The sequence below is a fragment of the Oxynema mangrovii CENA135 genome (assembly GCF_016632315.1).
Lineage (GTDB): Bacteria > Cyanobacteriota > Cyanobacteriia > Cyanobacteriales > Laspinemataceae > Oxynema > Oxynema aestuarii.
On record NZ_JAEOXH010000001.1, the window covers coordinates 1,525,706 to 1,641,048 of the forward strand.

92 protein-coding genes and 10 tRNA genes (1 of these 102 cut by a window edge) are annotated in these 115,343 nt (G+C 52.1%); 58 read left to right on the top strand and 44 right to left on the bottom strand.

The genetic code is table 11. The features are described from left to right. Positions 1–50 precede the first annotated feature (50 nt). The 20 genes from JJD41_RS06060 (at position 51) to JJD41_RS06150 (ending at position 14,029) form a co-directional block, all read left to right on the top strand. Positions 51–121, top strand: a tRNA-Gly gene (locus JJD41_RS06060). A gap of 24 nt (positions 122–145) precedes the next feature. Then, a tRNA-Gly gene (locus tag JJD41_RS06065) sits at positions 146–216 on the top strand. A 4-nt stretch (positions 217–220) separates the two neighbouring features. Beyond that, a tRNA-Val gene (locus JJD41_RS06070) sits at positions 221–292 on the top strand. Positions 293–301: 9 nt separating this feature from the next. After that, a tRNA-Arg gene (locus tag JJD41_RS06075) sits at positions 302–375 on the top strand. Positions 376–708: 333 nt separating this feature from the next. Next, positions 709–782: transfer RNA gene (locus tag JJD41_RS06080), tRNA-Ala, on the top strand. 4 nt (positions 783–786) lie between these two features. Continuing rightward, positions 787–860 (top strand) — tRNA-His (locus tag JJD41_RS06085). A gap of 6 nt (positions 861–866) precedes the next feature. Then, a tRNA-Ser gene (locus JJD41_RS06090) sits at positions 867–949 on the top strand. Between the two features lie 153 nt (positions 950–1,102). Then, a tRNA-Asn gene (locus JJD41_RS06095) sits at positions 1,103–1,174 on the top strand. A 131-nt stretch (positions 1,175–1,305) separates the two neighbouring features. Next, entirely contained in the window at positions 1,306–2,070 is a 765-nt protein-coding gene (locus JJD41_RS06100; RefSeq protein WP_200665145.1) for a class I SAM-dependent methyltransferase, read from the top strand. Positions 2,071–2,257: 187 nt separating this feature from the next. Then, positions 2,258–3,193 (top strand): GNAT family N-acetyltransferase, encoded by a 936-nt coding sequence (locus tag JJD41_RS06105; RefSeq protein WP_234488527.1) that lies wholly within the window; start codon positions 2,258–2,260, stop codon positions 3,191–3,193. A gap of 336 nt (positions 3,194–3,529) precedes the next feature. Next, positions 3,530–3,658, top strand: coding sequence for a hypothetical protein (locus tag JJD41_RS25220; RefSeq protein WP_255547226.1), 129 nt, complete (start codon positions 3,530–3,532; stop codon positions 3,656–3,658). Positions 3,659–3,765: 107 nt separating this feature from the next. Next, positions 3,766–3,966, top strand: a complete 201-nt coding sequence (locus JJD41_RS06110) for a hypothetical protein (RefSeq protein WP_200665146.1) — start codon at positions 3,766–3,768, stop codon at positions 3,964–3,966. Between the two features lie 230 nt (positions 3,967–4,196). Continuing rightward, a tRNA-Tyr gene (locus tag JJD41_RS06115) sits at positions 4,197–4,268 on the top strand. Positions 4,269–4,376: 108 nt separating this feature from the next. Beyond that, on the top strand, positions 4,377–4,838 hold the full coding sequence (locus tag JJD41_RS06120) for an NUDIX hydrolase (RefSeq protein ID WP_200665147.1): 462 nt from the start codon (positions 4,377–4,379) through the stop codon (positions 4,836–4,838). A 65-nt stretch (positions 4,839–4,903) separates the two neighbouring features. Continuing rightward, positions 4,904–4,996, top strand: a tRNA-Met gene (locus JJD41_RS06125). Positions 4,997–5,378: 382 nt separating this feature from the next. Then, positions 5,379–6,812: a vWA domain-containing protein gene (locus JJD41_RS06130; protein WP_200665148.1), complete on the top strand. Its 1,434-nt coding sequence runs from the start codon at positions 5,379–5,381 to the stop codon at positions 6,810–6,812. A gap of 425 nt (positions 6,813–7,237) precedes the next feature. Next, entirely contained in the window at positions 7,238–8,440 is a 1,203-nt protein-coding gene (locus JJD41_RS06135) for an RNA-guided endonuclease InsQ/TnpB family protein (protein WP_200665149.1), read from the top strand. Positions 8,441–8,526: 86 nt separating this feature from the next. Beyond that, positions 8,527–9,885: a CHAT domain-containing protein gene (locus tag JJD41_RS25660; RefSeq protein WP_200665150.1), complete on the top strand. Its 1,359-nt coding sequence runs from the start codon at positions 8,527–8,529 to the stop codon at positions 9,883–9,885. Positions 9,886–10,564: 679 nt separating this feature from the next. After that, a complete protein-coding gene (locus tag JJD41_RS06145; RefSeq protein WP_200665151.1) occupies positions 10,565–11,374 on the top strand; it encodes a DUF928 domain-containing protein in 810 nt (269 codons plus the stop codon). Positions 11,375–11,467: 93 nt separating this feature from the next. Next, complete coding sequence (locus JJD41_RS06150) at positions 11,468–14,029, top strand: EAL domain-containing protein (protein WP_234488528.1); 2,562 nt, start codon at positions 11,468–11,470, stop codon at positions 14,027–14,029. A 130-nt stretch (positions 14,030–14,159) separates the two neighbouring features. Here JJD41_RS06150 and ilvD read toward each other — a convergent pair whose 3' ends face one another. Both ilvD and JJD41_RS06160 read right to left on the bottom strand, forming a co-directional pair. Continuing rightward, positions 14,160–15,842 (bottom strand): dihydroxy-acid dehydratase, encoded by a 1,683-nt coding sequence (gene ilvD / locus JJD41_RS06155; RefSeq protein WP_200665153.1) that lies wholly within the window; start codon positions 15,840–15,842, stop codon positions 14,160–14,162. Next, a complete protein-coding gene (locus tag JJD41_RS06160) occupies positions 15,835–16,020 on the bottom strand; it encodes a hypothetical protein (RefSeq protein WP_200665154.1) in 186 nt (61 codons plus the stop codon). Before JJD41_RS06160 ends, ilvD begins: the two co-directional genes overlap by 8 nt. 112 nt (positions 16,021–16,132) lie before the next feature. On the opposite strand from JJD41_RS06160, the gene JJD41_RS06165 reads away from it, so the two are divergent. Next, complete coding sequence (locus tag JJD41_RS06165; RefSeq protein WP_200665155.1) at positions 16,133–16,972, top strand: pentapeptide repeat-containing protein; 840 nt, start codon at positions 16,133–16,135, stop codon at positions 16,970–16,972. Positions 16,973–17,026: 54 nt separating this feature from the next. On the opposite strand, the gene JJD41_RS06170 is transcribed toward JJD41_RS06165, so the two are convergent. The 5 genes from JJD41_RS06170 to JJD41_RS06190 form a co-directional block, all read right to left on the bottom strand. After that, a complete protein-coding gene (locus JJD41_RS06170) occupies positions 17,027–18,067 on the bottom strand; it encodes a hypothetical protein (RefSeq protein WP_200665156.1) in 1,041 nt (346 codons plus the stop codon). Positions 18,068–18,158: 91 nt separating this feature from the next. Further along, positions 18,159–18,935 (bottom strand): DUF928 domain-containing protein, encoded by a 777-nt coding sequence (locus JJD41_RS06175; RefSeq protein WP_200665157.1) that lies wholly within the window; start codon positions 18,933–18,935, stop codon positions 18,159–18,161. 11 nt (positions 18,936–18,946) lie between these two features. Further along, positions 18,947–21,490 carry a CHAT domain-containing protein gene (locus JJD41_RS06180; RefSeq protein ID WP_200665158.1) on the bottom strand — a complete coding sequence of 848 codons (2,544 nt, stop codon included), beginning with the start codon at positions 21,488–21,490 and terminating at the stop codon, positions 18,947–18,949. A 124-nt stretch (positions 21,491–21,614) separates the two neighbouring features. Next, positions 21,615–24,554 carry a beta strand repeat-containing protein gene (locus tag JJD41_RS06185; RefSeq protein ID WP_200665159.1) on the bottom strand — a complete coding sequence of 980 codons (2,940 nt, stop codon included), beginning with the start codon at positions 24,552–24,554 and terminating at the stop codon, positions 21,615–21,617. A gap of 6 nt (positions 24,555–24,560) precedes the next feature. Beyond that, on the bottom strand, positions 24,561–27,344 hold the full coding sequence (locus JJD41_RS06190; RefSeq protein WP_200665160.1) for a CHASE2 domain-containing protein: 2,784 nt from the start codon (positions 27,342–27,344) through the stop codon (positions 24,561–24,563). A gap of 198 nt (positions 27,345–27,542) precedes the next feature. Here JJD41_RS06190 and JJD41_RS06195 point away from each other — a divergent pair, with 198 nt between their 5' ends. Further along, entirely contained in the window at positions 27,543–28,979 is a 1,437-nt protein-coding gene (locus JJD41_RS06195; protein ID WP_200665161.1) for an AAA-like domain-containing protein, read from the top strand. Between the two features lie 29 nt (positions 28,980–29,008). Here the strand turns inward: JJD41_RS06195 and JJD41_RS06200 are convergent, their stop codons facing one another. Continuing rightward, the gene (locus JJD41_RS06200; protein WP_200665162.1) at positions 29,009–29,977 is read right to left on the bottom strand and encodes a GNAT family N-acetyltransferase; all 969 of its coding nucleotides are present in this window, start codon (positions 29,975–29,977) and stop codon (positions 29,009–29,011) included. 169 nt (positions 29,978–30,146) lie between these two features. Between JJD41_RS06200 and JJD41_RS06205 the strand changes: the two genes are divergently transcribed. Then, the gene (locus tag JJD41_RS06205) at positions 30,147–30,722 is read left to right on the top strand and encodes a Uma2 family endonuclease (protein ID WP_200665163.1); all 576 of its coding nucleotides are present in this window, start codon (positions 30,147–30,149) and stop codon (positions 30,720–30,722) included. Positions 30,723–30,814: 92 nt separating this feature from the next. On the opposite strand, the gene JJD41_RS06210 is transcribed toward JJD41_RS06205, so the two are convergent. After that, entirely contained in the window at positions 30,815–34,921 is a 4,107-nt protein-coding gene (locus JJD41_RS06210) for a cadherin domain-containing protein (protein WP_200665164.1), read from the bottom strand. Between the two features lie 626 nt (positions 34,922–35,547). Here JJD41_RS06210 and JJD41_RS06215 point away from each other — a divergent pair. After that, positions 35,548–35,889 carry an endonuclease domain-containing protein gene (locus JJD41_RS06215; RefSeq protein ID WP_370583822.1) on the top strand — a complete coding sequence of 114 codons (342 nt, stop codon included), beginning with the start codon at positions 35,548–35,550 and terminating at the stop codon, positions 35,887–35,889. A 65-nt stretch (positions 35,890–35,954) separates the two neighbouring features. Here the strand turns inward: JJD41_RS06215 and JJD41_RS06220 are convergent, their stop codons facing one another. Together JJD41_RS06220 and JJD41_RS06225 are read right to left on the bottom strand one after the other, a co-directional pair. After that, the gene (locus tag JJD41_RS06220; RefSeq protein WP_200665166.1) at positions 35,955–36,521 is read right to left on the bottom strand and encodes a Uma2 family endonuclease; all 567 of its coding nucleotides are present in this window, start codon (positions 36,519–36,521) and stop codon (positions 35,955–35,957) included. Further along, complete coding sequence (locus tag JJD41_RS06225; RefSeq protein ID WP_200665167.1) at positions 36,509–36,952, bottom strand: hypothetical protein; 444 nt, start codon at positions 36,950–36,952, stop codon at positions 36,509–36,511. The genes JJD41_RS06220 and JJD41_RS06225 overlap by 13 nt, the downstream gene beginning before the upstream one ends. 38 nt (positions 36,953–36,990) lie before the next feature. Between JJD41_RS06225 and tatC the strand changes: the two genes are divergently transcribed. Further along, positions 36,991–37,809, top strand: coding sequence for a twin-arginine translocase subunit TatC (gene tatC, locus JJD41_RS06230; protein ID WP_200665168.1), 819 nt, complete (start codon positions 36,991–36,993; stop codon positions 37,807–37,809). 68 nt (positions 37,810–37,877) lie between these two features. Here the strand turns inward: tatC and JJD41_RS06235 are convergent, their stop codons facing one another. Both JJD41_RS06235 and JJD41_RS06240 read right to left on the bottom strand, forming a co-directional pair. Continuing rightward, positions 37,878–38,597: a sel1 repeat family protein gene (locus JJD41_RS06235; protein WP_200665169.1), complete on the bottom strand. Its 720-nt coding sequence runs from the start codon at positions 38,595–38,597 to the stop codon at positions 37,878–37,880. A 332-nt stretch (positions 38,598–38,929) separates the two neighbouring features. Beyond that, a complete protein-coding gene (locus JJD41_RS06240; protein WP_200665170.1) occupies positions 38,930–42,754 on the bottom strand; it encodes a PAS domain-containing protein in 3,825 nt (1,274 codons plus the stop codon). Positions 42,755–42,793: 39 nt separating this feature from the next. Between JJD41_RS06240 and JJD41_RS06245 the strand changes: the two genes are divergently transcribed. Both JJD41_RS06245 and JJD41_RS06250 read left to right on the top strand, forming a co-directional pair. Next, positions 42,794–43,225 (top strand): hypothetical protein, encoded by a 432-nt coding sequence (locus tag JJD41_RS06245; RefSeq protein ID WP_200665171.1) that lies wholly within the window; start codon positions 42,794–42,796, stop codon positions 43,223–43,225. 302 nt (positions 43,226–43,527) lie between these two features. Beyond that, entirely contained in the window at positions 43,528–43,908 is a 381-nt protein-coding gene (locus JJD41_RS06250; RefSeq protein WP_200665172.1) for an FHA domain-containing protein, read from the top strand. Here JJD41_RS06250 and JJD41_RS06255 read toward each other — a convergent pair. The 6 genes from JJD41_RS06255 to petC form a co-directional block, all read right to left on the bottom strand. After that, the gene (locus JJD41_RS06255) at positions 43,905–44,381 is read right to left on the bottom strand and encodes a hypothetical protein (protein WP_200665173.1); all 477 of its coding nucleotides are present in this window, start codon (positions 44,379–44,381) and stop codon (positions 43,905–43,907) included. The two genes, JJD41_RS06250 and JJD41_RS06255, sit on opposite strands and share 4 nt — an antisense overlap. A 54-nt stretch (positions 44,382–44,435) precedes the next feature. Further along, a complete protein-coding gene (locus JJD41_RS06260; protein ID WP_200665174.1) occupies positions 44,436–45,542 on the bottom strand; it encodes an NAD(P)/FAD-dependent oxidoreductase in 1,107 nt (368 codons plus the stop codon). A gap of 352 nt (positions 45,543–45,894) precedes the next feature. Continuing rightward, positions 45,895–46,338: a photosystem II protein PsbQ gene (gene psbQ / locus JJD41_RS06265; protein ID WP_200665175.1), complete on the bottom strand. Its 444-nt coding sequence runs from the start codon at positions 46,336–46,338 to the stop codon at positions 45,895–45,897. A 144-nt stretch (positions 46,339–46,482) separates the two neighbouring features. Beyond that, positions 46,483–47,331 (bottom strand): alpha/beta fold hydrolase, encoded by an 849-nt coding sequence (locus tag JJD41_RS06270; RefSeq protein WP_200665176.1) that lies wholly within the window; start codon positions 47,329–47,331, stop codon positions 46,483–46,485. A gap of 338 nt (positions 47,332–47,669) precedes the next feature. After that, the gene (petA, locus tag JJD41_RS06275) at positions 47,670–48,659 is read right to left on the bottom strand and encodes a cytochrome f (protein WP_200665177.1); all 990 of its coding nucleotides are present in this window, start codon (positions 48,657–48,659) and stop codon (positions 47,670–47,672) included. Positions 48,660–48,761: 102 nt separating this feature from the next. Beyond that, positions 48,762–49,301: a cytochrome b6-f complex iron-sulfur subunit gene (petC, locus tag JJD41_RS06280; RefSeq protein WP_168569255.1), complete on the bottom strand. Its 540-nt coding sequence runs from the start codon at positions 49,299–49,301 to the stop codon at positions 48,762–48,764. 248 nt (positions 49,302–49,549) lie between these two features. On the opposite strand from petC, the gene JJD41_RS06285 reads away from it, so the two are divergent. The 3 genes from JJD41_RS06285 (at position 49,550) to JJD41_RS06295 (ending at position 51,875) form a co-directional block, all read left to right on the top strand. Further along, positions 49,550–49,867 (top strand): DUF3067 family protein, encoded by a 318-nt coding sequence (locus tag JJD41_RS06285; RefSeq protein ID WP_168569256.1) that lies wholly within the window; start codon positions 49,550–49,552, stop codon positions 49,865–49,867. A 357-nt stretch (positions 49,868–50,224) separates the two neighbouring features. Then, on the top strand, positions 50,225–51,490 hold the full coding sequence (locus tag JJD41_RS06290; protein WP_200665178.1) for an RNA-guided endonuclease InsQ/TnpB family protein: 1,266 nt from the start codon (positions 50,225–50,227) through the stop codon (positions 51,488–51,490). 22 nt (positions 51,491–51,512) lie between these two features. Then, positions 51,513–51,875 carry a DUF1622 domain-containing protein gene (locus JJD41_RS06295; RefSeq protein ID WP_200665179.1) on the top strand — a complete coding sequence of 121 codons (363 nt, stop codon included), beginning with the start codon at positions 51,513–51,515 and terminating at the stop codon, positions 51,873–51,875. A 110-nt stretch (positions 51,876–51,985) separates the two neighbouring features. Here the strand turns inward: JJD41_RS06295 and JJD41_RS06300 are convergent, their stop codons facing one another. The 10 genes from JJD41_RS06300 to JJD41_RS06345 all read right to left on the bottom strand — a co-directional run bounded on the left by JJD41_RS06300 (position 51,986) and on the right by JJD41_RS06345 (position 66,662). Further along, positions 51,986–52,783, bottom strand: coding sequence for an SDR family NAD(P)-dependent oxidoreductase (locus JJD41_RS06300; protein ID WP_200665180.1), 798 nt, complete (start codon positions 52,781–52,783; stop codon positions 51,986–51,988). Positions 52,784–53,445: 662 nt separating this feature from the next. Beyond that, a complete protein-coding gene (locus JJD41_RS06305; protein WP_200665181.1) occupies positions 53,446–53,751 on the bottom strand; it encodes a DUF5132 domain-containing protein in 306 nt (101 codons plus the stop codon). Between the two features lie 14 nt (positions 53,752–53,765). Further along, on the bottom strand, positions 53,766–55,994 hold the full coding sequence (locus JJD41_RS06310; RefSeq protein ID WP_200665182.1) for a heavy metal translocating P-type ATPase: 2,229 nt from the start codon (positions 55,992–55,994) through the stop codon (positions 53,766–53,768). Between the two features lie 822 nt (positions 55,995–56,816). After that, the gene (locus JJD41_RS06315) at positions 56,817–57,422 is read right to left on the bottom strand and encodes an HMA2 domain-containing protein (RefSeq protein ID WP_200665183.1); all 606 of its coding nucleotides are present in this window, start codon (positions 57,420–57,422) and stop codon (positions 56,817–56,819) included. Between the two features lie 123 nt (positions 57,423–57,545). After that, positions 57,546–57,818 carry a DUF5132 domain-containing protein gene (locus JJD41_RS06320; protein ID WP_168569262.1) on the bottom strand — a complete coding sequence of 91 codons (273 nt, stop codon included), beginning with the start codon at positions 57,816–57,818 and terminating at the stop codon, positions 57,546–57,548. A 132-nt stretch (positions 57,819–57,950) separates the two neighbouring features. Next, entirely contained in the window at positions 57,951–59,084 is a 1,134-nt protein-coding gene (locus JJD41_RS06325) for an HMA2 domain-containing protein (RefSeq protein WP_200665184.1), read from the bottom strand. A gap of 161 nt (positions 59,085–59,245) precedes the next feature. Continuing rightward, positions 59,246–61,747 carry a WD40 repeat domain-containing protein gene (locus JJD41_RS06330; protein ID WP_200665185.1) on the bottom strand — a complete coding sequence of 834 codons (2,502 nt, stop codon included), beginning with the start codon at positions 61,745–61,747 and terminating at the stop codon, positions 59,246–59,248. Between the two features lie 235 nt (positions 61,748–61,982). Further along, a complete protein-coding gene (ruvC, locus tag JJD41_RS06335; protein ID WP_200665186.1) occupies positions 61,983–62,483 on the bottom strand; it encodes a crossover junction endodeoxyribonuclease RuvC in 501 nt (166 codons plus the stop codon). A gap of 24 nt (positions 62,484–62,507) precedes the next feature. Beyond that, a complete protein-coding gene (gene bchI, locus JJD41_RS06340; RefSeq protein ID WP_200665187.1) occupies positions 62,508–63,605 on the bottom strand; it encodes a magnesium chelatase ATPase subunit I in 1,098 nt (365 codons plus the stop codon). Positions 63,606–63,935: 330 nt separating this feature from the next. Further along, the gene (locus tag JJD41_RS06345) at positions 63,936–66,662 is read right to left on the bottom strand and encodes an EAL domain-containing protein (protein ID WP_370583741.1); all 2,727 of its coding nucleotides are present in this window, start codon (positions 66,660–66,662) and stop codon (positions 63,936–63,938) included. 248 nt (positions 66,663–66,910) lie between these two features. Here JJD41_RS06345 and dapB point away from each other — a divergent pair, with 248 nt between their 5' ends. Then, positions 66,911–67,735, top strand: coding sequence for a 4-hydroxy-tetrahydrodipicolinate reductase (dapB, locus tag JJD41_RS06350; protein WP_200665188.1), 825 nt, complete (start codon positions 66,911–66,913; stop codon positions 67,733–67,735). A 46-nt stretch (positions 67,736–67,781) separates the two neighbouring features. Next, a complete protein-coding gene (locus JJD41_RS06355) occupies positions 67,782–68,471 on the top strand; it encodes a phosphate ABC transporter permease (protein WP_200665189.1) in 690 nt (229 codons plus the stop codon). 96 nt (positions 68,472–68,567) lie between these two features. On the opposite strand, the gene JJD41_RS06360 is transcribed toward JJD41_RS06355, so the two are convergent. From JJD41_RS06360 to JJD41_RS06370, 3 genes are all read right to left on the bottom strand, one after another. Beyond that, a complete protein-coding gene (locus tag JJD41_RS06360; RefSeq protein WP_168569269.1) occupies positions 68,568–69,197 on the bottom strand; it encodes a precorrin-8X methylmutase in 630 nt (209 codons plus the stop codon). Next, the gene (locus JJD41_RS06365) at positions 69,182–69,373 is read right to left on the bottom strand and encodes a hypothetical protein (RefSeq protein WP_200665190.1); all 192 of its coding nucleotides are present in this window, start codon (positions 69,371–69,373) and stop codon (positions 69,182–69,184) included. The genes JJD41_RS06360 and JJD41_RS06365 overlap by 16 nt, the downstream gene beginning before the upstream one ends. A 245-nt stretch (positions 69,374–69,618) precedes the next feature. Further along, positions 69,619–70,446 (bottom strand): alpha/beta hydrolase, encoded by an 828-nt coding sequence (locus tag JJD41_RS06370; RefSeq protein ID WP_200665191.1) that lies wholly within the window; start codon positions 70,444–70,446, stop codon positions 69,619–69,621. A 181-nt stretch (positions 70,447–70,627) separates the two neighbouring features. On the opposite strand from JJD41_RS06370, the gene gcvH reads away from it, so the two are divergent. Together gcvH and gcvP are read left to right on the top strand one after the other, a co-directional pair. Then, positions 70,628–71,017, top strand: coding sequence for a glycine cleavage system protein GcvH (gcvH, locus tag JJD41_RS06375; RefSeq protein WP_168569272.1), 390 nt, complete (start codon positions 70,628–70,630; stop codon positions 71,015–71,017). A 444-nt stretch (positions 71,018–71,461) separates the two neighbouring features. Continuing rightward, entirely contained in the window at positions 71,462–74,404 is a 2,943-nt protein-coding gene (gene gcvP, locus JJD41_RS06380) for an aminomethyl-transferring glycine dehydrogenase (protein WP_200665192.1), read from the top strand. A gap of 12 nt (positions 74,405–74,416) precedes the next feature. Here the strand turns inward: gcvP and JJD41_RS06385 are convergent, their stop codons facing one another. Then, a complete protein-coding gene (locus tag JJD41_RS06385) occupies positions 74,417–74,575 on the bottom strand; it encodes a hypothetical protein (protein ID WP_200665193.1) in 159 nt (52 codons plus the stop codon). 570 nt (positions 74,576–75,145) lie between these two features. On the opposite strand from JJD41_RS06385, the gene JJD41_RS06390 reads away from it, so the two are divergent. The 13 genes from JJD41_RS06390 (at position 75,146) to JJD41_RS06450 (ending at position 90,407) form a co-directional block, all read left to right on the top strand. Next, complete coding sequence (locus tag JJD41_RS06390) at positions 75,146–81,448, top strand: hypothetical protein (protein ID WP_200665194.1); 6,303 nt, start codon at positions 75,146–75,148, stop codon at positions 81,446–81,448. Between the two features lie 276 nt (positions 81,449–81,724). Next, the gene (locus JJD41_RS06395; protein WP_200665195.1) at positions 81,725–83,014 is read left to right on the top strand and encodes a serine/threonine-protein kinase; all 1,290 of its coding nucleotides are present in this window, start codon (positions 81,725–81,727) and stop codon (positions 83,012–83,014) included. A 368-nt stretch (positions 83,015–83,382) separates the two neighbouring features. Then, positions 83,383–83,889 (top strand): DUF2808 domain-containing protein, encoded by a 507-nt coding sequence (locus JJD41_RS06400; protein ID WP_200665196.1) that lies wholly within the window; start codon positions 83,383–83,385, stop codon positions 83,887–83,889. A gap of 121 nt (positions 83,890–84,010) precedes the next feature. Continuing rightward, complete coding sequence (rpmH, locus tag JJD41_RS06405) at positions 84,011–84,148, top strand: 50S ribosomal protein L34 (RefSeq protein ID WP_168569279.1); 138 nt, start codon at positions 84,011–84,013, stop codon at positions 84,146–84,148. Then, positions 84,090–84,311 (top strand): hypothetical protein, encoded by a 222-nt coding sequence (locus JJD41_RS06410; RefSeq protein ID WP_200667363.1) that lies wholly within the window; start codon positions 84,090–84,092, stop codon positions 84,309–84,311. Before rpmH ends, JJD41_RS06410 begins: the two co-directional genes overlap by 59 nt. Continuing rightward, a complete protein-coding gene (gene rnpA, locus JJD41_RS06415; protein WP_200665197.1) occupies positions 84,301–84,747 on the top strand; it encodes a ribonuclease P protein component in 447 nt (148 codons plus the stop codon). Before JJD41_RS06410 ends, rnpA begins: the two co-directional genes overlap by 11 nt. Continuing rightward, a complete protein-coding gene (locus JJD41_RS06420) occupies positions 84,734–85,129 on the top strand; it encodes a PH domain-containing protein (RefSeq protein ID WP_200665198.1) in 396 nt (131 codons plus the stop codon). Before rnpA ends, JJD41_RS06420 begins: the two co-directional genes overlap by 14 nt. A 538-nt stretch (positions 85,130–85,667) precedes the next feature. Beyond that, a complete protein-coding gene (gene yidC, locus JJD41_RS06425) occupies positions 85,668–86,840 on the top strand; it encodes a membrane protein insertase YidC (RefSeq protein WP_200665199.1) in 1,173 nt (390 codons plus the stop codon). Positions 86,841–86,856: 16 nt separating this feature from the next. After that, entirely contained in the window at positions 86,857–87,330 is a 474-nt protein-coding gene (locus JJD41_RS06430; protein WP_200665200.1) for a Jag family protein, read from the top strand. Positions 87,331–87,422: 92 nt separating this feature from the next. Then, the gene (locus tag JJD41_RS06435) at positions 87,423–87,935 is read left to right on the top strand and encodes a YceD family protein (protein ID WP_200665201.1); all 513 of its coding nucleotides are present in this window, start codon (positions 87,423–87,425) and stop codon (positions 87,933–87,935) included. Positions 87,936–88,026: 91 nt separating this feature from the next. Then, positions 88,027–89,559: an AAA family ATPase gene (locus tag JJD41_RS06440; protein ID WP_200665202.1), complete on the top strand. Its 1,533-nt coding sequence runs from the start codon at positions 88,027–88,029 to the stop codon at positions 89,557–89,559. Beyond that, positions 89,556–90,008, top strand: a complete 453-nt coding sequence (locus JJD41_RS06445) for an SH3 domain-containing protein (RefSeq protein WP_200665203.1) — start codon at positions 89,556–89,558, stop codon at positions 90,006–90,008. Before JJD41_RS06440 ends, JJD41_RS06445 begins: the two co-directional genes overlap by 4 nt. Positions 90,009–90,236: 228 nt before the next feature. After that, positions 90,237–90,407, top strand: a complete 171-nt coding sequence (locus JJD41_RS06450; RefSeq protein ID WP_200665204.1) for a hypothetical protein — start codon at positions 90,237–90,239, stop codon at positions 90,405–90,407. A gap of 100 nt (positions 90,408–90,507) precedes the next feature. On the opposite strand, the gene psb28 is transcribed toward JJD41_RS06450, so the two are convergent. Next, a complete protein-coding gene (gene psb28 / locus JJD41_RS06455; protein WP_200665205.1) occupies positions 90,508–90,861 on the bottom strand; it encodes a photosystem II reaction center protein Psb28 in 354 nt (117 codons plus the stop codon). 243 nt (positions 90,862–91,104) lie between these two features. Here psb28 and JJD41_RS06460 point away from each other — a divergent pair, with 243 nt between their 5' ends. After that, entirely contained in the window at positions 91,105–91,347 is a 243-nt protein-coding gene (locus tag JJD41_RS06460) for a hypothetical protein (RefSeq protein WP_200665206.1), read from the top strand. A 398-nt stretch (positions 91,348–91,745) separates the two neighbouring features. On the opposite strand, the gene JJD41_RS06465 is transcribed toward JJD41_RS06460, so the two are convergent. Next, positions 91,746–91,946 carry a hypothetical protein gene (locus JJD41_RS06465; RefSeq protein ID WP_200665207.1) on the bottom strand — a complete coding sequence of 67 codons (201 nt, stop codon included), beginning with the start codon at positions 91,944–91,946 and terminating at the stop codon, positions 91,746–91,748. A 194-nt stretch (positions 91,947–92,140) separates the two neighbouring features. Continuing rightward, positions 92,141–93,436, bottom strand: a complete 1,296-nt coding sequence (locus tag JJD41_RS06470; RefSeq protein WP_234488529.1) for a retropepsin-like aspartic protease — start codon at positions 93,434–93,436, stop codon at positions 92,141–92,143. Positions 93,437–93,596: 160 nt separating this feature from the next. On the opposite strand from JJD41_RS06470, the gene JJD41_RS06475 reads away from it, so the two are divergent. Beyond that, on the top strand, positions 93,597–94,439 hold the full coding sequence (locus JJD41_RS06475; RefSeq protein WP_200665209.1) for an Npun_R2479 family HD domain-containing metalloprotein: 843 nt from the start codon (positions 93,597–93,599) through the stop codon (positions 94,437–94,439). 95 nt (positions 94,440–94,534) lie between these two features. Continuing rightward, on the top strand, positions 94,535–94,711 hold the full coding sequence (gene rpmF / locus JJD41_RS06480) for a 50S ribosomal protein L32 (protein WP_168569290.1): 177 nt from the start codon (positions 94,535–94,537) through the stop codon (positions 94,709–94,711). Positions 94,712–94,769: 58 nt separating this feature from the next. Here rpmF and queA read toward each other — a convergent pair whose 3' ends face one another. Further along, positions 94,770–95,975, bottom strand: coding sequence for a tRNA preQ1(34) S-adenosylmethionine ribosyltransferase-isomerase QueA (gene queA / locus JJD41_RS06485; protein WP_200665210.1), 1,206 nt, complete (start codon positions 95,973–95,975; stop codon positions 94,770–94,772). A 596-nt stretch (positions 95,976–96,571) separates the two neighbouring features. On the opposite strand from queA, the gene JJD41_RS06490 reads away from it, so the two are divergent. Continuing rightward, positions 96,572–96,961: a hypothetical protein gene (locus tag JJD41_RS06490; RefSeq protein ID WP_200667109.1), complete on the top strand. Its 390-nt coding sequence runs from the start codon at positions 96,572–96,574 to the stop codon at positions 96,959–96,961. Between the two features lie 37 nt (positions 96,962–96,998). Here the strand turns inward: JJD41_RS06490 and JJD41_RS06495 are convergent, their stop codons facing one another. Then, positions 96,999–97,421 carry a YraN family protein gene (locus JJD41_RS06495; protein ID WP_200665211.1) on the bottom strand — a complete coding sequence of 141 codons (423 nt, stop codon included), beginning with the start codon at positions 97,419–97,421 and terminating at the stop codon, positions 96,999–97,001. A 168-nt stretch (positions 97,422–97,589) separates the two neighbouring features. Here JJD41_RS06495 and JJD41_RS06500 point away from each other — a divergent pair, with 168 nt between their 5' ends. Next, positions 97,590–98,120: a pentapeptide repeat-containing protein gene (locus JJD41_RS06500; RefSeq protein ID WP_200665212.1), complete on the top strand. Its 531-nt coding sequence runs from the start codon at positions 97,590–97,592 to the stop codon at positions 98,118–98,120. A gap of 169 nt (positions 98,121–98,289) precedes the next feature. Here the strand turns inward: JJD41_RS06500 and dnaG are convergent, their stop codons facing one another. The 4 genes from dnaG to hpsN all read right to left on the bottom strand — a co-directional run bounded on the left by dnaG (position 98,290) and on the right by hpsN (position 103,915). Then, positions 98,290–100,305, bottom strand: coding sequence for a DNA primase (gene dnaG, locus JJD41_RS06505; protein WP_200665213.1), 2,016 nt, complete (start codon positions 100,303–100,305; stop codon positions 98,290–98,292). 102 nt (positions 100,306–100,407) lie between these two features. Next, positions 100,408–101,583, bottom strand: coding sequence for a hormogonium polysaccharide biosynthesis glycosyltransferase HpsP (gene hpsP / locus JJD41_RS06510; protein ID WP_200665214.1), 1,176 nt, complete (start codon positions 101,581–101,583; stop codon positions 100,408–100,410). A 71-nt stretch (positions 101,584–101,654) separates the two neighbouring features. Further along, complete coding sequence (hpsO, locus tag JJD41_RS06515) at positions 101,655–102,827, bottom strand: hormogonium polysaccharide biosynthesis glycosyltransferase HpsO (protein WP_200665215.1); 1,173 nt, start codon at positions 102,825–102,827, stop codon at positions 101,655–101,657. Positions 102,828–102,916: 89 nt separating this feature from the next. Next, a complete protein-coding gene (gene hpsN, locus JJD41_RS06520; RefSeq protein ID WP_200665216.1) occupies positions 102,917–103,915 on the bottom strand; it encodes a hormogonium polysaccharide biosynthesis glycosyltransferase HpsN in 999 nt (332 codons plus the stop codon). A gap of 36 nt (positions 103,916–103,951) precedes the next feature. Between hpsN and JJD41_RS06525 the strand changes: the two genes are divergently transcribed. Together JJD41_RS06525 and guaA are read left to right on the top strand one after the other, a co-directional pair. Beyond that, positions 103,952–105,103 carry a class I SAM-dependent methyltransferase gene (locus JJD41_RS06525; RefSeq protein WP_200665217.1) on the top strand — a complete coding sequence of 384 codons (1,152 nt, stop codon included), beginning with the start codon at positions 103,952–103,954 and terminating at the stop codon, positions 105,101–105,103. 366 nt (positions 105,104–105,469) lie between these two features. After that, positions 105,470–107,101 (top strand): glutamine-hydrolyzing GMP synthase, encoded by a 1,632-nt coding sequence (gene guaA, locus JJD41_RS06530; RefSeq protein WP_370583742.1) that lies wholly within the window; start codon positions 105,470–105,472, stop codon positions 107,099–107,101. 299 nt (positions 107,102–107,400) lie between these two features. Here guaA and cdf31 read toward each other — a convergent pair whose 3' ends face one another. Beyond that, entirely contained in the window at positions 107,401–108,327 is a 927-nt protein-coding gene (gene cdf31 / locus JJD41_RS06535; protein ID WP_200665218.1) for a CDF family zinc efflux transporter Cdf31, read from the bottom strand. 292 nt (positions 108,328–108,619) lie between these two features. Between cdf31 and JJD41_RS06540 the strand changes: the two genes are divergently transcribed. The 4 genes from JJD41_RS06540 (at position 108,620) to JJD41_RS06555 (ending at position 111,581) form a co-directional block, all read left to right on the top strand. Then, positions 108,620–108,973, top strand: a complete 354-nt coding sequence (locus tag JJD41_RS06540) for a hypothetical protein (protein ID WP_200665219.1) — start codon at positions 108,620–108,622, stop codon at positions 108,971–108,973. 144 nt (positions 108,974–109,117) lie between these two features. Then, the gene (gene pseB, locus JJD41_RS06545; RefSeq protein WP_200665220.1) at positions 109,118–110,107 is read left to right on the top strand and encodes a UDP-N-acetylglucosamine 4,6-dehydratase (inverting); all 990 of its coding nucleotides are present in this window, start codon (positions 109,118–109,120) and stop codon (positions 110,105–110,107) included. Next, positions 110,104–111,282, top strand: coding sequence for a UDP-4-amino-4,6-dideoxy-N-acetyl-beta-L-altrosamine transaminase (gene pseC / locus JJD41_RS06550; protein WP_200665221.1), 1,179 nt, complete (start codon positions 110,104–110,106; stop codon positions 111,280–111,282). Before pseB ends, pseC begins: the two co-directional genes overlap by 4 nt. Positions 111,283–111,302: 20 nt before the next feature. Further along, positions 111,303–111,581 (top strand): DUF3288 family protein, encoded by a 279-nt coding sequence (locus JJD41_RS06555; protein ID WP_200665222.1) that lies wholly within the window; start codon positions 111,303–111,305, stop codon positions 111,579–111,581. Positions 111,582–111,643: 62 nt separating this feature from the next. Here JJD41_RS06555 and JJD41_RS06560 read toward each other — a convergent pair whose 3' ends face one another. Beyond that, on the bottom strand, positions 111,644–115,343 hold the 3' portion of the coding sequence (locus tag JJD41_RS06560) for an O-linked N-acetylglucosamine transferase family protein (protein WP_200665223.1). It continues 143 nt past the right edge of the window; only the last 3,700 of its 3,843 coding nucleotides appear in the window; its start codon lies off the right edge, out of view — the gene reads right to left on this strand; the stop codon is at positions 111,644–111,646.

The following is a 115,343-nucleotide window of genomic DNA, read 5'->3' on the forward strand; positions in this document are numbered from 1 at the left end:
TAGATCTAAAATTTAGGTTTAATTCAAAGAAAAAAAGAACCATAAAACAGGCGAATATGGTGTAGCGGTAGCATGAGAGCCTTCCAAGCTCTGGGGACGAGTTCAAATCTCGTTATTCGCTCTTTTTTTATGCAGGTATTTATCTGCGAGTGTGATGTAGTGGTAGCATCAAAGCTTGCCAAGTTTTGCGCGCGAGTTCGAGTCTCGCCACTCGCTTTTTAGTCCTGTAGCTCAACGGTAGAGCGCTTGCCTTACAAGCAAGATGGTATCGGTTCAAATCCGATCGGGACTATTGATTAAAGGGAGTGTAACTCAAGGGAATAGAGTCCCGATCTTCTAAATCGGTTCGTGTAGGTTCGAGTCCTGCCACTCCCGTTTTTAAAACAACACAGGAGGTGTACTTTCACTGTTTTTAATTGTTTTTAATTAACTGCCAAAACCGCGATCGCGCCGTAGCGTGACCCAACTTTTGGAGCTTACATACTGAGTACGAGAGGAACGGTAACACTGTCAGATACAGTGGGCGCGTGAGAACGAGGAGTGCGGAGAACCCGGTAGGTGGGCTTAGAGGTAGCCATCCTTTAAAGAGTGTGTAAAAACTCATCGGCGGAGTCCCTCTAGTAACTGAGAGAGCGCACAACGCTCCCCTAACTTGCACGCTACGGGCGATCGCCTTTAACCCATCGGCGATCGTTAAAAGTATAATTTGGGGTCATAGCTCAACGGGCTAGAGCGCCTGCCTTGCAAGCAGGAGGTTATGGGTTCGAGTCCCATTGATTCCATCTGGTGTCTGAAGTCAAAGCGGTCGAGACACTGGTTTGTGGAACCAGTCCTAGCGGGTTCGAGTCCCGTCAGACACCCCTAATGGAAGATGCCGCTAAATGGTTGGCAACTGGTCTTGAAAACCAGGGTACGGGTCACTGTAGGGGTTCGATTCCTCCATCTTCCTTGAACCACCGAAGGCCGAAAAGTGAGGCACCGTGCTGATAACGCGGGGAGAGGAGGGGCAGTACCTCCTCGGTGGATTGCCCTCTGCCAGGGGATTTGGCACTGACGCTACGAACGTCGGCTGTGGTGGTTCGACTCCATCCAGAGGGGCTATTCCTCGGTAGCTCAATGGTAGAGCGTCCGGCTGTTAACCGGAGGGTTCTTGGTTCGAGTCCAAGCTGGGGAGTTTTAGATTAGAGATTCGATCTAATTTTCGATCTTTGTACGTGGTATTTTTAAAGATGTTTTTCAAAAAAAGTCTATTTCTTGCCTTATGATTTTAGTGATTAGAATTTAAAGAAATTTGTTGTTTGAATCATGTCTATCGAGTCTCGTTACGGTTCGCTTTGTGCCGAGTATTATCATTTAACTAAACCGATCGCCCCAGATTATCCCGATATTGCTTATTACTGTAAGCAATTATCAAAAATTGACGGTCGAATTTTGGAAGTTGCAGTCGGAACGGGACGATTACTCGTACCTTTGTTAGAAGCAGGATTGAATGTAGAAGGACTCGATAATTCGCCAGAAATGCTGGAATACTGCCGAAAAAATTGCCGAAATCGCGGCTTAAATCCGGTTCTTTATCAAGAAGACATGGCAACTTTTGACCTACCGAAAAAGTTTAAGGCGATTGTCATTGCGTGGGGATCGTTTATGCTGTTGGAGACGCGATCGCGCGCAATTGCTGCCTTACAAACCTTTGCTAAACATTTACAGACAGGAGGCCAACTCTTTATTGATTTAGAAATTCCGCTCGAAGAATTTAATGAGAATGGAAAAATCAGACAAATTCCTCCAGTGGACTGTCCTGATGGTTCTCTTATTCTTTTACAGAAAACCTCTCAAATCGATCCGATCGCTCAACTCAATTTAACTATCTTGCGTTACGAAAAATGGAAGAATGGACAATTGATACAAACGGAATTACAGCGTTTTCCTTTACATTGGTTTGGGGTTGATGAGTTTGTGATGTTATTGCAAAAAATGGGATATCGGAAGATTCAAGTTTGTGCAAACTATCGAGAAGACCAAAAGCCCAGTCATTACAACGATGAGTTATGCTTTAAAGCAGAGATTTAGAAAAGAGGGCAATTGAATATAGCCATTTTCAATTCTATAGGCGACAAAATGGAGTAAATTGCTATTCTTTTACGATTCTAACTAATTGAGGATCGATCTAGAGTATTAGAGCGATCGACAAGTTTGACAGTCAATTTATATTTAAAGGCAAAGGATCGAGTTTTATTTTGTTATTGTTAAATTCAAAATGATGTCAAATTATTTCTCCCGATCTTATCACGATCGCGCGGATTTAGAGGCGATCGCCCCCCTACTAGAGCGCTGTAAAATAGTCGATCCTGACGATGAATGGCCTTCCATTAGCGATATTTTGCTACAATTCGATCGTCCCGCAGTGGACAAGACCCGTGATGTGAGATTGTGGGAAACCGCAACTGGAGAGGCGATCGCCGTTGCCGGAATCATGTTAGATAACTTTCTCTGGTTTCGCATTCACCCAGATTATCGCAGTGAAGCTTTACATCGGGCGATTTTACAGTGGGGAGAAGCGAGAATGAGCGAAATTGCCCGAAAAATTGGCGAAAATAAAGAATTAATTGTCGGGGCGATCGCCGAAAACCACCGACGAATCGCCATTTTAGAAAGCTGTGGTTTTACGATCGCGCGCTATTTTCTCACTATGGTGCGATCGCTCGCCGAGGCGATCGCCGAGCCCCAACTCCCCGAAGGATTTACCCTGCGTGCGCCGAACGGGGAAGCGGACGCCGAAGCGTGGGTTACTTTGTTTAACGAAACGTTCCGCGAGCATTGGAACTATCACCCAGAGACTCTGGAGGGTTACCGACAAAAGTTGAAAAATCCAGAGTTTCGCGCTTCGTTATCGCGATTGGCGATCGCCCCCAATGGCGAAATGGCGGCTTTTTGTGACGCTTACATCACCGCCGAGGGAGTCAGTTGGCTCAATCCCGTCGGAACCGCACCGAATTATCGCAAACGGGGTTTAGCTCGTGCCGTATTACATGCTGTATTACAAGAATTGAAAGCCGCAGGCATCGAGACGGCGTTGCTTTACGTCGATGCGGACAATTTATCCGGTGCGGTGCGCCTGTACGAATCGGTGGGCTTTCGTACCATCAATACCCAGATTGCTTACAGCAAAATTGTTGTGGCATCACTCAAATAACTCCTGTTTTTCAAGACTTGTACGGTTCGATCGAAGCCACCATGGCGAGGAAGTCAAAAAAATTTTTTTCCAACCCCTTGACATTAATGTAGTATTTGTGTAGTATGTAAATAAAGAAAGGAAAAAATAGCTAAATTTGAGGCATAAACTTTCTCCAAAAGAACCTTGACAATGCAATAAAAAAGCGAAGTTTTATAACATTTGTTTGCGGATTCTTTAAAGAGAATTCAACTCATCATGGTGCTAATCTATACGCACTTATTCGATCGCCCTATCTGGCCAAAAACTCAAGAGTGTGAGGCCACAACTGACACGAGTGAGGCGAGATTATCAAACTTGGGCGTCCCAAAAATTGAAACGCGCGATCGCTCCATGGAACGCGAACTCACTCTCGCCAAATACACGACCGAAACGATCGCGCGGGGAAGCGAGTTACATTTATTAGAACGGCGTTTTATTCTGTAGAAAGTTAGCCATTCAATCCCTTAAATTCGATCGATGGCACTTTCACCAACAGGCGATCGCCCTTCCCGAATACGAACGACAATCCAGTTCAGTAAGGAGGTGCCAAAATGATTCACATCCGCTTTGAAGGACGTTCCTACGATCTTGACGAAACTAACTTGGGAATTAGCGATCGCACCGACAATCGCGAGATTTTCGACCGCCTCGCCCGCCATTTTGAAGTCAAACGCGATCGCTTCGATCGCTACGTCATCGACCGCCGTCCTTCTGGAGACTATATCGTCCGTCCGGAGGCCGTTTACGGCTAGTTTTCAACGTATTTAACCAAAAAATTGAAACTTTGGAAACTTCCGCGCCCCGACCGATAAAGCTTACATCCATAACTGATTTATCCTCAGTTTGTAGGTTCGACTCCTACCACCTCCGCCTCGGAGGTGTCGCTCATCGGTAAGAGCAACAATACTAACGCTTTATTAACTCGCGCGGGAGTCCATCCAATCCCCTTAAAAAAGCACTTCGCGCCCCGACTGAAAAAGCTTACATACTCGCTCAGTGGTAGAGCATTACCCTGTAAAGGTAACGGTCGCGGGTTCAAATCCCGCGTATGTGACTCCGGCTTTTTTGACTTGCGCGAAGTGCTTTCTCCCCGAAATGAAAAGCGCGCAGTATCATAAGAGATCGTGACAGCCAAACATTCATTGAGGGGAGCATTCAATTCATGGCACGCAAACCGATTCAAACGGCATTTTATACCTTAGTCGTCGTTCGTTCCGGCGATCGCTTTCTACTCGTGCAAGAGTGCAAACACAATCAACAGTGGTACTTTCCCGCCGGACGAGTCGAACCGGGAGAAACCTTCGTCGAAGCGGCGCGACGAGAAGCCCTCGAAGAAGCAGGAATTCCGATTATTATTGACGGCGTATTGCGGATGGAACATACACCCCTCGGGAATAACGCCCGAGTTCGCATGATTTTCGTCGCCCGTCCCGAAGACGATACGCCTCCGAAAACCGTACCCGACAATCAATCGTTAGGAGCAAGTTGGTTTTCTTGGAAAGATTTAGAAAAATTGTCATTGCGATCGCCCCACGTTAAAGAAATTCTCAATTATTTAGCCCACGGCGGTCGGATTTATCCTATCAATTTAATTAGTTTTGAAGGCGCGCCCTATAAAATTTGAGTTTTTCGATTTGGTCTTAAATTCTGATTGAATCTTTTTCCCTTCGCGCCCTAATCCAGAAAGCTTACATACTGGCCTAATTGGTAAAGGCGCTTGACTCATAATCAAGTTAACTCCTTAACTGGAGTTTTGCGGGTTCAAATCCCGTGTGTGAACCAACAGCTTTCTCAACTTGCGCGAAGGGATTTTTAGATTTTAGATTTTAGATTTTAACTTTTAGATTAAGAGAAGTCTCACTTTGTTGCGGGGAAGATGCCCGCACCACAGCTTTGCGAGCTGTTGTTTTCTGAGTCTGAAGTTTTTCAACAAAATCATGCAGTTGTCGCCGCGCCCCAACCGGGAAGGCTTACATACTCCTCCAAACTCAAGGTGCGCTTTGGAGAAAGCGCTGCAAGCCCGAACCTCAATAGCGGGTCGATGCCTTCCTCACTCGTGCGGCACACTTTTAAAAAAGTGCGATATCTAGTGTTTTTGTAGCGATCGCGCGCGACACCTGCATCGGTTAGCCGTGCTTTCGATCCCCAATTGGAGGTAAAACCGATGAATGCAGCAGAACGCGACTTGCGCTTGGAAATGCTCAATAGCTTGCTGACGACTCCCCACCGCAAGCTCGAAGATGTGGCGGAAATTCACGCCATCATGCTCGAACTCGACCCAATTTTTTACGGTCACTTGGGCGTTTGGTATCAAAAACAAGGGGACGTGCGCGATCATAAAGAAGTCTTTGTCGCTCACTTGCTGACGAGTCCACTTCCGGAACACCGAGATGCGGGGTTCGTGATGCTGCGGGAGTTCGCGCCGTACCAAGTGGGGCGGATTGTGGACTTTATGAAACGCCATCGCGGGAAAGTACCGCGTTGCGCGCGCACGGCGGTCACTCGTTATTTGCGCGATCGCGAGAAAAATACCCAATTTTTCGATCGCGCCGCCGTGCGGGGTCGCAAAGCACTCAAGCACCTGTATGCTACCTTGCACGTGCGTCCGAGCGATCGCGCCAACGCCATTCTGTTTAAAGATAACCCGCCGCAAGACAGCCTCGCTTACTTGGTCAAACAACTGGCAAAAGCCGAAACCCCCGCCGACCAAGCCGCTCTGATTGTCGAACATCAAATCCCGTACCCGATCGCCGTCGGGGCGGTCAAACAACTGACCCCGACGGTTTTGGTAGCACTGATTAATGCTATGACGCCGCAAGAGGTCATCAACAACCTCAAATCCCTGAAACAACGGGGGGCGATGGATCACCTGCAGGTGAAGGCGTTAATCGACGAAAAGCTGCAAAAAGCACAAACGAGCGATCGCGTCTCCGCCTACAAAGCGCGGGTCGCCGCCGAAGTCGCCGGAGTCGATCGCTCCACGACCGCCCAGCTAGAGCGCGTCACCGACGAACAAGTGAAAAAACGCGGCAAAATCAGTCAATCCACCGCGTTACTCGTCGATAAATCCGGTTCCATGCACCAAGCACTGGAAGTGGGTAAGCGCCTCGCCGCCCTCATTTCCGGGATTACCGATGCCGACTTGTTCGTTTATGCGTTCGATACCATGCCCTACGAAATCAAAGCCCGGGGCAAGGAGTTGAGCGATTGGGAACGGGCGTTCCAACACCTGCACGCCGGAGGGGGAACGAGTATCGGTTGTGCGGTGGAAGCGATGCGCGCTAAGAAGCAAAGCGTCGAGCAAATGATTTTGGTGACCGACGAAGGGGAAAATAACGCGCCCTATTTCACGAGTACGTATCAGTCTTACTGCCGTGAATTTGGGGTGATGCCGAACGTGACGATTGTTAAAGTCGGCTACGCTTACGATTGGCTCGAAACTCAAGGAAAGCAAAAGCAAATTCCGGTCGAGACGGTGACGTTTAATGGCGATTATTATTCGTTGCCGAATGTCGTTCCCCTTCTGTCTCGCCCGTCGCGCCTGGAGTTGTTAATGGAAATTCTCGACACTCCCCTCCCAGTGCGCGATGACCAGTAGGCTGTAGATCTGCCAAACAGCGAACGGACTGGAGTCAATATTGACTCCAGTTTTTTTTTGCTTATTTTTGAATTATTTTTGAATAATATATATAGCAATCCTCAATCAGTTGAATCTGAGATCGACCCGGGAAAGTCGTCAAATCCCTGTAAGGACACGGCAATGTCGTGTCCCTAAAAACTCTGAATTTTACAACAAGATTGAGGATCGCTATAGCAGTTCTAAATCCGTTGAAGTTGAAATTTAGATCGAGTTTGGAATGTTGCCAAACCCCGGTAGGGGGCCGATACCATTGACTGTTTTCGGAAGATTGGCTTTAGCCAAATCCGCCATTCATCTCACGCTTCAATCAGAGATTTGAAGCGTGAGATGAATGGCGGCAGTAACTTATGGTAGAGTGTTTATGGTGAATCTAATTTGCCTTAATGCTCAAAGTCGTAAAAATCAGACTATACCCAAATGAGCAGCAGAAGCAATCGCTGGAGCAATCCTTCGGCAATTGCAGATGGCTGTGGAACTATGGTCTGAACTTGATGAACCAAACCTACCAGGAGACTGGAAAAGGACTATCTAGTTACGACATCAAGAAAAAGATTCCCAGCCTCAAACAAGAGCATGAGTGGTTAAAGCTGACATATTCACAATGCCTTCAACAGGTTTGCATTAACCTGGGAACCGCTTTTAACAACTTCTTTGAGAAGCGGGCTAGGTATCCGCAATTTAAGTCCAAACACGGCAAACAATCCATCCAGTATCCCCAAAATGTCAAGGTGCTGGAGAACGTCTTGAAGCTACCGAAGATTGGGGAAGTTAAAGCGGTTGTTCATCGACCAATAGAAGGCAAACTCAAAACCGTCACAGTTACCAAAAATCGCTGCGACCAGTATTTTGCTTCCATTCTCTTTGAAGATGGGAAACCCAATCCAGACTCATCCACTGAGGGAAAAGCGGTCGGTGTAGACCTTGGATTAAATCATTTTGCTGTAACTTCCGATGGGTCTAAGTTTAACAACCCAAGATGGATTGCTAAACATGAGCGTAACCTGAAACGCAAGCAGCAAGACTTATCGAGAAAACAGAAAGGCTCTAACAACCGAAATAAAGCACGAAAGAAAGTCGCTAAGGTACATAACAAGGTAGCACGTTGCCGGGAGGATTTCCTACACAAGCTATCGCGTAGGATAGTTGACGAAAACCAAGTCATCTGTGTGGAATCCCCCCTAACCCCCCTTCATAAGGGGGGAACTAAAGGGGGGATAGGCATGCTCAAAAACCCTAACCTAGCTAAGGCGATCGGCCAAGTTGGTTGGGGAATGTTTTTGACGATGCTAAAGTACAAAGCCGAACAGGAAGGGAAAGTCTATATTGAAGTTGATAGATTCTTCCCCTCTTCTAAAACCTGCAACGTTTGCTTGAATCAAATCGATAGCCTGCCACTAGATGTCAGAAATTGGACTTGTTCTAGCTGTGGGACGAGTCACGATCGCGATCTCAATGCAGCTATCAATCTCAGAGAAGAGGGGCTACGACTCTTGACCTGCGGGACGCGGGGCCAAGCCTACTGTCGGGATGTAAGACCGAACCGTAGAGGACGCAAGAAATCTACGATTGGGCAATCTGTTGGGTAGGAAGCTGCTATTGTAATCTCTGATTCAATAGCGGTAGTTCACGATGCCAATGTTTGCTAGTGCGGCGATCGCTCGCCATTGAAACTGTGAAATCACCGATCGGGAGAATCGTGCTGTGGGGATTGCTGCTGGTTGTGGGCTGGGCGATCGTGGCGATCCCGGCAGGGTCGGGCGATCGCCCGCAACCCGTTTCCTGTGTGGGAACGGAGGTCACGACGATCGCGCCAGAAGCAACGCTTCCCTGGGATGACAGTTCCAGCTATTTATACAGAAAACTGCTCGATCGCCTCTTACCTGCGGGCGATCGCGAGGGAGAACTCTACCGACTCGATACACAGGAAGCGGCTAAAATCTTACGGGCGATCGCCGCCATCCACGGCGTGGAGAACCCCAACTCGGAGGAGACGAATTGCGATCGCCTCTCGACCCGTCAGCGCAAATCCCTCGAACAAATCGATCCCGAAGCGGTCACCCTCTATCCGATCGTCTTGGCGGATCGGTTGGAAGTCGTGGTCGGCTTTCCCGACGGACAGTTCGGACATTACACGATTTCAGTCTGCGCCCGGGAACTGAGCGATCTCGCCGCCCAAATGCGCCAATCGTTACGGCGCACCTCTTTTGCGAACGAACGGCTCCCTTTAGCGCAACAATTTTATCGCTGGTTGGTCGAACCGATCGCCACGGAGTTAGACCGCTACGCGATCGCGACGTTAGTGTTCGTTTTAGACGGTCCCTTGTGGAATTTACCGATCGCCGCCTTACACGATGGGACGGGTTATCTCGTCGAGAAATACGCGATCGCCCTCGCCCCCTTGTTACGGGTAGTGGAACCGCGATCGCGCCCCCTCGAAGATTTCGAGGCCCTCGTCGGCGGACTCAGCCAAAGCCGAGCTGGATTTGCATCGCTACCGGGAGTCGAGCGCGAATTACACGCGATCGCCGCCTTGATGCCCACTCGTCTGTTACTCGACGAGTACTTTACCCGGGAACAATTGGTTTCTTGGTTGCAAGATCGACCCTTTGAGATCGTCCACTTAGCCACCCACGGTCAATTTAGTTCCGACCCGCAACAGACGTTTATTTTGACCTGGGACGGTCCGGTCAACCTCAACGAGTTCGAGCGGTTGCTGCGATCGGGAACGGCGCGATCGATCGAACTGCTCGTCTTGAGTGCCTGTCAGACCGCCCAAGGGGACAAGCGGGCCGCGTTGGGTCTGGCGGGGATTGCCGTACGTTCTGGAGCGCGATCGACCCTGGCGAGCTTGTGGCCCGTCCAGGACGCCTCCAGCGCTCAATTGATGATGTCCTTTTATCACGAGCTGATGCGATCGGGCGTCGGCAAAGCCCAAGCCTTGCGCCGCGCCCAACTGAGTTTATTAAAACAGCCCCAATACAAACATCCGTTTTACTGGGCGGCTTTTGTTCTCGTCGGCTTGTGGATCTGAAATCCGAGGCGATCGCCGCCCCAGAATACTGCAAAAATCAATAAAAATTAATATAAAAACTAGCATATTCCCGTAAAAATACGGTTGCCAAACCAATAGTTTTTTGAGATCGGACTAATTTTAAGGTTTCAGTCGGATCGCCGAACCCGTCCCCGAGATCCGCGACTCCGTAAATCGCGATCTTTGGCAAACGATATTTTTGGGGCAGATTTCGGATGACAGGAATAGTGGGCAACCCCGACAATGGAAATATAAAATACCATAAAAAAAAATTAGCCTTGAAAGCGAGGGAATCGAGAGTACCTGGGACGACCGAATGGGAGCTCGGGAACGCTCGCTGAGGGGGAAAAGTAGCAATGCGGTACAAGTAAGACAGATTAGAGGGGTCAAACGCCTAAAGGCTTATCCCCCTTTCATATTTCGTCGGTAAGACCTTTACGATCGTAGAGGAGCGGATCCTAAGTATTTCTATCGGGTCTGCATTCGTACAACCAGAATGAACGCCGTTTAAACGCAATCGACACTCAGGGCGGCGATCGCGCGTTAACAAACAGCGACTCGCATCGAATCGAGGCAGATTCTGGAATTTAGGGTGATTTCAAGATCGAACGGCGATCGCAATTCCCTTGCTGAATTGCTCGTTTTTGAGGTGCATCATATCATCAGAGGCAGATCTATCATGGCCAGGAACAGATCCGGACTGCGCAAGCGTGTCCTGTCAGCCCTCATGGGATTGGGGGCGATCGTTATTCCCCTGCAAGCTCGCGCCCAAGCTGCAGAGGTGGGAACAGACAGCCAAATCGCACGGGTGAATCCTGCCGATATCGAAATGTTAGTGAAATTCGAGGCTCCGGAAGGGGAAGGCGATCCCGAAGAAGACGGAACCGCAGGCGGAGCGACTCGCAGTCAACATCATTGCATCAGCCCGTCCCCAAGTTATCGAGAGCTGACTTTATTATTACCGATCGCGCAAAGCGGGCTGACCACCGCCCAACACCCCACCTTTTTCGTATACGTCCCGCCGACGACGGCGAGTCAAGCGGAATTCGTCCTGCGCGACGGTTACGGCGACGGAATATATCAAACGACCGTCAGTTTAGGAAACGCCCCGGGTATTCTCCGGATCGACCTGCCGGAGAGCTTGCCCGCCTTGGAATTCGGCCACCGATATCAGTGGTCGTTTGCCATGATTTGCCAACCGAGCGATCGCCTGCAAGATTGGGTTGTCGATGGCTGGATCGAGCGCACGGAACTCGACCCCCAGCTCGCGAGTCAACTGGAGGGGGCGACCCCCCTCGAACGGGCTGCCGCTTACGGCAATGCGGGAATTTGGTACGACACCTTAAGCACGTTGGCGAGCTTGAGAGCCGCACAACCGCACAGTGATGGACTGGCAAACACCTGGGAAAACCTGTTAAAGTCGGAAGCAGTCCAGTTAGGACAAATTGCCCGCGAACCTCTGCTAAGCTGTTGCACCTCAAATCCTTGAGAGGGGTTAGAGTTTTGAGGTCGGGGCTTCAAACCCGGTGCTGCCGACCCAGGCGACTTCAAAACTCAACACCGATTCATGATTGGGAATGCGATGGGCGACTTGTTCAAACGGCAAATCTGGGCGTGGCGGGGAGTTTGGATGACGGCGCCGATCGTGGCTACCCTGACGATCGCCTTGCGCTTGAGCGGCGTCTTGCAACTGCTGGAGTGGGCCGCCCTCGATCGCCTCTTCCGGATGCGACCCCCAGAAGCGATCGACCCGCGCATTGCCATTGTCGAAATTACCGAGTCTGACATTCGTCAAGCCCAACAGTGGCCGATTTCCGACGCCGCGTTAACGCTTCTGTTAGAGAAAATCAAGAAACAACAGCCGCGCGCGATCGGACTGGATTTATATCGAGATTTACCCGTCGAACCGGGACACGCGCAGTTAGTCGAATTATTCGAGAATACGCCAAACTTGATCGGCATTGAAAAGGCGATCGGCGATAACTACGGCGCCGTCGTCGCCGCCCCGCCGAAGCTCAAAGAACTCGATCGCGTCGGCGCGGTGGATTTGCTCCTCGACGGCGACGGTAAAGTGCGGCGCGCTTTGCTCTCGGTCCGACCGAACAACCAAGGTCAAACCGTCTACACCCTCGGGGTGCGATTGGCGTTGATGTATTTGGAACGAGAAGGGATCCAACTCGAACCCGTCGAAGGCGATCGCGAGAAAGTTCGCCTGGGAAAAGCCCTCTTCGATCGCTGGCAACCGAATTCCGGGGGCTACGTGCGCGCCAATACCGGAGGCTATCAAATTCTCTATAATTTTCGTAGCTTGGCCTGTCGCGGCAAAATCGAAACCTGCGAGATCTTTTTAACCGTTTCGATGAGCGATTTGCTAGAAGAGCGCATCCCTCGGGATTTACTGCGCGATCGCATCGTCTTGATCGGTTCGACGGCCCCGAGTCTCAAAGACCGCTTTTTTACCCCCTACAGTAACAACTACATCACCGCCTTACCCGGGGTGAAAATGCACGGCGACCTCGCCAGCCAGATTCTCAGTGCGGCCCTCGACGGACGCCCCTTGATTCGCACCTGGAACGAAGCCGTCGAAAGTTTGTGGATTTTCGCCTGGGCGGCGATCGGCGCCACCTTAGCCTGGAGCTTGTTGCGACGGCGTTGGGAATTTTTCACCGTCGTATTTGCCGCTTGCGGACTCGTGGCGATCGCCTACTTCGCCTTTATTCAAGGCTGGTGGATTCCCCTCGTGCCTCCCTTACTCTCCTTGGGCGGATCGTATATCTCGATCGTCAGTTATATCGCCTATACCGAACGCCGACGTTCCGAAGCCCAATTGCGCTATCACGCCCTCCACGACGCCCTCACCGGACTGCCGAACCGCTTTTGTTTCCTCGAACGCCTGCAAGAGGCGATCGCCCACAGTCAAATCCACTGCGACTATCGCTTCGCCGTTCTTTTTCTCGATCTCGACCGCTTCAAACTCGTCAACGACGCCCTCGGTCACCGGACCGGAGACGAACTACTCGTCGCCCTCGGTCATCGCCTGCAAACCCTCCTCGCCAGTCAAGATACGATCGCCCGTCTCGGCGGCGACGAATTTATTATTCTGCTCGATAACATCCACCAACTCGGCGACGCGATCGCGATCGTCGATCGCATCTACGAACAACTCCAACTCCCCTTCAACCTCAACAACGGCTATCAAGTCTATACCAGCGCCAGCATCGGGATTCTCATCAACGATGCCGACTACCAAGAACCCGAAGACTTTCTCGGCGCCGCCGATGTCGCCATGTATCGCGCCAAAGCCCGGGGCAAAGGGTGCTACGAAATCTTCGACGCCAGTATGCAAGGGGACTTGAAGAAACTGCTGCAACTCGAAAACGACCTGCGCCACGGCATCGATCGCGCCGAATTCGTCCTCTACTACCAGCCGATTGTTTGCCTGAAAACCAATACCGTCACCGGATTTGAAGCCCTCGTGCGCTGGCAACATCCCCAACGCGGTTTTATCTCCCCCGCTCAATTTATTCCCGTCGCCGAAGAAACCGGGCTGATCGTACCCTTGGGGTGGTGGATTTTATACGCCGCCTGCGAGCAAATTGCTCGATGGCAAGCCCAATTTCCCGACGACGAACCCCTTAAAATTAGTGTCAATCTCTCGGGACGGCAATTTTTACAAGCCGATCTCGTCGAACAAATCGAACGTATTATCAAACAAACCGGACTGGCCACCCAAGGCTTAAAGTTAGAAATTACCGAAAGTGTCGTCATGCAAAATGCCGAAACGGCAGTCAAAATGCTCGAACGACTCAAAACCTTGGGCATTCAGTTAAGCGTCGATGATTTCGGGACGGGCTATTCCTCTTTAAGTTATCTGCGCCGTTTTCCCGTCGATACTTTGAAAATCGATCGCTCCTTCATCCACGAAATCGATACGAATTCCGAACAGTTGGAAATTGTCCGCACGATCGTGTTAATGGCCCATAGTTTGGGCATGGACGCGATCGCCGAAGGGGTGGAAAACGCCCGCCAGCTCAAAATTTTGCGAGATTTAGATTGCGATTACGTGCAAGGTTATTTATTCTCAAAACCCGTCAACAGCGAGATGGCGGAAACCTTTTTAATCCGAAAGTTAAACGCCTATTGACGGGACTCGGAAAACAGATTTTAGATTTTAGATTTTAGATTTTAGATTGACGGAGTCGGGAATCGGGAATTGGAAAACTGCTCATTTCTAGTTTTTGCCGATTCCCGCTTCCCGCTTTCCTATTGCCCGATCAACAATCCAAATCCGTAACCGCACCGAGACTGCTCGACGAGACGAGCTTGGCATATTTCGCCAGAATTCCTTTACGGTAACGCGGTGTGGGAGGTTGCCAATTGGCCCGACGGCGTTCGAGTTCTTCCTCGGAAACATTTAACTGTAACAGCCGTTGCTGGGCGTCGATCGTAATCGTATCCCCTTCTTCAACCAGGGCGATCGCCCCGCCGACCGCAGCTTCCGGCGCCACGTGACCGACCACCAAACCGTAAGTCCCGCCAGAGAAGCGCCCGTCGGTGATCAAACCCACGGAATCGCCCAACCCGGCGCCGATAATCGCCGAGGTGGGGGCGAGCATTTCGCGCATTCCCGGACCGCCTTTAGGTCCTTCGTAACGCACGACGACCACATCTCCGGCTTTAATTTTGCCGTCGAGAATGGCGGCGAGGCAGTCTTCCTCGGACTCGAAAACCTTCGCCGGCCCGGTGATTTGGGGTTTTTTGACCCCGCTAATTTTAGCGACGGCGCCTTCGCTGGCGAGGTTGCCTTTGAGGATGGCGAGGTGTCCTTGGGCGTACATCGGCTGATTCCAAGGACGGATAACATCTTGACCTTGGGGGGGTTCCTCGGGAATGTCGGCGAGCAGTTCGGCGATCGTCTGTCCGGTGATGGTGAGGGCGTCGCCGTGCAGCAAGTCGTGGACGAGCAGCATTTTCATCACTTGGGGAATGCCCCCAGCTTGGTGCAGTTGGGTGGTGACGTACCGACCGCTCGGTTTGAGGTCGCACAAGACCGGGACGCGCTGGCGGATGGTTTCAAAGTCGTCGAGGGTGAGTTCGACGCCGATCGCGTTGGCGATCGCCAGTAAATGTAACACGGCATTGGTGGAACCGCCGACGGCCATAATCACGGAAATGGCGTTTTCAAACGCCTTGCGCGTCATGATTTGTCGCGGCAAAATCTGCTGGCGAATGGCTTCGACGAGGACGGCGGCAGACTGTTCGGCGCTGTCGGCTTTTTCCGCATCTTCCGCCGCCATGGTCGAGGAATACATCAAGCTCATCCCCATCGCTTCGAGGGCGGAAGACATAGTATTAGCGGTGTACATCCCGCCACAAGATCCGGCGCCGGGACAGGCATTGCGTTCGACGGCGAGCAGTTCGTCGTCGTCAATCGTTCCCGCACTGCGCTGACCGACGGCCTCGAAGGCGCTGACGATCGTCAGGTCGCAGTTATTATAATGACCGGGTTTAATCGTGCCGCCGTAGACGAAAATTGCGGGAATGTTGAGGCGGGCGATCGCGATCGTCGCCCCCGGCATATTTTTATCGCAACCTCCGATCGCCAAGACTCCATCCATACTCTGACCGTTGCACACGGTTTCGATCGCGTCGGCAATCACTTCCCGGGAAACGAGGGAATATTTCATCCCTTCCGTTCCCATTGAAATCCCATCGCTAATCGTGATCGTTCCGAACATCTGGGGCATTCCTCCGGCATCGCGAACCCCCGTTTCTGCCCGTTTGGCGAGCAGGTCGAGACCCATATTACAGGGGGTGATGGTGCTGTAGCCATTGGCAATGCCAACGATCGGTTTGTTAAAGTCCTCGTCTCCAAAACCGACCGCCCTTAGCATCGCCCGGTTGGGCGATCGCTGGACTCCTTGGGTGACGACGCGGCTTCTGAGGTTGTCAGGCATTCTTGATATCCGTGAAAGCGTTGAGAAGTTCAGGGGGGCGGGGTCGAACGGGATCCCGTTGTGGTACTTGCGGTCCGGGATCGTTCGTCCCTTTTTCGATTGTCTCAGAATCGACGACGATTTGAGCAGTGGGGGCGATCGCCGCTTCCAGAAGCGCGCGATCGCGGCGAGTGACCAAGGGCGAGATCGCCCCGATCGGCCTCAATAGAGGACTTTTCCCGTCGAAGCGTAAAAAGATACATTAGAACCAGCTATCGATAAAATTGCTTAGAGACACAGAGGCGGAGAACATGGATGCGAACGAATTACGCGAGCGTTACGCGCGAGGAGAACGAGATTTTCGCGAAATTAAGTTAATCGGTGCCAATTTAGAAGGAATTAACTTATGCGAGGTCAATCTCAGAAGCGCGGATTTACGACAGGCCAATTTAGTCGGCGCCAAGTTGACGGGCGCTAATCTCAGAGAAGCGAACCTTTCGTCGGCGTCCCTGACCGGGGCCGATTTACGCGAGGCGAATTTGATCAGTGCCAATTTGATGAAAGCCAACCTCGACGAGGCTAATTTAACTCAGGCGAATATGAGTCGGGCGATCTTAGAACGGGCCACGATGCAACGGGCGAAAATGATCGAGGCGATCGTCAGCGAAACCCGCTTGAGTTGGGCGAAACTCGTGGAAGCCAATCTCAGTCAGGCGAATATGAGTCGGGCAAATTTAAGTGAAGCGGATTTATCCCGGGCTCGTTTGGAAGAAGCGAATTTGACGATCGCCATTTTGACCCGGGCGACCCTGGAATCGGTCAACCTCACCAATGCGGTTCTCAACGGGGTCAATCTTTCTGAGGCCAATCTTAAAGGTTCGGATCTCAGTCGCGCTACGATGAGCAGCTCGAACCTGGCGGATGCCGATCTGAGTAATACCCAATTGCGCGGCACGAATATCAGTTGGACGACCCTGCGCGGAGTGAGTTTGCGCGGGGCGAGTTTGTATCGCGCCAATCTCGGCTGGTCGAATTTGAGTGGCGCCGATCTGAGTGAAGCGATCTTGATGGATACCAATTTATATCGAGCCAATTTGCGCGATGCCATTTTAACCGGGGCGGTGATGCCGGACGGAATGCCCTATCAGTAAGAAATCGGGAGTGGGGAATCTGGATTCCAGTGACCGATTCCCCATCCCGACCCTTCAAGACTCGCGATCGCCCAAAATTTGCAGTCGCACCGTGCGATCGTCCGCTTCGCTCAAGTGAACTTCCACGACTTGTCCGGCGAGGCGATCGAGACAGCTCAACATCGATCGCAGGTGCGGCGTACTCGCTCCCGTATCCACGTAGAGGCGATCGGCTAAGCTCACCAAACGCCGCCATGTGTTATATAACTTGACCGCCGTTTGTTCTAACGCCGCCGCCTGTTTGACCAGATCCGAGGCGGTACTGAGAAACCCGAGGCGCAAGGCTTCTTCTAGGGCCATTTCCACGTCGATGCTGTTGCGCGAAATCGCCTGCACTTGAGCCGCCGCATCGAGATATTTCGATAAATTGCGCGCGTCGGTGGTCAGTTGTTTGACCGTATCGACATCGGGATTGATCGAAGCTTCCTCGCGCATCGATTTTTGATGAGTTTCGGGCAGTTTTTCCATTTCCCGGGCCAGGGGAGCGAGATAGCGCGGCGGAATCGAACCCGAAGTCGCTTTTTCCTTGACTTCTTCCGGGAGTAAATCCGAGGTCATGGCAGTCCATTCGTCGGAGAGTTGCCGGACTTCGCGCCGGGTGATGCGATCGCCCGTACTGGCCGCTTGCGAGACCATTTGCTGGACTTCCGGTGCCGATTTCGCCGTTTCGACAAAGGCGCGCTTGCTAAATTTATCGAATGTATCGGGATTGAGATAACCTTGCTCTAACAGAGCATCGGCACTATTGGCTAATTCGATTAAGGAATAGGCTTGACTTTTACTGATTTCCTGTTCCTTGAGCCACTTTAAAAACCCGGTGCCGCGTCCTTCGCCGCCTTTCTTCTCGCGATCGCGCACCGCCCGCAGAATCCTACCGCGCCAAATATCGGTTTGCAAGTCGAAGTGGTCGCAGACCTTCCACGCATTCTCAATTTGCTGCTGGAACTCGTACTCCGGGATCTCCTCATCGCTGGGATCCGGAAGCTGAAAATTGAGGTCGGTGACGCTTTCAAGCGCAGCAGCGAGTGCTTCTGGGGATTCGGGTAATTCAGCCATGGAGAGCAACCACGATCGGGCGACAGCCGAATTATTATGGCACGATTCGGGAATGCTCGCAGGGGTTACGGGCGATCGCCCGATCGCCGTCTCACTCCGAGGTTCCCACTTGTTCCCCGAATGGCCCTGGGAAGGCGATCTCCGACAGTCCCACCGACTCTAACACGCTCGTCCACAACTGACCCAACATCGGATCCTCCGGATGCTGACGTCGCGCGGCGGTCAGGGTCGCGAGCAAATCGTACCAATACCCGTGACTGGCATACCACTGCACCCGTTCGACGGTGCTTTGTGCCGCCAACTCCCCCTGTCGTTCGGCGTTCAACGCCACGCGCTGCACCCATCCGACAAACACCGGATCGTTCGGGGTCGGCTGGGCGGCGCAACTCACCGACAAAAACCACTGATAATTTTTACCGACCTCTAAAGGAGCACTCGCCTCCGAGAGACGGAACCCGACCAAGCCTCCCCCTTGGGGAACGGGAAACGCGATCGCGTCGGAAGAGTCTCCCATCTCATCTCGAAACAGCAAGCGAACTTGGGTGGCGGAGGTTTTAGGAAAATTAACAAACACCGTCGGGTGGGAAGCCAAAGTCAGTCCGTAATTGCGACGCGGCATCAAGACTTCGATCTCGTCTTCATCGGGCTGGCAGCGCGCCCCATCCCGGGCGCCTGCACCCGCCGTGTCGTCCGGCTTGCCCTCCCCGGGAGGGTCGAAGGCTTCTTGAAAGATAATCGATTCGGACAGGGGTGGGGACAGTGGGGGAGCCGTTTGGGGAGCTATTTGAGCGATCGCGCCCCCCGCACTTCCCAAACAACCCACCCATAAACTGAGGCCCAGAGGTTGTAAAAGATTGCAAAATTTCATGACTCTTACAGTTATTGCCAATGGCCGACCAAAACAAAAGGCGACCAATAATAAGGATGGCGATACTGCTCTTGTTTTAACAGAAATAGTTGAGCTTGACGCAAAGCTTCACCTTTTGTGAAGCCTTCTTTTAATAAACGATAAAACTGCGCCATCAGTTCGGCGGTGGAACGGTCTTGAACCGACCACAACGTTGCTAAAGTACTGCGCGCGCCCGATCGCACCGCGACCCCCGCCAATCCCAAGGCGGCGCGATCGTCGCCAAATGCCGTCTGACAAGCACTGAGGACGAGCAATTCGATCGGCGCGCGATCGCGCTGTTCTTGCAAGATCTTATCCAAATCTTTAACTTGAATGCGATCGTTCCACGTCAATAGAAAAGTTTGCTCGGCTTCGGAGCTAAATTGGCCGTGAGTAGCTAAATGAACGATCGAAAATAAATTAGATTCTAAAGATTTAGAAAGAGAAACTTTAGTAAACTCCTCGTTTAATAAAATTTTCGGCGACAGTAAAGCGTCTAAGGCTCGAATTTCTACGGCGACTCCCGGCAAAGCAGAAAATCCTTGACGGGCTTCGACTAACCCTCCGGTTAACATGGCTCGGTTTTGAGACCCTTGCGAAGGTAACTCTAATAATTGCAAGCCCGGAGTGAGGGCAATCCTATATTTTTCAATTAAGAACTGCTCGCCATCGTAGAGAGCGGACATCGGTAAATTTCTTAAAAATCCATCGAGAACAAACACTAATGTTTCGATATTTGCTTGTTCTAATAACGGTTCGGCAGGACGAATCAACCAATCGTAAAGTTGGCGGGCGGGCTGAATAATACGAAAGATCGGAAAAACCGGGTTTAAGGCGGCGAAGGTGTCCCCGAAAACCTCTTTTCTCTCCTCGAAACTGACCGAGGTGGCGTAGTGGGCTAAGGGTTGGCCGGGCAGAGACACGATGACATCGATCCGGTTTTCGAGGACGATCGGATAAATTAAAGCGGCTTGAGGGTCGATGTCTTCAATCGGTTGTAACTGATAAGTTTTGCAGGCTTCGCGAAAAAAGTTTTCGAGTTCTCGTAATTGTAAGGCTTCGATCGCCTGTCGAGATTTTTGCAATCTGACTTGTTGTTTTTCTAACGGTAAGCGATCGACATTTTCAAGTAATAAAGACACGTAGGCCCGATAAATCGGTTCGACTCGCTCGCGAAAAGAAAAGCGCACGTCTGAATGAACCGCGACCAGGTCTTGACGTAAGGATTCTAACGCTTGAACCGCCTGTTCGTAAGCGACGATCGCCTCCTCCGATTGTCCGGTGGCGGCGAGGAGTCGCCCGTGTTGGGCGTGCCAACTGGCGGCGAGGTCGGCGGCGTCCGACGTTGAGGCCCATTGCAACCCTTGGCGGGTTAAGGCAATCGCCTCGGAATATTGCCCCTGTTGTTCGTAGAGCACCCCCAAGTGTCCGAGGGCGTAAGCTTCGGCGCGGCGATCGCCGATCTGGCGGGCCTCGTCGATCGCTCGGGCGAGGATCGTGGCGATCTCGCGAGGGTTTACGGGGTGCTCCCAGGTGGCGGTCTGCATCGACGTTTCGGCAAAATTGACCCGGGCGTAAACGAGCGATCGCGATCGGGGCAACTCGTCGAAGGCGCCGATAAGGCTGGGCATGAGGGCGATCGCGGCCTGCTGACGGTCGCTGGCTACCAATAAATTTAACTGATTGAGACGGGCTTGCACTTGCAGCAGCCGAATCGGGCTGGTCGTGGCGGCGCGGTCGTAAAAGGCGATCGCCGCGTCGGTTTGTTGCTGCAAGCGGGCGTTATTCCCTAGTTGAAAGAGGCTTTCCCCTTCGGCGATCGGATCGTCGAACTGTTGCGCGAGGTGCAAACTGGTGGTTAAAACCGCTTCGGCGCGATCGCGATCGCCGACGACTTGCAAAACCGCCCCCAAACTGCGCAATGTCGAGGCTTTGAGGAGGGAATTGGCAGAATTTTCCAGTTGTCGTTCCAGGTGTTCCAAACTTTTTTGCGCTTGGCGGTAGAGTCCCAAGGCTTGCAGGGCTTGAGCGCGATCGATCGTCACCGCGATCGCCCCGTCGCGATCGCCGATCTCGCGGTAAATCGCGATCGCTTCGTCCCAGGTATCGAGGGCGGCTTGGGGGTTGCCCCGGTGAAACTCTAGGGTGCCGCGCGTTTGCAGCCACCGGGCGCGCACGAACGGATCGCCGACCTGGGGCAGCAAATCCGCCCCTTGGGCGAGCGATCGCTCGGCGGCGTCCACTTGTCCCGCATCGTAATAAGCGATGGCCAAAGCACTATATGCTAAAGCTGCATCGCGGCTATTGCCTTCCCTGGCGACTCGTTCCCAAATCTCGATCGCGGCGTCGATCTGTCCGGTTTCGTAGAATTGGCGACCGCGATCGAGGCGATCGCGATCGATCGGTGCCGCGATCGTCTCTGGAGGCGCGACGGAAGTAGGAGATCGGGCGAAGGTCGCCGTTTGCATGAGGGCGATCGCGATCGAACTCATCAAGAAGAGGACAATGAAGAGGAACCAGCGAGGGACACGCATGGGGATTTTAGATTTGTTAGATTCTAGATTTTAGATTTGAGGTTGGGGACAATAACGGTGGAAGCGGCGATCGAGAAATTCGCATTACGGATGCTCCCTTTCCTGTTGGTGGTTGCCTCCTGCCTCATCCCGATTCCCCCAAACATACCGAGCGATCGCCCTTTCTAGCGGGGGCAACGAGCTCTATATTTCCCTGGGGATTGACTTGCCATGCCGTCGCTTCCAACACCGCCCGACGATGGCGCGATCGCGATGGCGAAGTGGGCGTTTCAGAGGCATAAAAGTGAAAATCGCGCACTGCACCTTGACCGAGGAGGAATTGGCGCGGATCTTCGGGCAAACCGCCGCGTCCGGCGATCGTAAAGCGGTTACCGCGAGTGGCGGGACAACCGGAAACGACTTGTTCGAGGGGATCTTGGAAACTGTCGGGGGTCAGAACTAACCCCGATGCCGGGTTGACCTCCGGGGTATTCAGTTCGACAATGCCGCGAAACTGGGGACCGAGTTGAGAGGAGGCGGTAATATCCGATCGCGGCGTCGGTCGGGGTCGGAATTGGGTGCCGAAAATCCCCACCGCCGAAATCTCGACCCGTCCGGCGAAACTCTCTTGGGCGTTGGCGGTAATATCGCTATTCTCTAGGGCGAGTAAGGTTTGGGTGGCGATCTCGATATTGCCTCCGGTCGCATTACCTCGGGCGTTGGTGCCGATCTGCGATCGCCCGCGCAGTTGGATGTCCGGCACTTGCAGTACGATGTTGGCGCGATCGCCCTCTACCGTATCCGCCGTCAAAGTTCCTCGATTCAGCCGCAATTGTTCCGCCACCACACTCAAATTGCCTGCCGCCCCTCGATTGTCGCTACTGACCGACAGTTGCGCGCCGTCGCCCACCTCCAAGCGTCCGGTTTCGACCCGCAAGGCATTGACATTCCCCGACCCGGGAGAACTGGCAAAAATCCCACTCGGATAGCGTTGTCCCGATTCGTCGCGCACGAATTCCGACAGATTATCGACCGTAGACGCGGACACCGGAAACCCCCCGATCGCCGTCACCGACTTGCGGGCACGCACGAAGACGCTGCCCCCGTCACTTTCGCCAAAGGTGGCCGCCGAAATTTGAGCGCCGTCACGCAAGACTAATTCCGAGGTATCGACGACAATATCTCCCCCGACACCGACGGCGTCGCGATCGCTTTGCGCCACCAAACGGCTGGTAAACCCTTGCGCAGAAACGCCACTGAGTTCGATCCGTTCGCTGGCGCGGAGGGTAAGGTTGCCACCGTCACCGATTCCTTCGGTTCCGACATCGATTTTTGCCCCGTCGCGCAGGACTAAGCGCTGGGTTTCTACGAGAATATCGCCGCCATTGCCGCGACCGGAACGTTGGACGGCTGTCACTAACTGGCTCACAGGTTTGCCTTCTTCCTGTCCGATTAAGGTCAATCGTTCGCTGGCGCGAATGGTGATGCTGCCCCCGGTTCCTTCGGCAAACAAGTCCGAGGCGACGATGGCACTCTCTCGCACGGTCATGCGGCGGGTCTCGATCGCGATATTGCCGCCATTCCCTCGGCTGGCCCGGCGGGAGACCGTGGCAATAATCCCCCCGGAAAGATTGAAGTTATTGCCGCGATCGCTCAAATCGATGGTATCGGCGCGGATCGTAATATTGCCCGCGTTGCCGGATCCTGCCGCCAGGGAGGACACTAAGGCTCCTCCTGTGACGACTAAGGAGCGAGTTTCGAGGAACAACTCGCCGCCATTGCCCGCACTCTCGGTCTCGCTACTGAGTCGCACTCTGCCGTCGAGGCGGATTTCCCCGGCGCTGACGGTCAGTTGGCCTGCATTGCCCGTTCCGCCTCCACGGGCGATCGTCGTCAGCAAGGTATTGAATCGCATCGGTGGGTTGTCTGAATTCGCGATCGTGGTGTCTTGCGGTCCGCCTTGAAATTGCGGGGGTCTTCCTCGAAACGGTTCGGTTGAGGCGAGATCGAGCAAGCCGCTCACTGCTACGGCGATATTGCCTGCATCTCCCTGACTGGCACTTTCGGTGGCGACGATCGAATCGCGCACGATCGCCGAGTCGGCGGCGATCGCGATATCTCCCCCCCGACCGATCGCCGACGGTAGCACCGTATTGACGATGCGGCTGTTCTCGCGCAAGACGAGCGCCCCGGTGGCCTCGATTTCGATGTTCCCCGCCACCGCCCCGGGTCCTCCCAACCCGTTGAATAAACCCGCATCCAAGCTGCTCGCGATCAGTTCTACATTTCCCGCTCGGATCGCGATCTCGCCCCCTCCACCCGCCAGCACGTTGAGGTCGGAATTGACGAGGCTGAGGTCGGCGCGCCCGCTTCCCTCTGAGGGAACAAAGGGGTTGAGGGCGATCGCCCCGGAACCCGATAGCCCGCCCAATTCGATCCGGCCTCCAGGGGCGCGCAAACGACTGTCAGCGAAGCGAACGTCTCCACCGAGAAATGTGACATTTTGACCGGGAGAAAGGTCGAGATCGGCCTGCTGGAACTGAATCGGTGCGGGATTGCCCCCGTATTGCAGCCCGGTGGGAACGGCAACGGAGAGCAGGGGCGCCGTGTCGGCATTGGAGCCGGGAAAGGCACCGAATAAGCTGCCGTCGGACAGGGCGATCGCCTCGGCGGTGGTCGCGACGAAGGCACCGCGCAGGTCGAGGCGGGCGTTGCCTCCGAAAATAAAGCCGTTCGGATTGAGGGAGAATAAATTGGCACTGCCGCGCACGCCGAGGGTTCCGAAAATGTTGGACGGGTTGTTTCCGGTCACTCGCATCAAGATATTTTTGACCCCGGGAGGATTGGCAAACCAGACCGCTTGACCGTCGCCGATGTTGAATTCTCGAAAGCTGTGGAAGAGATTGCCCGCTCGTCTGGCTCCCCCTTCAATGGTGGTGGTTGCGGGGGTTTCTCGGCGCAACCGCGAGGCTTCGTCGCCTAAGCTGGCATCGGGGAGGAGTTGGGCGAGGCTGGTTTCGCCGACTGAGATCGCGATCGCGGCGATCGCCGTTGCCGAGAGGAGTGGGTATCGCTCGTTGCTCATGGGCGCTCAATCTCCGTTCGCTTGAAGCCTTGGGACTGGATCGGGCTGCCCCGATTCTAGCAGTGCCGAGCAGGTTTGACCCCCACTTTGTAAAGGCGCGATCGCGACGAAGCGGCGCTCGATCGCGGCGGCGGTTTCCTGGCTTTCACCTTGTTTGAGATATTCGATCGCGATCCATCCGGCAGCTTCTCGGTCGGCGGCGAGGAGCGCGATCGCCTCGACGGTCTCGCACAGTTCTAAGGTGGCGCGCTGTTTTGCACTCAGGATCGGCAAGGAGCTGGCGGCGAGGAGCGCGGCGATCGCCGTCGGAATGACGGGAATCCACCAGCCGAGGAAAAAGGCTCCCACCGAGATTGCGGCGATCGCGGCGATCTCCGCAATCGCGATCGCGATCGCCGCGATCGGATCGGACCACCGCCACACCAATCCCGCCGCGATCGCCGCCCACAAGCCAATCCAGGCCCATTCGACCGTCTCGGGCCAGACGCGCAACATCGATCGCCCCTCTAACGCTCCACTGAGCAGTTGGCTGACGATATTGGCGTGAACCACGACCCCGGGCATCCGTTGGGGGGCGCCCGCAATTCGGCTGCTGTAGGGGGTTTGGAATAAGTCGTTGATACTTTCTGCCGTTGCTCCCACCAGGACGACGCGATCGCGCAATGCCTCTGGGGGCAGGCGATCGGCGAGCAGATCGGCGATCGAAAAAGTCGCGAACCGATCGGAGGTCCGGCGAAAATCGAGCAGGATTTGATAGCCCCCCGCGTTGGCTCTCACATAACCTCCATCGTCCGGCTTGAAGGCGGTCAGGGTCGTTTTTCCCAGGTCGATGCGATCGCGATCGCGCCCTTGGGCTTCGATTCCTTCCGCTTGTAAATACACCAGGGCTAATTTCACCGCCAAACTCAGTTGCAACGATCCGTCTTCTCCCCTCACGGAAAGCAAGGCGCGGCGCACGGTTCCGTCCCCGTCTAACACTTGATCCGCAAAGCCGACTCGACCCCGTTCGGCCAAAATCGGCGGCGGTTCGACTCGTTCGCCGACCACTTTTTCAATCCCGATTAAAGAAGGCGTACTTTGATACACTTGGGCTAATTGTGTATATCCCGGTTCCACGGGCAAATTCCGATAGAGATCCAAGCCGATCGCCCTCGGGTTTCGAGCCGCAATTTTGGCGATCGCCCGGGCTAAAACTGCGTCAGAGAGAGGGTATTCGCCGATCGCCTCTAAATCCGCTTCGTCGATCGACACGATCGCGATTCTCGGATCGACCGCTTCGAGGGGACGCAGTTGGAACCAGCGATCGAGCAACACCCATTCGGCCCCTTGCAGCCAGCCCGTCGAGCGCAAGGCGATCGTCCCCATTGTCGCCACGACGGCGATCGCGGCGATCCAGCCTCGACCCAAATGCACGTTTTTCGTGCGTTCCCGCGCCCGTTGGCGCGCCCGTCCTAAAATCTCGTGCGCTTCCCGGGCCGCTTCCAAGGCAAATTGTGCTTTTTCCCGTTGCCCTCGTTCCACCGCTAAATCCGTTTCGACCCCCCGTTTTTCCAGATCTTGACTCGCGCTGAGAAAGCGATAGTCGAGATTGCTCAGTTGTTTGTTCGCCGACCACGCCAGAGCCTCTTGCAATGCCAATCCCCGCAATAATTGCGATTCGTCTTCGCCTTTCGAGGCGATCCAGGTGTTAAATTGGGTCGCGTAGGGGCGCAAGTTTTCTAATTGGTGGGCGACCCATTCGGTATTAAATACGGCAGCGTAAATCGGGTTTTTTACACTCAAGTATCCAGCTCGATTTTCGACTAAACCCGAGAGTAATAACTCGATTTGTTCGTGAGAATCGTCCGTTTCTATGCGCTCTCCGGCGAGGATGCGTTGGTATAGTCCGAGCAGTCTTCCCGCCAGTTCTTGGTTGTAGAGAATGCGGTTGGCGATCGTTCGTAAATGTTGCGGTTCGTCTTGGGATTGCCAACGCTCGATGATGCGCGATCGCACGAGTTCGGAAATCGGCGATCGCGCCCCGGCTTCTACGGCTAGCTGACAGAGTTTTTGGGTTAAAAAGGGTTGTCCTCCACTCCAATGCAAAATTTCAGTAAGTTGTTTTTGCCTTTCCTCCGGCGGGCGATCGTCTTGCAAACCGCCAGCCAGGGGTGCCGCTTCCTTTAAGGTAAATCCATTGAGGGCGATCGCTTTACCAATATTAAAAGGCGTTCGGTTTTTGTCGCGGATTAAATCCGCAGGATTCGCAACCCCGAAAATAGCAAATGCAATCCGATCGTAGTCGCGATCGAATGCCCGTTGGTTGTAACAAAATCGAATAAATGCAAAAAAATCATCGACGGAAAACGGCAAGCTCATCGTGCTATCTATTTCGTCGATAAAGACAAACAACCGAGTTTGCGGAAACTCCACCAATAACACTTCCGCCACAAATTGACTCAAACGCTGTAAAACGGGCAAGTCGGCGCGATCGTTCCACCAGCTTTTTAAATTAACTTTCCCCAGTAACTTAAACCCCATCCACAGTTGCGAAACAACCCCTTTATACCATTGCTCTGCCGTAACGTTATTGCTCCCCACTCCAGTCAAATCTAACGCCGCACAGACGAATCCTTCGGCTTCGAGACGATCTTTTGCCCGAACTAATAACGACGATTTTCCCATTTGTCTCGAATTGAGAACGTAGCAAAATTCGCCCTTTTTTAAGGCACTATACAGGTCGCGATCGGCTTTTCTATTAATATAACTTCGATCGTTAACTGTAAGACTTCCACCAACTTGATAGCGCATAGATGACCTAACTTTAAATCATTTCAACAATCTTGTTATTTTGGATTAACATTCTGCCTATTAGAAAACAAAAAACTCACGATCGAACAATAACGATCGCCGAGTTTACGCTACAATACTCTCAATTGAAGATCGACATGACGCCGCGAACAAAAACAGGCAATCGCTCGTTTGAATGGATTGTTTTTATCAGTCGCCATGAAATCCTTTGAAGAACAATTACAAATCACCGAAGATTTGGTTTTCCAGAAAACGGGAGAGCATCTGAATGATTTACAACGAATAATACTCCATGAATCTTGGCAGGAAACCAAAAAGACTTACGACCAAATTGCTAAAGAATGCGGCTATTCTGCTAATTATATAAAACAAGGGGTCGGCCCCAAATTATGGAAGCTCCTGTCTAAAGCCTTCGGCGAAAAAGTGACAAAAACTAACGTCCGTTCGGCGATCGAGCGCTATATTCTCGATGCTACTAAAGTCGATCTAGACCCTCTGTCTAATCCGGATTGTTTTGTTGACAAATTGGGCGATCGCAACCCGCAAGATCGCGGAAAATTCAGTCGCGGAGAATTCAGTCCCATTCAACCTCAACCCTTTGAACTTGAATTAGAATGGCCTCAAAATAGCGTTCCTCTCGACTCTCCTTTTTATATCGAACGAGTTCCTTATGAATCTCAGTGCGATCGCGAAATCGAAAAAGCAGGCGGTTTTATTCGGATTAAAGCACCCCGACAAATGGGCAAAAGTTCGATGATGAATCGTATTCTAGCACGAGCGAAACAGAAAGGTTATACCACCGGATTACTCCACTTTCAGCAAATTGAAGCAACAGCTCTTATCGATCTCAATCGCTTGTTACGTTGGTTTTGTTCTAATTTAGCATTACAACTCGGCCTTAAACCAAATTTAGATACCTTTTGGGATGAAGACCTCGGCAGTAAAATGAGTTGTACTTTATATCTCGAAGCCTATCTATTGAATTCCATAAAAACCCCCTTCATTTTAGCTTTAGAAGAAGTCAACCAAATTATCGAACATCCCGATCTTGCCAAAGAGTTTCTAACCTTACTTCGATTTTGGTACGAACGGACTAAAATGGACGCGACCTGGCAGAAACTACGCTTGATTATGGTTCACTCTACCGAAATTTACATTCCTTTAGATATCAATCAATCTCCATTAAACATCGGCTTGCGCGTCGAACTCGAACCCTTTGATATCTACCAAGTTTCCGATTTAATTCGTCGTCACCACCTCGATCTTAGAACCGAGCAAATTGATCAATTAATGGAATTAGTGGCCGGACATCCTTATCTCATTCGTTTGAGCCTTTACCATTTAGCAAAAGGCGATCTATCTTGGCGAGGACTGATCGAAAATGCCTCTACAGATTCGGGAATTTACGGAGAAGTTTTACACCGAAATTTACGCTACCTACAGCAAAATTCCGATCTCGCTCGTGCCTTTATTCGAGTTCTTCAAACTGACGATCCGATTGAGTTAGAACAGGTAGAAGTTTTCAAGTTGTACAGCATGGGTTTGGTAAATTTAGTTGGCAACCAAGTGACGGTAAGCTGTGATTTATATCGGCAATATTTCCGCGATCGCCTCCTTAGCCAATTGAATCAATAGATCCGATCTATTGCAATTATCCTGTTTCTTCATCGATCTTTTTGTAACTGTTTAGCACAATAGCGAGATTCAGAAATTAAATCCCCGTAGGGTTTAAAATAGCGTTCGATGCATCGCAACATCCCTATATTTTCCGTAGCAACGGCTGCAGTTGCATAAGGAATTCCACTGTCAATTTGTCGGCGAACGGATTCGGTTAATAAGGCAAATCCACGACCGAATTTTTGAAACGGTCTTTCGACAAACATGGTGGAATAACGAATTGTATCCGAGGCGATTCGATGAGTAATCGTCCAGCCAATGACTTCTCGTTGATAGCGCAATCCTAAACTATTAATCGATTCCAAACGCGGATCGTTACTAAATGGTGTCAAAGCATCCGGATATTGCTGGCGTTCTAAAATCCGTTTTCGTTCGCGATCGCTTAATTCAATCCAGGGAAAAATGGTAAACTTTTCTGGAAGAGAATATCGATAGACCCAAGGAGCCTGTTTGAGTCGATCGATGCTCGTTTTTGTTAAAACAAAACTCGATCGAGGAGGTTGCCAATTTTGGTTTTTCAAAATGGATTCTAGGGCTAATTGTGTCATCGCTGTCGTGCGATATTTAACACTAATGTGAATGCAGCCGATTTTTGCTAAAAATCTTTCGAGATTTCGCAACAATCGCGCGCCAATTCCTTCTCGACGGTATTGGGGTAAAACTAAAAAAGAAATAATTTCAGCCGTTTGTTGATGATGGCTATAGTTCGCTAAAATTAAGCCGACCAGTTGTCCTGCAATTGAAGCAGATATCCCATAAGTTATGCCGCGATCGCCTTCCGACGATCGCCGATCTTGAATTCGAGGATAAGTAAACAGATCGAGCTGACCCAAATTCATCGGAGTTATGTTATAAACAAACTGATATTTGACTTGATTTTCTGGAATCGCAATCGGGCGATCGTTCATTGCATTTGAAGGTTGAGGAAATTGAGTCATTACTGGCGGGGTCATCATGGCGATCGCTCCCTCGAATCAATAGCTTTGCTCTTCCATCTCTAGGATGGCTCACCCTAGAAAAACTGCAAATATAGAAAAGTTGATAAAAGTTGATATCTTTCACCTATTTTAGGATTGAAGTTGAAACGGGCGATCGCCCCCAAACGTAGCAACAATAGGAGTCCTTATGGTTTACCTCCCCGCTCTCCTAGAATTAGACCTGCAATTGAGTGACGAGCAATTTTTCCAGCTCTGCCAACAACACCGCGACTTAAAATTTGAACGCACGGCGAACGGAAAACTCGCAATTATGCCACCGACCGGAGGAATAACGAGCAATCGCAACGCCGAGCTAATTTACCAACTAATGGCGTGGAATCGGCAAACAAAACTCGGCAAAGTCTTTGATTCTTCCGGCGGATTTAAACTGCCTAACGGGGCCAACCGTTCTCCCGATGCGTCTTGGGTTCGTCTCGAACGCTGGAACGCTTTAACTGCCGAAGAACAGGCGAAATTCGTCCCTTTGTGTCCCGATGTGGTCGTGGAATTGCGATCGCCTTCCGACGACTTGAACAAGCTACAAGCTAAAATGCAAGAATATCGCGAAAATGGAGCCGAACTCGGTTGGTTAATCGACCCAGAACGGCAAATCGTAGAAATTTATCGACCGCATCGAGAACCCGAATTTTTATCCTCTCCCAAAACACTTTCTGGTGAAACAATTTTGCCGGACTTTGAGTTAGATTTGACTGAAATTTTATAGAGCAGTAAAAAAGTTATCAAAACCGAAAAAGGACGGGCAGTTTTCCCGTCCTTGCCGATATTCAAGCCAACTTCACTCAACGGTGATTAAACTTAAGCGATCGGAATCGAGAAGTCAATCTCGGCACTGTTGAAACCACCGATGTCGAAACTGCTACTGTACAGGTCGAAACTTCCGTTATTGATGTCAATATTGTCACTCCACACCGGACCGAATTCTACGTCATCACTAAAGTCAAAAGGCCAGATCGATACATCGTAACCCGCCGATCCTTCCAAAGCGGTTAAGGGAATATCCAACTCGTACTCAACTGAGGTCGTATTGTTCAGTATCGGATCGATATTCACCGTTCCCGTAATATCGACTTTGCCATCTCCATTCGTATCTTGTGGCGTAATTTGTAAGTCGGTTCCGACGGTGAAAGGTACTGGATTGGCATACCCTTCCACATTCAATTCCCCGGTCAATTCATCGACAGTCAAATCTAGATCTTGCGCCAGATAGAAATCCCCGGTAAATGAGGCATCAAATAAGTTCCAATTGGCATAAGCAATGCCGAGATCTAAATTGCCTTCAATAACATAATCGAGGGCTTCGGCGGCAGCACTCAGATAAGGAATACCCGCTTCAGAAAGCGCCGTTAACAAGACCTTATCCAAATCTAAACTCGCATCTAAGAATAGGTCGCTCTTGTAACCGGAAAGACTGTTGCTGCTGGCGCGATCGCCTTCAATATCGATGTTGGGAGTATAACCGGAAATATCCCCAAATCCACCCGTTTCATACCCAAATGAACCGATAGTAAAACTATCGTTTTCAATTTCGTCGAAGGAGAAATTCATATCCTCCGTATCGAACTGGAAGTTAAACGACTCGTCGATATCGACTGCACTAATATCATAGGTGTAGTCGTCGATTTTGTAGTCGATTGTTACCCAGCCTCCGGCATAAATCTCAAAGAGAAAATCGAGGTAAGCGGACAGTCGGGGTGTGGTCGTTTCAAAGTTAGCCGTATCGGCGAGAGAAAATCCCGAAGACAGGGTAATCGTTTGACCGGAACTGATGGATTCTGGAAGGTCAACCCAGACATCGATAGGCAATTCGGAATCAATACTTCCCGAGTCGATCGCATATCCCGTATTTAAGCCAATACCGCCATAAGTTCCCGCCCCAACTTCGACAAAACCAAAGTCTTTTGACGGGGTAATATCCCAAGTAATTTTGTCGGTACCAATCAAGTCTTGTAAGGGCGACCAATTCCACTCTAACTGTGTGGAAGAACCACTATCCCAAACACTTTGACCCGTACTCGAAAAGTCGAGACTAAAAACGCTCTGCGTTCCTTTGTAATATGCTAGTTTGCCGTCATCAGAACCGACGACTAAATCGAGATAGCCATCATCGTCGATATCGGCAAAACTCGGACGGGCATGGTCGCCGACATCAATGCTGTTAAACGGGTTGTTACTGCCTGTTTGCTCGTTGAAGATGCCGTTATCGTTACGGAAATATTTAATCTTGCCGTCGTTTGCTCCTACTGCTGCATCGGTATCTCCATCTCCATCGATATCGGCAAAGGCCACATCGGGAGTGACGGGAATGTTATTTTGGAAGGGATTGTTGTTGCTGTCTTCGGTAAAAGTACCGCCGTCGTTGCGATAGTAGTTAATCGAGTAATCGCTGTCTTTTACATCGGGAATGAAAGCATCTAAATCCCCATCTTCGTCGATATCTGCAAAGGATGGATTGAATCCAGTGATGGTGTCAAAGGGATTTGCGCTTCCCGTTTTTTCGACAAAACTACCGTTATTATTTTGGTAGTAGTAGATCTCATTGAGATTGTCGCCAATAATGGCATCTAAATCGCCGTCGTTGTCGATATCTGCAAAAGTAGGATTGGCGCCAGTATCGGGAAGATTGACACTTTTGAGTGGATTGAGATTGTTGTCGGGGACAAAGCTACCATTGTTGTTGGAGAAATAAGCGATAGTTCCGTCCGATCGCCCGACAAAAGCATCCATATCTCCATCGCGATCGATATCTGCAAATGTTGGGTGGGAATAGTCACCGACATCGATCGGATTGAAGGGACTATCTGTCCCATATTGCCCGATGACATTGGTAAATTGACTTTTTTCGAGAACGACCGTTACTTCATCGGTTAAACTTTGGTTGAATCCGTCAGCAACTTGAATGTTTAAGTTGTATTCGTCGGCCCCATTCGATCGCAGTCCGACGGCATCGGCGATAATAATTTTGCCATCAACTGTAATATCGAAATAGTTTTGACCTGTTCCGCCAACGACACTGAAAATCGGATTTTGTCCATTTTCATCGCTTGCGGGAACTCGCGCGACGATCGTACCGTTGTTGTTGTTTTCGTCGTGGAAAATAAAGGTTTCGTTGTCGTCGATCGCGATTTCCGGCGCTTCGTTCCCGTCTTCAATGGCGATCGCCACGTCGGTTGTGGCGGTTTCTCCCCGCGCGTCGATCGCCTTGAGGGTGAGAGTATAACTATTCTGAGTTTCGTAGTCGAGTTCGCGTCCGTCGGCGATCGTAATTTCCCCGGTGTTTTCGTCAATGGTAAAAGCGTCCCGTTCGTTCCCACTGACGATTTTGTAGGCGATCGTGTCCGCTTCGGGATCCGTCGCACTCACGGTTCCGACGACGGCTCCATCATGCGGATTTTCGCCAATACTGAAACTCGTCGATCCGGAAAAACTCGGTGCTTCATTGACATCGCTGACATGAACGGTAACGTATTTGCTTAAGGTCTGCCCGGTCGCGTCGGTGGCTTCGACGAACAGTTGGTGTAAATCGACGGTTTCGCGATCGAGTTGGCTGCTGTCGGCGACGGAAAGCTCTCCAGTGAGACTGTCGATCGCGAAAATCCCGTCACTGTTGCCTTGGACGATTTGGTAAGCATTGCTGCTGGCTGGATTGGCGATCGCCACGCTACCCACCACCGTCCCATTCTCACTATGCTCTTCGATGCCGAACGCCTCACTCACAATAATATCAGTCTCAAGATCGAGACTCGTGACATTTTGTAAGGTTACCAAATCATTTCCGGCAAGAGAGAGAGTTCCGGTGGCACTGTCGAACGCCAGTTGATCGAAATTGGCAGTTTGTTCCAACGTCGCCGACAAGACGAGGCGATCGCCTTCTGCCAAGTTGAAATCTTGAACGGTATCGCCGCCGTCTGCGATCTCGGTCAGCCAGAAATAATCGGCTCCCCCTTCTCCAAATACCACGTCACCGCCTTCTTTCCCGACGATGATGTCATCTCCCGAACCGCCCTTAATAATATCGTTGTAGAGACCGCCGACTAACAGATCGTCATCACTCGACCCGGAAAGCTGCTCGCCGATTCCCAGTTCCCAACTTCCCGCCTCGAATACAAAGTAGCTCACATTTTCCGTGGTGTGACTGCCGTCTTTATATTCCGCCTCTTCTAAAAATGTGGTGAAACTGTCGCTGTCGATCGCCGTAATCCTAGTGGTAGACGGATCGGCCCCGTTGTAAGACAGGGTAGGCAGAAACACCACCGGATTCGTATAGCTATTTTGGAGGTCGATGGTCTGGCTGTTCTGGTTGAAGTTATTAATCTGTCCGAACTCGCCGATAACCGTCCCGTTGACATCGGTCAGCAGTCCCTCGCCTTCCAACGCCAGAAAATTGACGACTTCGTTAGCGTGATCGACTTCGGTATCGTGACTTTGGTCTTCTTCGATTTTGACGTCTACACTGTCGGTTCCCAAGTTGCGGTAGCGCACCCCCGCCGGATCTGACCCGTTATAGCTCGCCATCGCTGCCATCAATTCCGGGGCTTCGGCAAACTCCGAGGAGAGGGCGATCGTCGAAAAGTTTTGATTGACACTCGTTCCCGTACTCCCGGCTTCAAACAAATGACCGTCCCAATTTCCCTCGGCGGCATCCAACGCCAGCCAACCTACCGATTCGAGTGCGTGTCCGTTTTGCAAGGCTTCTTCTTCTTCCATCGCCAGGGAGAACCCCGTCGAACTGATATTGTTCTGGCGGGTACGGACAAACTCGGTATCGTTGTTCGTCTGTACCTGACTGAAAATAACAGGAGTGCTACCGAAGCTCGAACTGAAGTTAACGGAGGTAAAGCCTTGGTTGGTTAAGTTGCTCGTGTCGAGTTTGCCGACTTCTAGTTTAAAAGTATCTTGGGTCATGACGGTTTCCTCCCTTTTATTCTGCGGCGGTATCTTTTAACTCCAGCATGGCCTCGGAGAACAAAAGTGCAAATATAGAAAAGTTGATAAAAGTTGAGGTGTTCGCGGGTCAAAAAAAAGGCGCGATCGCGGGCGATCGACCGGGAAGTTGATAAAAAGTAATAAAATTTGAGATCTTTTTGAGATCTTGAGGTTTCGATCGCCAACAAGATCCGAGAAATAGCAAAACCTAACTGAGAATTGGGAATACTAAGGGATTATAGCCTTGCTTTCGTTAAGAATCTTAATTAAAAGGCGATTCTGGGAACAAGGCGATCGCCATACATCAAAATATCGATAAATTAGCCCCCCTTTCCAAGGGGGGTTGGGGGGATTCTACCCGCGATCGCCATACATCAAAATATTAATAAACTAGCCCCCCTTTCCAAGGGGGGTTGGGGGGATTCTACGCCTAATCGCCCCTTAGTAGAGTCGCCGAAAATCCCCTCTGAAAGAAGAATCAATCTCCACTAAAATACAACTAACAATATTTTAATCCCTATAATTCATCCGAAAGCCAAGGGGGTATCGTCGCAAGATGTAACAACTCCAACTTTCACCTCCCCTCCAATCCAAAACTTGTCTCCATTGCTAAACAAATGCGGCAAAATCCCACACCTGCTGAGAAAAAACTTTGGCAGGAGTGCTTGCGACATTTTCCCTTGCGTATTTTGAGACAACGCCCCATTGATAACTTTATTGTTGATTTTTATTGTGCGAGTTTGAAGTTGGTTATTGAAATTGATGGGGACAGTCATTTTACCCAACAGGGTCAAGACTATGATGAAGAGAGGACGCGGATTTTAGAAGGGTACGGGATAACGGTAGTTAGGTTTACTAATGTTGATGTGTTGCAGAATATTGAGGGGGTTTGTCAGGAGTTAGAGCGCTGGATACCCCCAACCCCCCTTAAGAAGGGGGACTTTTAAGAGAGGATGTTATCTGTGGGAAAAAGGGCGATCGCTCTCTCTGGAACCCAGATAAAAAATGAAAGCTATTCTTCATCCTCAAATATTACCGGCCAAATTTCTTCTACAACTAATTCCCATTCAGGAAGTAATTCCGGCACAGTTAAAATGTCACCATTGCCCAAAGTTTGTACCGAAGCATCGGGACGGTAAACTTCAAGTAGGCAAGTATCGGGATCGATTAAAATAGCAATTTGTACGCCTTGGTCGAGATAAATTTTTATTTTTTCCCGCAACTTTTTCAGACGATCGCTTTGAGATTTGACTTCTACCACTAAATCGGGAACGAGAGTAGCAAAATAGCGAACGCTTCTGGGTAAGCGATCGCGCAAAACAAAAGATACATCGGGTGCTTTTAAGTCGCTATTCGGTAAAATAAACCCACCAGCCGAGTCGAATACGCGACCGAGACGACGTGGTTTGACCCAATTGCGAAGTTGACTGGCAAATTCTAGGGAGACTTCACTTGCCACAATATCTGATGGCCCCATAACAATAATGCTACCTTCTTCCAGTTCGAGTTGGCAGTCAAAACCAGCGTCGCTGAGGATTGACTCAATCCGTTCCACGTCTTTTACAGTCATTTCAGGCATAGTGGAAAACTCCAATTGCGCTCCGATAATTTATTGTAACAGTAAAATAGCGATCGCTCTCTTAGGAAAAAGGCGATCGCACTCTGAAAAAAACAGGCGATCGTACTCTGGGAAAAAGGCGATCGCTCTCTTAGGAAAAAGGCGATCGTACTCTGGGAAAAAGGCGATCGTATTTCTGTAGGTAAAAGCGATCGCTCTCTGGAAAAAGGGCGATCGCACTCTGGGAAAAAGGCGATCGCTCTTTGAAAAAAACAGGGGATCGAGCGGTAATGTAGGGGCGATTCGCGAATCGCCCCTACAACAAATCCCGCTTTTTGGAAAAGGATCGCATTTCTGGGAGGGCGATCGCGCTTATTGGAAAAAGGCGATCGCTCTTTGAGGGAAAAGGCGATCGCTCTTTCGGAAAGAACCATTCCCACTACAATAGTCAAACAGAGAGACTCAAACTTAGTGCAAGCCCACGCGAGTGATGACCCCACCGTCTGAATTAGAGAGCGTCCCCCAACAAGATCCGCCGAAACTGTACGATCCGGCGGACTACGAATCGAACGACGATCCCGACTACGACCCCTATCTCGACGAAATCCCCGACGAAGTTGAGATGTCGCTGTTCGATCATCTCGAAGAACTGAGATCGCGGCTATTTTACGCGATCGCCGCGATCGCCGTCGGATTTGTGGGGTGTTTTGTCTTTGTTAAACCCCTCGTCCGCTTGCTGGAAATTCCGGCCCGTGGCGTCACCTTCCTCCAACTCTCTCCTGGGGAATATTTCTTCGTCACGGTCAAAGTCGCCGGGTATAGCGGCTTAATTCTCGCCAGTCCCTTCGTCCTTTACCAAATCCTCCAGTTCGTGCTTCCCGGGTTGACCCGTCGGGAACGGCGCATTATCGGCCCGATCGTGTTCGGATCGGCCTTTTTGTTCCTTTTGGGGTTAGGATTTGCCTATATTGCCCTGATTCCCGCCGCTTTGCAGTTTTTTACCAATTATGGCGCGGGAGTGGTCGATCAAATGTGGTCGATCGAGCGATACTTTGAATTTGTCTTATTACTGCTCTTTTCGACGGGAATCGCCTTTCAAATTCCCGTGATCCAACTCCTTTTAGGTACCCTCGGAATTGTTTCTTCGCAAAAAATGCTTTCTGGGTGGCGCTACGTCATTCTTGGCGCGGCGATTTTAGGCGCTATTTTAACCCCTTCGACCGACCCCCTCACCCAATGTCTCCTCGGTGGCGCGGTGGTCGGCTTGTATTTCGGGGGAATTGGGTTGGTGAAGGTGTTCGGACGTTAATCAGAAAAGATGAAGGGCGCCAAAACAGGCGCCCTTATTGTCTTTAGTGACCAGTTAGCAGAGGAGAATTAACAAGCGATCGCCTCGATGGGGAAACGAGAACGAGAATTCAAGCGGGTATCCGGTTCGGACCACACCAGAGGAACGGACTCCCAGGTCTCGGGGAAGGGTTGGCGGCGGGAGACTTGCGCGGCGCGTTCGTAGTGAGAAAACGCCCGTGATAGATTGGTCAGTCGATCGCCCCCGAGACGATCGCTATACATGAGCGCGAGATTGTTGTGAATGGGGGCGCGAGCTTGGGGAAAACGATCGCATTTTAAAACATCTAAAGCCAGTTCGCAACAGGCGATCGCCGTTTCGGTATTTTCCCCGCGATCGCCGATCGCACTTTCCCCAATCGCCTCGCCCAAATTAACGAGAACCGCCGCCAATTTCAGCGCTTCAAGGGAATTTAACTCGGGGGAAACTCGACCGACCCACTGTCGCAAAAGAGCGAGCCAAGAGGGATCGAAGATCGCTAAATACTCCGACCATTCGGCGGGAACGGCGCCGCCTCCAGTAAGGGTTTCCCAGCTCATTTGTAACAGGCGACCCCACGATCGCTCTTGCGGGTTATCGCCGAGTAAATTTTGCCAAATTCCACTACCGTGGGAACTTAAAACCACTGGAGCGATCGCCCCACCGCGATCGCCGTGGCGGGAGCCCGTTCCCTTAAACCGTTGTCGTTCGGGGAATAAGGGGTGAACCGCGCGAGGCTCAAAGGTATTTTTTAAACTCGGTTGTTGCATGATTAAATACTCCTTCAATTAAAAAAGGCAAAAAATGCCGCTTCAATCGGGCATCACTCGGGTTGAGAAAAAATTATTAATTCCCGATCCAAACGATCGTTCTTGCGAGAGAAAATTGGCAATCTTAAATCAATTGACTCCGGTTGAGCGCGATCGAGTTCCCTAAAATCCGAGGGGATAGGAACGATCGCTCGATTGGGATCTACCCTCTCCGACTTTCAATATTTATACCGTAGTCTTTTTTACGATTTCACCGTTTAAATTTTAGTTTAAGTTTTTGTTTTAATTTCGAGTGAACGAACTCCGCGATCGCCGCCCCGGGCGGATTCTTCTCACTCTATATCCCAATCGCCATCGACAAACATTTCCAGACGATCCAAATCCCGTTCTAACGCGGTCAAACAAGCGACGATCGCCTGCGACACCTCACCGACCTCAACGCTATCACTTTGTGCCTCCGAACCGAGGCGTTCGATTTCGGCAGCACTCGCCGCAATCCCTCGGGCGCCGACATTGCCCGCCGATCCTTTTAAGCGATGGGCTTTGTGGGCGATCGCCTCCGGGTCTCGTTCCCGAATCGCCGCCGCCAACTCGCTCAAATCCGAGCGGGCGTGTTCCAAAAAAGCCACCAGCAAACGACGTTGTAACGGTCGTTTTCCCCGAGATAAATTATCCAACCGCGCCCGGTCGAGCAGTAAATTCGGCGTAGAGAGCGCCCCCGCCGGGCGATCGCCGGGAACGGTGGGAGACGAAGGACTCCAACGGTGCAGAATCCGTGCTAACTCTTCCAATTCCACGGGTTTGCTCAAATAATCGTCCATTCCCGCCGCCAAACACTTCTCCCGCTCTTCCGTCATCGCGTGAGCCGTCATGGCGATCGTCACCGTATGGCGATCGCCGTCTCCTTCGCGCTTGCGTAACTCCGCCGTCGCCCGATAACCGTCACACACGGGCATCTGGCAATCCATCAACACGATATCGTAATGACATTGCGCCAGGCGCTCGAGGGCTTCCTGACCGTTCGCCACGCAATCGCCCTCATACCCTAACGCTTCGAGTTGATTGAGAATCACTTGCTGGTTGACCGGATGATCCTCCGCGATCAAAATTTTGAGCCCGGACCGACGCGATCGCGCCCCCACACTGCCCGACGCCGACCGTTCGCGGCGATCCTCCCCCAGAGACCCGACGCGAACGCCCGACGATCCCACCGCCACCGCCGCCGTCTCGATCGCCCTCGACCGCAGAACCTCCACCAACTTCTCAAACAACTTCGACGCCTTCACGGGTTTGAGCAAATAATGATTCGACCCAGGACCGAGCAACTCTTCGACGCGATCGCGCTCTTGCAGAGAACTCATCAAAATCACCCGAGTCCGCCCCAGCTCACCCCCGACGATCGCCTCGAAAACTGAACCCGAAGAGTCCCGATCCGCCAACGGAACCTCCAACAACACCGCATCGTAAGCGCGATCGCGCCGCCTCGACCGTTGCAGTGCCTCTCTCGCCAACTCCACAGAAGCCACCGCATCCGAATGCATTCCCCAAGAATGAGCCAAATACTGCACCACCTGCCGCGTTCGGGGATGCTGCGCCACCACCAACAACCGCCGCCCCGCCAAATCCAACGGAACCGGAGGCGACAGGGCCTGACGTTGTTTGCCAAACTCCGCCGTAAACCAAAACTTAGAACCGACCCCCAGACGACTTTCAACCCCAATTTGACCGCCCATCAACTCGGTCAACTGCTTGCAAATCGCCAATCCCAAGCCAGTCCCGCCATATTCCCGACTCGCCGACGCATCCACCTGAGAAAACGAGCGAAATAATTTTTGCTGATTTTCCTCGGAAATCCCCACCCCGGTATCGGCGACGAAGAAGCGCAACAAGACCCCCTCTTGGGTTTCCTTTTCCCACGCCACCTGAACCATGACCTCGCCGCGTTCGGTAAATTTAATCGCATTACCGACTAAATTGAGCAGGATCTGACGCAGACGCACCGGATCGCCGTGTAAGTGGCGCGGAACCTGGCTGTACACCAACACCACCAACTCCAGCCCTTTCATTTCCGCTTGGGCGGCGAGCAGTTCGACCACTTCTTCTATACATTCGTCCAAATTGAAATCGATGCAGTCGAGTTGCATTTGTCCCGCCTCTAACTTAGAGAAGTCGAGGATATCGTTAATCACCCCGAGCAGGTGAACCGCACTATTTTGAATAATTTGGGCGTAATCTTGCTGTTTGGGACTCAGTTCGGTTTGATAGAGCAGTCTCGCCATTCCCAACACCCCATTCATCGGGGTACGGATTTCGTGGCTCATGTTGGCGAGAAACTGGGAGCGGATCGAGAGGGCTTCGAGGGCGGCTTCGCGGGCGGCGACGAGGGCTTGTTCGTATTCTTTGCGATCGCTGATATCGCGGTGAATGCCGATCGCCCGTAATGGATTGCCCCGGGCGTCTCGCTTCCAGACTTTGCCCCGTCCGAGAATCCATTTCCACTCGCCGGATTTGGTTTTAATCCGATATTCGGTTTCGTAAATGGGGGTGCGTCCTTGTAAATGATCGCTCAAGACCGCTTTCATGCGATCGATGTCGTCGGGATGAATGGATTGCTCGAAGGAATGGGCGTGGGTTTCGAGTTCCCCTTCTTCGTAACCGAGGATCGCCGTCCACTGGGGACTGAAATAAAGTTCTCCCGTGGCGATATTCCAATCCCACAGCCCTTGTTCGGTTCCTTCTAAGGCAAATTGCAAGCGTTCCTCACTTTCGCGCAAGGCTTCTTCGGCTTGTTTGCGATCGGTAATATCCATCATCAAACCGTCCCAGAGGATATCGCCGTTCGCTTGTTTTTCCGGTCGCGAGGAGGCACAAATCCATTTAATTTGGTTGGAGGGAGTGACGATCCGCCCTTCCCAGTACCACTGCGTGAGGGTTCGAGCGGATTCGAGGATCGATCGCCGCCACTCGACCCGGTCTTCGGGATGGATCAGATCGACGATCGCCCCGGCGTCGGCTTCGATTTGGGCGGGCGGTCGCTCGCAAATCTCCTCACACCCGGAACTGATGAAGGGAAACCGCATCGAACCGTCGTTGTGGAGAACAAATTGATAGAGCGTTCCCGGGACGTTTTTCGCCAACCGTTGCAAGCGGGCTTCGCTATCTCGCAGGGCATTTTCGATGGTTTGGCGATCGCCGATCTCCCGTTGTAATTGGGCGTTGGCTTCCCAAAGGGCCGCCGTGCGTTCGCCGACGGTTTTTTCTAATTGCTGTTGGTATAGGCACAATTGCGATGGGCTGTGGGCGTCGTCGTCGATCGTCGGTCCGAAGGCGATCGCGAATTGAATCGCGCCGTTGTCGTCGCGTATGGCTTTAAACGAAACCGTCGCGATCCCGCAACGGTCGTCCTCGTGGTGAAACTCGAATTCGCTGCGAACGACGGTTCCAGCGATCGCCTGTTGGAAGGCTTGGCGGGTTTTTTCGGCGAAGGTCTCGGCGAGGGGTTGGCGAAGCGTCTCCCCAGGAGAATCGTCGCGATCGCCCGGTGCGGCGTTCCACCAGGGAATTTGCCAAAATAAACGACCGATCGCCTCGTCCCGGGTCAACTGAGCCAAATCGAGCGCCGCTTGGTTAATGTCTAATACTTTGCCGTCGGGTTGGAGAACGGCGATCGATTCCGGGGCAGTCTCAAAAATAGCTTGAAAACGACGGTCGCGATCGCGGAACGTGCGCTTGGCGCTTAGCGAGTCTGAAGGAGTATCGCCCTCGCCGATCCCTTTCTCGTCTTCGGGGTGTTCGGGGGTCGATCCCACGAATTGGCGAACGCTTCGAGGGATGGCCACGCCCACCGCTAACGCCGTTAAAGCGCCGAGTAACTCCACTGCCAGCCACAGCCGTTCGTGGGATCGACCCCCGCCCGCGAGATCGATCGCGATCGCCAGCACGCAGACCGACGCCCATAAGCCTAGGGATCCGAGAAACGGTCGCCACCGACTCGCTTGGGGTTTGAACGACCAGTAAGCGCACGCCAAGGCGATCGAACACCCGGCGAGGGCGATCGTCGTCCGAGCGATCGGCTGTAGGGTCGAGAGGGCGGGTGACAGTGTCGAACCCAGAGAGTTGGTCTCGATCGCTGCGATTAAAAGGAGAAATATTACCATTTATTACCCGACGGTTAGATAGGGATATCGTTAAGATTTGTGGCTGAGTTCGTTTATATTTTAAAATTCCCCTTCTTTTTGAGAAGTCTCTGCATTGACGATCGCTCGCCCACCCCAGCGATCGCGATCGCCCACTCCCGGCGGCAGCGCGATCGCCGTCGTGCTCCGTTGACGGGGTTGGCGTCTTCCTCCTGCCGTCTCTTCCTTTCCCTATTTCGATCTCGGTTGCACTCTCGCTTTCAAGCCACTGATGGGACGGTGTCCGGCGCGGCGATTCTCCTGGGGAGATGCTTCGCGAACGCCCGGTTTTCCCCCAAGCGAGTTGGTGATATTTTACTCGATCGCGCCACGTTTCAATCCCGCGCAACGGGCGCGATCTCGATCGGCTTGTTTCCTTCAAAAGACGACTCAAATCTCGGTTATCGCCTTTTTAACGGGGGCGTTCTACCTTCCCTTCCTTCCCCGGATTAATTGCAAGCATAAAAAAAATTAAGGGAAGCACTTTTGAGCGAAGATCGAGTCTAAGTCCGAGCAGATCGGCAAACGGGCGTTCGCGAAGCGTCTCCCCAGGAGAATCGCCCTCCCCGCCGTTCTCCCCCACTCGATCGTTTCGACGAGCGACAAAAATCGCAATATTTTTTTTAATAATTAACAATAATTAACAATAATTTTTAAATTATTTTGAAAAATTTTTCAGAAACTTCTCACCGGAGAAATTCGTCTTTTTTCTCTAACAAAACTTTTTATACAAATATGACTCGGAGTCGCGACGAGTGATTACTCTAATTTTGGTGCATCCGCAAAGTCTGAGTCCTTCTCAAACCTGGAGTTTCGGCGATCGAGACGTGATTCGCGTCGGGCGATCGCCAGATAACGACGTCGTTCTCTATAGCGCCGTCGTTTCCCGTCACCATCTCGAACTGCGCCGGATCGGTTCGTGCTGGAAGATCGTCAACCTCGGCAGTAACGGCACTTTTATCGACGATCGCCCCTTAATGCAAGCCCCAGTCATCGATGGATTGATGGTGCGTCTGGCCCGTTCCGGACCGCAATTACAAATATTTAAAGGTGCGCGATCGCGAAGCGTCTCCCCAGGAGAATCGCCGATCGCCGAACCGGAATCACAAACGCAATCGGAGGTGTTAGCGAGTTAGTCCCCAACCGGAGCGATCGAATAGACCTTAAACCCGCCGCCCCTCGGTAAAGGCTTTCCATCCATTCCCGTGGGGTAGTTTTCCATCGGCGAACTCGGAACGTAAGGCTGCGGGGCGACAAATTCCCCCTCGACCACCACCTCCATCCCGACAAAATCTTCGAAACTTTCCCATTCCACCTCGTCCGAACCACGCAAGATCGTCCCTTCTGCTGCAGTGCGCTCCTCAATTTCGGCATCGCCGACATCGAGGACGTAATATTCGCTGCCTCCCGCCATCCAAGATTCCGCACTTTGAGACCATTCTTTGCGAATGACCACCCCGGTGAGGGTAACTCGCTCTGCATTTTCTTGTTTCATCGTCGTTTTTGCTAAAAGATGACTCGATCCCGCAACCGGAAGGGCCAGATCGATCGCTGGCGTCAAACAGATCGCACTCAGCAAGGTCATCGAACAAGCGTGAATCGGCTTCATAATTCCCTCGGAAAAAGATATTCGCCAACGACAGCGCAGCAATTTTTCCGAAGTCTAGCACTCGTTCTCGGAGATCGTCTCGCGCACCGCCAACGCCGTTGCAGGAGCCAATAAAATCCCGTTGCGATAGTGACCCGTCGCTAATAAGACATTCTTAAATCCGTCGAGCGGACCGATAACTGGAGCGGGTCGTCCCTCCGGTCGCGGACGCAAACCGCTCCAGGTATTGACGATTTCTCCGTCCGCCAACCCCGGACAAAAGGCGATCGCCCGTTCCCACACCGCATCCAATTGGGCGCGATCGCCCCTCAACTCCATCCCCGCTTGGGGAAACTCCACCGTCGCCCCGATCCAATATTCCCCACGTCCCAAGGGAACGATATGCACGTCATCCCCGGTGAGGACGGGTTCCGGACGGCCCGCACCCAACGGCGTCGCCAACCGGACTTTTAACCCCTGACCGAGAACGGGTCGAATCTCGACAGCTTCCCCCAATTGTTCGGTCAACGCCGTCGAACCCAACCCCGCCGCAACGATCGCCCAATCCACCGCTAACGAACCGACGGAGGTTTCCAACCCCTGGCAAATTTTGCGATCGCCCGTTTCCGTATAACGCGCCCCGAGAACCTCCACCCCGAACTGAAACGCCACCCCCTGACGAGTCGCCGCACTCACCAGCGCTCGGGTCAACGCCACCGGATCGAGTTGTCGGTCTTGGGGGGAGTAGACCGCGCCGATGAGGTCTAAATCTGCCAACTGTTCGTAGCGCGATCGCACCTGTTCCGGAGTCAGTAATTCTAATGACCAGCCCTGAGAACGTCGAGTTTCGCAGAGATTTCGCCATTTTTCCAGATCGTCGCCGGGAAAGCAGAGTTTGACGATCCCCTGACGGTTGTAAGGAATCGAACATTCGGCGATCGCTTCGAGTTCCGGGATTAAAATTTCGTAACGGCGCAAAGTCCTTTCGCGCAGGCGCCACGCGCGCCCTTTGACCTTTTGACTGATAATGCCCATCAACACCCCCAAAGCCGCCTGAGTCGCCCCCGTTGCAGGTTCGTAGGCGCGATCGATCGCCGTAATTTCTAATCCCGGCACCTGGGATAATTCATAGGCGATCGTCGCTCCGATAATACCGCAGCCAATAATAGCAATACGAGTCATGGGATTTTAGAGTTTAGAGTTTAGATTTTAGAGACTGTTTAAAAAATAAACATTAAGAGTCCGGTTTGAGAGGAGGCAATCGCCGGAGCATCAAACGACCGAGGGCTGACATCGGGTTACCTATCTCGACAGACTATTTATTGTGACTTTTAGGGGCTTGGTTAGTGAACCCTAGAGAAGTAGGGGTTTGGTAACCAAACCCCTACCAGATTTTTTTATATTTTCTCGATCGACAGTTTTTGATAAAACCTGAAAAAAATTGGGGACAACCTTATAGACTTGCCCCCAAATTCTTCAATCTTTAAATGGCTCTACAACCTCATCAGTTCGAGCAACGCTCCCCTTCGAGTGACTAGCTATTGGGAAGCTGGTTGAGGAAAGCATCGAAATCGGCTAGAGCTTCCGCGTAGTTATTGAGAGCCAAACTGTAATTCGCTTCAGTCGCCGCGCGATCGATCGTTTCGAGATGGACGAATAATTCTTTCGCTTTATTGCGAGCCGCTTTAGCATCTTGCGGGTCTAAATTACGGGCGACAAAACCCATATCCCGGCGCAAATCGCCAAGGGGACCGTGGATGAAGTTCCCGACATCAATCCAGTCGCGTTCTTGAATCAAAGATTCGAGTTCGCTCATGCGAGCGCGGAAACTTTGAATGTCAGCTTTGTATTCCTGAATGCGTTCCAACTGAATTTGAGAATACAGAGGGGGTTCGCTCGCTTGCGGTCCCCCGCAGCTTACGACGAATACGGTTATCAGTGCGAGAATCCCAGCCAGAATTGAACGATAGCGTGACATAACCTATTTGTTTCCCTTAAATTAACTGAAATCGTTTTCTCAAGAAAAATATATCAAGATCGGGTGCATCGGTCATGGATCGATTTAACATTCTTGAGGATTTTTCCGGTTCAAATCGCGGTAAAATCGACCACCGATTTAGGTTCAGACGACCTGACGTTTGAAGAAAGCCGCGATCGCCTCGCCGACATCTTCAGACCAATGTTCTTGGGCGTAATGTCCGGCTTCCGGGAGGTTGACCCGTTCGCTATTGGGCAGTAATTTCGCCAAATCTTCGGCATCGATCGCCGGAAACCAGGGATCTTGAAGTCCCCACAAAATTAAAGTGGGCTGCTCCCATTCTCTCAGTCCTCGTTCGATTTCGGCACTGGTTTGTTTGAGGTTGAGGCGGCGAATCGTCGTCATCAACGATCGCCCGGCGGCGGAACTGGTCAGAAACGGTTTGCGATAAACGTCTAAATCCGGTTCGGAAATGCCGTAACCGCTTGCCCCTTCCAAGGTGCGATCGACTAAAAGCGGGTCTTGGGTCATCATGTCGCCGACGAAGGGCAGCCCCAATTGACGCAGTTTCCAAGGCAGTCGGGCGCTACTGAGAACGGGGCTATTGAGCATCACCAGGCGTTCGACGCGATCGCCGTTATCGAGGGCGTACTGCACGCCAACGGAGCCGAGAAAGCCCTGTACGACTAAGTAAAAGCGATCGAGGTCGAGCGCGTCAATCAGGCTACTGAGAGCCTTGAGAAAGGCGGCGGGGGTATAGTTAAATTGGCTGTTACTCGGTTGGTCGGAGTTGCCGAAGCCGATCCAATCCGGGGCGATCGCGCGAAACCCTCGTTCGGCCAAAATGGGCATCACTTCGGTCCAGCTATAGCCTTGAGAGGGCAACCCGTGCAACAACAAAACGGGAGGGCGATCGCTCGGGTTTAACGGTTCCGACTCCCGATAAAACCATTTTAAACCGTCAATTTCTATGGTTTTTTCTTCAATTTTCACGAGATTTTTTGAACTCTTGACGTTTAGAGCTTACCGTTATCTTGTCCCGTCAATCAAGAGTGCTCCATCGAGAAGCCCTCGGCGATCGAGGGGTTGTCAATGGGCGATCGTCTTGTTGAATCGAATCCGTCTTTCTGTAGTCCGGTCTTCCCGAGCGCCTCATTCCTACGCCACCCACCCCAGGGTCAAGTCTCCCTTAATAAGGGGAAATGACGGAAATTAAAGGACAGTTAGGGGGATCCTCCCTACTCGTTTTAACTTGAGAAAACCTATAAAAAAAGGGGCATTTGCCCCTTTTTTTAGTCGATATTCAAAACAGAATCCTAGACCTTTAAATCCTAGAAGTTCATTTCTGCAGCTTGAACTTTTTCGACTTGTTTCTTCTTCAAGACCAACATAATTTGAGAAATCATGACAATCGAGAAGAAGGCCAATAAGCCCGTAATCCGACCCGAACTTTGCAGGACGATTTCCGTATCTTTCTGACCGAAACCGCCAACATTCGGGTTGTTGGTAATCGCTTGTCCGGCAGTCACTTCATCGCCTTCGGAAACGATCAATTCCGGTCCGACAGGAATGCTATCGACGACGGCATCGCCTTCACTCGGTTGAATGGTGACTTCATAGCTCCCATCTTCCCCTTGTTCGATCTTGGCGATACTACCCGCGACAGAGGCTTTATAAACCGCATTATTGCTGGCATTTCCAGCCGGGTAAACTTGGCCGCGTCCTCGGTTACCCCCCGCGTGAACCGCATATTTACCGAAGTGAATATTTTTATCCGTTTCGGGATTGGGAGACAACACCGGGAAGACAATTTCTTGATATTGTTCGCCGGGTAACGGACCGACAATGACCACGTTTTCTTGGTCCGCCGCATAGGGTTGGAAGTACAGCCCTTCGACTTTTTCTTTGAGTTCTTCGGGGATGCGATCTTCCGGAGCGATCTTAAAGCCTTCGGGAAGCATCAGCACGGCGCCGACGTTGAGCGGGCCTTTTTCCCCAGTAGTCAACACTTGTTGAACGTTGGTGTCGTAAGGGATTTTAACGATGGCTTCAAAGACGGTATCGGGTAAAACCGATTGCGGGACTTCAATTTCAGTCGGCTTGGATGCCAAGTGGCAGTTGGCGCAGACAATCCGGCCCGTGGCTTCACGCGGACTGTCCGGTGCAGTTTGTTGGGCCCAGAAGGGATAGGCGGCGGCGGACTGCGGTAAGGTCACGTCGAAAGCGACTAACAGCGCCAACGTCGTAACCAGTACCAGTGCGCCTTTCGCCATTGCCCCAGAGAGGCGTTGCAGGATCGGCGATAAGGAAAGTTGTTTCATCGGGAATGGAACGATTTTACTGACGAAGCTCAAACATAGAGATTTTAGAGGGTAAATGGCACTGGCCATCGCCCAGCTAAAATCCGATCGGCTCGAATTCGGTTAGGTCCACCAGGGTTGTTCCCCGGTGCGGAAATCGGTTTCCGTCCAGGGAGTCAATACAACGTTGTCGTCTTGAACGTCGGCGTGAGCTAAGGCTAACGACAGAGGCGCCGGACCGCGCACGACTTTACCTTCGCTGTTGTATTGGGAACCGTGACAGGGACAAATAAATTTATTCTCGCTGGCGTTCCAGGGGACGACACAGCCGAGGTGAGTACAAACGGCGTTTAAGCCGTAATCGGCTAGGGTTTTGTCGTTGGTCACCACGAGGTAAGTGGGATCCCCTTTGAGTCCTTGGGCCAGAGTGCGATCGCCAGGGTTGTGACTGTCTAAAAATTTGCTAACGCTGATGTCGTTCCCCAACGCATCTTTAGCGGTTACGCCACCTCCGGGGCCACCGCTAGAAGGGGGGATAAAATATTTGACAACGGGGTAAAGCGCTCCGAGAGCTGTCCCAGTGACGGCCCCGAAGGTTAGAAAATTCATGAATTGGCGACGTCCCATGCTGGGAACGTCAGGAGATCCGGAAGCTTGAGCCATGACCTAACTTGCTATCTGTGTGTTAAGTTGTATGTCTTAGCCACTCAGTCAAGGGCTAAAATTGGTCAACTCTAGATTTAACAATTGCCTGTGTATATTTAGAGTTAGCCAAACCTGCCAGGGAGCGACAACACCTTGGAAACACCCCCTTCGGCGTTTCTGAAAAAATTATTACATTCTTTGACCCCTCGATCGCATTTTCACCCCTCGGAGTCTCGGAATTGTAACAAATTGTAAAGTAAAAGCTTATGACGGGACGAGACTTACGCCAACTGCTCGTAGACAAGTGGGGCTATTCTTACGACATTAAAATGCGCCGCACCCAGGGCAAAATGTTCGTACAAGTGATGTGGAAATATCTCGAACAAGCCTCATTTCCGCTTACGGAAGCGGAATATCTCGAACATTTGGATACGGTGGTCGCCTATTTGCACGGTTGGGGGGCGATCGAGCAGTTTTGCGCTTATATCGAACAGACGAAAGAACGGCCCCGGTTGGGTAAAGCGGTCAGTATTCCGGTAGAATTGGGCGATCGCGCGTCGGAATGGATGCTCGAAAATTTCTAGTCGATCTTTATCGTTCGAGTTCTAGGTCGCCGGAGGTTTGCTTAGGGTCTGCAAAGGAGAACCGCCGGGTTCCGGGGATCGAGGCGAGTCACGCCGTGGCGATCGATCCCGTCAGTTGTCCCACGAGATCCGCACGGCATTTTATCGGGGAGCGATCGCGATGGAAGTTATCGTCAGATCTTTAACTTTTGAGGGGTTCGGGGAGCGATAAGTCCCGCGCTGTATGCGAAGCATCAGCGTCGGGATCCATGGACTCCCCGAGCTGGCCTCATCCCCACCCTACGGGAAGAGCCAAGCCCTACGATGGGGATGATACAAGTATTTACCCGCAGCTATAGCCTGTAGTAAATTATAGTCATGCTGACCATGAACTACACTTACCGAATCTATCCAAATGCCGTACAGCAGGCTGAACTGTTGGAGTGGATGGAGACGTGCAGAGGCGTATATAACTACGCTTTGCGCGAACTCAAAGACTGGATTGCTTCTCGTAAGTGTTCGGTAGACCGATGCTCGTTGGAAAAGGAATACATCATTCCTGCCGATGAGCCATTCCCGTCTTACCATCGTCAGCAGAACAACCTGCCCAAAGCGAAGAAGCAATTCCCGCATCTGGGTAAGGTGCATTCTCAGGTGTTGCAGACCACGATTCGCAGACTGCACGATACCTGGGAAGCATTTGTGAAACGGGGACATGGATTCCCGCGTTTCAAAAAGTTCGGTCAATTCAAATCCTTTGTGTTTCCCCAGTTCAAGAACAATCCCATCAATGGCTTCACAATCAATTTGCCAAAAATTGGGGAAGTGCCGATCGACCTGCATCGACCCATCCCTAACGGGTTCAAGGTGAAACAGGTAAGGGTACTGTCCAGGATACGGGGGACGCAATGGTATGTTGTCGTCACCATTGAATCGGATATATCGGTTCCCGATGTTCCGGTTCACGGTCGGGCAATTGGGATTGACCTGGGATTGGAGCGATTCTTGACCGCTTCCGATCGCTCTTTCCAAGAGCGCCCTAAGTTTTTCAAGTCGATGCAACGCCAGCTGAAATTGCTGCAACGCAGAGCAGCACGAAAACAGAAGGGTTCTCAAAACTGGGAGAAGGCACAAGTCGAAGTGGCTAGAATGCATCACCGAATTGCGAACCGTCGCAGAGATTTCCATCTGAAAACGGCTCATCAGCTTTGTGACCAAGCGCAAACCATCTTTGCAGAAGACCTCAACGTCAAAGGCTTGACGCGAGGGATGTTGCGAAAAGATTGTGTAGATGCTGCCTTCGGACAATTCCTGTCTCTGACGGAATGGGTGTGCTGGAAGCGGGGAGTCTACTTTGCTAAAGTCAACCCCAACGGTACCAGTCAAACCTGTCCATCCTGCTTTGCTACGGCGAGCAAAGGATTGGAAGTCAGAGAGCATCATTGTCCTGAGTGTGGATATCGGACTCATCGTGACCATGCTGCAGCAGAGATGGTTTTGGATCGTGGACTAGAAAACGTAGTAACCCAGGGACTCTGGGGAACGGAAACCGCCTGTCAAGTCGGTCTGTCGGGGGTCGATGACCTAGATAAGTGGCGTGGGGCAGGAATACCCAATCGCGAGGTTGGGAAGCCCGCGCTGTAATCTTTGATTCAGCGTCGGGAGGATGTCACATAATTGGATGGTCAGTTTGTGTCAATTACTGGCCTTATTTGTGATTTTCACCGGAATTGTTAAATCCCTGCTGGTTTACCTGCGACACGGTTTGTTAAGCGGACATTCTGCCCTCGCCTTCCAAGAAAGTCGCCTAGAAATGGGGTATGCTTTTTCCCTCGGTTTGGGCTTTCTGATCGGCGGGAGTATCTTGAAAACGACAATCGCCCCGAGTTGGAACGATATCGGCCAACTGGCAGCAATTATCGCCATCCGCACCTTACTCAATTCTCTATTGTTGCAAGCCATTACGGGCAGTTCGTCCGATGGAGACGATCGCGATCGCACCTCGCTGTGGGACCGACTCAAAAGCTGAAACGCCGACCTCGCAAACGGCGATTCTCCCTTGGAGACGCTGCGCGAACGCCCGAAATGCCAAGAACTCCCCGGGATCGTAGTGGGGAGTTCTTGCTATTTCAACTCAACTTAGCGCGAACCGACCGTCGCTTCCTTCAAGGTGCGTGGGGCCGCCATTCGCAAAATTTGTTGCATCAGTCCCGGCGCCAGTTGTTTGCACCAGACTGCCAGATGACTTTGCCAACCGACCAAAATTTCCGAATCATCCCGGCGCAGTCCGTTGACTAAGGCTTTGGCGACATCCTCGGCGGTCATCGGAACCACCCAGCGAAACAGGCGCTTATTGCGAACCATGTCCGTATCGGTCAGGGTCGGCAACAAGGCGGCCACTTTGACGTTATACGGCGCCAGTTCGGTTCGCAAGGCTTCGGTAAAGCCGAGAATGGCGAATTTCGTGGCGGAATAGGTCGCCATCGTCGGCGCGGCGACTTTCCCCATGAGGCTGGAAACGTTGACGATCGTTCCTTCTTCGCGGGCTGCCATGCGACGCGCCACCAGGCGGGTCACCGTATACAGTCCCATGAGATTGAGAGAAATTTCTTCGTGAACTTTGGGAAGTTGCGACTGCAAAAATGGCATTTGGTGGGCGACTCCGGCACAGTTGACCAGCAGGTGAATCGGTCCGCAGTCGCGCCAAGCTTTGGCGATCGCGATATTGACCTCGATCGGTTGGGTGAGGTCTAAAGGCATGACCACGGCTTCCGACCCGATCGCCGCGATTTCAGCCGCCAATTCGTTGAGGCGATCGCGATCGCGGGCTACTAAAATGAGGCGTTTCGTGTTTTGGCGGGCTAATTCTAGCGCGATCGCCCGTCCGATCCCGCGTGACGCCCCGGTAATCAGGGCGGTCTTTCCTTGAACATTCATCGTAAAAACCTCCACAATTGAGGTCTGGCCGCACGTCGAGTTCGTCGGGGACCCTGAAATGGTCTAAGTCCCCAAAATGCGGACAGATATTTGTTAATTCAATGACCGAACTAGCAGGAAATTTCAGGTAGATGAGGGTGACATTTCTCGAAGAACTTGCCCGAATATTTCAAGCTCGATTTACGAGGCTGGGAAATGTCATTCCGAATGAATCGAGTGGTGATTCGATCGCCTCGCGGCTGGATATCCGAGGCAAAACCGCAATCGGAGCGATCGAAATCGGGGGATGCTCAATGTGACAAGCCTAGTTATCTGTTGGCCGAACCCCGTGGCGTCGGGGAGACTTGCCAGTCAAACCCGGCAGGGATAACCCACGAAGCCAGTTAAGTGAATGTAGAGCATAACGCACTGGTCTCCTTTTGACGAGCGTCTACAGAAGCGCCCTCATTAACATACAGTAGCAGTTAAATCCAGAAGACGCAATATTTCTTCATGAAGTTTCCGCAATATTTCTTCATAAATTCAAAACGCGAGCTTCATTGAGGGTTATAGCTATTGCAAACGCCCCGTGGGTGCGATCGAAATCACAAACACGGGGCGGGGAGTAACAAAAATTTATAAAAATTTACAGGTTGACCGCACCGGATCGGCCTGCTGAGGGACTACAAGGCATCCGGGGAACTTTCCACCGGGGCTAAGGCTTTTTTCGCTTGGACTTCGGCTAATTCGGCCCGGGTTTCGGCGACGAGATCTTCGAGGGCTTCTCCGGCTTCCGACCACAGGGTTTTCCCCTTGTCGTAAACGACCAATCCCGTTTTAATCGCCAGTTTGGCGGCGGGTTTGCCGAGTTTTGCCAACGGCGGCCCCAAGACCGGGGCCAAGACGATCGCGCCGACCCCGATCGCCACCCCAGGAAGTCCGAATTCTTCGACGAAATCGCCGACGAGATCTTTTAAATCGAACGACATTTTAAAAACCTCCTCTATTCACGGTCAGACTTTGACGGTGCAATCAGCACCGGACGTAAGCCGTTCACTCCAGCAACAACACTCGATCCGTTATTGATCGCCGTCGCCGTCATCGGGTTCATGCCGACCGTGGCGGCGATCGCCAAACCGGACAGGTTGGGAAGGGCGACGATCCCCGTATTTTGAGCGATAATTTGCTTCGCGTGACGGGCGATCGCGACCGCTTCGACCAATCCATATAAATTATTTTTCATCAACACCACGTCCGCCGTTTCTCGGGCGACATCGGACCCGTCGCCGAACGAAATCGAGACGTCCGCATAGGCGAGGGCCGCCGAATCGTTCAAGCCGTCCCCGACAAACGCCACAGTTTTACCGCGATCGTGCAGGCGCCCGATAACCTCCGCTTTGTGTTCCGGGAACGCTTCCGCGTGGACGTGACTCGGGGGGATATCCAACTCCCGGGCGACCGTAGCGGCGCGTTGGCAGTTGTCCCCGGTGAGCATGTGAATTTCCGCCCCAAAACGGCGCAATTTCTCCAAAACTCGTACCGTTTCCGGGCGGAGGGGATCGCTATATTGAATGACCCCGAGTAAGCGGCGATCGCAGGCGACGTAAATCTTGGGATAGCCCGCCGTCAACACGTCCGGATGGCGATCGTGCAGGGGATCGAGATCCACCCCTTCTTTAACCATGAACCGATCGCTACCCACCAACACCGCCTGTCCTTCCACCCGCGCGCTCAAACCGAAACCCACTTGATAGTCCCACTCGCCGCGCGCCGGGACGATCAATTCGTGATAGTTGGCGTAACGCATGACCGCTTCCGCCACCGGGTGAGTGATGCGCTGTTCGCCCGCCGCCGCCAACTGCACCACCCGCATCGGATCGATCGCCGCCTCCGCCGTTTTCACCCCGACGATCGCCACGTCCCCTTGAGTCAGGGTTCCCGTTTTGTCGAACACGATCGCGTCCACTTGCGCCAACTGTTCGAGGGCGCGCCCGGAGCGAATCAGCACCCCGTGGCGCCCCGCCGCACTGAGAGCCGCCATCACCGTCGTCGGAACCGACACTCGGATCCCCGTGGCGAAATCTAAGGTCAAAATCGAGGCGGCCCGCGCCGCATTGCGGGTGAGGGCGTAGATGGCGCCGGAGAGCAACAGGGCGGGCATCACGGCGCGATCGGCAATTTTAGCGGCGTAGTTTTCCATGCGCGTATCGCAAACGGGGGCATTTTGCAGCAGTTGCATCGTGCGACCCGCTAAAGTCGCCGCCCCGGTGCGTTCGGTCAAGACGTAGATCTGACCCGATCGCACCAAGGTCGAGGCGTACACCGCTTCCCCGGGCGATCGCACTGCCGGGATCGATTCCCCGGTGAGTTTTTGCTCGTCCACTAAGGCTTTGCCGCGCAAAATGCGACCGTCTACCGGGATCTGTTCCCCGGGGTAGACGATGACCGTATCGCCGACTTCCAGCACTTCGAGGGGGACTTGCTGTTTTTCGCCGCCGCGTTCGACCCAAGCAAAACGGGCGAGGGAACTGAGTAGGTCTAAGGCTTCGTGGTGGTACGATCGCGCTGTGCGATTGCGGATCGCTTCCCCGAGTTGGATCAAGCCGACCATCGTCGCGGAAGTCAGAAAATGCCCTTGAATCGTGGTAATCGAAATCGCCAAACTGTCGAGAACGTCGATATTGACCCGCCGTTCGGCGCACAAGCTGACGATCGCCCGTTTGGCGACGGGTAAGGCGGCGATCGCGATCGTCGAGGCGATCGCCACGGGGGAAATCGACCATCCCAACGGCCCGGCGCCGATCGCCAGACAGGTAGCGAGCAGTGGCAATTTCAGCTCCGAGAGCCAGCTTTCCCCCGAACGATCCGGGGAATCGGGATCGCGATCGTCGTCGGCTTGGGGATCCCCCGCCCGCGCCAGCCACCGTTCTAAAGCGACTCGCAGTCGATCGGGACTGAGTCCTTCCACTCGATAGCGGACGATCGCGCAACCCGCCGCCGGATTGAGGCGCACGTCGAGGATCCAATGCTGGCGGTTCGCCGCCCGTTGCAAGCGCCTGCCATAAGGGCGATCGCAACTCAATCGCGGCACCCGCACCCGGACCCGACCGGGCATCCAGTGAACGACGCCATAGGGAACCGCTAAATTAACGGGCGTTCCCTCGATCTCGTTCGCTCCGAGAATTGACTCCTGCTTCGATCGACTCCGATGCGTGAGCGCGACTTGAACCATTGCTCTCCACTCCCATGAAGTACCGACGGAATTTCCCCTCTGGTACACTCCGCCCCATTTCCCCCCGTTGGAGTGCGACGACGATCCCGGGATCGACTCGAAATCGCGATCGGTCTCGCTCTTTCAAGAACCCAGGGCGATCGTCACTTGGATCGAACGAGCGAGCTGGATCGAACGAGCCAATGGCTCGCCTGTTTGTTGTGAGTTATTGTGAGTTTTTTTATCTCTTTTTACCGAAGTGATTCTCGGACTCACCCGACCCGCGCCTGAAGATCCCATCGATCTTGAGGATGCCATAGAACTCGACTCGTGCCGACCTGTACGACCTTTGTTATTGAGTTTTTTTGAATTTCACTATTATTAGATTACACCCTTTTGGAAGGAAAATATTTTTTTAACTTTAAAAAAATGTTAAGTCTATAATTTTCTCAATTTTTACAGGCGTTTTGATTAGCTGAAATCGTAATTTAGCCGATTGACTTTTAGCAATCTTATCTCTGTCGATCGCAAAGTTACTTCCGCTCCTTTTTCCCCTCGACTTCTTGCGATTCGCTGCAAAGACAGTCCTCGCTTCCCTCCGTGAAAGCACGAAGGTTCCGACGGATTCCATCAAAATTGCTCAAATTGAGAAATTGGCTCGACTTTAACGTTTTCTCCATCAAAAGAGGGTTGTTCGATCGTTTACTTCCAAGAATTAACCCGCCAGCAGCGACGTGCGATCGTTAAACTCACTGCTACTGAACCTCGATCTCAAACCTCTCATCGAACGGCACAAATAGCTCGGATCGTACCCGATCGATCCTCTCGACCGGGGGAGTTCCTTCAATCGGATTCGCTAGGAGTAGATCCGCCGTTACTGTAATGAAGTTTGATAAAACTATCGAATCCATACCACGCCAGCACGTACCACGGAATGACATCTAATTGCCAGCCTTTGAGGGTTAATTGGCGCAAAGCCAATAACGTAAAGCTCAGGGGAACTAAGAAGCGCAAATCGACACTTCCTTCGCTCATTTGCTTGACTTTACTGTTGAAAACCGTCATGACATCGACGATCTCGTCAGCCGCTTGGGAGCGATCGCCGGGCGGATGGCGAGGGGGCGTGACGCAAGCAAATCCCAAATCTTCCAACCGGACGATCGCCTCCGCGACACTCAGGGATTGGGACGGGTAAAAAATCGTCAAGCTGCCCGTTTGGACGTTGCTGCGCAGGCGATCCACCGCCAGTCCGGCGCGAAGGCGAGCGGCGATCGCCTCTAGGGTATCTGGGTGGCGGTAGAAGGACTCGACCCGAAGACGAATTCTTCCCGGACTGGCACTGAGTAATTGGACTGGAATCACTCGTTTGGTCTCCATGACGGTCGGGGCGATCGCGAAGCGGCTCTCTTGAAGCATCGCCGAACTGGATTTAGAATTATTGGCATTCATCAGCTACCCCGTTGGCTGCGATCGGTTAATTTTTACGCTTGGAATGAGGAACCCCGTACAACCCCAGATCGAAGTCTGGGGGTGGCTTATCGCTCCGGTTTCAGTACGGGGAAAATCTCTCGGTTAAGATTGATTTTCCGGCATTCCTTCTAATTTTTTCGCTTGTTCCTCCGCCAGTTCGGCTTGGGCTTCGGCGACGAGGTCTTCAAAAACTTCCCCCGCTTCGGCGACCATGCCTTTAGTTTTTTCATAGGCGATCGTCGCGCCTTTGATCGTCGCTTTGGCAACGGGTTTGAGCGATCGCGCCAAGAAAGGAGCGAGGACGACGGCGCCGACACCGAGGGCAATTCCGGGAGCGCCTAAATCTTCAACGAAATCTCCGAGTTTGAGTGACATAATTGAGTTCCTCTGGAAAACAATATCTGAGATGATAGCCTTTCTCATTCCGGCGAGTTGTACCTTGGGGAACTCGTCGAGAATGAGAACGGGGATGTTTTAGCGATCGCCATCGCGAGAGCGACGGCGGATTCAGGCTTGATGGGTTTCGGGAACGGGCGGTTTTCTCCAAGATTTGAGTAACAAACACCAGGTGGAGAGGCGATCGTGCAAGCGCTCCAACGCCGCTTGTGGCGCTCCCGAAGGCGGCTCGCTCTCGTCCCCCTCGCAGGAGAATGCCGTTTCCGGGATCGGCGCTTCCCGGGGTTCGCCTTGTTCTTGTTCCGGGTTCTCGTTCCCTTCGCCGACAGGTCCCTCGCCGTCGCGATCTCGATCGGCGGGGACTTCGGCGGGGGGGTCTCCGTCGGTTCCGGAGGATCGATCGCGAGGGTCACTCTCCGAGGGGCCGTCGGTCGGAGGCGGAGAGGATCCGTTGCGATCCGAGGGGGAAGAGGATTGTGCGGGAGCGATTCCGGCAGCCCGTTCGAGGAGTTGGTGGAGTCGGCGAGGCACGGCGTTGTCGGCGATCGCCCCGACGTTGTAGGCGACGATCGCCGATCCGGTATTGCGATTGAGGGTGAGGCGATCGATCCAGTCTTCCTCGGTAGCAAACGCTTCCAAGCGATCGCAATAGGCCGGATCTTCGCAAATTTGCGGAATTTTCAGGCGAATTCGCCCGTCGATCGCGTGAACGACCTCGTAAGCGCCCGAGGCGATCGGCACGCGAACCGGGGCTTCGGGGGTCTCGCCGTCGCCGTCGCCCTCTGTTTCTAGGTAATCGAGGGCTTCGCGGGCGATCGCCGTAAACACGAGGTAAGACAGCAGGGAGGGCCAGCCGGAAATTCTTAACGTGCGCGTGAACACGAGACCGAGAATGGGCGGGATCCAGGACTTGAGGCGAGTGTAGGTGTCGGTCCAGTCGATTTCGGAGGCGATCGCCCCGGCGCTCTGATGCGGCGAGGGCTGCGGCGTTTTTCGCACTTCCGGCAAGAATTCTTCGAGCAGTTCGCACGCGCTCAATTCTCGCGCCTCGAAGCGGATGATAATGCTCCCCGTCCGTTCGTTGCCCACGACTTCGCGAATACTGGTGCAATCGCGCAGGCGCTCGGATATCGCTCGGGCCGTTGTTTCTGCGGGTATCCCTCGACTGCGTAATCTGACTCGTCCGGGAGCGGCGGAAACTAATTCGATTGAGAGATCGCTCGGGGAGATCTCGACATTAGCCATTGGCTCGGTTCCCCACTTTGCAATACTTGCAATAATTAATTCATTTTTGCAAACCTACATTTCTTATTATAAGAGTAATTTCTCAAATCTCTCGGTTTAAAGGCCGACAATTTTACAAAACGTTAAAGAGTTCTTAACCTCTTGAAATGCCTTACATCGATCTAAAAAAATTGCCAAATTTTCAAAGTGCGATCGGGGCTACCTGTCGCCAAAAGCCGCGAGGAGGGAGAGATTGCCAGAACGGAGACCCCTTCGGTTCGGGTGTCGAGACTATTAAGAATTTCTCCCGTTTCTATATTGCAAATTTTTATCATTTTGTCTTCACTGGCACTGATTAAAGTTTGACCGTCGGCGGCGATCGCCACGGAACAAATGGGGCGATCGTGGACGGAGATCGTGCGGACTCGTCGTCCCGTTTGCAGGTCCCAAATCGCGATCGTGCGATCGGCGCTGCCACTGACGAGGGTTTTACCGTCGGGACTGACCGCCAGGGTTCGCACGCTACCTTGATGTCCGTTGAGGGTGTATTTTAACGTCCCCGCGATCGCGTCCCAAACTTTCACCGTCCCGTCGTCGCTGGCGCTGATTGGGTGTCTCCCGTCCGGGGTAAAGACCAAGGCGCGCACCCACTGGCGGTGACCGAAGAGGGTTCGCGTGGCTTCTCCGGTCTTCAAATCCCAGAGCTTAATTTTGTGAGATCCACTGGCGAGGGTCTGGCCGTCGGGACTCAAAGCGAGACATAAAATATCTTTTTTATGACCGAATAAAGTCCAGAGCAGTTTACCCGTTTCTAAATGCCAAACCTTGATATAACTGCGGTTTTTCGAGCGATCGCTGCTGGCGAGAATGCGCCCGTCCCCACTGAGCGTCAGGCTTAGAATGCCCCCGGAATGGCCTTTGAGAGTCCCTTGGGGTTGACCGTCGCCGTGGCGGTCCAGGTTCCAGATTTCAACGATCCGGTCTTCGCCGCAGCTATACAAAGTTTTGCCGTCCGGGGCGATCGCGATCGCCGCCACCTTGCCGCAGGTCGGCTCTAACGTTTCCAGCAACGAGAGCCGATCCCATCGCGGTATCGTGGTTTCCGGGGCGATCGTCAGCTCTCCCAAGCGCGCCAACCACCCCTCCACCGTCGCCACTGCCTCCCGTTCGTCCAACTGGGTCAAACAGCGCTTGAGGGTTTCGAGATAGGGGCGATCTTCCCGGGTCAGGGCCTCTGACATCCGTTCTAGGGCGTCTGGCAGGGCGTGGGGCGCCTCGCGCTGGCGCAGTTGCAGCCAAGTCCGCACGGAAAATTCAACTTCGGTGCGGGCCCAGGCGCGATCGGGAAAATGGGTCAAACTCCAGGCTAAATTGAGGGCTAATTCCGGCATCCAGTAGGGACGGCGATCGCCCACTACGGCGAGCAAATCCCGATAAATCGTCACCGTCGCCGCCACCGGGAGTTCGAGTAAGTCGGGATCGGCACAATCTGCCATCAATTGGGGCAGCAACTCCGGCAATAAGGGCCAGCGATCGGCGTAAGTGAAATAATAAATATCGGCGATCCACCCGGCCACCAAACAGTGACAGAGTTTTAAAAATTGCGCCAAATTTTGCCAATCTTTCTGTGAAGTCGTATAACTTAAATCGAGTTGGTCTAAATCGATACCTGCCTGTTTGAGGAGTTCGGTTTCTTCTAAAAGCGAGAGGTTTTTGCAGTTCTCGCCTCCAAGTTTTTTAATTTCTTTGGGACTTTTCCCTAAAGTCTTTAGTTTTCGGCAGGTGTCGCGCCATTTTAAGGCTCGATTTTTCGCCGACTCTTGTAAAAATTCGCGATAAGAAAAAGAAAAAACGGTTTGATAGTAATAGGTGGCGGATTCTAAGCCCCAATAGGCGAGGCGAAAGGTGAGGAAATCGCCATCGATTTCGGATTCTAAAATCGTACAGGGTTCGGACTTGAGTAATCCGTAAAGGGCTTTAATGCTCGATTCGCTGTGAAAGCGTTTGCTCTCCCAGGCTCCCCCTAAAAATTCCGTGGGGCGGTTGGCACTGTGAAGGGGATAGTGACGCGAGAGGAATTCGCGCAATCCTTGAGCGAGAGAGAGTTCGAGGTCGGGGGCGGGAGCGGTTTCCGAGGTCGGACGATCGCCGTTGATTTGCGGGGGGGCGAGGAAAATTTTTAAAGGGAGGGGAGTGCGATCGCCGGAGGATTCTAAGAGTTGGGAGGGGAATAAACGTAAGGGCCAATGGTCGAGGATTTTGTGAACTTCTGGCAGTTTTAAGGTGATTTCTCGACGTTGGGCGGCCAGTTGAAAGAGGGTTTTGCGATTTTCGAGAATGCTTTGTTGTTGTAGGGCTTTTTGTTCGAGGAAGCGGGCGCGATCGAAATGGGGGGCGTCGCTGGCGGGGGTCGTGCAAGAGCGCACCAGTTGCCCGATTTCTTCGCCGTGTTCGAGACTGAAGTTGAGTAATTTTTCCGGCCAAGATTTGCCGCGATCGCCGTCTTTCCCTTCGGGAAGACTCGGACAAGCATTCTCGAAAAAGGTCGCCGACATTCCGAGCTGTTTTTGGCGTCCGTCTACTTCAAAATGAACGCTGTTTAAAGCTTTCTTGGTTTTCACCGCGACCAAACTTTCGATCGCAGGAATGACCAGTTGTAAAAATAAGCTCAGCCAAGATCCCATAGTTGACCCATCCGTGATGTTGCGTTCGCAAACCGAAATCTATGGTAAACCGATTCGGAACTTTTTGATAAATATTCTCAAGTAAAGATTTCGTTAAAAAAGCTATATGCTTTGTCATACAAGGATTATAGCCTGAAAACATCCGGAGAGGCGATCGGAGTTTTATGCAAATATCCTTGCAGTTAATTCTCAATAAGCGGAGCCGTATTGACTGCTTCCCGGAGCCGTTCGCCCCCTAGCGCCAAGGGGCCTGAAACCACCCGGTCACCGCCACCGCCAAAGCATCGGCGGCGTCGTCGGGTTTGGGAATCGTTTCTAAGTGTAATTCTCGGGCGACGGCTTCTTGCACGTCGCGTTTTTCTGCATTCCCGTACCCCGTCAGCGCTTGTTTGATTTGGGCGGGGGTAAACTCGATCGCGGGAAGCTGGTGCTGGGCCAAAACTAAGACGATGACGCCGCGCGCTTGGGCGACTAAAATCGTGTTGCCCATGCGATAGAAAAATAACTTTTCGATCGCCACCAAATCCGGTTGGAAGCGATCGATGAGGGTGTGTAAATCATCGTAAATAATTCGGAGGCGATCGCCGATCGCCGTTTTTGCCGGAGTTTGAATCACGCCGAAGTCCAACACCGAAATCTCGGCGTGAGAACCGCGCGAACTCCCTTGACGACAGGCGATCGCCCCGAATCCTAACGTCGCCAACCCCGGATCGATCCCGAGGATGCGCTTTTCCATAGCCGTGGGAAACAAAGACAAGGATTAGTCTTGGCTTTCCCCGGGGAGTTCCACACCGAAGACACTGGCGAAAACTTTCTGCACCTTGTAACCGGAATCGATCGACTCCAGAGGATCTTTGCGCAAGCGGTGACGCAAACACAGGGTTACCACCCGGCGGATGTCATCGACAGTGACCTCCGTGCGACCTTCCAGCGCCGCGATCGCCTTCGCCGCGCGGTTGGTGACCAAATCGCCGCGCAACCCATCGACATCGAGTTCCGAACAGACTTGGGAAATCTGCACCCGCAACTCGTAATCGATCTTGACCGACGGCAATAAATTCTGAGCCTCGACGATCTTATTTTGCAACCCTTCTTGCTCGCCGTGATGGCGTTCGAGATAGTCCGCCGGATTTTGGTCGAACTCCGATCGCTCCTCCACAATTTTGACGCGCAATTGGGGATCTTTGACCGTGCGAATTTCCGCGTGCATCCCGAAGCGATCGAGCAGTTGGGGACGTAACTCCCCTTCTTCCGGGTTTCCGGAACCGACCAACACGAAGCGCGCCGGGTGGCGGATCGAAATCCCTTCCCGTTCTACCGTATTCCAGCCACTGGCGGCGGAATCGAGCAGTACGTCTACGAGGTGATCGTCGAGCAAGTTGACCTCATCGACGTAGAGAATGCCGCGATTCGCCTTCGCCAACAAACCGGGTTCAAAGGCTTTGACCCCTTCAGAAAGGGCTTTTTCGATGTCGATCGTGCCGCAAACGCGATCTTCCGTCGCCCCGAGGGGTAAGTCGATCATCTGAACTTTGCGACGCATCACGGGTAATTCCTCGTCGCGATCGCGGCGATCGCGCGCCTCGTCGCTCATCAATTCCGGATCGCTGGGGTGACTGTTGAACGGATCGTCAGCAATGACCTCAATTTCCGGCAATAAATCGGCCAAAGCCCGGATCGTCGTCGATTTTCCGGTGCCGCGATCGCCCATAATCATCACCCCGCCTATTTTCGGGTCGATGACATTGAGCAACAACGCCAGTTTCATCTCTTCTTGACCGACGATCGCCGTAAACGGAAAAACGGCACGGCGGGTGACTTTGGTTAAGGTTGGGCTAACTTGGGCAGTCGGACTCACGAGTTTACCTAAATTTTTGTTCTTCTAGACGCAGTTCTTTATTGTGCCATTGTGGGGGCTGCTTTGTCGTGAGAGAGCACTCCTCGTCCCCCGGAATCGAAAATCTAAAATCTACAGCACTCGGGCGTCCGATCGGGTACAGTGCCGATCTCTCCTAACCCCCCTTCGCCCCCCTTTCAAAGGGGGGTTGGGGGGATTTCGGGGGGAACGAGCAAAGTAGGGGTTGGGTAACCAAACCCCTACCTGGCGAGGGGGATTTAGGGGGATCTAAATGTCTTGCATAGCAGAGGAAAATGCTGTAAAAGCTAAAATTTAAAATCTAAAATTCCTCTACCATCTCGGATTCGAGTGCAACAACGCCGTTGCCTCATGTTTCGGTAACGGTTTGGCGAAAAAATAACCCTGACCGTACTCGCAAGCGAGCGATCGCAACCGGGCTAATTCCTCCGGCGTTTCGATTCCTTCCGCCACGACTTCCATCTTCAAATTATGGGCTAAATCAATAATCGTTTTGACGATCGCCCGCTTGTCCTCTCCCTGTTCCATGCGACTGACAAAAGAACGATCCACCTTTAACGTATCCGTCGGAAACTGGTGCAAATAACTCAACGACGAATAACCCGTCCCGAAATCGTCGATCCCGAGTTTGACATTTAACGCTTTCATCTTATTCAACATCGCGATCGCCGCTTCCACTTCGTCCATGACCACGCTTTCGGTGATTTCGAGTTTGACGCAGTGGGGATCGAGTTGGGTGAGTTCGAGGGTCGTGGCGATCGTATCGAGCAAATCGAGTTGATTAAACTGTTTTCCCGATAAATTAATGGCGATCGTCAGATGTTCGCAACCGGGGATCTGCTGTTGCCATTGGCGGACCTGACGGCAAGCTTCTTCCAAAACCCACGCCCCGAGGGGGATGATTTCCCCGGTTTCTTCCGCCAGGGGGATGAACTCACCGGGGAACACCCGACCGCGTTGGGGATGTTCCCAACGGACGAGGGCTTCAAATCCGGCAATCCGTCCGCTTGGCAAGTCTACAATCGGTTGGTAGTAGACGGGGAATTGAGAATTGAGGGCGGAATAATCCTCGCCGCGCAATTGGAGATCGTGGATTTTCTGGCGGAGGTGTTCGTTATCGCGTAGAGAACGGCGCAAATCCGTTTCGAGTTCCAGGCGGGCGATCGCATTACTTTGCATCGTCGTTTCAAAGACTTCGAGATTGGGTTTGCCCAACACTTTCGCCCGATACATCGCCGTATGGGCTTCGCGCAACAGATCCCGGTCTTCCGACGCCGGACCGAGGGCCATCCCGATGCTGGCGCTGCTGTAGATTTCGTGTCCTTCAATTTCAAAAGGAATCGTCAGTTGACGCCGGACTTGTTCGGCAATACCTGCCGCCTCCTCCACTTGGCGGATATTTTCTAAAAGGATGGCGAATTCGTCACTCCCGACCCGGGCGACTTTAGCGTTCGCCATCGCCTGCGATCGCCGCAATCCCGTATCGGTCATCGATTTTCGGCGTTGTTCGCCCAAGATTTGTTGCAGGCGTTTCGCAAAAGCGACTAAGAGGCGATCGCCCACCTCGTGTCCCAGTCCGTCGTTGATCGTTTTAAAGCGGTCTAAATCTAAAAACACGACGCCAATAAAAGGAGTCGATCCCGTCGATAGAGTCGAGCGGGTGGAGGGCGACGCTGCGGGTTTGGCGGTCTGTTCCCCTTTCAACAATCGCCGTTTGAGTCGTCCCATTTCCTGCACGAAACCCGCCCGATTGGGCAATCCGGTGAGCGGATCGTAAAACAAAGTATAGAGGACTTTAGAAGCGACCACGCCGCTCCCGGACAGGAGTAAAGCGGCGATCGCCGACGCGATCGGGATCCACCCCATGAATAAGAACATCCCAAAGCCAGTGACGACGATCGCTGCAATCCCCCCCGTCGCCAATCCGAACAATTTCAAGGGGCGATCGCTGCGCCACACCAACACCCCGCCGACCCCAGACCACAGCGCCAACCAGACGATCTCGACCCACTCGGGCCAAAACCAAAATAACCCTTTCCCCTCCAACGAACTATCGAGTAATTGGCTGAGAATTTGGGCGTGAATCACCACTCCCGCCATTTGAACGTTACTCCCGTCCGCACTGTACGGGGTAAAAAACATATCTTTCAAACTCGGCGCCACGGTTCCGATCAAGACAATTTTATCTTTGACCCATTCCGGTTGAATGTTTCCCGCCAGAACTTGGGTCATGCTCACTTGTCTGGCAACCGTTTCGGGGGCGCGATAGTCGAGTAAAATTTGATAGCCCTTCGGGTCGATCGTTTGATAGCCGCCGGAATTCACCTCTAGGGGATTGAATGTTGCTTTTCCTAAGTAAATTTGATAGGGATTGTCTTGAGAATTGCGCGGCTGAATATCGAATTGTTGTAAATAATTTAACGCCAGTTTGACCCCAAAAGAAAAGATTACTTCACCGGAGGGTTCCCGGTTGGCGTAGAGTAAATTGCGACGAACGATCCCGTCGTTGTCGAGAATGAGATCGTTAAAACCCACTCGTTCGGGGGGAAGGGACGGGGGCGCCGGGACACCTTCGCTGTGGCGATCGCCGAGTTTGGTAATGCCGATGATTTTGGGAGAGTTCAATTGCTCGACGAGGCGATCGTGACCGGGTTGGAGAGGAACGTCACGATATAAATCTAAACCGATCGCTGCCGGATCGTATTCTAGGAGAATGTCTAAGATTTCAGCAATCAACCCATCGGAGAAAGGCCATTGTTGGCGCGATTGAATGTCCGCCTCCGTAATTCCGACAATGAGTAAACGTTCGTCAGGTTCGGAATGAAACGGACGCGATCGCACCATCCCATCAAAAAGACTTAATTCTAAAGATTCAAAAGCCCCCAAAAACTTAACGATCGTCAAAAAAATGGTCGTCAACACACTGGCACTGACCACCGCCCGACCGATTGGAATTCTCGATTCCAGGGGGCGATTGGCTCGGTGTCGTTTTAAATGTTTGCCGATGAAACGGAGGGGATCTTTGAGTTTAGAAAACACCGTCGTTCTTCACCAATCGTGGGGATACCGTGCGATCGAACTCAGTCATATCCAACGATTTTCGCAAACTTTTCTCCCAGAGTGCCGTGCGAGCGGAGTAGACCTCCAGTTTAACTTGGGAGGCGATCGCCGTGCGCGCCCCCTGCTTCTCACAGAAAAACCCGCTCGATTCAGCGCGCTCCTGTTTACGGTTAGAGCCGGACGGCAAGGTAAAATTCGCTTGTTAGCGTCCACAATCTTGAGAGTGTATGGCAAGTCAAGTTATTCCCGCGATCGTGAATGGTGCAGGCGGTAAAATGGGTCGGGAAGTCGTCAAGGCGATCGCCAGCAGCCCGGATTTGAAATTAGTCGCCGCCGTCGATCGCAATCCGGAATATATCGGTCGAGACGTCGGCGAAATCGCCGGATGCGGTCCGTTAGAAATTCCCATCCTCAACGACCTCGAAGGCAGTCTGGGAATGGCCGTCCAAGAAAAAGAACTCAGCGTCATGGTCGATTTTACCCATCCGAGTTCCGTATACGATAACGTGCGATCGGCGATCGCCTACGGCATCCGCCCCGTCGTCGGAACCACCGGATTGAGCCCCCAGCAAATCCAAGAACTCGCCGAATTTGCCGATAAAGCCAGTACGGGCTGTTTGATTATCCCCAACTTTTCCATCGGCATGGTCTTGCTGCAACAAGCCGCAATTTCCGCCTCCAAATACTTCGATCACGTCGAAATTATCGAACTGCACCACAACCAAAAAGCGGACGCCCCCAGTGGAACCGCCATCAAAACCGCCGAAATGCTCGCCGAACTCGGCAAACCCTACAACCCGCCCTCCGTCGAAGAAAGCGAAAAACTCACCGGAGCCCGTGGCGCCCTCGCCGGAGAAGGAATCCGCATCCACAGCGTCCGTCTGCCCGGACTGATCGCCCATCAAGAAGTTATCTTCGGCGCTCCCGGCCAGATTTATACATTGCGTCACGACACCAGCGATCGCGCCTGCTACATGCCCGGCGTTCTGCTCGCCATCCGTAAAGTCACCGAACTCAAAACCTTAGTCTATGGTTTAGAAAAAATCCTCTAAATTCTCCCACCCTTTTCTCTAACACCCTTCCACCCTGGCTTGATTCATGCTGGTTCCCTTAAAGCGCGAAACCTTTCACGAACTCATCCCCGCCGTAGCCACAGGCGCTCAATATGCCTACTTCTGGGGCAATCTCAACCAATTCCTCAAACGGCTGTTATTTTCCGTCGTCGGGATCCTCATCTGTACCCTAATGGCCAACTTTTGGATCGAGGAATGGAAGCCCTTTTTATTCCTCCTCGGTTTAGTCGTCGGTTTGTATTGGCTGTGGGGTCCAGTCGCCTCCGCCGCCCGTCGGAACTACGAATGTCGCCGTTACAAATACAGTGGCTTGTGGCAAGGCGAAGTCTTCGATGTCTTCGTCAGCGAAGAACTCGTCGGGACTGAAGAAACAGTCAACAGTAAAGGGGATTTAGTCATTGTCGAAAACCGAGAACGGCGGCTCAATCTCGAAATTGGCGACGAAAACGACTTTGTCACCGCCATTCAAGTCCCCCTCAAACGCCAGCATAAAGGCATCCGACCCGGAAGCCGCGCCGAAATGCTCGTCATGTCCAATCGAGCCGATCTCAGCCGCATTGCCAAAGTTTCGGACGTTTATTTGAGCGATCTCGACCTCTGGGTGAGCGATTACCCGTACTTACGCCGAGATTTCTTCGTCGAAGTCAGCACCGAAATCGATCGCAGCCAGCGAAGGGGGCCGAGCGAACCCAGACCGAGGCGAGTTCGGCGGTGAATCTGGGGAGTTTGGAGATTAGCGTTTAGATTTTAGATAGGGGACAGGGAAAGTAGTGCGGGCATTTTGCCCGCTTCCCAGTAGACATCCCACGTCTTACAACAACCCGCGCCCCTCTTGTCCGTAAGCTTGCCACGCCAAATCTACCAACCCGTTGACAATGGCAACCGCCACCACGGCGCTGCCCTTACGCCCGTCTACGCGGATGTGGGGAATGAGCGAATCGTTGAGACGGGCTTTCGCCGCATCGACCCCGACAAATCCGGCAGGGGTGCCGATGACCAGAGCCGGGCGAATTTCTTCCGATTCGATTAACTCGACTAAAGCCGTCAGGGCCGTTTGAGATTGACCGACGACAAAAATGCCCTCGGGATAGCGGTGGGCGAGAGTTTCGATGCCCCAAGCGGCGCGGGTTTTTTCTTTCTGAGGTCGGGTGAGGGCTTCCATCGAGCAGTAAACCGGATTGGCAAAGGTATTTTGAATGTAGGGGGCAATTCCTACCTGTACCATCGGTACGTCAACGACGATGGTGGTGCGCGCCGCCAACGCTGCCGCCCCCGCTTGGAGGGCTTGGTCGGAAAAGCGAATTAGGGATTTATATTCAAAATCTGCCGTAGCATAAATTACCCGACGCACGATTTCGTATTCGGCGGGTGAAAACACGTGTTCGCCGATTTCGCGGTCAATAATTCCCAGACTTTGGGCATCAGTCATGTGCCATTCCATTTCTTTTCTCGCGTGCGTTGGTGGGGAACGATGGCAAAGGTGCAAGTCAATTCAACCGCGAGGGTCAAGTTAGGCGATCGCCTGACGGTTGAAGCCTCGAACGCCGTAATTTGAGGATGGACGTTGAGTATTAATAGCGTACCGGAAAAATACGACATCACCGCTTCGATTGACACTCCCCGACCTAAAGGCGCAGAGATTCTCAGTTCGTCGGGCGCCCATTGGCATTATCCTCCCCGAGCTTCTTGTCCGTGTGTCCCACGGCTGCAAGTCCTCTATCCCCTACGACCTGAGCCGCCGCTACATCTCGATGTTTAGCATCATTAGATCGTTTAGAGCGTAGTTTTCTGAAATAAATGGCAGTACATTGATTCAGGAAAGCCGTTCTCAAAGGGCGGGGTTGGAATGCCATGATTTTTGGTCAGCGAACTCCATCCCCCACCAGGCGAGAAAATTGCTGCCACGCCTGGGCGAGGCGATCGCCCCCCACCTCGATCGCGTCGTTGTGTCCGGCGCCGTCTACCGCTAAAAACAGTTTCGGTTCCGGGGCAGCTTCCCACAAACGTCGCCCGTGGGCAAAAGGAATCACGGTATCCTCACGGCCATGAATCACTAACACCGGGCAGGTGACCTGAGTAATTTTACGGATGTTGTTAAATTTATCGAAAGGAAACACCGGGAAGGGGAAGACGACGCCAAAGACGCTGGTAAAAGCACTTTCTAAGATCAAACCGCCCACGGGATAGCGCGCCGCCAGATCCACCGACGGACCGCTTCCGACCGATCGCCCGTAAACGAGGATGCGATCGCTCGCCATCGCCCGAGATCCGGTTAAATAGCGATAAGCCGCTTCGATATCGCGGTAAGCATTGGCCTCCGACGGACGGCCTTCACTGGTACCGTAGCCCCGATAATCGTAAGCGAAGACCGAAAAACCGCTCCTGCGAATTGCTTCGAGCTGCGATCGCACGTCCCCCAAGTCTTCCGCATTGCCATGAGAATAGAGTACGGTGTAATCAGCGTCAGGTGCGACTAAATAAATCGCTGAAATCCAGGTATCCTCGCCAGATTTCAGCTTGAGAATCTCCGGTCCATCCCGATAACTCGCCTCGGGCGGTTGAAAAATCTGCCAATCGCTCAAAAAATAGGCATAACAGGCGAGCAGCAAGTAAATCGAGACCGCCGATTTCACCAGACGCTTCAACGAAAATTCACCGACCAGCAGGCGTTTGAGTTTTTGTTTGTCCATTTTCCGTGACGCTCCTCATACGAGATCGAGTCCTCGATCTTTCAAGAATCACCCCGATCGAGATTTCGAGCGACCATAAGCTACACTCTCGTCTGTTAGACTCCTCAGATGCAGCTAAGTATTGCTCGAACAGGAGTAAAATTTCCCATCTTTTCCAATCTTTTTAGTGTGAGGACCCCAAATGGCCTTGGAATATCCTGACGATCTCAAATATCTCGACAGTCACGAATACGTTCGTCTCGACGGCGAAATTGCCACCATTGGCTTGAGTGCGTTCGCCCTCGACCAACTCGGCGACATCGTTTTTATCGAACTGCCCGATATTGGCGAAGCCTTGGAAAAAGGTGAAAGTTTCGGAACGGTAGAATCGGTCAAAGCCGTCGAAGATCTCTATCCTCCCCTATCCGGAACCGTCGTCGAACGCAATGAGGCAGTGGTGGATGCTCCAGAATTATTATCTGAAGATCCTTACGGAGAAGGCTGGTTGCTCAAAATTCGGATTGTGGATGCGGACGAACTCGACGAAGCCCTTTCCGCCGACGAATATCGGGCTCAAGTGGAGGGGGAATAGAAAAAGCCTCGCCATCGTTGCTGTTTTCCGACCCCCATCCCGGATCTAATTAACATCGCCCTGGAGTTTCGATCGCAGCGATCGCCCCAGGGCGATTGTTTTAACGAACGAACGGCCAAAATGGGGGGGATCCCCGGGCAATGCTGGCAACTCCTCAGAGATTGTTGCAAAATGTTAATTATTCCCGAGATCGATCGCCGGAATGGTGACGTGCAGACCGGAAAAAAGCTAGTGAAATCGAGCCTTTCCGGGACTTGAAATTTGGCAGGCGATCGCGAATTCCCCTAAACTGACCGAGGTTCGGCCTCCACCGCCGTGGAGAGGCGATCGCTCCACCAGAGAACGAATTCACTGGCGAGTTCCGTTCTCCTGGCCGCGATCGTGCGGCGAGGAAGCTCAACCCTTATCCAACCCCAACTGTCCATCCATCACAGTCAAAGTTCTATGCTCAATTTGAATAGCACCACCAACAAAGAACGGGTCGAACAGCCCGTGCAAACCCCGACCTCAACCTCCCCGTCCCTCCTCGACATTACCGATTCCTTCGATCGCCGCCACAACGGACCGACCCCGGAGGCGATCGCCCAAATGCTCCAAACCATCGGCTGTAATAGCCTCGACGAACTGATCGACGCCACGATCCCCGCCGCCATCCGCCTCCAACAGCCCCTCAACCTCCCCCCCGCCCGTAGCGAGTACGACGCCCTAGCCGACCTCAAAGAAATCGCCGCCAAAAACCAAATCTTCCGATCCTTTATCGGCATGGGCTACTCCCAATGCATCACCCCCCCCGTCATCCAACGCAACATCATCGAAAACCCCGGCTGGTACACCGCTTACACCCCCTACCAAGCCGAAATCGCCCAAGGACGGCTCGAAGCCCTGCTTAACTTCCAAACCCTAATTATCGACCTGACCGGACTCGAAATCGCCAACGCTTCCCTCCTCGACGAAGCCACCGCCGCCGCCGAAGCCATGACCCTCAGTCACGGCGCCTGCAAAACCAAAGCCAACACCTTCTTCGTCGCCGAAGACTGCCACCCCCAAACCCTCGAAGTCGTTCAAACCCGCGCCCGCCACCAAGGCATCGAAGTCCTCGTCGGCAACCCCGCCACCTTCGATTTCGATCGCCCCATTTTCGGCGCCCTCCTGCAATATCCCGCCAGCGACGGAGCCCTCTACGACTACCGCGAGTTCGTCGAACGCGCCCACAACGCCAAAGCCCTCGTCACCGTCGCCGCCGACCTCCTCGCCCTCGCCCTGCTCGCCCCTCCCGGCGAATTCGGCGCCGATATCGCCGTCGGCAATACCCAGCGCTTCGGCGTTCCCCTCGGTTACGGCGGCCCCCACGCCGCCTATTTCGCCACCCGGGAAAAATTCAAACGCCAAGTCCCCGGTCGCATCGTCGGTATTTCCAAAGACGCCGACGGTCAACCCGCCTTACGCTTAGCCCTGCAAACCCGCGAACAGCACATCCGCCGGGAAAAAGCCACCAGTAACATCTGTACCGCCCAAGTCCTGCTCGCCGTCGTCGCCTCCATGTACGCCGTCTACCACGGTCCCGAAGGCATCCGACGGATCGCCCGCCGCGTCCACCGCGCCACGGCGATTTTAGCCCAAGGCTTGAAACGCTTGGGCTACGATTTAGGCGATCGCCCCTTCTTCGATACCCTGCGCGTTCCCCTCAACACCAGACCCCTCCCACAAATCCTCGAAGCCGCCGCCGCCCGCCGAATTAACCTGCGCGTCTTCGACGAAAACGCCGTCGGCGTCAGCCTCGACGAAACCACCAACGAGCGCGATTTAATCGACTTGCTCGAAATCTTCGCCGGAAGCGAATCCCTCCCCTTCAGCCTCGAAGACCTTGCCGACGGACTCGACGACAGCTATCCGGCCCCGTTCGCCCGCAGCAGCCCCTATCTCACCCATCCCGCCTTTCATTCCTACCACTCGGAAACCGAACTGCTGCGTTATCTCAAACGCCTCGAAACCAAAGACCTCTCCCTGACGACCTCGATGATTCCCTTGGGCTCTTGTACGATGAAGCTCAACGCCGCCGCCGAAATGTTCCCGGTGACCTGGCCCGAATTCGGCAAGCTGCACCCCTTTGCCCCCAAATCCCAAGCAGAAGGGTATCAAATCTTATTCCAACAACTAGAAACCTGGCTCGCGGAAATTACCGGATTTAGCGGCATTTCCCTGCAACCGAACGCGGGATCTCAAGGAGAATATGCCGGACTGAAGGTGATTCGCGCCTATCACGAAGATCGCGGCGAAGGACACCGCCACATCTGCTTGATTCCGACGTCGGCCCACGGAACTAACCCGGCGAGTGCGGTGATGTGCGGGATGAAAGTGGTGGCGGTCGCTTGCGACGACAACGGTAATATCGACGTTGCCGACTTGCAGGCGAAAGCCGAAAAACACGCCGAGAATTTAGGGGCGCTGATGGTGACCTATCCGTCCACTCACGGCGTGTTTGAAGAGCAGATTGAGGAAATTTGCGACATCGTTCACCGTTATGGCGGTCAGGTTTATCTCGACGGGGCGAATTTGAACGCTCAAGTGGGATTGTGCCGTCCGGGGGATTACGGCGCCGATGTCTGTCATTTGAATTTGCATAAAACTTTCTGTATTCCCCACGGCGGCGGCGGTCCGGGGATGGGCCCGATTGGGGCGCGATCGCATCTCGTCCCCTTTTTACCCGGTCACGGCGTGGTCGAACTCGGCGGCGACCAGAGCATCGGTGCGGTGTCGGCAGCGCCGTGGGGCAGTCCGAGTATTCTCACGATTTCTTGGATGTATATTGCGATGATGGGGGCGCAAGGGCTGACCGAAGCCAGTCGCCTCGCGATTTTGAATGCGAATTATATCGCCGCCCGTCTCGCCGAGTCTTATCCGGTGTTGTATAAAGGAAAGTCCGGGTTGGTCGCCCACGAGTGTATTTTGGACCTGCGCGAGTTGAAGAAAACTGCGGATATTGCCGTGGATGATATCGCCAAACGCTTGATGGATTACGGGTTTCACGCTCCTACGGTGTCTTGGCCCGTGGCGGGGACGGTGATGGTCGAACCGACGGAGAGCGAGTCTAAGGAGGAGTTAGACCGCTTCTGCGATGCGATGATTGGCATTCGTCGGGAGATTGCCGAAATCGAGGCGGGAAGTCTCGACCGAGAGCATAATCCGCTCAAACACGCGCCCCATACGGCTCAGGTGGCGATCGCCGACAAGTGGGATCGTCCCTATTCCCGCGAACGGGGGGTGTATCCGTCGCCGTGGACCCGGGAACACAAGTTCTGGCCCCCGGTCGGACGGATTGACAATGCGTTCGGCGATCGCAATTTCGTTTGTTCTTGCGCCCCGATGGAGAGTTATACCGAGGGGTGAGCGCTGGCAAGGCTACGCCCGGGGATGGAACATCCGCGCGATCGGTTCCGTCCCTTGAGTCAGCGAGGCGATCTCTATTTGTAGGGGTCGCCTCCCCAGGCTGATGCAGTGGGAGGGGCGATCGCGATCGCCCGTCGGCGGTTCGATCGTTGATGAGTTTTTAGATACCAACTCCAGTTAATTTGTTATCGAGTGATTTATTTTAAACCGATCTATTTTTAAACTGTACAGGAAGGGGCGATCGCGCCAAGCTCGATGTCACCAAAGTATAGATCTTAAAAGATTTAAAAACTAAAAATATCCTCAAAATGCATAAAATTGTAAGTTTTGTTACTGCGATCTGCGAACGATCTCAAAAAAATTCGATCGCATTGTTTTGTATCCGAAGAAACACCGAGCGATCGCGATTTCAAACGAAACTTTTCTCAAGATTGTCAAACCGCTCCGAAAAACTACGGACAAGCTACAGCAATGTTGAAAGATTGGCGTACAGGCAATCTTTTTTTGTCGATAAATTCTCCAAACTTACTGGCTTTGCAAGGGGATCTCCCCTCCTTAAAAAGGTTGAACCGCAAGGGGTTTCGATTTTCTGCCGACTAATAAAAATAAAAAATAGACAGAGGAGGAACATAATTGATGGGAACCGCCGTCAACAGGGTATAGCCAAAGTCGGACACCATTCAATAAAATTGCTTGGGGTGCAGCAAATTTGGATGGACTCGAAACTAACGGAGCAGATAAATGCAAATTTCCGAAGAAGAAATTAGAGATATTATTACGGGCGAACCCGTCACCTCGGAGACTGAAGGAGAAGTTTCCGAAACCGAAACCAGCGATACCGATGCGCCTCAATTAACCATCGAAGAGATCGTCGGAGAAACCCAAACCGCAACAGCAACAGAAACGGAAGAAACTGCAACCCTGGAAACGACTAGCACCGGAACAGTAGAAGAAACCAGCGCCGATACTCAAACCCAGACCAGTAGCGAAACCACTGTGGAACCCACCGAAACGGTAGAAGAACCCAGCGCCGAACCCAGCCCCGATACTCAAACTCAGACCAGTAGCGAAACCACCGTGGAATCGACCGCAACCGAAGAACAGACCACGGAAGAAAGCAGCGAAACCACTGCCGAAACCGAGCCCAGTAGCGAAGAACCCGCCGACGATAGCGTTGAAGTCGGTAGCGAAAGCGACGACGACATCGAAGGGTCCCAAAGTAGCGACGACCTCGACGAATCCGGCGACGGCGCCATGCAAACCGACGAGATGAGCGCCGAAGTCGAAGAACTCGAAGCCTCGGGAGTTTTCGACCAAGAACTCTATCTCGCCTTAAACCAAGACGTCGCCGCCGCCGTCGAAGCGGGAATCACCACCGCCGAAGAGCATTTCTTGCAATTCGGACGCTACGAACGGCGCGAATTTAGCGCGATCTTCAGCGTCAGCAGCTATCTCGAATACAACCAAGACGTGGCCCAAGCGGTCGAAGTCGGAGAAACCACCGCTTTCGATCACTTTAAAGCGTTCGGACGCTTTGAAAAGCGCGAATGCAGCAAATTCTTCAGCGTCAAAGATTATCTCGAACTCAATCAAGACGTGGCCCAGGCGGTCGAAGCGGGAGAAACCACCGCCTTCGATCACTTTAAAGGGTTCGGACGCTTTGAAAAGCGGGAATTTAGCAAGTTCTTCAGCGTCAAAGAGTATTTAGAACTCAACCAAGACGTGGCCCAGGCGGTCGAAGCGGGAGAAACCACCGCCTTCGATCATTTCTATTATTTCGGACGGTTTGAAAGTCGCGAATTCAGCTCGATTTTCAGCGTCAGCGAGTATTTAGAACTCAATCAAGACGTCAATCTCGCCGTTTTAGCGGGAGAAACCACCGTTTACGAACACCTGCTCGAATTCGGTGTCGAAGAACTGCGATCGATCCATCCGTTGATCGATTTAAGCTTCTTTGTAGAAGAGAATAGCGCGGCGATCGCCAGTTTCTTCGGAACCAGCGAAATTACCGAGATTAACAGCTTATCATTTCTCTCCTACGTCTTCAGCGTGGCGATCGCCGAAGGCTTCCAAACCTCCAACTCCTTCGGTCTCGACCTGATCGAATCCAACTTCGGATCCCAACTGCTCGAAATCTTCAACGTTTCCAGCTTCTCCGAAATTAGCGTCGAAGCCCTGTTTGAATACTTCAGCAGCAGCGCCGGACAAGACCTCCTTCTCGGTGGCGAACTCGACGACGACCTCGAAGGCGATGACGATGCAGGGGAAGATGTAGACGGCGGCGAAGGTGCAGGCGACGACGCAGGCGACGACGGCGCAGAAGGCGAAGGCGAAGACATCACCCAAGACCCCGACACCCTACCTCCCCTCGACGACAACTTCCCCGAAGTCGATGACGGTATCCCCGGAAACGACACCCCGGACGAGAGTGACAGCGCCCCAGCTACCCCCTTATTCGACCTCGACTACGCCCTCGACACCTACGGCGACGAACTCGCCGCCGAATTCCCCGATTTCGACTTCGAGAACCCCGATTTACTCACCGAAGACCAAATCGGTCAAATTCAAGACTTCTTAGCGAGTGAAGGCTTAGCCGCTTCTCCGTTTGCCGATGTCGAATTCTACAAATCCGCTTACGGCGCTCAAATGGCCGAGTTCTTCAACACCTCCGTCGAAGAACTCACCAACGCCCAAGTGTTGGACTACATGAGTGGCGAAGGCTTGGAACAAGGCATCAGCCCCTCGCCGTTAGTCAGCTTCAGCTTCTACCGTTCCGCGTACAAACTGCAACTCGAATCCGAATTCGGCGTTTCCATCGACCAAATCAGCAACGCGCAACTGCTCGAATTCGTCCTCGACAAAGGCATCGCTAGCGGGAACGACCCCTCGCCATTCTTTAGCTTCAGCTTCTACAAGCAAACCTACAAAGCCGAGTTAGAAGCGAAATACGGCGTTTCCATCGACCAAATCACCAACGAGCAAATCTTCCAATTTGCCAATGGCGAAGGCTTGCAAGAAGGCTTGAGTCCTTCCGCGTTCGTGCGGGTGGGTTATTTCAAAGCCCTCTACGCCGAAGAACTGACCGCCGCCTTCAGCGTCGAGTCCGTCGAAGAACTCAGCAGCGCTCAAATCCTCACCTTCCTGAGTACCACGGGTCTGCAACAAGGCTTGAGTCCTTCCGCCGCCGTGGCGTTCGGTTATATTAAAGCGGTCTTCGGGGCGGAACTGACCGCCGAATTTGGTGCCGAGTATACCTTCGAGCAAGTTCTCGAATTCATCACGACCAAAGGACTCGCGGAAGGCTTCAATCCGTCGCCGTTCGTGAATTTGCAATATTCCAAGCAACTCTATCGCGAAGAAATCCGCAAGTTCTACGACATCGAGAGTGTTGCCGATTTCGGCGATACCGAGCTGATTAAGAATGTCTTCGACGACGGGAAAGGCGTTTTCGTCGATGTCAAGTTCGTGCAGATGACTTATGCTGCCGAACTGGAAGCTTTTTACGGCGTCAGCGTCGCCGAACTGACCGTCGAACAGGTTGAATCCTTTGCGTTGGGCGAGTTAGCCGATGCAGGAAAAACTCTTTCGGCGTTTAAGTTTACCAGTTACGCCGAAACCTATTCGAGTGAGCTGATTCAATACTACGAAGTCGAAAGTATTGAGGAGATTACCGAGCAGCAAATTTATCAATTTGCGATTACGGAAGGTCTCAAACTCGAGTTGAGCTTGAGCGAACATGTCGAGATCTCCTACTACGAGGAGCTGTACTCGCAAGCGCTAGAAGCTACGTTTGAAGGCAGCTACGGCGACGAAGACGTTATCGAGTTCGTGTTTGGCGATGCGGCGCCTTATATCGATATCGATTACTATAAAGAACTCTACGGCGATCGCACCACCACAGAAGGGGTCAGTGTTGCCGACCTCGACGACGACGAACTGCGCCTCTACGTTTTGACGGAAGGGTTCGACGCCAGTATCGCCTTATCGCCGTTTAATCTCGAATTAGCGACCCAAGATTTATCCACCGAACTCGAAAGCTTCTTCGGCGTCGCCGTGGAAGAGATTACCCAAGTTCAAATCCGTAATTTCTTAGTCGAGGAAGGCTTCAAACTCGGGATCGACGTGACCCAATACGTCGAAGATGTCGAGTTCTATCGCGAAGCCTATAGCGCCGAACTGGCACAACAGTTCTTCGGTGGCGATGTCGCTCAAGTCGCGAATCTGAGCGCTCAAGTCGTTCTCGACTTTGCCTTTAACGGGATTTCCTCGTATGTCAACTACGAGTATGTCCGCGCCGAGTTTAGCGAAGACTTGCTCGCCTTCTACAGCGAAGCGACTTCGATCTCGGAAATCACTAACGTTCAGATTCTCGAATACGTCTATTCGGAAGTCTTCAGCCAAGACGGGTTTAGCCTGGAAGGGTTCGACCTTTCGCCGATCGATTATGCGGGCTACGCGAGCGCCTACAGTGCCGAGATTGCCCAGTATTTCGAGATTGAGGCGAGCGAGGTCGAGCAACTCGATGTGGAGCTGGTTCGCGACTTTATCTTCGGTAAAGGTGCCGAACTCGGCCTGTCGGTGGAACAGTATGTCAAGCTCGAGTATATCGGCGAAACTTACGGAACGGCGATCGCGGCGACCAGCGAAGAAGCGGTAACGGAGTGGATTGGCGCAGAAGCGGGCAGTCTGGATATCGCTTACGTCCGTTACCAAATCTCCCAGTTAGTGACGGAAGGGACGATTACCCTGACCCAACTCGCCGAAGCGTCGTTAATCTCGGCGGATGTCGAAGACCTCTCGGCGCTGAGTAACGCTCAATTGGTCGAGTTGGTCTCTCAAGAAGAATTCACGACGTTACTGACCGAAGCCAGCGCCAGCTTGGAATTCACGGTCTCCGAGACGGTGAACGTGACGTTCGTCCGCGAAGTGTATGGCGCGGCAATTGCCGAGTCCCTCGGTGTCGCCGTCGAAGAGGTGGTCGGGGACGCCGCCACGGTGAGTGACGAAGACGTACTTGCAGCCTTTAACAGCGACTTTGCACAGGTCGATCTCGCCTTCGTTCGCTATCAATTGCAACAGTTCGTCTCCGGCGAAGAAGCGACGCTGACGATCGCCGATCTCAACGGTTTGGGACTGTTTGCCACGGAAATTACCGAAATTTCCGACTTGACCGATGCCGATGTCGCTAGCTTGGTCGCCAGCGAAGATTTTGCCGCCTTACTCGGCGAAGGACAGGAGTTGCTGACGGCGGCGACGGCGGAAAATGTCGCTTACTACAGCGAAGTTTACACCGGGGCGATCGCCCAATGGCTCTCTGCCGAAGGCTCGCAATTTGCCCTCGACTGGGTGCAAAGTGAATTCGGTCAACTCGATGTCGAGTACCTGCGCTATCAAATCGAGCAACTCAGTGCGGACCAACTGACCAACTTCGGCATCAGCAGCGTCGAAGAAGTCGCCAGTCTGAGTATCGAGAAGGTTCTCAATATCTCGTTCAGTTCCGAATTTAAAGCCTTCTTTGAAACCGACCAAGTTAAACTGGGCGCGATCGATGTTGAAGGCTACCGTCAAGCTTACGAAGCCGAATTGATCGCCTTCTTCGGTCCGGATAGCGATACGAAAAAAGGCACCCTCAAGATTAAGAGCGGTTCCGGTAAAACCACTTCTGGCAAGCTGAAAACGGGCTCGCTCAAGATTAAGAGCGGTTCGCTCAAAGGCGGTTCGGTCAAGTTCACCAAAGGTTCGGGCAAGTTCAAGAGTGGTTCGTTCAAAGGGAAAACCGGAAGCAAGGGTCTCAAACTCAAGAGCGGTTCGCTCAAACTTAAAACAGGTACGTTCAAGCCGAAAACTGCAAAGCCGAAAACTGCCAAAAATACTGGCGAAATTGCCGATGGCAGCACGGTTGAATTTGATGTCAACTCGCTCAGCGAGAAACAAATTATCAAATTCATGTTCGGTGAAGGCTTCAAACAAGGACTCGATCCGTTTGAATTTGTTGAAGTCGAATATCTGCGTCAAGAATTCGCGGTCGAACTCTCGAAGCACTACGGTCTGGAACTGACCGAAGTGACCAGCCTCAATCAATGGCTGGTGGCGGATTACCTCTACGGCGGTCTGTCCGACGAAATCGATTTCGAGTTCTACCGCCAGCAGTACGAATCCGAACTGACCTCCCAATTTGGCGTCTCTATCGAACAAGTTACGGACGTTCAAATTCTCGAACACGCCTACACTGTGGCTTTACCGCAAGGATTGGCGATCGAAGATTTCAATGTCGAACAATACGCCGAACAATATCAAGACGAGTTGGCGTTCTTCTTCGACCTCAATGTCGATGACGGAACGGCGGAATTGAGCGAACAAGAGGTGATTACCTTCGCTTTGACCAAAGGCTTGGAAATCGGCCTCGAACTCGAACAATTCGCCCAATTCGACTACTATCGCGAAAGCTTGGGCGATCGCGCCTTAGCCAACTACCGCGTTGAAAACGTCTACAATCTCAGCTACGAGCAGACGTTCAACTACATGATGAGTGGCGGGATCGAAGAGGGCTTGAATACTTCTCCGGCGGTCGATCTCGAATGGTATCGCGAATTCTACGCCGACGCGATCGCCGAAGATACCACCCTCATCGATACGAACGGCGACGGCGATATCGCCAATAACGAACTGTTTGACTACATCACGGGCGCAGGTCTCGAAAAAGGTCAAAATCCCTCCGACCTGTTCGACCTCGCCGAGTACCGTCAAACCAACAGCGATGCTCTCTTAGCCTTCGCTCAAGAGCAAGGTAAAGAAGTCACGACGATTGAAGAAGTCAGCTACTCGTTGACGATGGAATACGCCCTCAGCGTCGGTCTCGAACAAGGGATCGCCCTCGGCGATTTCGATCCGGAAGCCTATGTCAGCGAAAATGCTGGCGCGTTGACTGAGTTCTACAAGGTTCAATCCATCGAGGAAATTACCAACGTCCAAGCGTTTAACTACCGCTTCGGCGTCGGTTTACCGGAAGATTCGACGATGGAAGAACAAACCGCAATGGTTTAACGTCCGAGTTGTTTTAGGCAGTGGGGATCTTCCTTGCTGCCTCTCCCTTGGGGAGATGTCACACTCAGGAGCATCGGTAAAAAGACCGATGCGATCGCGCCACCCCAACGGTTTCAATTCAGAAATTGGATGGGGTGGCTATTTTTGTGGCAAGGAAGAAGACAATAGGGAAACACCCCACATCTGTAGCACGGCGATCGGAGTCCCCCTATGTAAAGATCTCATGTCAATATCTTTCGATCTAAAACCTGAAATCTAACATCTAAAATCCCTACTATGGCTTGGAAACGCGGCTATATTATTCAAAATAAATATATTATCGACAAACTGTTAGAAACGGGTGGCTTCGGTGTCACTTATTTAATTCGAGATAAAAAAGCCCGCCCGTTTGCGATGAAAACTCTCAAAGATACCCTGAAAAAACGGCGGGATTTTGCCAAGTTCAAACAGGAGTTTTTGCGCGAAGCGGATTTGTTGGCGAGTTTCACTCATCCCCATATCGTCCGGGTTTACGAGTTAATCGAGCAAGAGGGAACCTGGTGTATGGTGATGGAATATATCGACGGGATCGATCTGGCGACGGCGATCGAACGCGAAGGCGCTTTACCGGAAGCCGACGCAGTGCGCTACATCGGTCAAATAGGGGATGCACTCAATCGCCTGCACGATCGCGGATTCCTCCATCGGGACCTCAAACCGTTTAATATTTTGCTGCGTCAAGACCGCCGGGATGCGGTGTTAATTGATTTCGGACTGGCGCGAGAGTTCGTGCGCGATCGCGTGGAAGAGCATCCGGTCTACGGTTCTCGCGGCTTCGCACCGCTCGAACAGTACGACCAACGGGCGTTACGTGGCGCTTATACGGACGTTTACGGGTTGGCGGCGACTCTGTATTCTCTGGTGACGGCCCAGGTTCCCGAGTCGGCGACGGCGCGCGATCGCGCGATCGCCAAAGGTCGCCCGGATCCTCTCGTCCCCCCCCAACAGCTCAATCCCGAATTGAGCGATCGCGCCAACCGCGCTATCCTCGCCGGAATGGCGTTAAATCCCTGCTCCCGTCCGGCGGCGATCGCCCAATGGTTGCAGCTCTTCGAGACCGACGAGGGATCCGAGACGTTCTCCCCCACTCCCAGGGGCTGGAATTCCGCCGTGGGTCTCGATTACAGCCATTTACAAGACCTACTCGCCTCCCGTCGATGGCAAGAAGCCGATCGCGAAACCGCTCGTTTATTTCTCTGCGTCTGCGGTCGAGAACAAGAAGGCAAAATTAACAGTTTAGACCTCAAAAACTTCCCCTGTCGCGATTTACGAATCATCGATCGCCTCTGGGTAGAAGCTTCTCAAGGAAAATTCGGGTTTAGCGTGCAGAATAAACTATGGCGCAGTCTCGATAAAGATTACGATGCCTTCGGCGATCGTGTCGGCTGGCGACAGGGACAATCCTGGTTACCCTCGGGTCAGCTACAATTCGCGATCGACGCTCCAGAAGGTCATTTACCCACGTGGGGACGGCGCGGGCGGTTTTGGCCTTTTCTGGCGTCGAGGGTGCAAAAATGCGTATTTTGAACGGTTTTAGACCTAATTCACACTGGGTATGCACCCCTCTAAAAGCCGCGACGGGGGGAACTTTGCTCGAACCCGAAGCGATCTTCAAGATCGAACTCGCCTCATTCTCGGCCCCCTCATCTAAAATCTAAACATCCAAACTCTAAAATCCCCCACCTGACTTCCCGAGAGATTGCCCAAAGCCTTGAAAAAGACAGGATATAATACCTACTGGATCGGCGATCGATCGCCCGCCAACGGCGATCGCCGCTCGATCCCACAGTAGCCAGGATGTCTCCGAGTCCAACTCAACCCGCTAAACTCAACCCGCTTGGGTTGTCGCCCGTTAGTCGCTCTTTCACCGTCGATATTACTGTCGAGTTGTATCTATGAAACGCATTTTATCTGTCCTCGCCGTTACTGCCTTATGTCTTGGAGGGGCGATCGCGCCGAGTTGGTCGCAAACCTCGGGATGGACGATTTTTGGAGGAGTCGAGCGCAAATACGAACTCAAATATCGTTTGCAGCGCGGTAAAGCAGACACCTGGGATCGCTACTGGTTAAAAATTCCCGCCAAAAAAGTTAACTGGGCCGTCCTGCAGTTTCAAATTACCTATCCCGACTATTTTGATGGCGAATTTGACAGCAACGAGATCGAAGTCAAAGTCGATGACGAAACCATCGAAATCCAAGATGCCCTCTGGGATCCGGAAAACCGCTTGATTGAAATTTATCCCCTAGAGCCGATTCCGGCGAACAAAGATATCGAAATCGTGCTTTCGGACGTTCAAAACCCCCGGTTTGGCGGCATGTTTAACTTTAACTGCCGGATCGTCACTCCCGGCGGCCCGCCGCTTCCGCAATATCTAGGGACTTGGGTACTGGCGATCGACTGAAATCGAACCCACTCCACTCGGCAGCAACCCCACGGCGATCGTGGGGTTTTTTGCGTATCGATGATACAATCATCATTTGTGACTTTTTACGTTTAAACTGGTCTTCGTGGAGTAAAGCTTTATGACTCAGCGTACATTACACGGCACTTCCCGCAAAAGAAAAAGAGTATCGGGCTTTAGAGTGCGGATGCGGACCAAAAATGGCCAAAAAACGATCGCGGCTCGCCGCAAAAAAGGGCGGCATCGTTTGTCAGTTTAAGCAGCATTTCCCGGATGCGAACTTCGGCGAGTCGTCGGTAAGGGGCGACGGTCACCTGAGTGGGGCGCCGCGATCGCCGCGATCGCCGAATTGGTCCCTCGAACCGAGGCGACATCGAAATCGAGAGCGAGCCACAGATCCCCAAGAATGCCGTGTTGCCTAAAGTGCATCGACTCAAGCACCGTCATGATTTTAGTGCCGTCTATCGAGGGGGCTTGCGCCGTCAGTCCAAGCATTTGAGCGTGAGGGCGAAGCGCAGAAAACCCGGCTCGCTCGAAGTCCGCCTGTCGGATAATCGAGACCCCCGACAGCGACGAGGTGGCAACCCGCCAGTCCCTTCGCCGGAAGATAGCTCGCCCAAGTTACCGACGCGCATGGGAATTTCCATCAGCCAGAAAGTGAGCAAACAAGCGGTGATTCGCAATCGGATCAAGCGTCAGTTGCGCGGGGCCTGTCGGGAGCTTCTGCCCCGAATAGCGCCGGGTTGGGATGTGGTCATCGTCGTGCGCCCCCAGGGGCGCGAGTGCAATTATCGCCAACTTCTGCAAGAATTAGAGCAGTTGTTGGCACAAGCAGAGGTACTCAATGGGCATCCGTGAAGATATTTATCTCGAAAGCGGACCGCATCCTGGCGATTTGATCTTGAACCTGCTTTTCGGGTTGACAATCGTCGGTTTGCCCCTGACCATTGGGGCGATCGTTCGGGCGTTGTGGTTGCGCTATCGGATTACCAACCGCCGCATTACCGTCACGGGAGGCTGGTTGGGACGAGATCGCACCGACATCGTGTATTCGGAAATTGTCAAAATCGTGACCGTTCCTCGCGGCTTCGGCTTGTGGGGCGATATGGTGGTTACGATCGCCGACGGATCCCGCCTCGAATTGCGAGCGATCCCCAAATTTCGCGAGGTTTATGCCTACATCACCGACAAACTTTCTGCGAAAGCCAAACAAGCGAGTGGAGCCTTGGGCAGTCGTTAACGTCAAGTGAACGGGTGCGACCTCGGGCGTCGGAATCGAACGCGATCGCGCCAGGACGCTCCTCAACCCCACTCAGGCTTTGATGGGATTGACGTTATCAATAGAATTTGCGTCTAAAACCGAACCCTCGACCAAGCCAAACCCGGCTTGAATGGAGGTGAGGCACAACTCCTCCATTCCTTGCTAAAATTGCGCTTTAGGTAGAGGGAACTCACCTCGTTAAAAACCTGACATCGGAAGATGAGAACCTTGAAAACTGAAGCTTGTCGGTTCCACATGGAGAATAGCTCGTGTGGGTAAAAGCTTCAAGGGTCAAGTACGCAGACTTAAGATTTTTGAACTCTACTGTACGGTCGGGCAGACCGGAACAGGTTCCCTGAAATGGGGACGAACGCTTGGGGAGATGAGGATCTGTGGACATTTGGCTTCCCGGTTGAATGTGTAAGTCTTGTCGTTGAACCAAGAATCCCACTGCCTTCAGGCGTGGGACTGTCAAAGTCGAACAACTTTCTACAGCGCGCAGGTTGATATAGAGCGAATGGACTTTGGAGTCGGGTTTCTTTCCAACAACGTGATGTTGCCGATCCTGGATTTTTTCTACGGGATCGTGCCGAGTTACGGTCTGGCGATCGTCGCCCTGACCCTCGTGATTCGCTTTGCACTTTACCCTTTGAGTGCGAAGTCAATCCGGAGTATGCGTCGGATGCGAGTCACCCAACCCGTGATGCAAAAACGGGTCAAAGAAATACAAGAACGTTATAAAGAAGATCCTGCCAAGCAGCAGGAAGAAATGCAAAAGGTCTACAAAGAATTCGGAAATCCGCTTTCCGGATGCTTGCCAGTCCTCTTGCAAATGCCAGTGTTGTTTGCTTTATTTGCAACCTTAAGAGGATCGCCGTTTTCCGATATCAATTACTCCCTTAATATCGAGATTTTCCCGCGCGAACAAATCGAACGCATTCAACCCCAGGCATTCGCCACCAATCCCCAAAATATCTACATTGCCGATGGGGTTCATGCCAAAATTGCGGCTCTGTTGCCGGGAGGCACCAAACTCGCGGTTGGGGAAAAAACCAAAATTGAGTTTCAAACCGTAGAAGGTAAGCCCTTACAAGAACTCACCACACAATATCCCGACACCGATCTCAAACCCTCCTGGCAAGTCGTCAAAGGAGAAGATCGAGTCAAAATTAATCCCGACGGGACGATCGAAGCGCTCCAGCCCGGAGAAGTGACCGTGCAAGGGATGATTCCCGGTTTGGCCGCCAATAAAGGATTTTTGTTTATCAAAGCCCTCGGTCGCGTCGGTGCGGTTGCCGACGACGGCACGATCCACTGGGATATTTTGAGCATGGTTCTGTTTTTCGGCATCACGTTGTACGTGAACCAACTGCTCTCCGGTCAAAACTCGGCGCCGACTGACAATCCCCAACAGGCCACGGTCAACAAGTTGACTCCAGTGTTGTTTTCCGGGATGTTTTTATTCTTCCCCTTACCCGCCGGGGTGTTGATGTACATGGCGATCGCCAACATCTTCCAAACCCTGCAAACGTTCATTTTGTCGCGCGAACCGCTTCCGGAAAACCTCCAGAAGTTAGTCGAAGCTCAAGAAAAAACCAGTGGCGGCGGCAAAGGTCGTGAATCCCTGCCTTTTGAGTCCTCGGGTCGCTCGAAGAAAGAATCGAAAGAATCGGGTAAATCCAAGAAATAAAGCCGGATAGAAACCCATGAACGATACTCAGATGCAACGCGGTCGCCAGTGGTTAGAACAACTGTTGCGCTTGGCCAATTTGCCTCAAGGGGTCGAAACCCGTCAGGACGTAGATTGTTACTGGTTGAATGTCGATCGCGATAACCTCAGCGCCGAGCAAATCGAACTTCTCATCGGCGCCAACGGCGAAACGATCGACGCCATCCAATATCTCGCCAATACCACCCTCAATCTCGGTCGGCCCTCGGAAGAACAAGCCGCCTATACGATCGAGTTAGACGGTTACCGCCAACGGCGCCAACAAGAATTGCAAACTTTGGCCGAACAAGCGGCGCAAGCGGTTCGCGAAAGCGGCGAAGAGTTTGAAATGCAACCGTTGTCCTCCGCCGAACGGCGACAAGTCCACAACTTGTTAAAGGAATATGCCGATTTAAAAACCTACTCCCGGGGAGAAGAACCGAATCGGCGCCTCGTCGTTTGCCCTCGTTAAGCGATGCTCCGATTCTGGAGGGAACGGGGTTCGCCTCCCGTCCCCGGTTCAGATGCTTGCCACCCCAGACGCCCGAGGAGAGAGCGATCGCGATGGAACCTATCTACATTCCCTTACTAGCTAAAGCTCCCGATCGAACCGAAGTCATCCCGTTCGAGCAGTTTATTCTCGATTTGCAAACGTTGCTCCCCGTTCGCGGTCAGGTGCGGGTGCAGCATCGCGGCAATTACTTAGACGTAAGCGGACAGGCGGAAGCGATCGTCACCTTGACCTGTCATCGCTGTTTGCAACAGTACAATCACCGTCTCAAAGTCGAGTGTTCGGAAATTATTTGGCTCGACGAAGGGGGCGATCGCGGCGCCAACGGCCCGCTCGAACGAGAAACCGACTTGGAAGATCTCGTCGAAACCGTCTCCTCGGAAGGCTATTTCGACCCTCAAGAGTGGATTTACGAGCAGTTATGTTTGGAAATTCCCTTGAGACAACTGTGCGATGAGGGATGTCAGGGGATTGCGGTGGACTCCGAATCCGAACCGCTCCCCTCGCCGCCGACCGATCGCCGATGGGCCGCCCTCGAAGAACTCAAAAAACAATTGCCGAGTTAGTTCCACGGGATCGCCTCCGATTTCAACGCCCCTCAAGCCCTCGGTGGCGCGGGGCGATCGTCGCTCAATCTGGTCGCTCAATCTGAAATTCATGAGTTTCGCGGAAGAATTTGAATTGCTCCTACGCGCGCGCTATCCGGCGATTTACATTGCCACGCGCGAAGAAGAACGCCTTGAAAACGCGATCTCCCAATGCGCCCGCCGTCAGGGGAATCGAGCCGTCTATATCTGGGATTTTGTCGAAGGGTACCAAGGCAATCCCAACGATACGGGCTTCGGACGACGCAATCCCCTGCAAGCCCTCGAATTTGTGGAAAAACTCCCCGCCTCGGCTCCCGCGATCTTCATCCTGAGAGATTTCCACCGCTTCCTAGACGATGTCGCCATTTCGCGCAAACTTCGCAATCTGGCCAAATTACTCAAATCCCAACCGAAAAATTTGGTCCTGGTCTCTTCTCAACTCGCCGTTCCCGAAGACCTCAGCGAAGTGCTGACCGTTTTGGACTTTCCCTTACCCGTCGCTGCAGAAATCCGGGAAGAAGTCGAACGTCTGCTGAGCGCCACGGGAAGCGCCCCGGAGAGCAAATTTCTCGACGAAGTGGTGCGCTGCTGTCAAGGCTTGTCTACCGAGCGCATTCGGCGGGTGCTGGCGAAGGCGATCGCCACCCACGGTCAACTCGAACCGGACGACCTCGAACTGATCCTCGAAGAAAAACGCACGATCATCCGCCAAACCCAAATCCTGGAATTCTACCCCGCCACCGAGCGGATTTCCGATATCGGCGGTCTCGACAATCTCAAAGACTGGCTGCTGCGTCGCGGTGGGGCGTTTTCCGATCGCGCCCGTCAGTACGGCTTGCCTCACCCGCGCGGCTTGCTCCTCGTCGGGATCCAAGGCACCGGAAAATCCCTCACCGCGAAGGCGATCGCCCACCACTGGCACCTGCCCCTCCTCCGTCTCGATGTCGGACGCCTGTTCGGCGGCTTAGTCGGCGAGTCGGAATCGCGCACCCGCCAAATGATTCAAGTGGCCGAAGCCCTGGCGCCGTGCGTCCTCTGGATCGACGAAATCGATAAAGCCTTCTCCGGTTTCGACAGCAAGGGAGACGGCGGCACCACCAGCCGAGTTTTCGGCACCTTTATCACCTGGCTCGCCGAAAAAACCTCCCCGGTGTTCGTCGTCGCCACGGCCAACAACATCGGCTCCCTGCCACCGGAAATGCTCCGCAAAGGTCGATTTGACGAGATCTTCTTCGTCGGTCTGCCCGACCAAGAGGAGCGCCAGGCGATTTTCGAGGTTCACCTCTCCCGATTGCGTCCCCACAATCCGAACAACTATGATATAGAACGACTGGCTTACGAAACCCCGGATTTTTCGGGAGCCGAAATCGAACAGTCTCTGATTGAAGCGATGCATATCGGCTTCAGCCAAAATCGGGACTTTACCACCGATGATATTTTAGAAGCCGCCAGTCAAATCGTCCCTCTGGCGCGCACGGCTCAAGAACAAATCCAGTTTTTGAAAGATTGGGCGGCGGCAGGCAAAGCTCGCCTCGCTTCTCGATCTACTCCCTTGAGGAGTCGGATGCAACGTCAACTGCACAAGCCCGAATCCGATTTATGAGTCTTTCTGGTGTCCTCAAGTTTATCCTCGGCTTTTTCTTGGCGATCGTCATTCTCGCCGGGGGCAGCGTGGCGGCAGCTCTCTATTTCGTCACCAAATTAACCGCCCTTCCCGAACGACCGACCTTTGCCAACGATACTCCGGCGGTCGAAACCACGGAAGGGGCCGGGAGTGGCGGCTCTCAAAAGAGCCAAGCTGCCAGCACGGCGTCGAAGCCCCAGACCCGCGAACTCGAACCCGGCGCCTACTTGGCGCGGGTGACCTGGCCCGACGGCCTGATTTTGCGCGATCGCCCCAGCTACGATGCCAACTCGATCGGCGGGATCGAGTTCAACCGCACGATTGTCGTGGTCGAATCCACCGACGATAAGGAATGGGAAAAAATTCGCGTCGAAGGTGGCAATCAAGTCGGCTGGGTCAAAGGCGGCAATACAGAACCGATGGACTAATTCAAGGGCGCCCGACTTCCCGGCCCACCCCCTTGACCTTGGCCGTTCCCTATCAACCGCTTACCAAGCGGTTTTTTGATGCCGTTCGCGGCGGGAAGGGGAAATGTTAAGAAAATTAGCAAAACTTGAATATAAATTTCAAAATGAGCCGTTCCTATTTTGTAAGTGGAAAGGAGGTGCTAGGGTAACTCCATTCCCAAACAATCATCGGCTTTTTCAATTTTGAATATGTACGATAAAAACTCGAATAAAGATTGGGCGACAGCCGCCGTTACCGCCGCATTAGGAGCGGGGATCGTCACTTCGTTTGCGGTCGGCCAAGGCCAACATCCCCTCGTTGCCTTGGGGATTACCGGATTTGCCGTCGTAGCCGCGTTGATCTGCGATGCACTGCTCTAATCCTTTCGAGTCAGCGATCGAACCCTCCTCGATCTCCGGGATGGGGGGTTTTCAGTGATTATTCACGGATAAATTTTGGCGATCGCCCCTGGATTTGCCCCTAAATATTCGGCTCGCTAAACTCGAAACCGTGGACGTCGGCATAGCGATGGAAGAAGCGCATCACCCGTTCCCAAGCTTCCGAATGCACGTCAAAAGAGCATTCCGCTTGCGATAAGGTATCGTCATCGACAAAGGTAAACTTGATCCCGTTGGGACTGACTTGGATTTCCCCTTCTTCGTCGCGCAAAAATAACTTATCCACTTGATTGACGAAACTGCGTCCTTTTTCGATCGCCGCTACCCGCTCGAAAAATAAGACCACCATTTTCGTCCCCGTGTCGCGACGTTTTCGCAAACTAATGCCGCTAATTTCTTCATCTAATCCTTGAATAAATTGAACTGAAACGCTCATTTTCTTAGACCTATTATCTTGATTTTCCTCAAGCTTATCACTTTCGAGTGGCGGGCGATCGCTTTCCAAGAAGCTCGCGATCGAAGCTCAAATCAAACATGATGTTTTGTTAAATCTTTTAATAAAATATTACTTGTTAATTAATTTTTAAATTGCGAAGCTATTGCGATTTAGAACGGTAAAAAATCGCGCAATCCTCTCCTTGCCTCCGTTACTCACTCCAACTCAATCGAATCATCAGTCATGGGTTTTCTCAAAATTGGCGATATCGTTCTCAATACCGACTATATTGCTGCCGTCGAACTCAATGCCGACAATGGCTCGGAAGAAGAAAGCTATGTCGTCATTTTGATGGGCGCGTCCGAAGCCTCCTTTAAAACGGATACGGGCAAAATGGAGTTGAAAGAATTCCGGTTTTCGGGGAAAGCGGCGGAGAAAATTCGCCATCATTTCAGCGATCCCAATCAAGTCCACTACTTACTTTGAACCCGGTTCGGGGATCGAGGGGATCTCAACGGATCCTGGATAGGGGCGACCGGAGCAACCGTTAGCTTGCAACAGGAACGAGCAAATTATTGAATGATTAAAGACGATCGCCGTCCATCGAGCGGCTGACATCTCGTGCTGGGAAAAAGTGCGGGCATGGCGGTCGAGCTTGGCTCTGCGGGGGATCCGTCGAAGGGAGAATCGCCCTCATGCGCCACCATCGAGCCACAATTGAGGCCAATTGAGGCAGGCAAATATCAAGGATGCTTTTTTACAAAATCTATCTTATCTGCGTTCGCGGCACCCCTATGATACGAGTGACTTCAAGCTCAAAAGTCGCTGTTTTAAATCTATTTTTTTGCGTTAATCGTTCAAGAAATTAAACCGATCGCCCCCTTTCATTCCACCATTTGCAACCAACCTCGACGCACGTTGTAAAGAATACGATCCACAATCGCTTTCTCGTCTTCGCTGAGACATTCTTTTAATAAAGCAGCCCTGAGTTGCTGGCGGTCCGTAGGCGTTACCACGTTAGAAAACATGATCTGACCGTACAGTTCTTCTAAGGGGACTTGAGGCATATAAGATGAAAGTTGCATTTTCGTTATCAAGAGATTGTTTTCTACTGCGATCCTATCCTATTCATTCTGATTTATAGCCAACATTATTGGTGTGATTTCTACTCAAAAAAAGGGGCGATCGTTCTGTAGAATTGACGCGATCGCCGTCACAACTTCAACCGATCTCGATCCTTGACATTTGCCGAACCGCGAGGAGGCGATCGCGGGGACGCCTAGGGCGCGGTTGCGGGGGAGAGGATCAACGTTCCCCGATCCGGGAAGCCGAGAGCATTGGGGGGATCGAAGCGCCAGTGTTGCTTGTAGTGGAGCAGAAAATTTTGACCGAGGATCCCGTCGATGCCGAGGAAATCGAGAACCCCTTTTTGCAGAATCACCGCATCGATTCCATCGCGCTGGCGATCGGCGAGACGGACCCGCTCCAAGGTCGTCAGGGCTGCAGTTTCCGGACCGCAAAACCCTACAACCTCCTGAGTCGGTAAATCGGTCGTGTCCAGAGACAGGCGATCGGCTAAATCTTGAGAAATTGCCGTAACTTCCGCCCCCGTATCGAGCAGAAACGTAAACGGACCGCGATCGCCGAGATAGACTTGGGCCGTCATCACCCCCATTTTTCCTTCGAGGGGGATCGCATCGCTAGGGGCCGGGGATCGCGGCAACAGTTGCAGTTCCAAGCGCCCCGGATCGACGATCGCATCAAACCCACTCAAAAAATCCAAACCGAGAACCCCAGAGAGCTGTTGGGGAATCGTCGTTTGGGGCAATCCCATCCCGGTCATGCCCTCCACCGTGGCCCGGTCGATACTGACGTGAGGAAATTGCATCAGCGTCGCATCGATCTCAGAACAGTCTTCGCCGACGACCATGTAGGCGAATAAGTCGTTGGGAATCGGGGTACCTGCGAGCCCCAATTGTGTCGCCATCGACTGAGCGAGTAAGGAATTAGAGGCGCCCGTATCCAGGAGAAAGGGATAAGTCCGATCGCCCAAGGTCACGGGAACGGTCCACAAAAACCGATCTTCTATAGGATTTAACGGCACCTTCGCTTGACCGCGAACCACTCGTGCGGGCAAGGTACCCCCAGTGAACTCCAACAGTGCTAACATTCGTTCGTTGGCATCCGATCGCAAGGTGCCGTCGGGGCCGAGGATGACGACCTCAAAAACGCACTGCATCGAGAGGGTTTCCAAATCCTGGCGATCGGCTTGGGGGAGTGTTTCCAGACTCGTAGAGACACATTCCGCCAATTCGCCGAGAATCTCTAGACCGGAATCGGAAGAATTAGGGGGTGAACTCGGCGGAGTTTGGGCAAAAATGGGGAGAGAAAACACGGCGATCGCCAACAATTCGGAGGCGATCGCCAAGGGAGTAGCCATCGAGGGAATGAGTTTCATATCGATTGGGGGAATAACAGAAACAGATAGGTCAGTTGGCGCCTTGCGATCGCGAGAACGAAACCCGTGAGAATCACAGGAGCGGCGATCGCCCAAGTTCGCACGATCTGATGTCATCGGCGATCGATTCAATTTAATCAACCCTTCAATGATGAAAGCTTATCCGACGGCGGGGGTTCGCGCTGACGGATAATTAATGAGAACATATCAAACTAACTCGTCATCGACTTGGGAAATTCACCTTTAAACCTGCCCACCCATAGCAATGAAACCACCGATGTTTTTTAATGCGATAGAAATTGTCATTGATGATTTCGTCCGCGAACTGAAAGAAGGTTATTCGCGCACTTACGGGGGATTAAAACCCGACTATGCCGATATTATTGGCTGGGCGGGAAATATGGCGTTAGAAAATTTAGCCAATTGCGATGCCTTATATCACAATCTCGAACATACGATTTTAGTCACCTTAGTCGGCCAAGAAATATTACGGGGCAAGCACATTCGCGAGGGGGGCGTTTCCTGCGAAGATTGGCTGCATTTTATTATTTCTCTGGTCTGTCACGATATTGGCTACGTCAAAGGGGTCTGTCGGGGCGATCGCGACGGGCGCCACGCCACCGGACGCAACGGGGAAACCGTCGTCTTACCCGAGGGATCCACGGCGGCGAGTTTGACGCCGTATCGGGTCGATCGCGCCAAACTGTTCATTCAAGAGCGCTTTGGCTATCACAAGCTCATCGATGCCAAACAAATCGAAAATAATATCGAGCTGACCCGCTTTCCCATTTCGGCGCGGGACAATCCCCCGGATACGTCGAGTTACGCCGCCTTGGTTCGCGCTGCGGTGCCGATCGGCCAGTTGAGCGACCCGCGCTACCTGAAAAAAATTAGTGCCTTATTCTATGAATTTGAAGAAATCGGCATGAACCAGCAACTGGGATATCGCACTCCCGGCGATTTACGCGCGAACTATACCCAAGCGTATTGGGAACGGGTTTATCCGTTAATTACTGACGCGATGAGTTATTTGTCCTTAACCCAACAAGGACAGCAAATTCTGGCGAACGTCTATGCCAACGTGTTTGTGGTCGAGCACCACATCGCCGAGAAAAGCTGAACGAACCCGCGATCGCGCGGCGATCGAAAGATGGGGTACAATTAGGGATCTGTGTCCGAAGTGCACTTGTTCACGAGTAAGAGTTAATTACTGTCATGGCGGTTCCAAAGAAGAAAACCTCGAAATCGAAGCGCAATCACCGTAAAGCGACCTGGAAGCGCAAAGCCGCACGCCAAGCGGAAAAAGCCCTGTCTTTAGGGAAGTCGGTGTTGACGGGACGCTCGAAAGGCTTCTCGTACCCGACCGACGATGAAGAAGAAGACGAAGATTAAGCGATCGCGGGCAGTTGGGGTAAGGGGGAACCGACGCCCCTTTATCCCCCAAAAGCCCTCAAAGCGAGTCGATCCGCGCCGACGGCAAGATCAGCATGGCGTCGCCAAAGGAATAAAAGCGATAGCGTGCGGCGATCGCCTCGCGATATAACTCCAACAAGCGAACCCTGCCAATTAAGGCACTGACCAACATCAGCAAGCTGGAACGGGGCAGGTGAAAATTGGTAATCAACCCGTCTACGACGCGCCACTGGTAGCCGGGATAGATAAATAAATCCGTTTGACCGCGCAAGGGCTGCAATTCGCCGGAGACTGCCGCGCCTTCGAGCGATCGCACCACCGTCGTCCCCACTGCAATCACCCGACCGCCTGCCGCTTTCGTGCGTCGGATCGCCTCCACCGTACTCGCCGGAACCTCCAGGGATTCGGCGTGCATTTGGTGGGCGGTGACATCCTCGACTTCTACGGGACGGAAGGTACCGACGCCGACATTGAGGGTCACGAAGGCCCGTTGAATGCCTTTGGCGTCCAAGCGGGCGAACAGTTCTTCGGTAAAGTGGAGTCCGGCAGTGGGCGCCGCGACCGATCCGGGCTGTTCGGCGTAGACGGTTTGATACTGACCGTCTGACGCTTGCGATGCACTGATGTACGGGGGCAGGGGAATGCGACCGTAAGCGGGTAACAGGTCGAGCAGGTCGCGACCGTCGGGGAGGTCGAATTGGAGGAAACGGCCCCCGGTTTCGGGGTGGGTGGCGGTGACGGTCGCGCTGAGGAAGTCGGGACAGTCGATCGCCGGGGGGGTCGAATCCAGGCGGGAAAAGAGGATCTGCACGCCGAGTTTGAAGCGTTTGCCGGGTTTGACCAACGCCAACCAGGTGCGATCGTCGTCGGGTTCGAGGAGTAAGACCTCTACCGGGGCTCCGGTGGATTTGCGACCGTAGAGACGGGCGGGGATCACGCGCGTGTTGTTGAGAACGAGCAGGTCGCCGGGTTGGAGTAAGTCGGGCAAGTCCCGAAACTGTTGATGGGCGTGGTCTTTGGGGGACTCGACGACGAGCAGACGCGAATGATCTCTGGGGACGACGGGATTTTGGGCGATCCGTTCGGGGGGAAGTTCGTAGTCGTAGGCGGATAAGCTGCGATCCGAATGGGGGTTTGTCGTGGCGGAATCGGGAACTTCACCTCTTCCGTCGCCCTCAATAGGATTGAGTTCGGGAGTGAAAGGGCGATCGCTCGTGGGCGATTGGTGATGCCGAGATTCCATTCGTGCCATCCTCTATCAGAATTGCTCCCACCTAAAAGGGTTTTACAAAGGACACGATCATATCATTGGGGCGATCGCCCAACCAAGCCACAAGGGGCGATCGCAAATTGGGTAACCTTCCCCAGTAACGATCGGAGGTTTACCCATGTCTCGATCCCGAGGAACGAGGAACAATAGAGATAGGATTGCAATTTCTCATTATTGACGAATGCGATCCCGAACGGGTTATCAAATCATCACCCACTGAATTGAACTCGCTCTCGAACGCGATACGGCCTTGCCGTCGCTGCGCGATCGCCTCTGGGGCTAAAGGCGACCGCCTAACGGGCAGAAAACTGTCTTACCGTAAAAATTAGTGATTCGTGACTTTAAAAGTAATCGTTAAATTTCGATCGCATCGAGGATGACCTTCGATGCTGACAGGCGATCGCCATCCTCAATCACTACGGCAATCCGTTCTCTCTATTTTTGCCGGAAGCTGACGAGTGAGTCCACTCAGGTTGACGATTCCAATCTACTCAACGGGGATCGAGGGATGAGAATCAGATCGATGTCAAAACAACAGATAGAATAATGGCTCGGGGAATTTACAAATGATGGACTATCTATATCACCTTTCCAATACCAGTTTGACGTTAAGAGTCGTCGAATATCTCAGAAAGGCGTCCCATTTACCCGTGCGTTTCATCACCGTCATTCACCAACTCGACGGCTGGGTCGTGCGGATTAAAATGAGTCGCTGCCTGACCCCTCAAGAGCATGGGGACTTTCGGGCGTTCATGTCCGAATTAGGCATTGCTTGGTTGCCGAAGATTCGCCTGCAAATGGCCTTGTGGTGCCTCGAAAGCGGACAAACCCCTATCGAAGTCATGCGCCGCTACCAAGTGGCGATCGTCTCTCACGGTCGCCCGGAGAGCCAGGAAATTGAGGAATTTCGGGAGCAATTTGTCAAAGGATTGGGTTACTGCCCGGAAACTTTAGCCTGACGGGCGATCGCCGCCCTTCTTTGCTGTTGATTCACAATTACTGCTCGAACGCCGATGGGAGATAGTCGGCGATCGCCAGTGTCGTGCCTTCTCGGACGACCAACGCCAGATCGAAACGACAGGGATAATCGGCAAAATCGGGAAACTGACCTAAAAACAAGCCTGCCGCTTTCCAGAGTTTGGCTTGCTTTTTTGGTGTCAGCGCCAGCAATCCCCCCGCATCCCAGCTTCGGCGGTTGCGCGTCTTGACTTCGACAAACGCCAGGGTCGGCGTCCGGAACGTCCCCGTAGGCGGATCGAGGGCAATCACATCGATCTCGCCCCAGCGACAGCGCCAGCGTCGGTGGAGAATTTGCCATCCTTTAGCGTGCAGGTATTCGGCGATGAGATCTTCCCCAGCCCTGCCGAGATCGGCATGACGAGGGGGGGAAAAATCCCCCGATGGTGGCGGGTGTGACATCAAATGATTCAGTCGGTTGCACTTACTGGTAAGATTACAACCTAGAGGAAAATGACCGTATTTTGCAAGCTTTATCGAGCCGTTGACTGCAGCGATCGCTCATCTATTGTGCGGCAGATCGGCGGCCTAAGCCATCGTGTTTTTTGATTTGAGGTTATATATTCAAGTATGAATTATAAGTCTCGTAGTTTCACCTTAAAGCATTGGTTGAGTTGGGTAGCGTGCCTTCTGTTGTGGGTTGTGGGGATAGGCGCGATCTCCTCAATTACTGTCGGCCATGCTTCTAGTGCCTTCGCCCTCGACTACAACAAAGAAAATCTTGTCGGCATCGATTTTTCCGGTCGCGACTTGACCAGTTCCACCTTTACAAAAGCCAATCTTCGCAACAGCAACCTCAGTCATGCGAACTTAAGTGGGGTGAGTTTATTTGCAGCGAATTTGCAAAATGCCAACCTCGAAGGAGCCGACCTGACTTTCGCCACTTTGGACACCGCGCGCTTAAATAAAGCGAACCTTACTAATGCCAATTTAGAAGGCGCTTTTGCGTTTAATGCGGTCTTTAATGGGGCGACGATTGACGGAGCCGATTTTACCGACGTTCTCCTACGCGAAGACGCGCATAAACTGTTGTGCGAATTGGCGACGGGAACCAATCCCGTTACCGGGAGAAAGACGCGCGATACGCTCTATTGCGATTAGGATGTTTAACCTTCTATCGATCGTTCCCTCGCTCCTATTGAGAATAGAGTAAGGCGATCGGTAAATCAGTCGAGAAGTGGGGGCGAAAATTCGTCCCTACTTGTTGTTTCAAATGCATTTCTAAATCGATTTGTTTAGCTGCTTTTGCTGACAACGGGACGGGCGATCGCTAAATTTGCAATAAATCGTTGAGGGAAACCTGACGCTGACTGTCGAGTTCTTGAATGCGAATTTTTTCCTGATAGATTTGTTGTTGATATTCGAGACAGCGATCGGGATACCTATTGTAATCCGTTTCCTCCCAAAGTTTGAGTAAATAGCGATATCGCTTTTCGCACATGACGCGCTCGATACAGGCGATCGCCGCCTGAATCATCAAGCGCGTATTGAGAATATCGCGTTGAGTCTTTTCATCGAGATAGAACAGATGAGAAACTCCCCCAACTTGACTTTTATGTTGCTGAATTCGATCTTGTAAATCCGAAATTAAACTATTATTCTCTCCTTCAGAAAATGGATCGGCAGAAGGAAACGATCGCCCCTCCAAGCTGCGCTCAATTTCTAAAATTTGCTGCCATAAAAAACGGTGATGAGAGAGACTGAAACCTAAATCTTTCTCTTCTAAAAAATTGATAATTTCGCGACGATGTTGGGGACAGTGTAAATAAATTCGCAATAACACTAACTCCGCTTCTTCCAATAACTGGCGATCGCCCGGAGTGGGCAACATGAACGAAGCAGATTCAGACCCTTCTACAGATTCTGACGGATCCGGTTCAGAAACCAATGGAGGGCGATCGTTCTGGCGTTCGTCTTTGCGTTTTTTCCGCCAAAGTTTGCGGACTTGGGCGCGTAAATTTTGCGCCATCATCGAAATCAGTCGCCCGTCTCCCTGACTGAACAATTCCGCACAGTAAGAAATATAGTGAGTTCGGGTATTGCCATCGGAAATTTTAGCGAGTAATTCCACCGTCCGTCCCGCGACTTTTTGGAATTGGTCGGAACGGGATAAATCGTGGGTTGAAACCAGTTGTTCGATTTGCCATTCCAACCACAACGGAGCATTATCTAACAGTTGGCGATAGGGTTCGCAAGACCCGCTACTTTTGAGAAATTCATCCGCATCTTTCCCGTCGGGAATGCTGAGAATTCTCAGTTGAACTTGTCCGCGATAAGCTAAATCCCCGATTTCGCCGATCGCCCGTTCCGCCGCCTTCATTCCCGCCGCATCCGCATCGAAATTGAACACCACTTGTTTCGAGTCGGTATAGCGCAATAACAGGCGTACTTGGTCTACACTGAGGGCAGTTCCCAAGGAAGCCACTGCATTTTCAATTCCGGCGCTGTGGAGGGCGATCGCGTCAAAGTAACCCTCGACGACGACCGCTTTATCTTCTTTAGAAATCGCCCCTTTTGCCTTATCTAAAGCAAATAGAGTTTTCCCTTTATCGAAGAGTTCAGTTTCGGGAGAATTGAGATATTTTGGTTGTTCGTCACCCAACGTTCTGCCGCCAAAACCGATAACGCGGCCTTGAATATCGTGGATGGGAATCATCAGCCGATCGCGGAAGCGATCGTAATAGCCCCCCCCAGATTTTCGCGGTAAAATTAAACCCGCTTCCTCGACTAATTTAATGCTGTAGCGTTTTTGTTCCACCAAATAACCGTACAGACTTTCCCATCCCGCCGGGGCATATCCCAAGCCGAAGCGATCGATCGTTTCGTCGCTTAATTGGCGTGGCGATCGCAGATAATTGAGGGCAGATTCTCCTTGAGATTGATGTAAAGCATGTTGATAAAAACTGGCGGCGATCGCCAAGATTTCATAAAGCTGTTCTCGTCGCGATAATTGCCGTTGTAACGCTTCTCTTTGTTCCGGTTCTAAGGTTTTAATCGGAACTTGATAGCGACGGGCTAAATCCAGAACGACATCTGCAAACGATCGCTTTCCCAACTCCATGAGAAAGGTAATGGCATTGCCTCCCGCCTGACAGCCAAAGCAGTAATACATCTGCTTGCTGGGACTGACCGTAAAACTCGGGGTTTTTTCGTCGTGAAACGGGCATAAACCCGCAAAATCTTTCCCCTGTTTCTTCAACACAACATGTTCCGATACGACATCGTAAATATCGGCGCGTTGTTTGACTTCCTCAATGGTATCGGGGTGGAGGCGGGGAACGTCCATGAAAGAGATTTAGGAGTTTAGATTTTAGACGTTTAGATTTTAGATTAATTATAGCTTAATGAGTCGTCAGGTGGTCATTGCCGAACCTACCATGAAATTTATTTATCTTTCTAAAATTTCGCGATAAACCTCGATCGTGCGGGTGGCGATCGCATCCCAACTATAATGTGTTTTGGCATAACGTTGACCGTGGGATCCTCTGATTTTACATTCAGATAAATTGCTTAACGCACTTTCTAAAGATTCGGTTAAACTGGCAATTTCTCCGTCACAAATCCAACCCGCCCCGGCTTCGATAACATCTTCCCAAATATAAACCCCTCGGGAAATACAAACCGCCGTTCCCGTCGCCATTGCTTCGGCTACGGCAATGCCAAAATTCTCGTAATAAGATGGCAAAATAAATAAATCGGCACTTTGTAATAAAGCCGTTTTAAACTCCCCACTGACAAATCCGGGAATCGTCGTAGATTCTGCCAAAGAAGACTGTTGCAATCGGGTTTTAATTTGGGTTTCGTAGGCGGGATTTTGAGGGTTACTCCCCGCTAAAACGAAGTGGAAGGATCGACCGCTATTTAATAAGTTTTCGAGGGCAGGAATGAGTAAATCTAAGCCTTTTTTCGGTTCGATTCGCGAGAGAAATAATAATAACGGGCGATCCGGTGGAATCTGCAACTGTTGGCGGACGGCTGCTTTTGAGAGTTCCGTCGGGGGTAAATGGACGCCTAACGGCACGATAATATCGGGCGTATTAACACCAAATTTATTGGAAATTTTTGCTTCTTGCTGGCTTGTAAAGTGGATTGCGCTCGCTCCAGCAAGGTTTCCGCGCTCCCATAGGGTAGTATAAACTTGTTTGAGAGTTGCTTTTTTGCGTAAATCCGCCGGATCTAACGTACCGAGGGGACGCAGGATATAGGGTAACTGGCGGCGTCGGGCGATGGTGGCGGCGCCGGAGATGACCGGGGAAAAGAGGGCGTGGAGGTGGGCGAGGTCGAAATCCCGGGCGTGGCGATCGAGCCATCCGAGCAAGTCTAACGAAAATTTGTAGCGACGAAAAGGGGAACAGTTAAAATAGCGAACTTGATATCCATCTTGCTCTACAGGTCGGTCTAAGGGGACGTCGAGAGGGGGTTGACCGACATCGCCATTTGCATTGGTAGTCAGGACGGTGACCTCAATCCCGCGACGCGCCAATGCGGCGGACAAACCCCGAACCATTTGACTCGGACCGCCGTAAACGAGGGCGATGGAGGGGATGATTTGCAAGATTTTCATAAAATTTTGGGAAACACTGGAAATACTAGGGGTCTGTTGCAGGGGATTGAGGAGAAAATTGGGCGATCGCGTTATTTTTTAATCAGTTCTCGATAAAAACTTAAAAGATGTTTGGCTAAGGCTTCATTGGTGTAGTTTTCCATGGCCCGTTTGTAACCGCGTTTGGCAATTAAGTGGGCGACTTCTGGTTTTTCAATCGGGAGGCGTAAAGAATCGCGTAAAGCTTTGATATCTTTCTCGGGAAATACTAAACCCGCTTCTTCGATCACGTGGGGAATTTCGCCGGAGTTGGAACCGATGACGGGGACTTGACACGCCATTGCTTCGATGAGAACGTGACCGAATTGTTCTTTCCAACCGACGGCGGTTAAGGTTTGGAATTTATAGCTAGTTTCTGAGGGTAAAACTAAAACATCCATGCTATTAATATAGTCGGGGACGCGATCGTGGGGGACGCTTTCGACTAAAATTAATCGATCTTCAATCTTTAAGTCTTTGGCGGTGGCTAAGAGTTTCTCTTTCATCGGCCCGCGCCCTAATAATAGCAGTTTCCAGTTTTGGGTAGGCAAACAAGCTGCCGCCGATAGGAGGGTAAATAATCCTTTTTCTTCGACAAAACGACCGACAAATCCGATCGCAAATTCATCGTCGGCAATTTGAAGTTTTCGGCGCAGTTCCGGTTGAGGTTTGGGGCAGAAAAGATCGGGATCGACGCCAAGTTGGGGCATGATTTTAATGGCGCCTCGGTAACCGCGATCGCGCAGGATATCGGCCCCGTCTTGATTGCCGACAATCAGTCCGTCGGTATGGCGGAGGTTGTACTCTTCCAGCCAAGAAATGGGCCATTTGAGGGTGTAAGGTAAATTCCACCAGGTAAAGAAGCAGTTTTTTGCCTGAAGTCCGAGGAACTGATTGAGGAAAATGAATTGGGTGTAAGCGAGGGCGCGCGATCCTTGTTCGACTTGAATGATATCGGGGCGAAAGTCGCGCAATAATTTGATGAGATCCCAGCCAAAGGTGAGTAATCCTTGGTGATTTTGGCTGAAGTTGGAAACGGGGACGACTTTAAAGGATCCTTCGTCTACAAATTCGCTAATAATGGTTTGGTTTTGAACTCCGCCGGGTCGCCATTTGCGAGGGACGACGACGGTGACTTCGAGATCGGGTTCGAGTTTGGCTAAGGCGCGCAGTTTTTCGCGGTTGAGATCGACGATATAGGTGTGGCTGGCGACTAAAATTTTCATTGCTTTTTCATTGCTTAAAAATATAAAGCTAATAAAATCAGAAAGACTATAAACAAGACTATAAACCCCTCATTTGTTCGGGAAAAATACTATTTTTGCCGTTCGATCGCCTGATAGAGTTCGTCTTTTTGACTGTAAATTTGGCCGTCATTCCAGTTCGATCGCGCCAGGGTATTTAAGGCGTTGAAAAAGCCGAGAAAGTAGAACCAACCACGCACGAGGGTTTTGGTGGGGGACGGGCTTTTGTTACAAGGGGGATGACCGAGAACGTGACAGTCGAACAGTTTGGCGAAGAAGCGGCTGCATTCGCCGGGGGTGAGGTTTTTTAAGCCCATTAAAAAGTGATTGTGATAAAAGGTGAATTGATATTGGAGCGATCGCGTGCTGATGTCGTGACAGCCTCCGGTTTCTTCACCTAAATGAACGAGGTGGGCGTCGGGGTCGTACCAAATTTTATATCCAGTTTTTCGCAAGCGCAGACAAAAGTCGGATTCTTCGCGAACGGCACTCCCTTGGAAACGTTCGTCGAAGTACAAGCCGTATTTGTCAAAAATGTCGCGGCGAAATGACATGTTGCAGCCGCGAACGGAGAGGACTTGTTGGGCTTTTGTGGTATGAACTAAATCGATATAATACCAAGCGATACCGGGATCCATCGCTTCGGGGGGCAGGTCTTCTAAGGTCAAACTGCCGCCGGAATCGGTGAGTTTCATGCGATCGAAAACTCGTCCGGCGATCGCCCCGATGTCGGGTTTTTCGAGATAGTTTTGAGCATGAGCTTGTAAGAAGCCGTCGGGGAGTTGGACGTCGTCGTCGAGGAATAAAATAATCTCACCTCGGGCGCGGCGGACGGCGTAGTTACGGGCGCCGGGAAGACTGGCCCAGTTGACACGAAACCAGCGTATTTGTTGGGAATCGGCGAGGCGTTCGAGGTAAGCTTGGGTTTCGCTTCGATGTTCGGCAGTTTGATCGACGACGAGGACTTCAAAATCGGGATAATCTTGTTTGAGAATGTCGGCGAGGCTATCGCGCAAGGCGTCTTCGCGGTTGTAGGTGGGGACGATGACGGAGAGAGAAGGCCAGGTCATAAGAGGTTGAACGGATCGCAGGTGAAGGGAATGGGTATGACTCCAGAGTACCCCGGGAGGACGGGCGATCGCACGGGCGATCGCTGGCAAGGGGAAGGACGAGCGCGCTTTCGGGTGGGTCAGGCGTTTTACCGTCGCGAAACGGAGACGGCGCGGGATTTGGGGGTGTTGGCGGCGGCGATTTACCGCCGGGAACGGGGACAGTTGCGGGTTCTCGACGCGATGGCGGGGTGCGGGGTGCGATCGCTGCGCTACTATCTCGAAAGTGGGGCGGATTGGCTGTGGGTGAATGAGGGAAATCCGGAACTGCACGAGGTTTTGCGCGACAATTTAGAAGTGGCGATCCCGGGCGATCGCTACGAACTCGTCCACGAAGAGGCGAATCGCTTATTTTTCCAATGTTACGCCGATCGCGACTACTACGATTTACTCGATATTGACGCTTTCGGATCCGGGGCGCCCTTTATCAATACCAGTTTGTGGGCGGCGCGCTTGGGGGGCTTGATTTATCTCACCAGTACCGACGGGCGCACGATTTCGGGACGGGAACGGGAAAAAAGTTTGCGGGTTTACGGGGCTTACGCGCGCCATCATCCGGCGGTTCACGAACAGGGATTGCGCTTGTTGTTGGGCAGTTTGCAGCAACAGGCGGCGGCGAAGCAGTTCGGAATCGAGCCGATTTTTTCCTTATTTGGAGTGCAAACTTATCGGGTGATGGTGCGCTTGGTTCCCGGGGAACGCCTGACAGAGGACAATTACGCTTGGTTGGGCTACTGTCACGAATGCGGGGAATTTCGGCGGGTGTCGTGGCGGACTCTGGCGGGGTCGAATTGTGGGGCGGACGGGTCGCGGTTGATTTTGAGTGGTCCGATGTGGTTGGGGGCGCTGCACGATCGCGCCGAATTGGAGAAAATGGCAATTTTGGCGGCGGATTGGGGCTGGACATCCCGAGTGGACTTGCTCTCGGTGATGGCCCAGGAGGCGGATTTACCGCCGTATTTTTACAAATTATCCGAGATCGGACGGCGGGGGGGAGTGACCGAATTGCCGAAACGCGATCGGGCGATCGCCTGTTTGCAAGAACGGGGCTATCGTGCAGTGAAAACCCATATCGACCCGGAAGGGATCAAAACGGACGCGCCGTTGTCAGTTTGTATCGCGATCGCCCGTGCTTGTTCTCCCGCATAAATCCGCCGTCGAACCCGTGCGCGATCGGCTTTTTTCTGACTGTGGAAAACAAAATTTCACGGATGAAAATTGCTCAAATCTGCTACGCTAGGTAAAATCTAGCTTAAGTTTTTTCAAGACCGCAATAAAGTTTAGACGTCTTTTTAACAAGACAGGTTTCAATTCTCCTCATTTTCTCGATTGGGGTAAAGCGATCGCGCTTCGGACCCGTGCCGATTGACAGACGGTTCGATCCCGCCTACTAAGAATCGTTAGGGCACGTCCGGGCGATCGATGTTCGACCTTTACTCGAATCGGAAAAAGAGCTAATCAATCACCGACCTGTCTGCATTACCGAGACAATTTTTATCGATCGACTACCCTGCCGTGAGTACCCAAATCCCAACTCAACAACCGCCACAAACGAACAACATCGAGCAAACCGAACCGATCGCCTCCCTCGATCGCCAAATGCTCGTCATTCTCGATTTCGGTTCCCAATATTCGGAACTGATCGCCCGTCGCATTCGCGAAACCCAGGTCTATTCCGAGGTTTTATCTTATCGCACCAGCGCCGAAAAATTACGCCAACTCAATCCCAAAGGGATTATCCTGTCGGGCGGACCGAATTCGGTTTACGACGAAGGCGCGCCCCACTGCGATCCCGAGATTTGGAAACTCGGGATTCCGGTGCTCGGAGTCTGCTACGGGATGCAACTGATGGTCCAGCAACTCGGCGGAACCGTCGAACGGGCCAAACGGGCCGAATATGGTAAAGCCGCGATCGCGATCGACGATCCGACGGACTTGTTAACCAATGTCGAAGACGGATCCACCATGTGGATGAGTCACGGCGATTCGGCGATCGCCCTCCCGGAAGGCTTTGAAGTGTTGGCCCATACGGAGAACACCCCTTGTGCGGCAATCGCCAATCACGAGAAAAAGCTCTACGGCGTCCAATTCCATCCCGAAGTCGTCCATTCTCAATGCGGTTTGGCCTTAATTCGCAACTTCGTCTATCACATTTGCGAGTGCGAACCGACCTGGACCACGGAAGCTTTTGTCGAAGAAGCGGTACGCGAAATCCGCGCCAAAGTCGGCGACAAACGGGTGTTGCTGGCCCTGTCCGGCGGCGTCGATTCCTCCACCCTCGCCTTTTTACTGCATCGGGCGATCGGCGACCAACTGACCTGCATGTTCATCGACCAAGGGTTCATGCGCAAGTACGAACCGGAATATCTGGTCAAGTTATTTCAAGAACAATTCCACATCTCGGTTGAATACGTCAACGCCCGCGATCGCTTCCTGTCCCAACTCGAAGGCGTCACCGACCCGGAAGAAAAACGCAAGCGCATCGGTCACGAATTTATCCAAGTCTTCGAGGAAGAATCCAAACGCCTCGGCCCGTTCGATTATTTGGCTCAAGGTACCCTATACCCCGACGTGATCGAATCGGCGGATACCAATATCGACCCGAAAACCGGGGAACGAGTTGCCGTTAAAATTAAAAGTCATCACAACGTCGGCGGATTGCCGAAAGACCTGCGCTTCAAACTCGTCGAACCCCTACGCAAGTTATTTAAAGACGAAGTTCGCAAAGTCGGGCGATCGATCGGCTTACCCGAAGAAATCGTGCGGCGCCACCCCTTCCCGGGGCCGGGTCTGGCGATTCGGATCCTCGGCGAAGTCACCGCCGAACGTCTCAATATCTTACGAGACGCCGATTTTATCGTGCGCGACGAAATCAAGCGTCACGGGTTCTACCACGATTTATGGCAAGCGTTCGCCGTGTTGTTACCCATTCGCAGCGTCGGCGTTATGGGAGACAAGCGCACCTACGCCTATCCGATCGTCCTGCGTTGCGTGTCCAGTGAAGACGGGATGACGGCGGACTGGTCGCGGATTCCTTACGACCTGCTAGAAGTCATTTCCAACCGGATCGTCAACGAGGTCAAAGGGGTCAACCGCGTGGTGTACGACATCACCTCGAAGCCGCCGGGAACCATCGAGTGGGAGTAAACCCACGCGATCCCTAAGTTATCTCCTCGAAAAAACGGGTTTCCCCGGGGGTCAAACCCATGTTGAGCATGAGGTTCGATCTCGGGGAATTGTTTCGCAATATTATAGAGAAAGGCGTTCGCGCAGTGGCTCCCTTGGAGCATCGCGATCGCCCGGTTTCCAACCCGTAGAAATCCCAAATTATTGTCTTAAACCCCTATTAATATTTGTGGAAAACTCCTCAGAAATCTGTGGAAAACTCGTTTTTCTGTGGAAAACTCTCTCATTTCTTCGATCGCAAATTGGCACCGCGATCGCCATTACGAGGGCGGTTGCGACCCGTAACTGATGCGATCGGATTGATAACCTTGCGGTTCGATGTGAATTAAAATTCTGGCCGGACCGAACCGTTGTTCGAGTTGAGCTTCTATGTTTTCGGTAATTTCGTGTGCGGTTTCGACATCTTTCGCCTCGACGATCGCGTGCATTTCAATAAAGACTTGCCGTCCGACCATTCCCCGAGAGGCGATCTCGTGACAGTTGAGAACCCCTGGAACTTGCATGGCGATCGCGTGAATCGCTTCCGGGGCGATCGCCACTTCATCGACCAACCACGGTAAATTATCCGTCAGCACCTCCCACCCACTGCGAAACACCAACAACGCCACCGGAAACGCCAACACCACATCCAACCACTGCAATTGAGGCAGATTCAGTTGTCCCGACTGCCAGACCCCAATTAAGCCCAAAATCACCAACATCGTCACCCAAATATCGCTCATCGTATGTTTCGAGTCGGCGACTAAAATGCTGCTGCCAATGCGAACTCCCACCCGACGTTCGTAAAAAGCCACAAAAATATTAATCCCCAAAACAATTAATAAAATCCACAATTGGGACGGGGAAATTGTGACTTCTTTGCCCCCCGTAACGATTCGCTCGATCGCCCCACTGACAATTTCAAAACAGGCCATTCCCAAAAACGCCGCAATTCCCAACGCCCCGATCGCGTCGAACTTTTGATGACCGTAAGGATGCTCGCGATCGGGTTGTGGCGACGCAAAATGACTCGCAATCAAACCGAGAACGTTGTTAGCGCTATCCGTGACGCTGTGCAGCGCATCGGCTAGCAAGCTTAACGATCCGGTTAAAATACCGACTACTGCCTTGATTGCCAACACGACTAAATTCAGCAGCAAGGTAATAACTAGCACTCGGCGCACTTCAGCACGGTTATCAACAGTCACGATCGATTCCTCAACTCTCCGAGCCAGATTTTAACGTATTTTTTGCAAGATTTTGGGATTTTAAGAATAGCTAAAGACCCGATTTTTTTGTTTTTTAATGACAATAAAAATCAATAAAAAAGGAGGAGGGCGAGCAAAATTTTGCCGATCCTACTCGTGACTCGGCTCAAACCCCGCCCTAAGCCACCCCATGCAAGCCTCAAACATCTAAAATCTAAAATCTAAAATCTAAAATCCAATCCGTCCCCGTTGCCCAGTACCATGTAAAGGCAAGGTATTAGCTTGGAAGTTCATGTCCCAACTCACACTCAATCTGGTCGAAGGGTCGGTTTCATTTCGCTTTAGTCCGGAAGCCGCCCGGGAACTACAAAACGCGATCGCCGAGTTGATGGAACGCCTCAAAGCCGTCGCAGCAAAAGCGGCGCCAGGTTCCGGTGGCGGACGCCCCAGCCCCCAAAAACCGATGGAATATCAGTATACCGGGGACATTTTCTTGGAAGTGTTTTGCAATCCCAATATTTACCCGACGCCATTCGCGGCGAAAGTTTTGATTACCCTGCGCGACGATCGCATCCGCGTCAGTAGCGAAGCCGAATTGACTCGGGTCATTGAAGATCTCAACCAATATCTCGAACAAGTCGGGTGAGGCGATCGGGCATTGGCAAAAGACCCATTGAGAAGGTAAAAGAATAAGGTTACTCGATCGCGCCCCGCGCGGTTTGCGTAATTCGACCCTTTTACCTTTTTTGTTGTTTTATTTTCCTCAAAGTGGAGCGATCGCGAGCAATTTATGATGGACGGCAAGACAATTTTAATCACGGGAGGAACGGGATCTTTCGGCAAAGAATGTGTTAGAACACTCCTGGATTCTTATCAACCGAAAAAAATCATCGTTTACTCCCGTGACGAACTCAAACAATATGAAATGGCGCAGGATTATAACAGTCCAGTGATGCGTTATTTTATCGGCGATATCCGCGATCGCGATCGCCTCAGCTTGGCCATGCGCGGTGTCGATTACGTCATTCACTCTGCCGCTATCAAACAGGTGCCGATCGCTGAATACAATCCGATGGAATGTATTAAAACTAATATCAACGGCTCCCACAATGTCATCGATGCCGCTTTAGAAAATAACATCGAAAAAGTAATCGCCTTATCTACAGATAAAGCCGCAATTCCGATTAGCTTGTACGGTGCCACCAAACTCGCCGCCGATAAATTATTCGTCGCCGCCAACAATATCGCCGGATCGGCCAAAACGCGCTTCTCCGTCGTTCGTTACGGTAATGTCGTCGGATCTCGGGGGTCGGTCGTCCCGTTTTTTAAAAAATTAATCCGCAATGGCGCCACGGAAATTCCGATTACCGATCCGCGCATGACCCGGTTTTGGATCACCTTAAAACAAGGGGTTGATTTTGTTCTCAAATCTTTCGAGAGAATGCAAGGCGGCGAGATTTTTGTCCCCAAAATTCCCTCGATGAAATTAATCGACTTAGCCGAGGCGATCGCCCCCGGTATTCCCCATAAAGCGATCGGGATTCGACCCGGAGAAAGATTGCACGAAGTGCTGTGTCCCCCGGACGATTCCCATTTAACGATTGAATTTGACGATCATTTTGTCATTAAACCGACGATTCAATTTACCCAACCTGTAGATTTTTCTACCAATCCGTTGCACGAAAAAGGAAACCCGGTAGAAGAAGGATTTCAATATAGTTCCGAACTCAATCAACATTGGTTGAGTCCCCAACAATTACTCGAAATTCTTAAAGAATGAATGCCTATATTCCCTACGGCAAACAAGATATTTCCCAAGAGGATATCGACGCCGTAATCGACATTTTACGATCGCCGTGGATTACCCAAGGTCCCGCGATCGATCGGTTTGAACGGGCCGTCGCCGACGAATGCGGCGCCCGTTACGCGATCGCCGTATCCAGCGCCACGGCAGGCTTACACCTGGCCTGCTTGGCCGCAGAATTGGATCCGGGAGATCGATTGTGGACCTCCCCCAATACCTTCGTCGCCTCCGCCAATTGCGGCTTATATTGCGGCGCCAGAGTCGATTTCGTCGATATCGACCCCAAAACCTACAACCTCAGCATCGCCGCCTTAGAACGGAAATTAGCCGAGGCCGAGAAGGGCGGAAAACTACCAAAAATCGTAGTTCCGGTGCATTTTGCCGGACAATCGTGCGAAATGGCTGCTATTGGCGAACTGAGTCATCGCTACGGCTTTAGGATTGTTGAAGATGCTTCTCATGCGATCGGCGCCCGCTACCGCGATCGCCCCGTCGGCAGTTGTCAGTACAGCGACCTCGCCGTTTTTAGCTTTCATCCCGTCAAAATTATCACCACCGGAGAAGGCGGAATCGTCTTAACCAATCGCGAAGATTTATATCAGAAATTGATTCGTTTGAGAACTCATGGAATTACCCGTCATCACGATTTCATGACTGAAGAAAGTCACGGTCCGTGGTACTACCAACAACTCGAACTCGGCTTTAACTATCGCCTCACCGACATTCAAGCCGCATTGGGATCGAGTCAACTCCAACGCTTACAAACATTTGTCAATCGCCGTCGCTATTTAGCCGAACGCTATCACCAATTACTCGCCGATTTTCCCCTGACCCGACCCTGGCAACATCCCGATACTCAATCGAGTTGGCATCTGTATGTCATTCGCTTAAATTTAGCGCAAATCGAGCGAACTCATCGACAAGTTTTTGAAGCCTTACGCGCTGCCAATATCGGTGTAAATTTACATTATATTCCCGTTCATACCCAACCGTATTATCAACAATTCGGATTCAAATGGGGACAATTTCCCGAGGCAGAATCCTACTACCGAGAAGCCATCAGTCTCCCGCTTTATTACGGGTTAACAGAAGTCGAACAAGATTATATCGTCGAAACATTAGCAGAAGTTTTATCAAATCGAGCTAGCTGAAATTTGCTGAATTAAGTTCAATGGAAGAAGAACAACAACACCCCCAAGCGAATAAAGATAACGCCACCCTGGATATGCTCCTCGGAACCGAACCGAGCGATCGCGGTTTAGCGGAATTAGGGCGTTTAATCATTCGTTATCGAGACTTTCCCGGCGCTAAAGAGATTAAAAAAAAGCTGCAAACCCTGTTAGCTCAGTGGAAGTTAAGCGAAGAAACATTATTTGAAAAAACCCGAGCGATTCACAGCCAAGGAACTGTTTATCGATCGCGGGAAGGAGACCAAGAAGATTGGTTTTAATGGGTTTTAAACTGTGGGGCAGGCAAGATGCCTGCCTCTTTACTATCAACTCAAAACAATCTTTAAAATAACCATTGCGGTAACTGAGATCCTTTAGCCCACTCCGATAAATTCACCTCTCGATACAACTTGAGAGCGAGTAAATAATTGAGAGCATTGGGAGTGTTAAAGCCCTGTTGGACTACCTGGAGCAGGCGATCGCAAAACTCGCTTTCTTCCGGTATCAATTGTTCGTGTTTGAACTCGCTTTCGAGTAAGGTTTTATATCCCTGACCGACATTACCTTTATAAAATCCTTCGATTAAATCCGCCGGAGTATTCAACCAAAACTCGGCCATTTGTCGGCGAATTTCGCGCAATTCTGCAACGATATTGCGATCGCTCGGATCGATATAGTAGAGATTTGCGCAACCGAGGAGACGATTGAGAAATTTTTGTGTTGGCACCTCATTCGCATCGGTAGTCACTGCCTGGGTTTGTCCGGCGCCAACCGCAGCAGTGGAATCGTTAACGCCTGCCAACTGCTTTTGCCACAACTCGTGCAACAATTGAGCGACTTTTTGACCAAAGTTTTTACGGTCGAAAAACGGCGGAGTTGCCTGCATTTTTTCCCAGATGCGATCGCGATATTGTTGTCGCAATTCTCGACGATTGGCGAGGCGAATCGCTAACTCGATATACTCGGATTCATTGGTCGCAATGCATTCATTCATTCCCAATTCTCTCAGCAAAGCTGCCGCTTGTTTTGCGCGCAAAGTTTCGCCATCCATCGCCACTACAGGCAGCGCCAATTGAAAGGGATCGAGTAACGAAGTCGCGCCACTGTAGGGATAGGAATCTAAATAAATATCCGCCACCGACAAACTCGCTTGAATGTCGGCAATAGTCGGCAAAGTTTTCAGAAAAATGAGGCGATCGCGATCGACACCATAGCGCGCCAAAACTTGGTATAAGTCCCTGACAAACGGTTGAGCCGGATAAGAAGGTTCCCAATTCGGATTGAACGGATATAAAATTAATTTCGAGTGGGGAACATTGGCGAGAATTTTTGCCCAAGTTTCGCGCAATTCGGGAATGATTTTATAAAAGTTTGCCCCAGAAATAAAGACGATTGCTTCATCTGCAATTCCCAACGATTGCCGCGTCGGCCTTACCGTCAGCGAAGGTGCTGGCAAGGGGAAACTAAAGCACAATCCCGAACCTTCAAGGGTCACTAATTCTTCGCGATATTGTTGGCGAAAACTGGGTAAAGGCGCGCTTAAATGACCTGCAATATAATAGTCCATGCTACTCATTCCCGTGGTTGTCGGCGAGGCGAGGGAGGTGACTTGCACCCGCGCGAGGCGATGTAATGCTAGTTGGACAATCGGTTTATTAATAGCAGTTAAATTGCTGGCAAACCAGACGATATCGAGATCGTCGGTACGAATCGTTTGCACTTGTTTTTGAAGATCTTGAGGCAGCTTAACGAGGCGATCGCAATGTTGTTGGCAGTACCGTTCTAAAGGATCGCCACTAATATGAAAAGCATAGAGAATGACTTCAAATTCTTCCCGATCGAGATCCTCAAAAATAGGTAAAGCGAGATAGGTTTCTGTTTGAGGTTGAAAGTGTTCTTTAATAATCCCCAGGCGCAGCCGTTTGCGATCGGGACGACTCGGAAATTTGTAATCGAGTCGATGTCCTTTATTTTGAAGCGCAAATGCTAAAATATCGGCTCGTTGACGGTAGGGCGATCGCAGATTTTCGCGAGTAAAGTAAGTGGGAACAAAATTAGCTTTTTGGGCAAATAATTGAGCGACTTCTTGCCAAATCGAGACCTCTGGATTGGTCAATATTTTATCGTGTAGATAGTTGAGAAGATCCTGCCAATAATGGTAATAAGTTTCGGTTTCGCCAAGATCTAGAAAGACTTCAGGCGCGGCGAGTAAATAATTGAGAAAGTCCTCAAATAACCATTTGGGAATTGGCGCCCCTTCGTACCAGCCAGAAGTGAGGCGATCGGCGCGTTGGTAGAGCATAAAAGCCAGTAAAGATTGAATGGCTTTAGGATGTTTGAAACCCGGAGTAATTTGATTGCGGAGACGATCGACAAAGGAATATTCTGATTCGGCGATCGGCTGATATTGAATACCATTTTGTAACAAGGATTTCTGAAGTTTTCCTAGTTCTCCTTGATAGGCAATTTCGAGGCGATCTCCCGGTAAACTTAGCCATTGTTGTGCTAATTGATAGCGATTGTTGGGAACACTAGCAATGGGCTGAGAAATTTGGTTAGGACTGGTAATTGTTGTTGAAAGCGAAGCCGAGCTAGAGGGAGCAACTGGGCTATTTTTTTGAAGTTGGGACAACAGTTCTCGCGCAGGTTTGAACTCGGGAACCGTTTCGCTGACTTTTTGTAAGGCTTTTCGCGCGAATGAAAAGTCATTTGTTTTAGCTGCAAGTTGAGCTAAATACCAGTGAACTCGCCAATGGGTGAACCCGAGGGCGATCGCCTCTGAAAACTCCGAAATTGCGCGATCGTAACGCCCTCTTTGTTGCAAAACTAAAGCCGACCAAAAGCGCAAAAATGCATCTTTATGATAGTAATTGCGATAGTGAAGAATTCCGCCAGAACCGATACTCGATAGTAAATCGGACGATTCTGCAATTTGGCGATCGCTCTCCAATAATTCTTCTAAGTTATCGCTATTAATACTGGTTAGAAATTGAGGAGCCGTTTCCCCCAAAGCTTCAATAAAATATCGCGATCCGGCATATTTATGCAAGCCCCCACTGACATCATTTAACGATAGAGGTTGTTCTAACAGGCTCGATCCTTCAGGAATTCCCCAGTGATGCGATTGTTTGGGAACATTCAGTAATTTTTGGTAAATCTTTTCGAGCTGTTTCGCGGCATTTTCTGCCCCAAAAATTTGCCGAGTATATTCTCGCGCATTACGTGCGAGTCGTTCTCTTTCTTCTGGATAGTGATAGAGAAATTCGATCGCCTGTTTGTACTCTAACTCGCTCCGAACTACGAAACCTGTATAGTTATCGATGACGCTGCATTGCGCGCCGCCATAAGCAAAAATCACCGGAGGAATACCAGCAAATAAGGCTTCTTGTAAAACTAGTTCCGCCGTCGAGTAATTTTCCTCGCATAAAGGATAGCCAAAAACATCTAAAACTTCTAAAACCGAGCGAATATTTTCGACATAACCGTGAAACTCGAAGCGAGAAGCAACACCTAATTTTTCAGCTTGTTGCTGTAAGTATTGCTGGATTCCATTCCCACAAACAATGAATCGAACGGTAGGAATATCGATTTTTGCACTCATACTAATATAGTTTGGGTGCATTTTCTCGAAAGAAACCATCCCGATATAACCGACATTAAACGTGTCGTGAGGTTGCGGGTTAAATCCGGCGAGGCGATTGAAATCGGTCGAGTCATAAACCATTCCAGTTTTTTCAAGTCTGACGGTTTCGGGTAAGTTTTGAAAAACCGGAAGTTGATAAGTGTAGGGACTGGAAGCTAAGGCAAAATCGCAAAAGTCGATCGCCTCTTTTGGAATAATCTGAGGCGGGCGATCGCCGGAAACGTGAAACCAAAACAGCAAGCGCATCGGCGGTAAATCCGATCGCAAAAAATCGTACAGTTCGGGGTTATTCCAGAAATGAACTTTAACGAGATCGGCAGTATTAAGAGCATCTAGAATGGCGCTGCGATCGCCTGAAATAATATTTTTAATGCCAACTTGTTTCGCCGCTTCTACCGCT

Bases quoted from the DNA above. Each gene is read 5' to 3' on its own strand.
- JJD41_RS06100 (WP_200665145.1), top strand. From the start codon at position 1,306: ATGTCTATCGAGTCTCGTTACGGTTCGCTTTGTGCCGAGTATTATCAT.
- JJD41_RS06105 (WP_234488527.1), top strand. From the start codon at position 2,258: ATGATGTCAAATTATTTCTCCCGATCTTATCACGATCGCGCGGATTTA.
- JJD41_RS06110 (WP_200665146.1), top strand. From the start codon at position 3,766: ATGATTCACATCCGCTTTGAAGGACGTTCCTACGATCTTGACGAAACT.
- JJD41_RS06120 (WP_200665147.1), top strand. From the start codon at position 4,377: ATGGCACGCAAACCGATTCAAACGGCATTTTATACCTTAGTCGTCGTT.
- JJD41_RS06130 (WP_200665148.1), top strand. From the start codon at position 5,379: ATGAATGCAGCAGAACGCGACTTGCGCTTGGAAATGCTCAATAGCTTG.
- JJD41_RS06135 (WP_200665149.1), top strand. From the start codon at position 7,238: ATGCTCAAAGTCGTAAAAATCAGACTATACCCAAATGAGCAGCAGAAG.
- JJD41_RS06145 (WP_200665151.1), top strand. From the start codon at position 10,565: ATGGCCAGGAACAGATCCGGACTGCGCAAGCGTGTCCTGTCAGCCCTC.
- JJD41_RS06150 (WP_234488528.1), top strand. From the start codon at position 11,468: ATGGGCGACTTGTTCAAACGGCAAATCTGGGCGTGGCGGGGAGTTTGG.
- ilvD (WP_200665153.1), bottom strand. From the start codon at position 15,842: ATGCCTGACAACCTCAGAAGCCGCGTCGTCACCCAAGGAGTCCAGCGA.
- JJD41_RS06165 (WP_200665155.1), top strand. From the start codon at position 16,133: ATGGATGCGAACGAATTACGCGAGCGTTACGCGCGAGGAGAACGAGAT.
- JJD41_RS06170 (WP_200665156.1), bottom strand. From the start codon at position 18,067: ATGGCTGAATTACCCGAATCCCCAGAAGCACTCGCTGCTGCGCTTGAA.
- JJD41_RS06175 (WP_200665157.1), bottom strand. From the start codon at position 18,935: ATGAAATTTTGCAATCTTTTACAACCTCTGGGCCTCAGTTTATGGGTG.
- JJD41_RS06180 (WP_200665158.1), bottom strand. From the start codon at position 21,490: ATGCGTGTCCCTCGCTGGTTCCTCTTCATTGTCCTCTTCTTGATGAGT.
- JJD41_RS06185 (WP_200665159.1), bottom strand. From the start codon at position 24,554: ATGAGCAACGAGCGATACCCACTCCTCTCGGCAACGGCGATCGCCGCG.
- JJD41_RS06190 (WP_200665160.1), bottom strand. From the start codon at position 27,344: ATGCGCTATCAAGTTGGTGGAAGTCTTACAGTTAACGATCGAAGTTAT.
- JJD41_RS06195 (WP_200665161.1), top strand. From the start codon at position 27,543: ATGAAATCCTTTGAAGAACAATTACAAATCACCGAAGATTTGGTTTTC.
- JJD41_RS06200 (WP_200665162.1), bottom strand. From the start codon at position 29,977: ATGATGACCCCGCCAGTAATGACTCAATTTCCTCAACCTTCAAATGCA.
- JJD41_RS06205 (WP_200665163.1), top strand. From the start codon at position 30,147: ATGGTTTACCTCCCCGCTCTCCTAGAATTAGACCTGCAATTGAGTGAC.
- JJD41_RS06210 (WP_200665164.1), bottom strand. From the start codon at position 34,921: ATGACCCAAGATACTTTTAAACTAGAAGTCGGCAAACTCGACACGAGC.
- JJD41_RS06220 (WP_200665166.1), bottom strand. From the start codon at position 36,521: ATGCCTGAAATGACTGTAAAAGACGTGGAACGGATTGAGTCAATCCTC.
- tatC (WP_200665168.1), top strand. From the start codon at position 36,991: ATGACCCCACCGTCTGAATTAGAGAGCGTCCCCCAACAAGATCCGCCG.
- JJD41_RS06235 (WP_200665169.1), bottom strand. From the start codon at position 38,597: ATGCAACAACCGAGTTTAAAAAATACCTTTGAGCCTCGCGCGGTTCAC.
- JJD41_RS06240 (WP_200665170.1), bottom strand. From the start codon at position 42,754: ATGGTAATATTTCTCCTTTTAATCGCAGCGATCGAGACCAACTCTCTG.
- JJD41_RS06255 (WP_200665173.1), bottom strand. From the start codon at position 44,381: ATGAAGCCGATTCACGCTTGTTCGATGACCTTGCTGAGTGCGATCTGT.
- JJD41_RS06260 (WP_200665174.1), bottom strand. From the start codon at position 45,542: ATGACTCGTATTGCTATTATTGGCTGCGGTATTATCGGAGCGACGATC.
- psbQ (WP_200665175.1), bottom strand. From the start codon at position 46,338: ATGTCACGCTATCGTTCAATTCTGGCTGGGATTCTCGCACTGATAACC.
- petA (WP_200665177.1), bottom strand. From the start codon at position 48,659: ATGAAACAACTTTCCTTATCGCCGATCCTGCAACGCCTCTCTGGGGCA.
- petC (WP_168569255.1), bottom strand. From the start codon at position 49,301: ATGGCTCAAGCTTCCGGATCTCCTGACGTTCCCAGCATGGGACGTCGC.
- JJD41_RS06285 (WP_168569256.1), top strand. From the start codon at position 49,550: ATGACGGGACGAGACTTACGCCAACTGCTCGTAGACAAGTGGGGCTAT.
- JJD41_RS06290 (WP_200665178.1), top strand. From the start codon at position 50,225: ATGCTGACCATGAACTACACTTACCGAATCTATCCAAATGCCGTACAG.
- JJD41_RS06295 (WP_200665179.1), top strand. From the start codon at position 51,513: ATGTCACATAATTGGATGGTCAGTTTGTGTCAATTACTGGCCTTATTT.
- JJD41_RS06300 (WP_200665180.1), bottom strand. From the start codon at position 52,783: ATGAATGTTCAAGGAAAGACCGCCCTGATTACCGGGGCGTCACGCGGG.
- JJD41_RS06305 (WP_200665181.1), bottom strand. From the start codon at position 53,751: ATGTCGTTCGATTTAAAAGATCTCGTCGGCGATTTCGTCGAAGAATTC.
- JJD41_RS06310 (WP_200665182.1), bottom strand. From the start codon at position 55,994: ATGGTTCAAGTCGCGCTCACGCATCGGAGTCGATCGAAGCAGGAGTCA.
- JJD41_RS06315 (WP_200665183.1), bottom strand. From the start codon at position 57,422: ATGAATGCCAATAATTCTAAATCCAGTTCGGCGATGCTTCAAGAGAGC.
- JJD41_RS06320 (WP_168569262.1), bottom strand. From the start codon at position 57,818: ATGTCACTCAAACTCGGAGATTTCGTTGAAGATTTAGGCGCTCCCGGA.
- JJD41_RS06325 (WP_200665184.1), bottom strand. From the start codon at position 59,084: ATGGCTAATGTCGAGATCTCCCCGAGCGATCTCTCAATCGAATTAGTT.
- JJD41_RS06330 (WP_200665185.1), bottom strand. From the start codon at position 61,747: ATGGGATCTTGGCTGAGCTTATTTTTACAACTGGTCATTCCTGCGATC.
- ruvC (WP_200665186.1), bottom strand. From the start codon at position 62,483: ATGGAAAAGCGCATCCTCGGGATCGATCCGGGGTTGGCGACGTTAGGA.
- dapB (WP_200665188.1), top strand. From the start codon at position 66,911: ATGGCAAGTCAAGTTATTCCCGCGATCGTGAATGGTGCAGGCGGTAAA.
- JJD41_RS06355 (WP_200665189.1), top strand. From the start codon at position 67,782: ATGCTGGTTCCCTTAAAGCGCGAAACCTTTCACGAACTCATCCCCGCC.
- JJD41_RS06360 (WP_168569269.1), bottom strand. From the start codon at position 69,197: ATGGAATGGCACATGACTGATGCCCAAAGTCTGGGAATTATTGACCGC.
- JJD41_RS06370 (WP_200665191.1), bottom strand. From the start codon at position 70,446: ATGGACAAACAAAAACTCAAACGCCTGCTGGTCGGTGAATTTTCGTTG.
- gcvH (WP_168569272.1), top strand. From the start codon at position 70,628: ATGGCCTTGGAATATCCTGACGATCTCAAATATCTCGACAGTCACGAA.
- gcvP (WP_200665192.1), top strand. From the start codon at position 71,462: ATGCTCAATTTGAATAGCACCACCAACAAAGAACGGGTCGAACAGCCC.
- JJD41_RS06390 (WP_200665194.1), top strand. From the start codon at position 75,146: ATGCAAATTTCCGAAGAAGAAATTAGAGATATTATTACGGGCGAACCC.
- JJD41_RS06395 (WP_200665195.1), top strand. From the start codon at position 81,725: ATGGCTTGGAAACGCGGCTATATTATTCAAAATAAATATATTATCGAC.
- JJD41_RS06400 (WP_200665196.1), top strand. From the start codon at position 83,383: ATGAAACGCATTTTATCTGTCCTCGCCGTTACTGCCTTATGTCTTGGA.
- rpmH (WP_168569279.1), top strand. From the start codon at position 84,011: ATGACTCAGCGTACATTACACGGCACTTCCCGCAAAAGAAAAAGAGTA.
- JJD41_RS06410 (WP_200667363.1), top strand. From the start codon at position 84,090: ATGGCCAAAAAACGATCGCGGCTCGCCGCAAAAAAGGGCGGCATCGTT.
- JJD41_RS06420 (WP_200665198.1), top strand. From the start codon at position 84,734: ATGGGCATCCGTGAAGATATTTATCTCGAAAGCGGACCGCATCCTGGC.
- yidC (WP_200665199.1), top strand. From the start codon at position 85,668: ATGGACTTTGGAGTCGGGTTTCTTTCCAACAACGTGATGTTGCCGATC.
- JJD41_RS06430 (WP_200665200.1), top strand. From the start codon at position 86,857: ATGAACGATACTCAGATGCAACGCGGTCGCCAGTGGTTAGAACAACTG.
- JJD41_RS06435 (WP_200665201.1), top strand. From the start codon at position 87,423: ATGGAACCTATCTACATTCCCTTACTAGCTAAAGCTCCCGATCGAACC.
- JJD41_RS06440 (WP_200665202.1), top strand. From the start codon at position 88,027: ATGAGTTTCGCGGAAGAATTTGAATTGCTCCTACGCGCGCGCTATCCG.
- JJD41_RS06445 (WP_200665203.1), top strand. From the start codon at position 89,556: ATGAGTCTTTCTGGTGTCCTCAAGTTTATCCTCGGCTTTTTCTTGGCG.
- JJD41_RS06450 (WP_200665204.1), top strand. From the start codon at position 90,237: ATGTACGATAAAAACTCGAATAAAGATTGGGCGACAGCCGCCGTTACC.
- psb28 (WP_200665205.1), bottom strand. From the start codon at position 90,861: ATGAGCGTTTCAGTTCAATTTATTCAAGGATTAGATGAAGAAATTAGC.
- JJD41_RS06460 (WP_200665206.1), top strand. From the start codon at position 91,105: ATGGGTTTTCTCAAAATTGGCGATATCGTTCTCAATACCGACTATATT.
- JJD41_RS06465 (WP_200665207.1), bottom strand. From the start codon at position 91,946: ATGCAACTTTCATCTTATATGCCTCAAGTCCCCTTAGAAGAACTGTAC.
- JJD41_RS06470 (WP_234488529.1), bottom strand. From the start codon at position 93,436: ATGACATCAGATCGTGCGAACTTGGGCGATCGCCGCTCCTGTGATTCT.
- JJD41_RS06475 (WP_200665209.1), top strand. From the start codon at position 93,597: ATGTTTTTTAATGCGATAGAAATTGTCATTGATGATTTCGTCCGCGAA.
- rpmF (WP_168569290.1), top strand. From the start codon at position 94,535: ATGGCGGTTCCAAAGAAGAAAACCTCGAAATCGAAGCGCAATCACCGT.
- queA (WP_200665210.1), bottom strand. From the start codon at position 95,975: ATGGAATCTCGGCATCACCAATCGCCCACGAGCGATCGCCCTTTCACT.
- JJD41_RS06490 (WP_200667109.1), top strand. From the start codon at position 96,572: ATGGACTATCTATATCACCTTTCCAATACCAGTTTGACGTTAAGAGTC.
- JJD41_RS06495 (WP_200665211.1), bottom strand. From the start codon at position 97,421: ATGTCACACCCGCCACCATCGGGGGATTTTTCCCCCCCTCGTCATGCC.
- JJD41_RS06500 (WP_200665212.1), top strand. From the start codon at position 97,590: ATGAATTATAAGTCTCGTAGTTTCACCTTAAAGCATTGGTTGAGTTGG.
- dnaG (WP_200665213.1), bottom strand. From the start codon at position 100,305: ATGGACGTTCCCCGCCTCCACCCCGATACCATTGAGGAAGTCAAACAA.
- hpsP (WP_200665214.1), bottom strand. From the start codon at position 101,583: ATGAAAATCTTGCAAATCATCCCCTCCATCGCCCTCGTTTACGGCGGT.
- hpsO (WP_200665215.1), bottom strand. From the start codon at position 102,827: ATGAAAATTTTAGTCGCCAGCCACACCTATATCGTCGATCTCAACCGC.
- hpsN (WP_200665216.1), bottom strand. From the start codon at position 103,915: ATGACCTGGCCTTCTCTCTCCGTCATCGTCCCCACCTACAACCGCGAA.
- JJD41_RS06525 (WP_200665217.1), top strand. From the start codon at position 103,952: ATGACTCCAGAGTACCCCGGGAGGACGGGCGATCGCACGGGCGATCGC.
- JJD41_RS06540 (WP_200665219.1), top strand. From the start codon at position 108,620: ATGTCCCAACTCACACTCAATCTGGTCGAAGGGTCGGTTTCATTTCGC.
- pseB (WP_200665220.1), top strand. From the start codon at position 109,118: ATGATGGACGGCAAGACAATTTTAATCACGGGAGGAACGGGATCTTTC.
- pseC (WP_200665221.1), top strand. From the start codon at position 110,104: ATGAATGCCTATATTCCCTACGGCAAACAAGATATTTCCCAAGAGGAT.
- JJD41_RS06555 (WP_200665222.1), top strand. From the start codon at position 111,303: ATGGAAGAAGAACAACAACACCCCCAAGCGAATAAAGATAACGCCACC.